The sequence below is a fragment of the Ktedonobacter sp. SOSP1-85 genome, from assembly GCF_016587415.1.
Taxonomy (GTDB): Bacteria; Chloroflexota; Ktedonobacteria; order Ktedonobacterales; family Ktedonobacteraceae; genus Ktedonobacter.
Genome location: NZ_BNJI01000001.1, coordinates 4,079,430 through 4,194,772, shown reverse-complemented (window position 1 = coordinate 4,194,772; position 115,343 = coordinate 4,079,430). Strand labels below are relative to the sequence as shown.

93 protein-coding genes, 2 tRNA genes, 2 pseudogenes, 2 riboswitches and 2 other annotated features (2 of these 101 cut by a window edge) are annotated in these 115,343 nt (G+C 53.8%); of the genes and pseudogenes, 61 read left to right on the top strand and 36 right to left on the bottom strand.

The features are described from left to right. Window positions 1–334: the final stretch of a hypothetical protein gene (locus KTE_RS17600; RefSeq protein WP_201383061.1), read on the top strand. The gene continues 749 nt to the left of window position 1, outside the view; only the last 334 of its 1,083 coding nucleotides appear in the window; the start codon falls outside the window, past its left edge; its stop codon occupies window positions 332–334. Window positions 335–435: 101 nt separating this feature from the next. Further along, window positions 436–651 (top strand) — a binding site (T-box leader). A 57-nt stretch (window positions 652–708) separates the two neighbouring features. After that, window positions 709–1,995 (top strand): serine--tRNA ligase, encoded by a 1,287-nt coding sequence (gene serS / locus KTE_RS17595; RefSeq protein ID WP_201383059.1) that lies wholly within the window; start codon window positions 709–711, stop codon window positions 1,993–1,995. Between the two features lie 51 nt (window positions 1,996–2,046). On the opposite strand, the pseudogene KTE_RS17590 reads toward serS, so the two are convergent. Together KTE_RS17590 and KTE_RS17585 are read right to left on the bottom strand one after the other, a co-directional pair. Then, window positions 2,047–2,259: pseudogene (locus KTE_RS17590) on the bottom strand (metallophosphoesterase); the annotation flags it as partial. 74 nt (window positions 2,260–2,333) lie between these two features. Further along, a complete protein-coding gene (locus KTE_RS17585; RefSeq protein WP_201383057.1) occupies window positions 2,334–2,825 on the bottom strand; it encodes a metallophosphoesterase family protein in 492 nt (163 codons plus the stop codon). 555 nt (window positions 2,826–3,380) lie between these two features. Here KTE_RS17585 and KTE_RS17580 point away from each other — a divergent pair. Both KTE_RS17580 and KTE_RS17575 read left to right on the top strand, forming a co-directional pair. After that, window positions 3,381–4,715: a hypothetical protein gene (locus KTE_RS17580; protein WP_201383055.1), complete on the top strand. Its 1,335-nt coding sequence runs from the start codon at window positions 3,381–3,383 to the stop codon at window positions 4,713–4,715. Between the two features lie 377 nt (window positions 4,716–5,092). Next, window positions 5,093–5,803, top strand: a complete 711-nt coding sequence (locus tag KTE_RS17575) for a metallophosphoesterase (protein WP_201383053.1) — start codon at window positions 5,093–5,095, stop codon at window positions 5,801–5,803. A gap of 167 nt (window positions 5,804–5,970) precedes the next feature. Here the strand turns inward: KTE_RS17575 and KTE_RS17570 are convergent, their stop codons facing one another. Continuing rightward, window positions 5,971–6,138: a hypothetical protein gene (locus KTE_RS17570; RefSeq protein ID WP_201369474.1), complete on the bottom strand. Its 168-nt coding sequence runs from the start codon at window positions 6,136–6,138 to the stop codon at window positions 5,971–5,973. A 471-nt stretch (window positions 6,139–6,609) separates the two neighbouring features. Continuing rightward, window positions 6,610–8,109, bottom strand: coding sequence for a zinc ribbon domain-containing protein (locus tag KTE_RS17565; RefSeq protein ID WP_201383051.1), 1,500 nt, complete (start codon window positions 8,107–8,109; stop codon window positions 6,610–6,612). Between the two features lie 492 nt (window positions 8,110–8,601). On the opposite strand from KTE_RS17565, the gene KTE_RS17560 reads away from it, so the two are divergent. The 8 genes from KTE_RS17560 (at window position 8,602) to KTE_RS17525 (ending at window position 18,316) form a co-directional block, all read left to right on the top strand. Next, window positions 8,602–9,882, top strand: a complete 1,281-nt coding sequence (locus tag KTE_RS17560; RefSeq protein WP_201383049.1) for a hypothetical protein — start codon at window positions 8,602–8,604, stop codon at window positions 9,880–9,882. Between the two features lie 182 nt (window positions 9,883–10,064). Further along, complete coding sequence (locus tag KTE_RS17555) at window positions 10,065–11,117, top strand: alcohol dehydrogenase catalytic domain-containing protein (RefSeq protein WP_201383047.1); 1,053 nt, start codon at window positions 10,065–10,067, stop codon at window positions 11,115–11,117. Further along, window positions 11,110–12,534 (top strand): dihydrolipoyl dehydrogenase, encoded by a 1,425-nt coding sequence (lpdA, locus tag KTE_RS17550; RefSeq protein ID WP_201383045.1) that lies wholly within the window; start codon window positions 11,110–11,112, stop codon window positions 12,532–12,534. The genes KTE_RS17555 and lpdA overlap by 8 nt, the downstream gene beginning before the upstream one ends. 230 nt (window positions 12,535–12,764) lie before the next feature. Beyond that, a complete protein-coding gene (locus KTE_RS17545) occupies window positions 12,765–14,120 on the top strand; it encodes a polysaccharide deacetylase family protein (RefSeq protein ID WP_201383042.1) in 1,356 nt (451 codons plus the stop codon). Window positions 14,121–14,335: 215 nt separating this feature from the next. Beyond that, window positions 14,336–14,408 (top strand) — tRNA-Ala (locus tag KTE_RS17540). A 304-nt stretch (window positions 14,409–14,712) separates the two neighbouring features. Next, window positions 14,713–14,788, top strand: a tRNA-Ala gene (locus KTE_RS17535). 161 nt (window positions 14,789–14,949) lie between these two features. Then, window positions 14,950–17,436, top strand: coding sequence for a leucine--tRNA ligase (leuS, locus tag KTE_RS17530; RefSeq protein WP_201383040.1), 2,487 nt, complete (start codon window positions 14,950–14,952; stop codon window positions 17,434–17,436). 667 nt (window positions 17,437–18,103) lie between these two features. Beyond that, window positions 18,104–18,316 (top strand): hypothetical protein, encoded by a 213-nt coding sequence (locus KTE_RS17525; RefSeq protein ID WP_007911607.1) that lies wholly within the window; start codon window positions 18,104–18,106, stop codon window positions 18,314–18,316. A gap of 71 nt (window positions 18,317–18,387) precedes the next feature. On the opposite strand, the gene KTE_RS17520 is transcribed toward KTE_RS17525, so the two are convergent. Continuing rightward, window positions 18,388–19,323 carry a squalene/phytoene synthase family protein gene (locus KTE_RS17520; RefSeq protein ID WP_201383038.1) on the bottom strand — a complete coding sequence of 312 codons (936 nt, stop codon included), beginning with the start codon at window positions 19,321–19,323 and terminating at the stop codon, window positions 18,388–18,390. A gap of 401 nt (window positions 19,324–19,724) precedes the next feature. Here KTE_RS17520 and KTE_RS17515 point away from each other — a divergent pair, with 401 nt between their 5' ends. Then, window positions 19,725–20,906 (top strand): ArsA family ATPase, encoded by a 1,182-nt coding sequence (locus KTE_RS17515; protein WP_201369480.1) that lies wholly within the window; start codon window positions 19,725–19,727, stop codon window positions 20,904–20,906. Window positions 20,907–20,981: 75 nt separating this feature from the next. On the opposite strand, the gene KTE_RS17510 is transcribed toward KTE_RS17515, so the two are convergent. Then, window positions 20,982–22,256 (bottom strand): MFS transporter, encoded by a 1,275-nt coding sequence (locus KTE_RS17510; RefSeq protein ID WP_201383036.1) that lies wholly within the window; start codon window positions 22,254–22,256, stop codon window positions 20,982–20,984. A 283-nt stretch (window positions 22,257–22,539) separates the two neighbouring features. Between KTE_RS17510 and KTE_RS17505 the strand changes: the two genes are divergently transcribed. The 19 genes from KTE_RS17505 to tatC all read left to right on the top strand — a co-directional run bounded on the left by KTE_RS17505 (window position 22,540) and on the right by tatC (window position 37,558). Then, window positions 22,540–23,478: an NAD(P)-dependent oxidoreductase gene (locus KTE_RS17505; protein ID WP_201383034.1), complete on the top strand. Its 939-nt coding sequence runs from the start codon at window positions 22,540–22,542 to the stop codon at window positions 23,476–23,478. A 293-nt stretch (window positions 23,479–23,771) separates the two neighbouring features. Beyond that, window positions 23,772–24,326: a hypothetical protein gene (locus KTE_RS17500; protein WP_201383032.1), complete on the top strand. Its 555-nt coding sequence runs from the start codon at window positions 23,772–23,774 to the stop codon at window positions 24,324–24,326. Beyond that, window positions 24,323–25,081 (top strand): OB-fold nucleic acid binding domain-containing protein, encoded by a 759-nt coding sequence (locus KTE_RS17495; RefSeq protein ID WP_201383030.1) that lies wholly within the window; start codon window positions 24,323–24,325, stop codon window positions 25,079–25,081. The genes KTE_RS17500 and KTE_RS17495 overlap by 4 nt, the downstream gene beginning before the upstream one ends. A gap of 113 nt (window positions 25,082–25,194) precedes the next feature. Then, complete coding sequence (gene recG / locus KTE_RS17490) at window positions 25,195–26,511, top strand: ATP-dependent DNA helicase RecG (protein ID WP_201383028.1); 1,317 nt, start codon at window positions 25,195–25,197, stop codon at window positions 26,509–26,511. A gap of 579 nt (window positions 26,512–27,090) precedes the next feature. Continuing rightward, the gene (locus tag KTE_RS17485; RefSeq protein WP_201383026.1) at window positions 27,091–27,681 is read left to right on the top strand and encodes a PadR family transcriptional regulator; all 591 of its coding nucleotides are present in this window, start codon (window positions 27,091–27,093) and stop codon (window positions 27,679–27,681) included. 247 nt (window positions 27,682–27,928) lie between these two features. Next, window positions 27,929–29,182, top strand: a complete 1,254-nt coding sequence (locus tag KTE_RS17480; RefSeq protein WP_201383023.1) for an MFS transporter — start codon at window positions 27,929–27,931, stop codon at window positions 29,180–29,182. 71 nt (window positions 29,183–29,253) lie between these two features. Then, window positions 29,254–29,613 (top strand): hypothetical protein, encoded by a 360-nt coding sequence (locus KTE_RS17475; RefSeq protein WP_201383021.1) that lies wholly within the window; start codon window positions 29,254–29,256, stop codon window positions 29,611–29,613. 240 nt (window positions 29,614–29,853) lie between these two features. Continuing rightward, window positions 29,854–30,360 carry a pantetheine-phosphate adenylyltransferase gene (coaD, locus tag KTE_RS17470; protein WP_201383019.1) on the top strand — a complete coding sequence of 169 codons (507 nt, stop codon included), beginning with the start codon at window positions 29,854–29,856 and terminating at the stop codon, window positions 30,358–30,360. Between the two features lie 86 nt (window positions 30,361–30,446). Further along, window positions 30,447–31,118, top strand: a complete 672-nt coding sequence (locus KTE_RS17465) for a hypothetical protein (RefSeq protein WP_201383017.1) — start codon at window positions 30,447–30,449, stop codon at window positions 31,116–31,118. 326 nt (window positions 31,119–31,444) lie between these two features. Beyond that, the gene (locus KTE_RS17460; RefSeq protein ID WP_201383015.1) at window positions 31,445–31,960 is read left to right on the top strand and encodes a DUF177 domain-containing protein; all 516 of its coding nucleotides are present in this window, start codon (window positions 31,445–31,447) and stop codon (window positions 31,958–31,960) included. A gap of 48 nt (window positions 31,961–32,008) precedes the next feature. Then, on the top strand, window positions 32,009–32,197 hold the full coding sequence (gene rpmF / locus KTE_RS17455; RefSeq protein ID WP_007911634.1) for a 50S ribosomal protein L32: 189 nt from the start codon (window positions 32,009–32,011) through the stop codon (window positions 32,195–32,197). A gap of 148 nt (window positions 32,198–32,345) precedes the next feature. Next, window positions 32,346–33,374 (top strand): ACP S-malonyltransferase, encoded by a 1,029-nt coding sequence (gene fabD / locus KTE_RS17450; protein WP_201383013.1) that lies wholly within the window; start codon window positions 32,346–32,348, stop codon window positions 33,372–33,374. 307 nt (window positions 33,375–33,681) lie between these two features. Next, the gene (locus tag KTE_RS17445) at window positions 33,682–34,038 is read left to right on the top strand and encodes an Asp23/Gls24 family envelope stress response protein (RefSeq protein WP_201383011.1); all 357 of its coding nucleotides are present in this window, start codon (window positions 33,682–33,684) and stop codon (window positions 34,036–34,038) included. Between the two features lie 33 nt (window positions 34,039–34,071). After that, window positions 34,072–34,515, top strand: a complete 444-nt coding sequence (nusB, locus tag KTE_RS17440) for a transcription antitermination factor NusB (protein ID WP_007911637.1) — start codon at window positions 34,072–34,074, stop codon at window positions 34,513–34,515. Further along, entirely contained in the window at window positions 34,515–34,751 is a 237-nt protein-coding gene (gene acpP, locus KTE_RS17435) for an acyl carrier protein (RefSeq protein ID WP_201369493.1), read from the top strand. The genes nusB and acpP overlap by 1 nt, the downstream gene beginning before the upstream one ends. Before the next feature lie 465 nt (window positions 34,752–35,216). Beyond that, window positions 35,217–35,960: an RNA polymerase sigma factor gene (locus KTE_RS17430; protein ID WP_201383009.1), complete on the top strand. Its 744-nt coding sequence runs from the start codon at window positions 35,217–35,219 to the stop codon at window positions 35,958–35,960. Then, window positions 35,953–36,246, top strand: a complete 294-nt coding sequence (locus KTE_RS17425; protein ID WP_201383008.1) for a hypothetical protein — start codon at window positions 35,953–35,955, stop codon at window positions 36,244–36,246. Before KTE_RS17430 ends, KTE_RS17425 begins: the two co-directional genes overlap by 8 nt. 163 nt (window positions 36,247–36,409) lie before the next feature. After that, a complete protein-coding gene (locus KTE_RS17420) occupies window positions 36,410–36,706 on the top strand; it encodes a twin-arginine translocase TatA/TatE family subunit (protein ID WP_201383006.1) in 297 nt (98 codons plus the stop codon). 51 nt (window positions 36,707–36,757) lie between these two features. Then, window positions 36,758–37,558, top strand: a complete 801-nt coding sequence (gene tatC / locus KTE_RS17415; RefSeq protein ID WP_201383003.1) for a twin-arginine translocase subunit TatC — start codon at window positions 36,758–36,760, stop codon at window positions 37,556–37,558. A gap of 41 nt (window positions 37,559–37,599) precedes the next feature. Here tatC and KTE_RS17410 read toward each other — a convergent pair whose 3' ends face one another. Genes KTE_RS17410 through KTE_RS17400 form a run of 3 tightly spaced genes read right to left on the bottom strand, consistent with a single transcriptional unit; the run spans window position 37,600 to window position 40,068 of the window. After that, window positions 37,600–39,000, bottom strand: coding sequence for an MFS transporter (locus KTE_RS17410; RefSeq protein ID WP_201383002.1), 1,401 nt, complete (start codon window positions 38,998–39,000; stop codon window positions 37,600–37,602). Continuing rightward, on the bottom strand, window positions 38,984–39,574 hold the full coding sequence (locus KTE_RS17405) for a hypothetical protein (protein WP_201383000.1): 591 nt from the start codon (window positions 39,572–39,574) through the stop codon (window positions 38,984–38,986). Before KTE_RS17405 ends, KTE_RS17410 begins: the two co-directional genes overlap by 17 nt. Beyond that, window positions 39,574–40,068 (bottom strand): hypothetical protein, encoded by a 495-nt coding sequence (locus tag KTE_RS17400; RefSeq protein WP_201382998.1) that lies wholly within the window; start codon window positions 40,066–40,068, stop codon window positions 39,574–39,576. The genes KTE_RS17405 and KTE_RS17400 overlap by 1 nt, the downstream gene beginning before the upstream one ends. Window positions 40,069–40,555: 487 nt before the next feature. Between KTE_RS17400 and KTE_RS17395 the strand changes: the two genes are divergently transcribed. The 4 genes from KTE_RS17395 to KTE_RS17380 all read left to right on the top strand — a co-directional run bounded on the left by KTE_RS17395 (window position 40,556) and on the right by KTE_RS17380 (window position 44,175). Then, window positions 40,556–40,930, top strand: coding sequence for a hypothetical protein (locus KTE_RS17395; protein ID WP_201382996.1), 375 nt, complete (start codon window positions 40,556–40,558; stop codon window positions 40,928–40,930). Between the two features lie 260 nt (window positions 40,931–41,190). Further along, a complete protein-coding gene (locus KTE_RS17390; protein WP_201382995.1) occupies window positions 41,191–41,838 on the top strand; it encodes a MarC family protein in 648 nt (215 codons plus the stop codon). A 140-nt stretch (window positions 41,839–41,978) separates the two neighbouring features. Continuing rightward, a complete protein-coding gene (locus KTE_RS17385) occupies window positions 41,979–42,866 on the top strand; it encodes a rhomboid family intramembrane serine protease (RefSeq protein WP_201382993.1) in 888 nt (295 codons plus the stop codon). 169 nt (window positions 42,867–43,035) lie between these two features. Beyond that, a complete protein-coding gene (locus KTE_RS17380) occupies window positions 43,036–44,175 on the top strand; it encodes a rhomboid family intramembrane serine protease (protein ID WP_236600470.1) in 1,140 nt (379 codons plus the stop codon). 254 nt (window positions 44,176–44,429) lie between these two features. On the opposite strand, the gene KTE_RS17375 is transcribed toward KTE_RS17380, so the two are convergent. The 4 genes from KTE_RS17375 to KTE_RS17360 all read right to left on the bottom strand — a co-directional run bounded on the left by KTE_RS17375 (window position 44,430) and on the right by KTE_RS17360 (window position 49,407). Further along, the gene (locus tag KTE_RS17375; protein ID WP_201382984.1) at window positions 44,430–46,019 is read right to left on the bottom strand and encodes an NAD(P)/FAD-dependent oxidoreductase; all 1,590 of its coding nucleotides are present in this window, start codon (window positions 46,017–46,019) and stop codon (window positions 44,430–44,432) included. Between the two features lie 123 nt (window positions 46,020–46,142). Then, on the bottom strand, window positions 46,143–46,952 hold the full coding sequence (locus KTE_RS17370; RefSeq protein WP_201382982.1) for a carotenoid biosynthesis protein: 810 nt from the start codon (window positions 46,950–46,952) through the stop codon (window positions 46,143–46,145). Window positions 46,953–46,974: 22 nt separating this feature from the next. Further along, entirely contained in the window at window positions 46,975–48,408 is a 1,434-nt protein-coding gene (locus tag KTE_RS17365) for a hypothetical protein (protein WP_201382980.1), read from the bottom strand. 183 nt (window positions 48,409–48,591) lie between these two features. Then, window positions 48,592–49,407, bottom strand: a complete 816-nt coding sequence (locus KTE_RS17360) for a carboxylesterase (protein ID WP_201382978.1) — start codon at window positions 49,405–49,407, stop codon at window positions 48,592–48,594. A gap of 397 nt (window positions 49,408–49,804) precedes the next feature. Here KTE_RS17360 and KTE_RS17355 point away from each other — a divergent pair. The 11 genes and pseudogenes from KTE_RS17355 to KTE_RS17305 all read left to right on the top strand — a co-directional run bounded on the left by KTE_RS17355 (window position 49,805) and on the right by KTE_RS17305 (window position 63,518). Beyond that, window positions 49,805–50,940: pseudogene (locus KTE_RS17355) on the top strand (cystathionine gamma-synthase). A gap of 478 nt (window positions 50,941–51,418) precedes the next feature. After that, window positions 51,419–51,700 (top strand): 30S ribosomal protein S20, encoded by a 282-nt coding sequence (rpsT, locus tag KTE_RS17350; RefSeq protein WP_201382976.1) that lies wholly within the window; start codon window positions 51,419–51,421, stop codon window positions 51,698–51,700. 72 nt (window positions 51,701–51,772) lie between these two features. Beyond that, window positions 51,773–52,225 (top strand): 50S ribosomal protein L19, encoded by a 453-nt coding sequence (gene rplS / locus KTE_RS17345; protein WP_201382974.1) that lies wholly within the window; start codon window positions 51,773–51,775, stop codon window positions 52,223–52,225. Next, on the top strand, window positions 52,212–52,883 hold the full coding sequence (locus KTE_RS17340) for a ribonuclease HII (protein WP_201382972.1): 672 nt from the start codon (window positions 52,212–52,214) through the stop codon (window positions 52,881–52,883). Before rplS ends, KTE_RS17340 begins: the two co-directional genes overlap by 14 nt. Before the next feature lie 226 nt (window positions 52,884–53,109). Beyond that, on the top strand, window positions 53,110–54,387 hold the full coding sequence (locus KTE_RS17335; RefSeq protein ID WP_201382970.1) for a C39 family peptidase: 1,278 nt from the start codon (window positions 53,110–53,112) through the stop codon (window positions 54,385–54,387). A 215-nt stretch (window positions 54,388–54,602) separates the two neighbouring features. After that, on the top strand, window positions 54,603–55,973 hold the full coding sequence (locus KTE_RS17330) for a C39 family peptidase (protein WP_201382968.1): 1,371 nt from the start codon (window positions 54,603–54,605) through the stop codon (window positions 55,971–55,973). Between the two features lie 305 nt (window positions 55,974–56,278). Next, a complete protein-coding gene (gene iscB, locus KTE_RS17325) occupies window positions 56,279–57,580 on the top strand; it encodes an RNA-guided endonuclease IscB (protein WP_201382966.1) in 1,302 nt (433 codons plus the stop codon). A gap of 475 nt (window positions 57,581–58,055) precedes the next feature. Further along, a complete protein-coding gene (locus KTE_RS17320; protein WP_201382964.1) occupies window positions 58,056–59,816 on the top strand; it encodes an ABC transporter ATP-binding protein in 1,761 nt (586 codons plus the stop codon). Further along, window positions 59,813–61,621 carry an ABC transporter ATP-binding protein gene (locus KTE_RS17315; protein WP_201382962.1) on the top strand — a complete coding sequence of 603 codons (1,809 nt, stop codon included), beginning with the start codon at window positions 59,813–59,815 and terminating at the stop codon, window positions 61,619–61,621. The genes KTE_RS17320 and KTE_RS17315 overlap by 4 nt, the downstream gene beginning before the upstream one ends. A gap of 133 nt (window positions 61,622–61,754) precedes the next feature. Beyond that, complete coding sequence (rlmB, locus tag KTE_RS17310; RefSeq protein ID WP_201382960.1) at window positions 61,755–62,504, top strand: 23S rRNA (guanosine(2251)-2'-O)-methyltransferase RlmB; 750 nt, start codon at window positions 61,755–61,757, stop codon at window positions 62,502–62,504. A 96-nt stretch (window positions 62,505–62,600) separates the two neighbouring features. Further along, a complete protein-coding gene (locus KTE_RS17305; RefSeq protein ID WP_201382958.1) occupies window positions 62,601–63,518 on the top strand; it encodes a hypothetical protein in 918 nt (305 codons plus the stop codon). 100 nt (window positions 63,519–63,618) lie between these two features. Here the strand turns inward: KTE_RS17305 and KTE_RS17300 are convergent, their stop codons facing one another. Beyond that, window positions 63,619–64,269: a thiamine diphosphokinase gene (locus tag KTE_RS17300; RefSeq protein WP_201382956.1), complete on the bottom strand. Its 651-nt coding sequence runs from the start codon at window positions 64,267–64,269 to the stop codon at window positions 63,619–63,621. A gap of 116 nt (window positions 64,270–64,385) precedes the next feature. On the opposite strand from KTE_RS17300, the gene KTE_RS17295 reads away from it, so the two are divergent. From KTE_RS17295 to KTE_RS17285, 3 genes are all read left to right on the top strand, one after another. Then, window positions 64,386–65,720, top strand: coding sequence for an FAD-binding oxidoreductase (locus tag KTE_RS17295; RefSeq protein WP_201382954.1), 1,335 nt, complete (start codon window positions 64,386–64,388; stop codon window positions 65,718–65,720). Window positions 65,721–65,762: 42 nt separating this feature from the next. Next, window positions 65,763–66,503, top strand: coding sequence for an SDR family oxidoreductase (locus tag KTE_RS17290; protein WP_201382952.1), 741 nt, complete (start codon window positions 65,763–65,765; stop codon window positions 66,501–66,503). Between the two features lie 84 nt (window positions 66,504–66,587). Next, window positions 66,588–67,517 (top strand): alpha/beta hydrolase, encoded by a 930-nt coding sequence (locus KTE_RS17285; protein ID WP_201382950.1) that lies wholly within the window; start codon window positions 66,588–66,590, stop codon window positions 67,515–67,517. 67 nt (window positions 67,518–67,584) lie between these two features. Here the strand turns inward: KTE_RS17285 and KTE_RS17280 are convergent, their stop codons facing one another. From KTE_RS17280 to KTE_RS17245, 8 genes are all read right to left on the bottom strand, one after another. Further along, entirely contained in the window at window positions 67,585–68,634 is a 1,050-nt protein-coding gene (locus KTE_RS17280; protein ID WP_201382948.1) for an ABC transporter substrate-binding protein, read from the bottom strand. Between the two features lie 141 nt (window positions 68,635–68,775). After that, entirely contained in the window at window positions 68,776–69,594 is an 819-nt protein-coding gene (locus KTE_RS17275; RefSeq protein ID WP_201382946.1) for an ABC transporter permease, read from the bottom strand. Between the two features lie 64 nt (window positions 69,595–69,658). Further along, window positions 69,659–70,513, bottom strand: a complete 855-nt coding sequence (locus KTE_RS17270) for an ABC transporter ATP-binding protein (RefSeq protein WP_236600464.1) — start codon at window positions 70,511–70,513, stop codon at window positions 69,659–69,661. A gap of 202 nt (window positions 70,514–70,715) precedes the next feature. Next, a riboswitch (TPP riboswitch) is annotated at window positions 70,716–70,824 on the bottom strand. A 208-nt stretch (window positions 70,825–71,032) separates the two neighbouring features. After that, the gene (locus KTE_RS17265) at window positions 71,033–72,499 is read right to left on the bottom strand and encodes an NADH-quinone oxidoreductase subunit N (protein ID WP_201382944.1); all 1,467 of its coding nucleotides are present in this window, start codon (window positions 72,497–72,499) and stop codon (window positions 71,033–71,035) included. A gap of 59 nt (window positions 72,500–72,558) precedes the next feature. Beyond that, window positions 72,559–74,172 carry a NuoM family protein gene (locus KTE_RS17260; RefSeq protein ID WP_201382942.1) on the bottom strand — a complete coding sequence of 538 codons (1,614 nt, stop codon included), beginning with the start codon at window positions 74,170–74,172 and terminating at the stop codon, window positions 72,559–72,561. Window positions 74,173–74,181: 9 nt separating this feature from the next. Next, window positions 74,182–76,308, bottom strand: a complete 2,127-nt coding sequence (nuoL, locus tag KTE_RS17255; RefSeq protein WP_201382940.1) for an NADH-quinone oxidoreductase subunit L — start codon at window positions 76,306–76,308, stop codon at window positions 74,182–74,184. 86 nt (window positions 76,309–76,394) lie between these two features. Continuing rightward, a complete protein-coding gene (gene nuoK / locus KTE_RS17250; protein WP_236600462.1) occupies window positions 76,395–76,718 on the bottom strand; it encodes an NADH-quinone oxidoreductase subunit NuoK in 324 nt (107 codons plus the stop codon). A gap of 6 nt (window positions 76,719–76,724) precedes the next feature. Beyond that, window positions 76,725–77,252 (bottom strand): NADH-quinone oxidoreductase subunit J, encoded by a 528-nt coding sequence (locus KTE_RS17245; protein ID WP_201382938.1) that lies wholly within the window; start codon window positions 77,250–77,252, stop codon window positions 76,725–76,727. 874 nt (window positions 77,253–78,126) lie between these two features. Here KTE_RS17245 and KTE_RS17240 point away from each other — a divergent pair. Continuing rightward, entirely contained in the window at window positions 78,127–80,382 is a 2,256-nt protein-coding gene (locus tag KTE_RS17240) for a protein kinase (RefSeq protein WP_201382936.1), read from the top strand. A 58-nt stretch (window positions 80,383–80,440) separates the two neighbouring features. On the opposite strand, the gene KTE_RS17235 is transcribed toward KTE_RS17240, so the two are convergent. Further along, entirely contained in the window at window positions 80,441–81,784 is a 1,344-nt protein-coding gene (locus KTE_RS17235; RefSeq protein WP_201382934.1) for a calcium:proton antiporter, read from the bottom strand. 135 nt (window positions 81,785–81,919) lie between these two features. Continuing rightward, complete coding sequence (locus KTE_RS17230; RefSeq protein ID WP_201382932.1) at window positions 81,920–83,908, bottom strand: glycoside hydrolase family 15 protein; 1,989 nt, start codon at window positions 83,906–83,908, stop codon at window positions 81,920–81,922. A 100-nt stretch (window positions 83,909–84,008) separates the two neighbouring features. Here KTE_RS17230 and KTE_RS17225 point away from each other — a divergent pair, with 100 nt between their 5' ends. Next, window positions 84,009–84,893, top strand: coding sequence for a hypothetical protein (locus KTE_RS17225; RefSeq protein ID WP_201382930.1), 885 nt, complete (start codon window positions 84,009–84,011; stop codon window positions 84,891–84,893). A gap of 90 nt (window positions 84,894–84,983) precedes the next feature. Here KTE_RS17225 and KTE_RS17220 read toward each other — a convergent pair whose 3' ends face one another. After that, window positions 84,984–86,102, bottom strand: a complete 1,119-nt coding sequence (locus tag KTE_RS17220) for a tetratricopeptide repeat protein (RefSeq protein WP_201382928.1) — start codon at window positions 86,100–86,102, stop codon at window positions 84,984–84,986. A gap of 458 nt (window positions 86,103–86,560) precedes the next feature. Between KTE_RS17220 and yvcK the strand changes: the two genes are divergently transcribed. After that, window positions 86,561–87,598 (top strand): uridine diphosphate-N-acetylglucosamine-binding protein YvcK, encoded by a 1,038-nt coding sequence (yvcK, locus tag KTE_RS17215; protein WP_201382926.1) that lies wholly within the window; start codon window positions 86,561–86,563, stop codon window positions 87,596–87,598. 126 nt (window positions 87,599–87,724) lie between these two features. On the opposite strand, the gene KTE_RS17210 is transcribed toward yvcK, so the two are convergent. From KTE_RS17210 to KTE_RS17200, 3 genes are all read right to left on the bottom strand, one after another. After that, window positions 87,725–88,018, bottom strand: coding sequence for a GYD domain-containing protein (locus KTE_RS17210; protein ID WP_201369536.1), 294 nt, complete (start codon window positions 88,016–88,018; stop codon window positions 87,725–87,727). A gap of 181 nt (window positions 88,019–88,199) precedes the next feature. Beyond that, window positions 88,200–89,651 carry a gamma-glutamylcyclotransferase family protein gene (locus KTE_RS17205; RefSeq protein WP_201382924.1) on the bottom strand — a complete coding sequence of 484 codons (1,452 nt, stop codon included), beginning with the start codon at window positions 89,649–89,651 and terminating at the stop codon, window positions 88,200–88,202. 167 nt (window positions 89,652–89,818) lie between these two features. Continuing rightward, a complete protein-coding gene (locus KTE_RS17200; protein WP_201382922.1) occupies window positions 89,819–90,739 on the bottom strand; it encodes a translation initiation factor eIF-2B in 921 nt (306 codons plus the stop codon). Window positions 90,740–91,008: 269 nt separating this feature from the next. Between KTE_RS17200 and KTE_RS17195 the strand changes: the two genes are divergently transcribed. Together KTE_RS17195 and KTE_RS17190 are read left to right on the top strand one after the other, a co-directional pair. Then, entirely contained in the window at window positions 91,009–92,187 is a 1,179-nt protein-coding gene (locus KTE_RS17195) for a thiolase family protein (protein WP_201382921.1), read from the top strand. Between the two features lie 604 nt (window positions 92,188–92,791). After that, window positions 92,792–93,121, top strand: coding sequence for a DUF5522 domain-containing protein (locus KTE_RS17190; RefSeq protein ID WP_201382920.1), 330 nt, complete (start codon window positions 92,792–92,794; stop codon window positions 93,119–93,121). A 79-nt stretch (window positions 93,122–93,200) separates the two neighbouring features. Here the strand turns inward: KTE_RS17190 and KTE_RS17185 are convergent, their stop codons facing one another. Next, window positions 93,201–94,214: a CHAP domain-containing protein gene (locus tag KTE_RS17185; protein WP_201382919.1), complete on the bottom strand. Its 1,014-nt coding sequence runs from the start codon at window positions 94,212–94,214 to the stop codon at window positions 93,201–93,203. A 432-nt stretch (window positions 94,215–94,646) separates the two neighbouring features. Here KTE_RS17185 and KTE_RS17180 point away from each other — a divergent pair, with 432 nt between their 5' ends. The 3 genes from KTE_RS17180 (at window position 94,647) to KTE_RS17170 (ending at window position 98,434) form a co-directional block, all read left to right on the top strand. Then, the gene (locus KTE_RS17180) at window positions 94,647–95,900 is read left to right on the top strand and encodes a S8 family serine peptidase (RefSeq protein WP_201382918.1); all 1,254 of its coding nucleotides are present in this window, start codon (window positions 94,647–94,649) and stop codon (window positions 95,898–95,900) included. An 8-nt stretch (window positions 95,901–95,908) separates the two neighbouring features. Continuing rightward, on the top strand, window positions 95,909–97,237 hold the full coding sequence (locus KTE_RS17175; protein ID WP_201382916.1) for a S8 family serine peptidase: 1,329 nt from the start codon (window positions 95,909–95,911) through the stop codon (window positions 97,235–97,237). Window positions 97,238–97,405: 168 nt separating this feature from the next. Then, window positions 97,406–98,434 carry a DUF2207 domain-containing protein gene (locus KTE_RS17170; protein ID WP_201382914.1) on the top strand — a complete coding sequence of 343 codons (1,029 nt, stop codon included), beginning with the start codon at window positions 97,406–97,408 and terminating at the stop codon, window positions 98,432–98,434. Between the two features lie 116 nt (window positions 98,435–98,550). Here the strand turns inward: KTE_RS17170 and asd are convergent, their stop codons facing one another. From asd to KTE_RS17150, 4 genes are all read right to left on the bottom strand, one after another. Further along, the gene (gene asd / locus KTE_RS17165; RefSeq protein ID WP_201382912.1) at window positions 98,551–99,633 is read right to left on the bottom strand and encodes an aspartate-semialdehyde dehydrogenase; all 1,083 of its coding nucleotides are present in this window, start codon (window positions 99,631–99,633) and stop codon (window positions 98,551–98,553) included. 27 nt (window positions 99,634–99,660) lie between these two features. Continuing rightward, a complete protein-coding gene (locus tag KTE_RS17160) occupies window positions 99,661–101,178 on the bottom strand; it encodes an aspartate kinase (protein ID WP_236600460.1) in 1,518 nt (505 codons plus the stop codon). 102 nt (window positions 101,179–101,280) lie between these two features. Beyond that, window positions 101,281–102,606 (bottom strand): homocysteine synthase, encoded by a 1,326-nt coding sequence (locus KTE_RS17155; protein WP_201382910.1) that lies wholly within the window; start codon window positions 102,604–102,606, stop codon window positions 101,281–101,283. 36 nt (window positions 102,607–102,642) lie between these two features. Beyond that, window positions 102,643–103,788, bottom strand: coding sequence for a homoserine O-acetyltransferase (locus KTE_RS17150; protein ID WP_201382908.1), 1,146 nt, complete (start codon window positions 103,786–103,788; stop codon window positions 102,643–102,645). Window positions 103,789–103,959: 171 nt separating this feature from the next. Beyond that, window positions 103,960–104,245, bottom strand: a binding site (T-box leader). A 180-nt stretch (window positions 104,246–104,425) separates the two neighbouring features. Further along, window positions 104,426–104,534: riboswitch (SAM riboswitch) on the bottom strand. Window positions 104,535–105,035: 501 nt separating this feature from the next. On the opposite strand from KTE_RS17150, the gene KTE_RS17145 reads away from it, so the two are divergent. After that, the gene (locus KTE_RS17145; RefSeq protein ID WP_201382906.1) at window positions 105,036–106,229 is read left to right on the top strand and encodes a hypothetical protein; all 1,194 of its coding nucleotides are present in this window, start codon (window positions 105,036–105,038) and stop codon (window positions 106,227–106,229) included. A gap of 761 nt (window positions 106,230–106,990) precedes the next feature. Continuing rightward, window positions 106,991–108,334, top strand: a complete 1,344-nt coding sequence (locus KTE_RS17140; RefSeq protein ID WP_201382904.1) for a hypothetical protein — start codon at window positions 106,991–106,993, stop codon at window positions 108,332–108,334. 5 nt (window positions 108,335–108,339) lie between these two features. Here the strand turns inward: KTE_RS17140 and KTE_RS17135 are convergent, their stop codons facing one another. Together KTE_RS17135 and KTE_RS17130 are read right to left on the bottom strand one after the other, a co-directional pair. Further along, on the bottom strand, window positions 108,340–109,926 hold the full coding sequence (locus KTE_RS17135) for a helix-turn-helix domain-containing protein (protein WP_201382902.1): 1,587 nt from the start codon (window positions 109,924–109,926) through the stop codon (window positions 108,340–108,342). A gap of 23 nt (window positions 109,927–109,949) precedes the next feature. Then, the gene (locus tag KTE_RS17130) at window positions 109,950–113,462 is read right to left on the bottom strand and encodes an ATP-binding protein (protein ID WP_201382900.1); all 3,513 of its coding nucleotides are present in this window, start codon (window positions 113,460–113,462) and stop codon (window positions 109,950–109,952) included. A gap of 245 nt (window positions 113,463–113,707) precedes the next feature. Here KTE_RS17130 and KTE_RS17125 point away from each other — a divergent pair, with 245 nt between their 5' ends. Continuing rightward, window positions 113,708–114,370 (top strand): RNA polymerase sigma factor, encoded by a 663-nt coding sequence (locus tag KTE_RS17125; RefSeq protein ID WP_201382898.1) that lies wholly within the window; start codon window positions 113,708–113,710, stop codon window positions 114,368–114,370. Window positions 114,371–114,386: 16 nt separating this feature from the next. Here the strand turns inward: KTE_RS17125 and KTE_RS17120 are convergent, their stop codons facing one another. After that, a protein-coding gene (locus tag KTE_RS17120) for a PLP-dependent aminotransferase family protein (protein ID WP_201382896.1) crosses the window boundary here: on the bottom strand, window positions 114,387–115,343 show its 3' portion. 645 nt of this gene lie beyond the right edge of the window; the window shows 957 of its 1,602 coding nt (coding positions 646–1,602); its start codon lies off the right edge, out of view; its stop codon occupies window positions 114,387–114,389.

The following is a 115,343-nucleotide window of genomic DNA, read 5'->3' as shown; positions in this document are numbered from 1 at the left end:
CGGGCTGCTTTTCCGCGTCGACAGTACAGGCAATCAATATTACTTTTTTAGCATTGGCATGAATGGAACCTATAGTCTCGACCTCTACCAGGAGTCGGGACAGGGGCAGAACCTGCTCAATGGGCGCAACTCGGACATTACACAGGGGCTAGGACAGAGCAATCAGCTCGTCGTGCTCGCCCAGGGCACAACCTTCTACCTCTTCGCAAACGATACCTTTCTTGGAGGAGCCAGCGATAGCACACTGAAATCAGGGCGCCTAGGCGTGGCCGTCGTTCAATCAGGCATCCCCATCGACGCCAGTTTCAGCAATGTCCAGGTGTGGAAACTTTAAGCCAATCCACACCTTGACAAAGCGCAAGCAAACTGTTACCCTTGTATTTAAGTATACAATCGGTGACAGATCTGTTTTACCAGGCAATACATACACATACCATAACGGCTATGATTGGGACAAGTAGCCTGCGCCACCTTTCAGAGAGCTGCGGTCCGGTGCAACGCAGTAGTGAGCAGCGGTGAAATCCACCCAGGAGCCTGCGCGAAGAACGCTCACGGTTCGCCTCCGTTACCCGGCCAGAACGAGGTTCACTTTCGCTTGAACGAATAAAGGTGGTACCACGATAACGCTGTAAAGTCGTCGTCGTCCTTTCAGGACACGGCGTTTTTTTATTGTTCGCATGTATGCCACTATAGATAGAGGAGGAGATCATGCTCGATCTCACGTTTATCCGCACCAACACTGACGCGGTCAAAGAGGCCGCGCGCCTGAAGAATAATCCTATCGATATCAATGCCCTCCTGGAGCTTGATCGGCGCGTTGTCTCGCTTCAGCAAGAGGTCGAGGAGGCCCGTGCTCAGCAGAACGCGCTCTCGAAGAAAATTCAGCAGGCCGCGAAAGAGAAAAACGTCGAGCTGCGTAACCAGTATATCGCCCAGGGCAAACAGCTCTCGGAGGCCATCAAGGAGAAAGAGCCGCTCCTGGCCCAGCTTCAGGAGGAGCGCTATCAGCAGCTCCTGCTCGTACCCAATATTCCCGATCCTAGCACACCCGTGGGCAAAGATGAAGACGACAATGTGCCCATTAAGTATTGGGGGGAGAAGCCAACCTTTGAATTCCCCGCGCTCGACCATTATGACCTGATGCAGAAGCTGGAGATGGTGGATATTGAGCGCGCCGTCAAGGTGGCTGGCAGCCGCAGCTACTCGCTCAAAGGCGCTGCCGCGCGCCTGGAACTGGCACTAATGAACTTCGCCTTCGACCGCCTGTCGCGCAAGGGCTATACTCCCATTATCGTACCCTCGATGGCCCGCGACTTCGCTTTTGTCGGCAATGGTCAGTTCCCCAAGGGGCGCGACCAGGTCTACGAGATCGAAGGGCAGGACCTCTTCCTGGTAGGTACCGCCGAGGTCTCGATCACCGGCATGTACAAGGATGAAATTCTCAAGGCTGAGGAGCTACCGCTGACCTACGTAGGTTACAGCCCCTGCTTCCGCCAGGAGGCCGGCACCTATGGCAAGGATACGCGCGGTGTCTTCCGCATTCATCAGTTCAACAAGGTAGAGCAGTATATTATCTGTGAGGCCGACCACGCAGTCTCGGTCCAGTGGTTTGAGGAGCTTGAGCGCAACGCGGAAGAGCTTATTCAGGCATTGGAGCTACCGTACCGTATTGTCAATGTCTGCACAGGCGATATGGGTGATGGCAAGGTTGGTATGCACGATATCGAATGCTGGGTTCCCAGCGAGAATCGCTATCGCGAGACACATTCGTGTTCGTACTTCCACGATTGGCAGGCGCGCCGCGCCAATATTCGCTACCGTGATGCCGAGGGCAAGGTCCGCTTCGTACACACGCTCAATAATACGGCCATCGCCTCGCCCCGCATCCTGATTCCGCTGATCGAGAATCACCAGCAGCCAGATGGCAGCGTGCGCATCCCCGAGGCACTGCGCCCCTACATGGGTGGGCAGGACTACATTCGCCCGCGCCAGTAGCGCAAATGCCACACAGCCAGAGCAGGTCTGGATATATCGTTCAGACCTGCTCTACGGCTCCTCTTCAAGCCATAAAATCTCTCCGCGCACACTCATGGCCTTATCATCAATAGAGAGCATCCCTACGCTGCGTTTAAGCTGACTACGCCGCTCATTCGCGCTCCCAGGATTAAACAAGAGGAGGCCCTCGTGCTCTTCATTATATGGAATATGACTGTGGCCAAAAACCACCACCCGCGCCTGGGGAAACTCACGTTGCGCGTTGCGTGCATAATGTTTTCGCTCGCCTAAGACAGGCTGGGACTATTGAAAAGAAGCTATAGAAATTATCTTGCCATCTACAACCAGATAATTTCTCCCCATACCTTCTTCTCCTCATCATCCACATGCAACAACCCAACACTGCACCTCGGTTGCTTTCGTCGATCCGTCGCGCTGCCTGGATTGAACAACAATTGCCCATTATATTCTTTGTTGTAGGGGATATGGCTGTGGCCGTAGACAACGACGCGGGCGTTGGGAAACTCCTGACGAGCCATCCTCTCCCTGTTATGCGCATCTCCTAGAATATGCACAATACCAATACGGCAATGCCCTACGACAACCTCGCGCTTGATAGGCAATTTCTCAACAACCTCTTCATATTCGATATTGCCCTGTACCGCCACAACAGGCGCCAGGGTTTCAAGCTCATCAATTACTGAAAGGCGCGATAAATCGCCAGCGTGGATTATTAATTCTACCTCCGCGAAATGGGCAAACACGGCTTCTGGCAACTGCTTAAACTGCGGGATATGTGTGTCTGAAATGACCCCAATGTGATGTATCATTTGCGTTTTCTCCATCTTACATTGTTATCTCTATTATTCAGCCTCGGTCAAATTATGCGCTAAAAATCTCTGCTATAGCATGCTAGTCCTACGTAGCCTACCAGCACTATACATAAAAATAGCAGCGTAGTATATTTATTCATGCAGCCTGCTCGTTTGTAGTAAAACCAGGGGCGTCCCCTACCGCCATGTAAGTGAAGTGTGCTTGCATTACTTGAATTCCGGCAGGCACTACAACATGTATTGTCCAGATATCTTTACGTTTGAGTATACCCCTTTGTCTATTTAAAGGAAGTGAAAAACATGCTTGGTGCGCAACAATTTTTGAGGAAAATCCGAGGCGTTAGATTCCAGTGCCACCTGAGAGATGTTCCAATAGATACTCCTGTTGGCCTTTTGTGAGTAATTTCGCATTCAGGTTGTGACATTTTTACGTTCGCTCAGGTCTTTTCCTGTTTATTATGTGCTCTGGAACTGTAAACCAATCTTATATCCCTCAATATGGTTTTATCTTGACACAAGATTTTCATGTCACGCAAAGGAATTACAAAGCCGATGAAGGACAATCGCTTGCGCCTATCTTATCTCTGGCTTATCGCGCTCACCCTCTGCCTCCTCTGCGCCGCTTGTGGCACCCCCTCCAGCACAGGCACAACACCACCCGATACTAGCGCAGTCACTCCCACGCCGCAGTCAACAGTAGCCACGGCCACACCACAGCCAACAGTAGCTACGGGCGCTTTGTACAACGATTATGCTTTTGTAAAAAACCACCAGATCTGGCTTTCACTGCATGGCGGCACCCCAAAGCAGGCTACCAAATTTGACCAGATTCAAGACCCTCCAGGGAATTCTTTTTATAACAACTTTCTCTGGTTTGATCATGATATGTTTCTTGTTTTTACACTAAAAGTACTAAATTCCGGTATTGGCGGAGCTGGCTGTTCTATGGGTATCAGTTATAGCCGTGGAAGTCAATTATTCATTCTAAATACTGCCACACTCCAGATCACATCTCCTACGCTTCCAGGACAACAAACAACTACCAAGAGCGGTATTCCTTATGCTGGTCCCTGGAATGCCCTGGTGAAAGCGGACGATACTCATCTGATGGGGGCTGCCTCTCTGACCAACGATACCGCTTTTGCCGCCGATATCTATACCTATGACTTTACCACCAGCTCGTTTGCTCTGACGATTTCTGCGTCCAGTATCCCAAATCTCAATTTCAGGACCACCAGAGAACCCATGCTTGTCCGCAATGGTCTGCTCTACTATCAGACCTTCGTCAATGGCCAGTATGCTATTTATAGCCATTCCTTGACCAATCCTGGTGCGGCCGCAACAAAAATTGCCGATGAGGGGAACGAAACCTACTGCCCAATGGGCCAGTTGCCCGCTGGTTATGGCTACTTTGAAACGCCGGGATGGGACATTTCGCCCGATGGGACGCAGTTGATTGAACAATCGATTGTAGATGCGAATGCCAATAGTCCTAAAACCAGCATCATTCAGCGGGTCAATCTGGCAAATAGCACAGCTACCACCATTTCGCAGGATCTGCCCGCCAATGCTTTAATCATGGATACGCGCATCCAGTGGGCACCTGATGGCCAGCATTGCTCTCTGTTCATGATGCAGCGAAGCGTTCAGCCTGCTGGCGATGCCAGTGTCAACAAGGCGCTGTATACCGTCGATGGGCTTAACCAGAAGCAGCCCTATACGCTCGCCACTCCTAATAATAGCGGAAATTTGATCTACTGGCAGGATGGAACACACTTCCTGGTCTATGATGGTGCCAACATCAACCAGTATCAGGTAGGGGTTGCCACAGGTCAATCGTTGCTCAACCTGCCCTACATCTCCGGGCTGTCCTTCGGCATGGCATAAGATCATGCCGCTACTTATTGACCTCGTAAGAGACAACTAAACCATGCTCTCGCTGAGGTTTGTTTCTCCTACGAGGTCAATAAAAATGCTGACTTTTACGAACTCAAGAACTTTTATATGACTCCAGACATTCCTTACGAAAGTAAATAGCGCAACCGGTCCCGCCTCGGCTTGCTGCGCAAGCCATTAGGGTAAGGAGTGTGTACATGGAAAACGGGCTTAGCCCGTTTTCCATGTACACACTCCTTACCCCTGAAGAATTTCCACAATATTCTTCTCGCATTCCCACAACTGTGGGATATAATGTCTGATAGTAGCTCGATGTAGTTAAACTCATAGATAGAGAACCAGCGCAGAAAAATGGAATCGTAATAGCTATGCGTATAGCAATTATCTCAGATATACACGGCAACCAGGTCGCACTAGAGGCAGTCTTACAGGACCTGGATAGCCAGCCTCCGGTTGACCAGATTATTATCGCAGGCGATCTCTGCCTCAATGGGCCGCGCCCTAAAGAGGTGCTGGATATCGTGCAGGGTCTCCACTGCCCCGTTATTCAAGGCAATGTGGATAAAGAGGTCGTTGACGACAACGGGGTAAGTGGCCCCAAAAAACGCAATATCATCGCCTGGACGCGTGAGCAGATCGGTCGTGAGGGAATCGACTACCTGGCCCAGTTGCCCTTCTCACACCGCGTCCACAATCCTGATGGCAGCGATATTCTTGTTGTACATGCCAACCCGCTGAATATCGAACAGGCCATTTTTCCCAACGCTCAGGACGAGGAGCTTACTGAACTTTTAGCGAGCGTTGAGCAGAACGTGGGGGCGCTTGTCTTTGGGCATCTCCACATTCCCTATATCCGTCGCTGGCACTCCCTCCTCCTCTTCGATGTAGGCAGTTGTGGGCTGCCACGCGATGAAGATGTTCGCGCCTCCTATGGCATTCTTAACTGGCGTAATGGAACATGGGAGCCGGAGATTAGACGTGTCGAATACAGTCTGGATAAGGTCATCAAACAGTTGAAAAAGTGCGGTATTCCTCATTCTGATAAACGCGCCAAAATCCTGAGCAACGCTCGCTACTAAATAGCAAAAGAGAAGCCTGCCCCCTATTCCTTTTACATAAATAGAGAGGCAGGCGCTTTCATATATATACTATAGTTAGTTTTTGAGAATATAAGTGAGAGATGCGGCCATCGCGCTATGTAGCAAGGGTACATACAGAACGCGAAATGCATGAGCCAGGCAAGCAATTACGCACAAAAAGATCCAAAATCATTCAGTGCGGGCAAGGCTGACTGCTCATTAAGCGTAATATCCTCTTCCCTACAAACATCCTCACCCAGGTAACTGGCAGCATCACCGATATCTACCAGCTCCAGGTCCTCAATAATTGCACGCAATTCCCCTGTAGTTGTCATAGGTTTGTCCTTTTGTACATCGATATACCACTATTGAGTCAAACATGTGTACTCATAAATCTGTCCTGCACACACATTGAAGCGCACTGGCGACCAGGGAGATCGCCACAAAACCTCTTCCGTTCCCGAGTGTAATCAAGACAAGTCTATGAAATAGAGTAGTTATGTATGTCTCTTACTTATAGATACGATTCTTACCATACATGATCACGACTCGGCATCTCTGTTAGGCCAAAAAGGCCATTCTTTCCTCCATTCCTCAGAGCATACAGGTCTTTTACCAAGTACACCTTCGCACCTGCGGCGCGAAGGAATGAGACATCTCTAATTTTGATGAAGATGGCTTGAGTATTGTGACACTCCGCATCGGTTGAAACCGAGCAGCTTCTGCCACTCTTCCGTAGTCGGCATTCTGAGTAGGTGAGGCGTAGCCTCTACTCGGCGTGACTGCCGTAGTGGGGGAGGAATAGCTCAGGGTCGCTCGTCCATCCAGAGCGTTCCCTGTTGCGCGGTGCCATGCACGTTGCGTTCTCCATGCCTAGCCTCAGAGATGGATGGTCCCTTTTGACATTTGGCGTCTTGGGAGAGAGCAACACCTGTCTCTTTCGAGACTCTGCCTGCACGTCGCACAGCAGTATGAGGCTTTTCTTTGAAGGGTTCTGCATAGCGCTCAAACAAGCGCTGACCGATCTTGAGACTGGCATTACGGTCGGCGTGTCCGCGCATCTGGCACTGTGGGCAGACGACCAGAGCAGCGCCGGGAGTATAGCCCGATTCTGGCTGTCCCTGCTTGTAGCGAATGACAGCGGCGTGGCAGCGATGACAGTGTCTGCTGGTATTGCGCGGATTGACCCGGCTGGTGATGATGCCGCTTGCATTCCACGCCTTATATTTGCTGTAGCGGAAAATGCGCCCTTTCATCCAGTAGGCTCGCTTCGTATTGCCACGACGCGAATACTTTCCCTTTTCTGGCTGGAGATTGCCCAGGTGCTCAAAGACCAGGATGCTGGCCTGATGTTCCTTGGCGAACTGGACAATGCGAGCGCTGACCAGGTGCGCGATGTGTTCATCAAGATGGCGGATTTTGCGCCAAAGGTCGGCATTGTCCTGTTCATTCTCCGCCAGGATGCCAGTCTGTGATCGGTTGCGCGCAATGCGTCCAAGCAGCAACTTCCTAAAGCCCGCTATCTCTGTGCCATTTCCGATGAAGGAGGTGGCCAGGATGGTGCCTTCAACTGTCTGGACGCTGCATACGGCTATGTGCTGGTCGAGATTGAGATCGACCGCACAGATGCGGGTCTGGGGATTGGTCGTGATCTGCTGCTCAACGTTGGCGGGAGCAGCGAAGGTCTTTTCGATGGGAGTATGCAGCCACCACTGCTTTCCCCTGCGAACCAGGGAAGGGCTCCCCATCTGGAAACCTTCAGGGAGATCGCGTGAGAGCAGAGCAACCTTGAGCCAGGACCAACACGTCCCGGTCCAGACCTTGAGCAGGATGCAGTGATCACAGCGCTCTTTCCACTGGCTCGCGTAGAAGGGAACCGACTTGTTCCAACTACGTGGTGGGACCGGTGGTCGCTCTCGGAACGGCTTCGACTTTTTGCCCTTGCGGGGCTTCTTTAATTCGTGTTTCTCCTTGCGCGCTCGCCATTTTTTGAGCGAGGAAAAGAAGGAGCGAGCAGAACCAAGCGCCGCATTGATGGCGGCACGACGAAACATGGCCGGGATATCTGGGGCGATGTCCGTGAGCGGCATGATGGGCGCCGGGTTTGCCTCTGTCGCATGGGTGAGTCTTTCCAGCGCCGTGAGGGCCTCTTTGTTTGTGAGAGCCAGGAGGCCTTCATGAGCCTGGATACACTCGAAGTAGAAGGCGACGACACGGTTGAAGAGGGCCTGATTAGCCGCAAAGACTTCAGCATGCTGCGGCTGGTAGTGCAATGCCGATCGTATCGTGCTGGTCGCCTTAGCCATGTCTGCTTCCTCCTTGCCCCGTGTGCTACTCCTAATACTGAGTATAACATGCCTGAAACATTTGTTCAATAAGCAAAGGCTAAAGCCCGGACACACCTTACCCCGCTCTCAAGAGACGGGGTAAGGTGGGCTCAAAGCCCAAAATGTCATCAGAAAAAAGACCTCTGACGTGTGGATGAAAAACACAATCCATTGTCACACGTGTTTTATACCCTCGCGAAATGACTCATGACCACGGAGTCTTCTTAAGCTCCAGGAACATCAACGCAGGATACGTGAGTTGGCCAGCGCGACTCTAAAAGCACGTGTAACTACCTGATTGCTTGTCATCATGCGGCTATTTCCGCGCCCTGGTAGCTATCTTGTACTATCCGTCCCTCGAATCTCCCTTATAGACTGGCTAACCTATGCTATACTTAAATGCACTTATTTGATATTTCTAACTGAGTAATTATCTTCTCTATGCATGATCTACTCAAGAAAGGATTTGCCATGGAGGAAGGATCTTCTGATACAACCTCAAACTCCAGGAGATTAGAAGGGCTACTAGATCAATTAGGGACACGCTATAATCAGTCGTTTCCGGGGCCGATTGATGGAGAAGATGTCGCGCCTCCTGCTTCTACGAATGAGCCGCCACCATTACCTGGTAGCTGGCTGAGTAACCTCAAAAGGTTAGAACAAGACCCAGTACAGGCTGACGCCAATGCCGAGCCTATCGTTACTCATTCCCAGCCGTTGGGGATTCCTGGCGACAAGGGATTTCATCCTGACATGGTCGCGCCACAACCGCTCACTTACCCACAGATACCGGGCGCGTGGGCGAGCAGTCACGTCTCCCAATCTGGTATCCAGAGCGCGCCAGTAGCAAAGGCGAGAACAACGAACAAACTCGATGAGAAGTTGCTTCTGCTCCAGGCAAGTGCTTCCGCGAGCACAATCCCCAACGCTGTCACGCCATCTCAGACAACACTGGGGATTGTGCACATTCCACCAGGCCCGCCTCGTAAAAGCTCCGGCTCAAGCAAGAGACGCTATTCTGTCCAGATTATCATCTGCCTGGCGTTGCTTGGTGTCGCTGGCATTTCCTGGCTGCTCCAGCAAGTGAATCTCATGCCCTCTCTGCCCACGCAGGAGACGCAACAACACATTACTTCTGTCGCAACGCCTATCGGCACGTCTGGCATCCAGATCACACCGATTCAAACATCGACAGCAACCCATAGTCCCACGAAGACACCTACTAAAGTAAAGCCCACGCAACCAGCCGTTGTTCCGACGACGCCTCCTACACAGGTCGCGAAGCCTCCGGTCACCTCAACTGGTATTATTTCCTTTGAGGATGGTGGGCTGGATGGTTGGGTACATAGCGATCCTGATGGAACCGTTTCGGCGCTCAAGAATCTTTCAACCAGCAGCGCGAAAGATGGCAGCCATGTTTTGATGGTGTCGTATGACTCCGACAATAACCAGAGCTATCCTACCTTTGAGACTGGTCAACTGCCGAAGACCCTCAATGCCGGGCAGACCGTGAGGACCTATATTCTCAAGACGCAGGGCAGCAATGTGGAAGCCAGTCTCTATATCGCTGACCAGAATGATACATGGTATAAGTCTACGGCGGATAGCGATACTGCCCTGGTCAACAACGCTCAGACATGGTATTCCGTATCTTTTACTGTGCCCTCAAATATACAAGGCCCCGCCACCAAGGTTGGCATTATCCTCTTTGGTTACAATGCCGTGGTCTATATCGACGCCTATAGCTGGTAAGTTGCCTCAGCCCACCGCGCTGGCCTGCTGGGTAAGGGCGTAAGCAGCAAACAAGACTGGAGCTAGAGGAGAATGGGGATGCCCTGCACATTGATCCGCCGCCATACCTGCAGGCGCGTAAACGTGGTATACTGACAGGAAGTTATTCTCTCACAGAAGGGGCCGGTCAACCGGGAATCGATGTGAAAGCAGTTATTTACCACGCCCATGATCACATTGCAGTTGAGCAACGACCAGTGCCAGCTATTAATGATCACGAACTTCTTGTACGTGTACACGGCTGTGGCCTGTGCGGTTCTGACATCCTCAAAATCACACGCCAGGCACCTGCCCCCGTTATTCTTGGACACGAACTGGTTGGGACAATCGTTGCGCAAGGGCGCGCCGTCGATACCTTTCACGTTGGAGAACGCGTCGTCGTAGCGCATCATGTGCCGTGTGGTGAGTGCCACTACTGTCGCAGGGGAAACGTCTCTATGTGCGCATCATTTAAGACATCCAACATCGATCCCTGTGGCCTGGCGGAATACATTCGTGTGCCCGCACCACATGTGCAGCAGGCAACGCTTGTCCTTCCCTCGACCCTTAGCGATGAAGAGGGGTCATTTACGGAACCTCTCGCTTGCTGCGTGCGCGCGGTACGCAGGACACCTCTGCACGATGGAGACGCTCTGCTTGTCATGGGACTGGGTTCCATTGGCTTACTCATGCTCCAGGCCATCAAGGCTCTGAGCAAGCGTGCAGGCTTGAATTGCCGGGTGTATGGCGTTGACCTGCTTGACGAGCGATTGCAGCGTGGGCGCACATTGGGCGCGGACGGGGTCTTTCACGCCCCTTCTGAGCCGGAGGGTCTGCGTAATCTGCTCTCGCCCCTGACCGCGGGAAGAGGTGCAGATACTGTGCTCCTCACCGTGCCTGGGATGCAGCCATTCCAGCAGGGGCTTGCCAGTCTGCGCGCAGGCGGAGCGCTGCATATCTTTGCCGCCCACGCGGGTACCGTTCCCTTTGAGCCAGAGCTGATCTATCAACGCGAGCTTACCCTACTGAGCACCTATTCTTCTTCACCTGAAGATCTACGCATTGCGCTCGATCTTCTAAGCACACGCGAGGTACGTGTTGCCGAACTTATTAGTCATCGCCTCCCTCTGGAGCGCTTTCATGAAGGTCTTCTGTTGATGCAACAACGCTCAGCATTAAAGATATTCTTTCAAATAGCAGGAGAAACCAATGTCTGATAAACACTATGATGTAGCGGTGATTGGTGCAGGACCTGGTGGCTACGTCGCCGCCATCCGCGCTGCACAACTCGGCGCGAAAGTAGCCATCGTGGAGAAGCAATATATGGGTGGCACGTGCCTGAATGTGGGTTGTATCCCCTCCAAAGCCATGCTCCATGTGGCCGAGGTGCTCCATAGCATGGAGAGCGTGGGAGATCTGGGCATCGAACTGGGCCAGGCTCCTACCTTTCATATGCCCAAGGCCGTCGCATTCAAAGATAAAGTCGTCAAACGCATGACCAGTGGCGTCGGTAGCTTAATGAAAGCCAATAATATCGATGTCTATGATGGCCTGGGCGTTGTAGATGCCTCACGCCGCGTCTCAGTTCAGAAGGGTAATGGCTCACACGAGGAGTTTCAGGCCGAGAAAATCATTCTTGCCACTGGCTCCGTTCCCCTTATGCCTCCTATGCCCGGTATCGACGGACGCAACGTCATCAATAGCGATACCTGCTGGAATCTGCCCGCCGTCCCCGAGAGCGTCATCTGCGTTGGTGGTGGCGTGATCGGCATTGAGCTGGCCTGTATGTTCAATGCCATCGGCAGTAAAGTGACCGTTCTTGAGATGCTTCCCAATGTGCTGGCACCCGTCGACGAAGAGGTACGTCGCCTCCTCGTTCGCATTCTGAGCAAGCGCGGCATCAATATCGTGACCAATGCCAAAGTCGAGAGCATCGAAGATGACGGCAAGCTGAAGCAGGTCAAAACCACCAGCGACCAGGGCGAGCAGACCTTTAGCGGCGAGTATGTCTTGATGGCTGTAAGCCGCCGCACCAGCACTGGCGGTCTTGAGCACCTGATCGAGCAGGGCCTGGACATGGATCGTGGTCGCGTACGCGTCAACGAGAAGATGGAGACCAACCTGCCTGGTATCTATGCCATTGGCGACCTGACCAAGGGCGCGGGCCTGGCGCACGTAGCCTCAGCCGAGGGCGAGACTGCCGCCGACAACGCCATGGGACACGATTCTAGCATGAACTACGATGTCGTCCCCAATCCCATCTACACCTTCCCTGAGATCGCCTTTGTCGGCCTGACCGAGGCCCAGGCGAAGGAGAAGGATCCCGAGGCTCGCATCGAGCGCTTCCCATGGGTCGCGATTGGCAAGGCCGTCGCGATTGGCGAGACCGATGGCTTTACCAAGGTCATTCGCGGCAAGTACGGCGAGATTCTGGGAGCACACATCATCGGTCCCGACGCCACTAACCTCATCAGCGAGTTCTCTATTGCGATGCGCGGTGAACTTACCGTTGATGAGATCATCGAGACCATTCACCCCCATCCAACGCTGAGCGAAGGTATCCGCGAGGCCGTCCTGGCCGTGGAGGGACGTCCCATTCACATCGGTCCCAAACAGCCCGCGCGCGCGCGCTAGCTGACAAAGCCCGCGTTCCAAAAGCCAACTTATCAAGCGGTGGCATCCATCAGATGGATGCCACCGCTTTTTTCGCGTTCCACACCTCATCCATTTGGCCTATCTCCATCATCTTTAATACAGAGTTAATTTTCTCAATATACGCTACCAGAAAGCTACTATACTGGTTTTAGGCAAGGAAGAAGGGCTTCCTTCCTCATAGGTTCCAAAGAAAGCAGTCAGTCTTTCCTATGTATAGCACACTCGATACAGGTAGAAACAAACGCCTCGTTGTAGCCTGGATGCTGGTGGCGTTGTCTGTGACACTCTTCCTGACCTCGTCGGGACTCTGGATCTATAACGCGTACTTCCAGGGCAGCGCGCCTCCTTCCACACCAAAGGTTCTCCATAAGCCTGCGGTATCACCGACACGTACGCCAGTAGCCAGCGATACCGCGGGGCTATACCTGCAAAAATTCTTGCAGCATGATTATCCAGGGATGTGGGGCCTGCTGCATCCCCAGGTCCAGGCCACCTGGCCTGATCAAAACACTTACACGCAGTACTGGCAGAAACGCTTCCAGGGCTACACCATCGCGGGCTACACGCTAGGACAGGAGAGCACCCTCTCCTCATGGGTAAATCCTGAAACGATGCAGGAGTACAAAGATGTGGCCATGGTTCCCGTCACGCTCCAGATCAAGCCAACGCCAGAGACACAGCAAGAAGCGCAGAAACTCAGCACCGTCGATCCCGATATCCTTCACCCAGAGGCACTATATAGCAACATTCCCATGTATCTCTCGCGCATTGATGCGACTCACTGGCAGATACTCAATGGCGGCCCGGTGGACCTTGAGGCCCCGATTCTCCCTCCTTTACATCCGGTCTCCCACGATGTCAAGGTGCCTATTATGATGTACCACCATATTTCGGACGCTCCCACCCAGACCATCCTGGAGAAGAGCCTGACCGTGCCCACAAAAATGCTAAGCGCACACCTGGCCTATCTCAAATCACGCAAGGCCCATACCATCACCTTTAATCGGCTCTTCGATGCCCTGTATTACAACGGTCCGTTGCCATCCAATCCGGTGATCCTGACCTTTGATGATGGCTACGATGACGCCTACACCAATGCCTACCGGCTTCTCCGCCAGAATGGCTTTAGCGGAATGTTTTATATTATTACTGGCAAAGTTGGCTGGAAGGGGCAGGCAAACTGGAATCAGCTCCAGGAGATGCTCCTTGGCGGCATGCAAATTGGCTCGCACACCATCAATCATGTGGACATCGGCAATACCTACCTGGCCTCGCATGCCCAGGCACAGAAAGAACTGCAAGACTCACGCGCAAGCCTGCAACAGCATCTCCATATTCCCATTCAGCAGTTCTGTTATCCCTCGGGCGAACCATTTCGCCATGGGAGCCTGGCTCTTCGCGCAGCTATCGTCACTCTGCTGACCTCCCTTGGATATGTCGGCTCAACCACCGATCCCGGCGAAACAGGCATCATCCAAAATAGCTTGACCCCCCAGGTCCTCCTGCGCATCCGCGTCGATGGACGCAGCGACCTCGGAACATTCCAAGCTAATATCCCCTGGTAATGTAGTTCTTCCTGGTCAAGGGTAGAGGTTCAGGTGGACAGGCGCAGCCTGTCCACCTGAACCTCTACCCTTGACCAGGCGAGCGCCGCAGGAGCGAGAGGTCAGATGAGTGCAAGCAACCAAGCGAAATTTTCTAAATCTGGCGATTGCCTGGAAATTTGTTGATAAAAGGGGTTTACAAGATGAGTACAGTGTGGTAATATCTAAACCGTCAAGGGGATGTAGCTCATCTGGTAGAGCGCGACAATCGCACTGTCGAGGTAAGGGGTTCGAGTCCCCTCATCTCCACCTAAGCACTTCTCGGCAATACACCGAAAGTACAATAGCTTCTTACAAAGACCTTGCCAATCGCAAAAGTTTGTGGTATAGTAAGCACTGCCAATACGACAGCGATGAGCAGGAGTAGTAGGTTGTTTGAGTACAGAGAGTAGCCGGGTGGTGTGAGGCTACATATCAGACTGAACTCGCCTGTGAGCTACAAGTGTCAAGTGGCAGGCCGGTAGATAAATACCAGGTAAGCTGTGAGCACTTGTCGGGACGCCCGATATAGCGTATAATGAGAGTAAGTCAGAGACAAGCCGATTCTTTACCTGGGCCTGTAGCGCAGCTGGTAGAGCGTCTCCATGGCATGGAGAAGGTCAGGGGTTCGAGTCCCCTCAGGTCCACCAGTTTTACCCCTTGTCTTGATTGAAAAGCAGGGTGGTACCACGGAACAACCTTTCGTCCCTTGGATGGAGGGTTTTTTTGTTGCTCTTTTTTCTACAGAATTTAACCGAATACATTACTATACCAATTTATCCCGCTGCATGGCATCCTGGGAGGCATTCGCATGATTACACGTACGAAGTACGATCCAAAGGCCGTTGAACATAAATGGCAGGCACAATGGGAGACCGAGCAGGTCTACCGCGCCTCAGATGATCCCGCAAAACCTGATTTAAAGCCTAAATTCTATCACCTGGTGATGTTCCCCTACCCCTCTGGCGATCTACACATGGGGCACTGGTACAACTACTCGCCCTTTGACGCCTATGGCCGTCTCAAACGCATGCAAGGCTACAATGTGATGCAGCCCATTGGCTTCGATGCCTTTGGCCTGCCAGCCGAGAATGCCGCGATCAAACGCGGTGTCCAGGCACGAACCTGGACGCTGGCCAATATTGAGAATATGCGCAAACAACTCCAGGCCATGGGCGCGGGCTGGGACTGGTCACGTGAGGTGATTACCTGCCTGCCAGATTACTACAAATGGACGCAGTGGCTCTTCCTGCAATTCTATAAACATGGCCTGGCCTATCGCACCAAGGCACCTGCCAACTGGTGTCCTGGCTGTAACACGACCCTGGCTAACGAGCAGGTTCTGGCCGATGGCACCTGTGAGCGCTGTGGCAGCGTCGTTGAGCGCCGTGAGATTGATCAGTGGCTACTGAAGATCTCTGCCTACGCAGAGGAGCTGCTGAAGTTTGAAGATATCGAGTGGCCTGAGAAAACCGTGACTATGCAGCGCAACTGGATCGGTCGTAGCGAGGGCGCCGAGGTCCGCTTCAAGGCTGAGATCGAGGGCAAGCAAGAAGAGATTCCAGTCTTCACCACGCGCCCCGACACCATCTATGGCGTGACCTTCTTCGTCCTGGCGCCAGAGCATCCCTGGGTCGCGAAAATCACGACGCCTGAGCACAAGGATGCCGTTGAGGCCTATGTCGACCAGGCCCGCCGTATGACCGAGATCGAGCGCATGAGCGCTGAGAAAGAGAAGAGCGGCGTCTTTACCGGCGGCTATGTCATCAATCCTGTCAGTGGCGAGCAGATACCGGTCTGGATCGCCGATTATGTGCTGATGGGCTATGGCGCGGGCGCGGTCATGGGCGTTCCAGCGCATGATCAGCGCGACTTCGAGTTTGCGCGTAAGTTCAATCTGCCCATTCGCCAGGTCATTCTGGCCGAAGATGAGGAGCCAACCGATCCCGCCACCTGGGAGAGCGCGAAAGAGGCCCTGGGACGCATGATCAATTCAGGCCCCTTTGATGGGACCTCCGGCGACGAGTCGAAGGCCAAAGTGACGCACTCTATCGAGGAACAGGGCGCCGGCAAGGCCACGGTGAACTATCGCCTGCGTGACTGGTTAATCAGCCGCCAGCGCTACTGGGGTTGCCCCATTCCCGTCGTGTATTGTGAGAAGGATGGCCTGGTCCCCGTGCCCGAGGATCAACTCCCGGTACGCCTGCCTGAGAATGTCCAGTTTAAGTCTACAGGCGAGTCGCCGCTGCGCTATGAAGAGTCCTTCTTGAATACGACCTGCCCCACCTGTGGCGGTCCAGCCACCCGCGAGGCAGACACGATGGATACCTTCATCTGCTCCTCCTGGTACTACCTGCGCTACGCCGATCCCCATAACGATCAAGAGGCCTGGAGCCAGGAGCAGATGCGCAAGTGGCTGCCCGTCGACCAGTACGTGGGCGGCGTTGAGCACGCGATTCTGCACCTGCTGTACTCGCGCTTCTTCACCAAGGCCCTGCGCGATATGGGACACCTGAACTTCGGCGAGCCATTCAAACGCCTCTATCACCAGGGCATGGTGCTTGGCCCCGATGGACAGAAGATGTCGAAGTCACGCGGCAACGTCGAGGCTCCCGATAAATACATTGAGACCTACGGCGCGGATACTGTACGCTGCTATATGATGTTCATCGGCCCCTTCGAGGCGGGTGGCTCCTTTAAGGCGGAGAATCTGGAGGGCGTCTGGCGCTTCCTGAACCGCTTCTGGAGCCTGGTCACCGAGTCCTGGATCGACAATCCCAGCACAGTGGAGACCACTGAGAGCAAGGCGGTTGAGCGCCTGCGTCACAAGACCATCAAGCGGATCACCGAAGACCTGAGCAACTTCCGCTTCAACACCGCGCTGGCCGCGTTGATGGAGTGTAACAATGCCCTGATTAAACAGCAGCATGAGCCAGTCGCGCGCACGGCGGCCTTCCAGCGCGCGCTCGAGACCATGATGCAGCTGCTGGCACCCCTGGCTCCCCATATTACCGAGGAGCTCTGGCATCAGACAGGGCATGAGGGCTCGATACACCTGAGCACCTGGCCAGCCTTCGACGAGGCCATGACACACGACGAGAGCTTTACCCTGGTTGTGCAGGTCAATGGTAAAGTGCGCGAGCGCCTTGAGGCGCCCGCTGGTATTAGCGAGGATGATGTCCGCAGGCTAGTGCTTTCTAACGAGCGCGTTCTCTCCTTCATTGGAGACGCCACCGTTCAGAAAGTCATCTATATTCCTGGGCGCCTGGCCAACATCGTTATTCGCAACGTTCGCTAATATCCCAGTTTGTTAGCAGCAATCAGGCAGGCACCTACCCAATAGGTACCTGCCTGAATTTATATGCCCTATTTTGTAACCCTGACACGTCTATAGTAGTAGAAGGTGATGAGAAGATTGAAGATTTGTCATCACCTGTCGATTACACACCGAGAAGGCTATATAATTTGATAGGATGGAAAATTTTCGCGTTCTCTGTGGAAAAAGACAACAAAGTCTTGACTTTAAGTCATAGAGATGGAACTTTTCTACCTCTTCAAACGTATATACCGCAGATAGCCTTTTAAGATCGCTCTCCATGCGTGCTCACACGGCACCTGGAGACGAGCAGCGGTGGTAGTGAGTTTGGGGGACACGTGAAGCGGATCACACTTTTTATGTCACCTGGAACACAGTAACTACGCCGGTTTCCTGCTATGCTTCGTACATACGGAAATAGGTAGTGAGGGTGGAGTAACCTGACGAGGATGGGATAGTGTGATGGGGTACATTCAAAATCTGGTATTTGAAAAACTGTAGGGTGGCGCGTCTATTCAATGAAGCACTCTTTTCTTCGAGCTTTTCTTCGAATAAGAAATGGGCCAGAATAGTCGTTCCATAACAGGTATGCACAGTAGAGAGCAGTGGCGGCTTGCCGGTCATCGGCGTAGGTGGAAGGATATAGAACATGAATACACAGCCTTTGGAATTAATTACTAGCGTTGACAACGCTCTTGACGAGACGGACTTTCTTCGCCAGCGCGGTTTTGCTCAAGATGAGATTATTTCTCTGCTCTGGCTTCGTCAATGGTATCAGAATGGCGGGAGTGATCGTGTGGAGGTGGTGCGACAGCTAGAATATTTGCACTACCTCTACACACAGGGGAAAGTGACCTCCTAGTAGTCTATTTTTGTAAATAAGTGGCGTGGGGTGTACTGGCAGCCGGCGGCTGCCAGTACACCCCACGCCACTTATTTACAATACATGACCATATGTCTGCTTCCAACATGTTGCATAACCCAGCAGGTCGAGGCCGCGACTAACTTTGTCTGCAAAGGAACGCTAGCTCGCTTGGTAAATACGTTGTAGTCATTCGAGCGAATGCGCTCCAGAATACGCCGGTACAAAACCCCGCTTAGTTTCACCGACAACTGACAATCGGGATGCAGCAGGTCAATGCCCTGCTGACCCTTGATATAGTACTCTTCGGCGCGCACCATTTGAAAGTGGATCAACTCGCGGAAAGCATCGTTGATCACGCCCTGCTGTAAATCCTCTTCGCTATAGCGAAAACGCTCCATCTCCTCCAGCGGTAGATAGATACGGTTGCGCCGCAGGTCCTCGCCCACATCACGCAAGATATTTGTCAATTGAAGCGCGATACCTAGTTCCACCGCGTATGTCAATGCGCGCTCATCGTTATAGCCAAAGATCGGACTGGTTAACAGGCCAATAGTACCAGCCACACGATAACAGTAAAGCTCAAGCTCCGCGAAACTCTGATAGCGCCTTTTGCTCAGGTCCATGGCCACGCCATCTAATAGCACCAAAGCGGGCCTTATTGGCACCTCATAGGTCTGTAGCATGTCCTCCCAGGCCTGCATAATCGGGTTATCACCGCTTCCTTCGCCATCATAAACATGCTGGAGCGACTGGTGCCAGTAATCCAGTTCGCGACGGGGATCCTTCACTCCATAGAGATGACCAATGCACGGCTCCTGCGTGCCCTCCGCTTCGACCGCTTCATCCACGATATCATCGACCATGCGACAGAAGGCATAGACAGCCCAGATGGCCTTGCGCTTGGGTTGAGGAAGAAAGTTAGACCCCCAGTAAAAGGTTTTTGATGCTCGTTGGGTAACCTTCCGACAATACTCGTAAGGATCCGTCACGCTACTCTGTCGCATCGCACATCTCCCATTCTACTTTTGATACAAGCGGGCTTCCTGCTCACTTCAAAGGTCACATCTCTCGCTCTATAGCTACAGCTGTTCGCTCGTATTTCTCCGCACATCATCTTCTATTAGTTTAGGAGACATCACTAACCATGCTTATTTATCAGATGATAATTTGCTCCTACGCCAGTATAGATGCCTGCTCGCTCTAGAAATGGGTAATTCCCCTAACGTAATATGCGAATTCGTCTTACTGTTCTCTTCGCGGGAACCTGTTTGAGGCGCTTCGCCATTTCGTGGCTATTGATCAAACCTAAAAGAGGAGGTATACGTACATATGGGTAAGGCGATGTTGTTCAGTTCAAAGAATACTCTATAGCTTGTTCAGCTCAAAATATATAATAAGGAAGCTTATGCGTATTATACTTTATCTTGGAAAAGGCGGGGTGGGCAAAACAACCATCTCCGCTGCGACCGCCGCGCGTTCCGCAGCACTTGGCAAGCGCACGCTGGTTGTCAGTACAGACCTGGCTCATAGCCTGGCCGACTGTTTAGGGGTCCCCCTGACTTCTGAGCCAGGCGAGATCGCGCCCAACCTGTGGGCGCAGGAGGTCAATGTCCTTGATGAGATGCGCCGTGGGTGGGGCAAACTCCAGGAGACTATGACACGCACGCTGCGCAAGCAAGGAGTCGACGATGTCATGGCAGAGGAACTGGCCCTGATTCCAGGCATGGACGAGATCGTAAGCCTCGTCAATATCTACCGCAATGCCGAGCGGGGGAACTTTGACGTGGTGGTGATTGATGCCGCGCCCACCGGTGAGACTGTGCGCCTCCTCAGCATGCCCGATACCTTTCAATGGTATGTTGGACGCCTCTCTGGTATGCGTGGAACCCTTAACCTGGCCCGGCCTTTCCTGAAATCGCTCCTCCCAACGACCGAGTTGCTTGATGCCGTACAAAAATTGAGTGAGCGCGTCAAGACGTTGCGTGAAGTGCTTAGCGACCCCACAATCACCTCGTACCGCCCCGTGGTGAATCCCGAGCGCATGGTGATCAAAGAGGCTCTACGCGCCGAGACCTACCTCTCCCTCTTTGGCTACCCCATCGATAGCGTGGTCTGCAACCGCGTCATTCAGCCCGGCGATTACCAGGATGCCTTTCTACGCGAGATGTATAACACACAGGAGAAGCTCCGCCAGCAGATCCATACGACCTTCGCGCCACTTCCCGTCTGGGAGGCGCCCTATTACGCCCAAGAGATTCTAGGCGTGGATGAGCTTGAGAAGCTAGCCCAGGTGGTCTTTGGCGAGCAGGACCCCACCACAGTCTACCACCAGGGAGCAGTACAGGAGATCGTGCGCAAAGAGCAAGGCTATATCCTGCGCCTCCCACTGCCTCATGTGGAAATGAGTAAGGTCATCATGACCAAGAAAGGCGATGAGATGATTATCGAGATCGGAAACTTCAAGCGCGATCTCACCCTCCCCGCCATCCTCACGCACCACGAGGCGACCTCGGCACGCTTCGCAAACAAGGCCTTAGAAATCCATTTTACCGCCCCCGCCGAGGCCGAGAGCGACAAAACGGCATAATCTTCATTCAGGAAGAGAGTGGCAGGCTGTCGTCATGGACGACAGCCTGCCACTCTCTTCCTGAATGAAGATTAGTCAGGGGACTACCTCTAGCGCTGACTTGCTTGGGCTCGGCTCTTCCTGAGCATCATCCTTCAGGCGCGCATTGCGCAGCGTCAGGAGGGCAACGACGCCTGCCAGGAGTGTAAGAATGCCTGAGATGTCTAGTAGAGTAACTGTACTCAAGCGGTCGCCCACGCCGGTGGCGAGAATCAGGCCTGCAAACATAGCTATGGAGAGAAGCGTCTCGAATGCGCCAAAGACACGACCGCGATAACTATCCTCAACCTTGATTTGCAGCAGCGTCTGTGTCGTTACCATTAAACCAACGATAAAGACACCCACTATACCAATCAGGAGCAGAGAGATCAGTAGATGAGGATAGTGGGTGATGATCAAGATGGCGCTTCCCGTGGCTACCAGCGCCAACACTGCCAGCACAACCGGGCGAACTATCTTACTCACCTGACCCACCAGTAATGCGCCCAATAAAGAACCCACACCCTGGGCAGTAATAATCCAGCCCAGCGTGACCGAGCCGCCATGCAGTACTTTTTCTGTCAGCGGCACCAGCATGACATTCAGCACGCCCTGTCCTATCATGAGCACGCTCATCGTCAAGAAAATGCCCAGGATGACATCATCGCGTTTAACTATCCCCAGGCCACTCCTCCACTCGCGCAAGACATTCTTTGTCGCCTCTCCAACCGAGACCACTGCATCAGGCTGTAGTGCCGTAGCACGAGCAGGGACAGCAATCAAGGCTATCATCAGAGCTGAAAAGAGATAGGTCGCGCTATCCGCCACGACCACCCCTGTTGTACTCAGCCAGGCATACAGTATACCTCCCAAAGGCGGCCCAATCAGGCGCGTCAGGGCTTCACTAAAAGACGAAAGCGAGTTGGCCCCTATCAAGTCTTTCTCACCCACAAGCGTAGGAATGAGTGCCATCGAGGCGGGTGTAAAAAATTGGGAGATGATCGCCTGGCACGCGACCGCAACATAGATGACCCATATCAGGTTCTGTGTATGAACCAACAATATCAGTAGGAGCACCGCTGCACGCGAAAGGTCGGCAATAATCATCGTCCAACGTCGATCCCAGCGATCAACAAAAACACCAGCCAGTGACCCCAGGAGAATACGCGGCAACATCTCAATCATATACATTATGCCCGTCTGTAATACCGAGCCTGTTAATTGATAGATGTAGAATGGTAGCGCCAGGAGCAACAGCCAGTCACCCGATAACGAGACAATTTGTCCCAGCCATAATAACGCAAAATCACGCTTCCTTAGTGCGGTAAACATTCTCAAGCTCCTTCAACTTTTTAAGTCTCTGTATTCTGCCCCACAACATTCGCTCACCATTAGACAAAAAGCTTCAATCATTTGCAATAAAACACCAATCTTATGGCAATATTAACACCTACCATCAACAAAAGTCAATGTCTATTTGCTTATTTTTGGCAATTTAAAGTAAATTTTTAACAAGTTGATCTGTATTTCACCAGCCTCTATTGCTTCCCTCTATGGTACATTGAAAGTATTGGAGGTATGACGTCTCACTCATCCACATACGAAGGAGTTTCCCATGAAGATCTTCGTCGTCGGGACCACCGGGGTCCTTGGACGCGCGCTCCTCCCTCAATTGTTACAGCGGGGACATACCGTGCGTACCCTGGCGCGCACGCTTGATAAGGCTCGTGCACTGGAAGCTGCTGGCGTCGAGGCCGTTATAGGCGACCTCCTGGCTCCCGCCACTATTGAACACCTGCCTTCGCATATCTCTGGCTGTCATGCGGTTGTACACACAGCAACCGCTATTCCACGAGATCCTAATCATCCTGATCCCGATGCCTGGAGAGCCACAACGCGCCTACGAACAGAAGGGACACAATCCCTGTTAAGTGCCGCGCTCGCGGCTAAGGCCAGGCGTTATATCCAGTTGAGTACTGTGATGGCCTATCCCGATGGGGGCGACTTCTGGCTGCATGAGAACGTTCCCCTGGATAGCTCTCCCGCGCGTGCGACTATCTGCGCCCCTGTAATCAAAATGGAGGAAATGGTCAGTTCGTTCCATCCCAGCCAGCTCCACTGGTGCATTCTGCGTGCGGGACAATTCGTGGGCCCAGGGACCGATCAGGAGAACCAGCTTGAAGGGCTGCGAGCCAGTCGTCTGACGGTTCCCGGCAGGGGACAGAGTTACCTATCACTTGTGCATGTCAATGACATGGCCTCTGCGATCGTGACAGCCCTGGAATCAGCTCCGGCTGGCTCTACCTTCAATATCGTCGATGAACCCATTCAATATGGAGATTACCTCGACAGGCTGGCAAACCTGCTGCACGTGCCCCATCCGGTACGCCAGCCAGAACTGCCTGAACCGCACTCCTGCCGTTGCAGCAACGAGGTCGCACGCACCCGCCTTGGGTGGTCACCCCAGAGGGGCATCTGGCCCGATGAAGAGCAACTAGGGATCACCCCGGCAACCGTTTCGAGCACAACCCAGGCTCGACGTGCCGCCAGATAAAGTAGGAAAGATGGACATGGCGCAGGGGTATTTGCCCCTGCGCCATGTCCATCTTTCCTGCCTCCGGCGAGCTTGTGAGCAGGAAGAGAAGAGAATGAATGGCGTTTGAGAAGCATTGTCGTGCTCTCATGAGAGCTTGACATCTGTTCCATAAAACCTCTATCATGGGGGTGAGATCGACAACGACATGACACCGCCTATCAGTCTATCTAAAAGGTGCTTACCGCTAAAAAATCTATTGTCTGGTCGCCAGCATGGCGCGCCTACAGCACACTATCTTATACTTTTTCCTTATGTCACAAACACAAACAAATGCTCTCGCGCCTTACATTGAGCGTGCGCGTAAAATCTTACAACATGAACAACGCACTCAGTACCAGGATAAAGCCATCCTTGGCGGAGGGCTGGAAACCTTTGTTGCCCGCTGGGTGGATGAAACACGCCCACTGCTACAGAATATCGGTCTTGATCCCGCTATCGTGCTACGCCTGCGAACGCACCTGGAAGGGTATCGCCAGCTTACACCAGACCAGCGTGCCAGTCGCCTGCGCCTGGTCCTGGCTGATCTAAACGAGCTTGATGGAGCACCCGCCCCTGCTACGCCCCAAAGCGCCGCCCCAGTCGTTCTCCAGGGAAAGCAGGCAACGACGCTCCCTCAGAATGCTAACACAACACAGGCCGCGCCAGCGCCACGCCAGCAGAAACAGTCAACTGCGCCATCATCCACGCCTGCTACGCACCGCCCACCTGCTCCCCCCCGGAGGAGCCTAATGTACCTCACGAAAAGCGCCTGGTCGAGCCGCCACCACCGCCACCGCCAAACACCATCCGCCTCGAAGCTGGAATGAGCCAGGGGCATACCTCGCTAACGCTCCTCAGCGCGGATGTAAGCGCGGTACCCGGTGTAGGTCCCACAACCCTGAAACACCTGCATCACCTGGGAATTCGCACCGTGCGCGACCTGCTCTTCTATTTTCCGCGCGAGCATCGCGATTATAGCAAGATCACACCCATCGTCGATGTCCCCTTCAATGAGGTCTCGACCACTATGGGCCTGATCTGGGAGGTTACAGTCAAGCGCACCAGGGGCAATCAGTCCCGCACCATCGCCACTATCTCGGACGACAGCGGCAAGCTCTACGCCACCTGGTTTAATCAACCCTATTTACAAAAACAGTTGGAGCGCGCACAGGGCTGCTATATCGTGATAACGGGCAAGAAACAGCGCTTTGGCAACAAGGTCGAGTTTAATGTACAGAGCCATGAGCTACCCGAACAGAATGATCTGCTCAACACAGGCCGCCTCGTGCCGACCTACGCCTTGACCGCAGGCCTCTCAGCCAAGGTGCTGCGTCGCTTTACCAAGTGGGTAGTTGATCGCTATGCCCAGATGGTTCCCGATCACCTTCCCACGCCGATCCGCGATATGGCCCAGCTTATACCCCTACCCGAGGCCGTGGCAAAAATTCACTATCCCGATAACGAAGAAGAGCGCCAGCGCGCCTATCGCCGCCTCGCCTTTGACGAACTCTTTATGATCCAACTCGGCATGCAGGAGCGCCGCGAGCGCTGGCAGTTCGAGGCCCCCAGGGCAACGCCTTAACCATCTATCCCGATAAAATCTTTATCGCCCCCCCGACTGACGAGGACCAGGACACGTCTCCTGCCAGTGGTACCACTTTAAGCAATATCGGTATTGGCTCGACGCTCTGGTCTGTGACGGCGACCGACGCACCTCTGGAGGCAACGCTTCCCTTTCACTACACCGACGCCCAGCGCCGCGTCATCAGCGAGATTTTCATCGATATGGCGAAGAGCAAACCGATGTGCCGCCTTTTGCAAGGTGATGTCGGAGCCGGTAAGACCGCTGTCGCCGCCGCGGGCCTCTTCATGGCGGTCCTCAATGGCAGCCAGGGCGCGATTATGGCCCCGACCGAGCTGCTGGCGGAGCAGCATGCGCGCAGTATCAGCAAGATGCTTGAGCCTTTCGGGATTCGCACCGTCCTCCTCACTGGCAGCCAGCGGGCCAGCGAGCGCGCCCGTGGACGCGCCATGCTGGAGAGCGGCGAGGCCGCTGTGGCTATCGGCACTCACGCCCTGATCCAGGATGATGTCAAGTTTTATAAGCTGGGACTGGTCATTGTGGACGAGCAACACCGCTTTGGCGTTGAGCAGCGCGATGCCCTGCGCAAGAAGGGATATCATCCGCACATGCTCGTCATGACGGCCACGCCCATTCCGCGAACTCTCTCCCTGACGCTCTACGGAGACCTGGATGTCTCTGTTATCGATCAATTGCCTCCAGGGCGTCAGAAGATCATCTCACGTTGGCGCACAGGCGCACGCCGAGCTGAGTCTTATGATACTATTCGCCAGCAGGTGGAGGAGGGTCACCAGGCCTTTATCATCTGCCCCTTGATCGAGGAGTCCGAGTCGCTCCAGGTCAAGGCCGCGACAACTGAGTATGAGCGCCTGCAACGCGAGGTCTTTCCAACGCTGCGCCTCGGCCTCCTGCACGGCGCAATGAAGCCCGCTGAAAAAGACCAGGTCATGCACCGCTTCCGCGACCATGAGCTTGATATCCTGGTCGCGACCTCGGTCATTGAAGTGGGTATCGATGTTCCCAATGCCACAGTCATGGTCATTGAAGATGCCGACCGTTTTGGCCTCTCGCAGCTCCACCAGTTCCGTGGCCGCGTCGGGCGCGGCAAACACCAGTCTTACTGCTATGTGCTGAGCGAAGACGCAGGCGCGCAATCACAGGAACGCCTGGGAGTCTTTGAGGAGATTGATGATGGCTTCAAGCTCGCCGAGGAGGATCTACGCCTGCGCGGTCCCGGCGACTTCATTGGTGTGCGCCAGAGCGGGATGCCAGAGATGCGCATCGCCGATCTCAGCGATACCCGCATGATCGAACTCACGCGCAAGATCGCCGCGAGCGTCTGGGCAGGAGACCCCTACCTGCGCAAGCCAGAGCACACGGCGCTCCGTGAGCGGATGCACCTCTTCTGGCAAGATTTCATGGCCCACTAGCCCCATTTACCGGCGTTGTAGGGTCCATGCTTGCATGGACTCTTATACCCACCAACTTGGTACCCTCTCCAGCGAGAAAAAGTCCATGCAAGCATGGACCCTACAATTTACTGGAGACACTGCTTTTGCCAAGAGTAAACTATGCTGACCTGGAGTCGCCCCAGAGTCCAAAAAGTCTGCGTTTTAAAGAGCCGCGCACACGCTGCCATGAGAGCGAGAGCATCGCCTCAAGCCATTGAGCACGAGCTGAAAGATTTCATCCGCCCGGTTGCCGATAATTCCATTAATGGCCGCGGTAGCGATTAGAGCCACCACTGTACCTAAAGCAACCAGCCCCCCCCTTCTGCTTGAACCATTCACGCATCTCCTGGGCCTCCTGTCCCTCTTCTTCTGCCATACAATCTCTATTATCTCATACTATCCTTCTTCCCCCCACAATAGAGTAAGGTATGTTATGACAGGTTTCGGGCACCCACTCGAAACCTGTCATAACATACACCCCATCCTTGACAGAATTGTCGGGATTTATTTATAATAAGTCAGGACTGACTTAACGATATCTGATAAATGGGATTGGCTATGTATAAACAACTGATGCTGCTCGGACTCTTGCTGGAGCGACCAATGTATGGGCAGCAGATTCGCGAGGTGATCGAGAACCATCACGATCTCCTCGCCGACCTGATCAAAAAGCCAACCATTTATTACCAGCTTGAACGCCTGGCACACGATGGGTACCTGGAGATACGTCGCGAAACGGTGGAGGCTCCTGGTCCAGGTGCCGCGCATGAAGATGTCGCTTTGCGTGAACGTGATGTCTACTATATTACTGAGGCTGGTCGCCGCTATTTTCATTCGCTTCTACGCCGGACGCTGAGTAACTATACCCCCGGTCTGAACAATGCCGATGTCGATGCCTGCCTCTTTTTCCTTCATCACCTGGCGCCAAGTGAAGCGCTTGAGCTGCTCACAGAGCGATATGCCCACATGACCGCGGCTCGTCAGGCCAGTGTCGCGCAAATGCAAACGCTTAGCCATCCTGATGACGCGCACTTATTTGTGCAGGACCACAAATTGACACTGCTTAACGCTGAAATCAGCTGGCTTGAACGCACAATAGCCCATCTACGCACATCTCCCCAGGCAGCTTCCACGTCTGTCCCCTCATAGGCGAGAGAGATGGTTGGAAGCAACTGGGGCGTATTTTTAGCCCATCAGGTCAATTTTGACTTAACGTAGGTTTCACGTCATAATTGACGGCCTTTGCTGGTAGAAAGTAGCTCACGACGCGAGGGTGCAGCAACTATCGCTTCTGCTGCATCGCCTGAGGCAGGTCAGGTACTTCTACCTACTTAGACGCAGCCAGTGAGGTCTGCTAAAAATACGGAACAGGACACACACTTTGAGGAGCACAGTTATGGATAAACAGCAACGCACGGCACTCCTGCTGATGACGCTGACTGTCCTGATCGATATTACAGGGTTTGGCCTGGTAATTCCCCTCCTGCCCTTCTGGGCAGAGCATTTTGGGGCCGACGCCTTTATGATTGGCATGCTCACCAGTCTCTATGCCCTGGCCCAGTTCCTCTTTACGCCCATTCTCGGCACCCTTTCAGATCGCTATGGGCGCAAGCCGATCATTGTTGTCTCCCTCGTCATTGAGGCGCTCTCCCTGGTGCTCACGGCCCTGGCGGGTTCGCTGCCTATGTTGCTGGTGGCGCGCTTCGTTGGCGGTCTGGGAGCCTCAAATATCGGCTCGGCTCAGGCCTTCGTTGCCGATGTCACGCCGCCGGAGAAACGCGCGCAAGGCATGGGCATGATCGGTGCCGCGATTGGGCTGGGCTTTGTCATCGGTCCCGCCCTGGGTGGTCTGCTCGCTGGCGCATATCCTGGACTACCGTTCTGGATTGCCGCCATGGTCGCGCTCCTCAATGCCGTGCTCGTGATTGTGCTTCTGCCTGAGAGCCGCAAACGCCTGGCGGGCCAGGAGCAGGGGCAGAGCAAAAAGACCAGTAAGAGCGGGATTGGTGCCTTCTTCTCCGGGTGGGGCAAACTGGCTCATAACCCGGCGGTGCTCTCGCTGATCCTGGTCAACCTGCTCTACACCGTCGCCTTTACGGGGATGGAGAATATCTTTCCGCTCTTCACCCAGCATTACTTCCACTGGGGAGCAACACAGAACGCCTATGTCTTTACCTACATCGGCGTCATCATCGTCATCATGCAGGGAGGGCTGGTCAGCCAGCTCGTCAAGCGCTGGCGCGAGCGAAGTGTTATGCTGGCCGGGCTGGTACTTATGGCACTTGGGCTTATCGCCCTGGCCTTTAGCACTCAGCTCTCCTGGCTCATGGTCACGCTGGGTATTCTCAGCATCGGCGATGGCGCGGTGAGTCCCACCGTCTCGACGCTACTCTCCTTCGCCAGTCCGGGCGAAACCCAGGGTGAACTGCTCGGACTGTCTCAGGGCTTCGCGGGCCTGGCTCGCATCATTGGTCCCTTGATCGCCGGTGCTATTTATAAGATAGGTAGCGCGGGCACGCCCTTTATCGTGGGTGGTATACTTGTGGTGCTGGCGACGCTTGTAGCCTTCCCCACAATTGCACGAGTTACACAGCCTGTACAGCCAGCTCGGGCCGATGCCGTCGAGGTTCCCTCCTCGTCCCACGACTAGGCTCATCCAGGCCTACATTCACCTTTTTCAATTACAATTACAACTACAACACTGTAAGGAGTTTCTGTAACATGGCAGCACGTATCTCTATCATGGTCCTGCGCCTCGCCGTTCTGGTCGCGCTTATTCTGGGCATCTTCTACTGGGCCGGCAACTATATCGTGCGCACCGATGTACACCAGGGCGTTGGTATTATCGCCGTCATCTGTCTCTGGATCATCGCCGGTACCCTGGCCACCACCAAACCTGGCAATGCAGGAATCGCGATTGGCGCGGCCATTTATGGCCTGATCGTCATCGCCTTAGGTCTTACTCAGGACAACATTCTCATTGGCCCCGCCCATGACATCATTCGCACCATCCACCTGCTGCTGGGTCTGGGCGCCATCGGCTTTGGCGAGATGCTCTACGCTCGCTACAAGCGCATCTAAAAATCTGCTATCTCAAGGATATGAGCAATGGGTGGTGTGGCTCGGGCATTTACCCGAGCCACACCACCCATTGCTCATATCCTTGAGAGCGCCGCAGGCGCAAAGCTTAGCCTGGAAAATTGACCAGCATACACTCTATTGCTGAAATGCCTCCACTATGGTTTAATGGACAGAAGACCCTGCTTTCCAGAGGGTCGCATACTCTGAGTTTTCATATACTATTTAAGGGGGGCCTCAGACGTGAGCAATGAAGCACAACGTCCACGCATAGCAGTCTATCCGGGAAGTTTTGATCCAGTTACCAATGGACATCTCGATATCGCGCGCCGAGCGGCGCGCCTCTTCGATGAACTGGTCATCGCGATCTACGCCTTTCCCGACAAAAATGTGCTCTTCACCGTTGACGAACGCCTCTCACTCTGGCAGGAAGTCATTGCCGCTGAAGGCCTGACCAATGTGCGCGTCGAAACCTTCTCGATACTCGTAGTAGAATATGTACGCTCTCTTGGTGGCTGCGCGCTCATTAAAGGCTTACGCTCTCCCAACGACTTTGGCACTGAGTTTGAACAAAGCCTGATGAACCGCAAGCTCGCACCTGAAATCGAGACCATCTGCCTGCTCACCAGCCTGGATCACCTGTTTATCAGTTCATCCCGGCTCAAGGAAGTTGCTCGCCTGGGAGGCAATGTCGATGATATGCTTCCCGCCGCGGTAGTACGCGCGCTACGCCATAGGTTCGGCCAATAGCGCTCGCTCAGAGACTACCCCCTGGCATCCATACACGTACTTATGACTTCTCGGCGTACGCACCAGGAGAGGGAAGGAGGAAGTTCTTGGACATTCTGTACCTCGTTGATCGCCTGGATAATCTCATCGCATCAAGCAAGCGCGTGCCTCTGACTAACCAGGTCGTCATAAAAGAGACCGACATCTTCAATATTATTGAGCAGATGCGCACCTCGATCCCTGAAGAGGTCAAGCAGGCGCGTCGCGTTATTCAGGATAAAGAACGTATCCTCGCTCAGGCCCAGGCCGATGCTAACGCCTTGCTCAATCGCGCGCGTGAGGAGACCGAGCGCGTCATCAACCGCGAGGGGCTGCTGAAGGTCGCGGAACAGCGCTCGCAGGAGATGCTGAACCAGGCCGAACAAAAGGCCCAGCAGTTGAAGGGCGACGCCGACGCCTATGTCATCGAGACGCTACGCACCCTGCATGAACAGCTTGTGCAAGTGGAGACCAGGGTCAGCCGCACCGTCTTAAGCGTTGAGCGTGGCATCGAGAGCCTGGAGGAACATGGGCAAATCGCCACCGCAGGGGACAATAGCCTGGAAGAGCACGACGCCACAGCATACATCAACGAGGAAGAAGCATTTCTCGAAGAGGAGGAGGCAGGAGAACTAGTGGAAGACTCCCCCGGTGGATCACTGCCAGCCAATATACCACCACAGCCACGTCCACGGCGCTCCTCTCTGGCGGCCGATACCATTGGCATTAACCAGCCTTAGCATGTCACCTGTCGCGCTGGAGGGCAGACGTCAAACGGGTCCTATTCGTACACCAGCCTCTTTTTCGCTCTACGGCGCGCGTAAGGTAAGCGCACTATCCATGCGGCATCCTCGCGGTGCCTCCCTTACCCGTGGCCGCATACGGGTCTTGACACCCTTTCAAGGCTTGTCTATAATGAGCAAGCGCCAGCAAAGAGCAAGAACTTTTCACTTTGCGCCATATCGCTATTTTCAGTATGCATTTTTACTGAGAGGAGATATCCTGATGGTGTCTCACACAAGGGTTCAACTTTCTAGTGGAAAGGGAACAAGGAATGATCTTTAATGTGGCGCAACTTTTGAAATCGCTCGTCGGTACCAGCCTTGAGTCCGACTTTAGCGAAGATGATATTCAGCTTGACGAAGATCTCAAGGTCATCGGTCCTATCGCAGGTCACGCTCGTATACGCCACATCAACCAGGGAATTCTGGTGGACGGCTGGGTAGACCTTACCGTTGAACTAGAGTGCACACGCTGCCTCAAGCATTTCGAGCAGCCGCAGCATGTAGACTTTGAAGAGCGGTTTTATCCAACCGTCGATGTGGTAACTGGTATTCCTGTCGAACCTGTAGACGCGGAAGATGCCTTCCCTATCGACGATCACCACCTGGTTGACCTTACCGAGGCAATTCGCCAGCAGGTCCTGCTCGCGATACCCATTGTGACCCTCTGCCGCGAAGATTGCGCCGGGCTGTGTGCGCAATGCGGGAAGGATCTCAATGAGGGTCCTTGTGAATGCCAACCAGAGCCAGACGCGCGTTTCAGCGTCCTCAAGACACTTTTGCAGCAGGACAATTCATAAGCACATGTCACCCAGATTTTCAACGGGTGGAAGAGGAGAACAATTACCATGGGAGCACTTCCAAAGCAGCGTACCTCACGCGCTCGTCAGGGTGAGCGCCGGGCACATCATCACCTGAAATTACCACAACTGGTGGCCTGCCCTCAGTGCAAAACACCACGTCTTTCGCACCATGCCTGCCCCAATTGTGGCACCTACCGTGGCCGCCAGGTGTTTCTTCCTAAGGCCAGCAAGTAATGACAAGCAAGCGGCAATGTAACGCTTCTTCGTGAAGTCTCTTACATACGCCGCTTCTTTTTTTGAGAGTACTACTTCTCCGAAAACCTGAGTGTGAAGCACTAGTCGCGTAAGCGACGTTGGTTTTCGGAATAAGGATCAAAATAGCATGACGACCAGAGTCGCCTTTCTTTTTCCAGGGCAGGGAAGTCAGGCTGTTGGCATGGGAGCCGATATCTTCGCGTCCTCTCCCGCGGCCCAGAGAGTCTTTGCCGCCGCCGATGACGCCCTCGGGTTCTCACTAAGCGATCTCTGCTTCAACGGCCCAGAAACCACCCTGCGTGATACCATTAACGCTCAGCCCGCTATTGTGACCGTCAGCCTCGCGTATCTTGCCGCACTCCAAGAAGCCCTCTCCCCTGGCGAGCCTTCTTTCTGGTCTACGCCCCTCACACCCGCCTTTGTCGCGGGCCATAGTGTGGGCGAATGGAGCGCGCTGCCTGTCGCGGGCGCACTCGATCTCAAAGAGACCATCCTGGCCGTGCGCGAACGGGGCCGCCTGATGGAGCATGAAGGCACGGTCTGCCCCGGGGGCATGTCCGCCGTCATCGCCATGGACGAAGAGCCACTGCGCCAGGTCTGCCAGGAAGCAACTGAGCAGGCACTCGCGGAGCTAGCGGGGGCTACGACCCATCCCGGTCAGGGACGCGTCATTATCGCCAATTATAACGCTCCCGGCCAGATCGTAATCTCTGGTGAGAAGCGGGCGCTTGAGCTGGCGGGAGAACTGGCGAAGGCGCGTGGCGCCAAACGCGTGATACCTCTCGCGGTCAGCGGTGCCTTCCACTCACCCGTGATGGAGCCAGCCGCGCAAGGCCTGGCGAAAACGCTGGCAGAGCTTGAGCTTCGTGAGGCCGCGCGTCCCATCATCGCCAATATCGATGGCACGCCGCTCACCGACCCCTCGCGTTTGCGCCAGGAGCTTGCCCAACAGGTGGCATCCTCCGTACAGTGGGTCAAGACCATCCAGTACCTGGTGGAGGCTGGCGTCAACATCTTTATCGAGATTGGTCCGGGCCAGGCCCTTGCGGGCATGGTCAAGCGCATCGCGAAGGGCGTCACGATTATGAACGTTGGCAACGCCAGCGAGGTCGCAAAGGCCGCAGCCCAGCTACGCGAACAGGATGTTTTGGCGTAGCAGCTTGCTTGTGTGAGCATATAGACAGGCTCTCCGTCTGAAGAGTCGGAGACCTGTCCAAAACCAGTATTGAAGTCCTCCTACTATGGACGGGCACACCATTTGGGATATATACTTGACATAGTTCGCAAAAGGGCCTATCTTTGGATTTAGATAATTTGCAATAGCGCCTGAATGCTCAACTACGATAGCGACAGATATACCGTAGTCATTTGTCAAATAAGTCGCTCGCTCCTTAACACTGGAAGGTTGCGATCTTACTTACCCATTTCATCTGGTGTGGCACTCACAGAGAAGAGAGGTTAAGATGGCAAGCGCCTATCAAAGCATTGGCTCCGTTCGCGTGGCCAAACAGGTACTTTCGACTATCGTAACGCATAGCGCGTTGCAGATTCCAGGTGTAATCGGTATGGCCAATACATCACCCACAGTGGCGATGCGTAACCAGTGGTCTCGCCTCCTCAAACACGACATTCCTCCTCAGGGGGTCGGGTTAACAGTGAAGGAGAACACCGTCTCAGCCGATTTATACTTGATCGTTGATGCAGATGTCGATATCGTCTCAATCGGCTCTGCCGTACAGGATGAGGTTGCCTCTGCGCTCGAAGATATGGTCGGGATGCAGGTGCAAGAAGTCAACATCTACATTTATGACATTGCATAACACGTCATTAGTTTGACATTTTTTGAGGATACTATGCCAGGGATACGCAGGCAAGCGCGCATGGTCGCACTGCAAACACTCTATGAATACGACATGGTCCATCATGATCCCCTTGAGATCTTGCAGCGGCACGCTGAAGAGCGTAATCTCCATGCCAAAGTGGTAGAATACGCGCAAGAGCTGGCCGAGGGTGTCTGCAAGCACCTGGCTGATATCGACGCGCATATCCAGAGTGCCGCTCGCGAATGGCCACTGCAACAGATGGCTCGTGTCGATAAAAATATCCTGAGACTTGCAATCTACGAGATTCTGTTTAATAATACTGTACCAGCCAAGGCTGCTATCAATGAGGCTGTGGAACTTGCCAAGCTCTTCGGCAGTGACACCTCGAGCCGCTTCATTAATGGCGTCCTAGGTACTATATTTAATCGGGCTCAACAACAGCCCACCCCAAAAGCGGAAAGCGAGGTGAAATAATGCCAACTATTCATGATAGGCTGAAAAAAATTATCGTCGACCAGCTTGGTGTCGACGAGAGCGAGGTCGTTTCTAGCGCGTCTTTCGTTGAAGATCTCAACGCCGATTCGCTGGACCTCGTCGAACTCATCATGTCCCTTGAGGAAGAGTTCAAAGTTCAGATCTCCGATGAGGACGCCGAGAAAATCACGACCGTGCAAGAGGCCGAGGATTATATCGAAGAGCACCTGCGGTAATTTTTTTCTTCCTACGGACTCATGACAGGGTGGCCTAGGCCACCCTGTAACTTTCCTCAAACCCACCTTCAGACAACCTGTATACCTTTCCACACACTCCCCTTTGCGAGATCCCATATATTTGCTACTATTTCTTTGTAAGACTATTTCCATGTATCTCAAAAAAGAGAAGTTACTACTCAATGCCCTCTCTTCAAGAGATGTTCACAGCGTCTGCGACGCTGCTAAGGGTTATGGGATGTGGAAAAAATGCCTTCGGCATTTTTTCCACATCCCATAACCCTGGCGAGCCACGTAGTGGCGAGAAGTACTGAATAATAACAAAAAGAAATTCGTTGTCACACTTTCATGTCCTCGTGCATCTGAGTAATAGAGAGACGTGTAAATCTGGCAATCGTTCAGATACACGGCTCCCGGTAAGAAACGTTTCTTTGCTATCGTCCATTTGTTGAGAGAGTTATCTGTGTGGATACGACGCCTACTGCCAAGGCTATAGAAGCGCTTATTCATGAGTACAGCGCCCTGGTCTTTCATACCATCTATGGCATGACCAATGATTGGGAAGAGAGCCAGGACCTGACCCAGGACACCTTTCACCAGGCTCTGCGTGGGATAGATACCGCTCGTCGCGCGAGTGGAGACCACTTCCAACCTAAGGCCTGGCTCCTGCGTATTGCGCTGAATACGGTTCGCATGCACTATCGCCGCCGCAAGATATTAAGCTTTGTCCCCTTTTCGCGTATGCTCGAAGGGCGCCAGGCAGAGACGGCGAGTAGCGAAACGGTCAGCGAGCAGGCCGCGCCTCTTCAGCCTTCAGGACTGGGAACGCATGCATCTGATGATCCGGCTGACATCATCGCCGAGCGCGACGCCGTACAGCGCGTCCTGGCGCGCCTGGCAGAGCCTCTACGGGTCTGCCTGCTGCTCTCTATCGTTGGCGGCCTGACCACCGCCCAGATCGCCGATCTGCTTGAACTAAAAGAGCCAGCCGTACGCCAGCGCCTCGCCCGCGCCCGCAAGCAGTTTCAACAGCTCTACGCCTATGAAAGCGATGAGAAACTTGTGGAGACGCCTGGGACTTCAGAGCCAATCACGACCAGCGCCGCCTCCACTGACAGAGAGAACATAGGACCATCTACGCAAGCACATAAGCCCTATCATCTCTCGCTCAACGCCCAACCTGCGACACATCGGAGTAGCTATGCATAACGATACCGCAGAAACACTGCTGCTACGCCACTATGGTCCAACAGCGCCCAGGCCCTCGGGACTTGAGCAACGCCTGGTACATGCACTGCACCAGGAGAAGGTACAAGAACCGGCGCTCTTACCAACACGCCAGGCGCGCCTTATGACGCGTCGCCAGATCCTGCGCGCTGTAACCTTTAGCACCGCCAGCGCGGGCCTCGTAGGCCTGGCACTGGAAGGTGTTCAGCAGCTTGACACGAGGTTCTTCGGTCACGATACGACGACGCGACCACGAGCGGCCTACTAGCCTCCACAGGCTGGTCTCGCTCCTATCACGTCATTGCAGACACGACCTTACGCTTGTTACTGTACGCTCGAATCTTGTATGAGATTTGAGCCTGAGCATACAATCAGTTGCATTCAGTTGTATTTTTCGCGTTACCATCTTAGTCCAGAAAGGATCTACCATCATGCCATTTGGAGTACATCCACTTACACTAGTTATCGTCGTCGTCGTCGCCCTCCTGGTCTTCGGCCCCAAGCGCCTCCCCGAGATGGGTTCCGCTATCGGTAAGAGCATTCAGGAGTTCAAGAAGGGCATGAGCGAAATTGGCGCTCCCAAAGAAGAGAAGGAAGAGGTCAAACCCGTCGAGTCGAAGGGCGTTGATGCCATGGACATCGAGGCGCTTGAGCGTGAGATTGCTGCACGTAAAGCTGCTTTGAACGCCCAGGAGGCCGCGAGCCACTCGGTCGATGCCGAGGTTTAGCGGTTTCCAAGCACGAATGTCGTCTTCTAAAAAACCTGCCTGGGAGTGTACATGGCAACTAGCAATCTAGACCAGCAGGAACGTAAACTATCCACATACGTGAGCGAAGACGCGGAAGATGTTGAGGATGAACTGGCGGAATCGGCTATGACCTTGATCGAGCACCTGGAGGAGCTACGCAAGCGCATCTTCAAGAGCCTGATCTCCGTTGTGATCTTTTCTATTGTTGCCTTCATCTTCCGCGGACAAATCATGGGCTTTCTGTCTGCGCCACTGCCAAAGGGTGCCGATGCCCTTGGGGGCAAGATCGTTGTGATGGGAGTTGCCGAGGGCTTTACCATCACGCTGCTCATCTCGCTCGCGGTTGGTATCCTGTTGTCAATACCCGTTCTTCTCTATCAGACCTGGGCTTTTATAGCGCCCGGACTCTATCGGCATGAGAAGAAGCATGCCGTACCCTTTATTCTGATTGGCATCGTACTCTTTGTCGCGGGAATTTCGCTAGGATATGCGACTATTCGCTACCCCCTGGAGTTCCTGGTCCAGTTCTCATCGGACATGTTTACTGAACTGGTCACAGCAGATAGCTACTTTACCTTTATCACGTACTTTATGCTGGCCTTTGGTATCGTCTTCGAGATTCCTCTCGTGCTAACCTTTATGGCCCTGGTAGGCATCGTAGACTCGGATATGCTGAAGAAGCGGCGCTCAACTGCCCACGTGGGCATGTGGATCGCCTCCTGCTTCATCACGCCAGGAGCGGACGTGTATAGTCCCATCATCCTGGGTATAACAATGTCCTGCCTCTACGAATTGTCTATCATCTTCATTCGCGTCTTCGCCAAAAGATAATAAGATAAACAAAAAGGGCACCTGACCGGTGCCCTTTTTGTTTACTTGACCAGTACTTCTTCCCGCCGATCCTGCTCGCGCACATCGACTAGCAGGCGCTCACCAACCCCGCGCCCGAAGCGCCCCCAGAGCATGAGGACAGAGACAGTATAGAGTACTATTGCTATAAGAAATACCGGGCGATAGCCACTGCGTGCGATCAAGAAGCCCCCAATAGGCGTCGCCAGGGCATTGGCGATATAGAAGGCGGCCTGGTAGATACTGTTGGCGACTCCGCGTCGCTTATGGGGAATGACCTCCATTGAGAAGGCCTGGAAGACACCATTGCCCATATCCATCAAACCCTGGCGCAACAAGTAGAGCGGGGCAATCAAGGGGAGAAAGATCACAAGGCTGATCACGAGTAAAACGGGGAGACTGGCGAGACGCGTGATAACCACAGTATTGACACGGCCGATCCGCAGCACCAGGAGAGGCGCGACCAGGATAAGCACGGCGTTGAGTGCGTTCGCTCCACCATCGATGGTGCCAAAGAGCGCGGGCGAGGCACCCAGGAAATGGACAAAATAGAGATTGAAATAGGGGATAAAAAGGCCTGCTCCAAAACCAATCAGCGCCTGCACCAGCACCAGTACAACCAGGGGACTATATAACAAGCCTCGTATATCGCTCTCACGCCAGCGCTGGAGCGTTTGCTTCACCTGGTTGACCATTGATAGCTTACGCCCCTTTTCAGGGGGTTCCAGACGCATTATAGCGTCTTTCCGCTCAGACACACGATTGGGGCGATCATTGCTCAACAGGAAAAGGGGAATAAAGCTTGGGATGGCAATGAGGCCAGCGAAGAGGAGTGAGAGTTGATAGGCGCGTGCCTCTGGTTGGTGCGCCAGGATGGCCTCTAGCCACGCGGGCCAGGCTCCCATCAGCCAGGTACTGGCGCGCAGCCAGACCGGGAGTACGCCTCCCAGCAGCTCACCCAGCACGGTCGTAATCAGGGTCACGACAATCGTAAAGCTGAAGAGCAGGGAGCGCTCGGAGCTTGAACTATTCTGTGTCAGGAAGGGCGCATTGACAACAAGGATAAAGGCGCCCGCCACACCCGCAATAAAGCCACTACACAGCAAGAATGGCGGTTGGCGCAACAGAAACTGTCCCGTCCCCGCCACGCCCACCGCGACACTGGCCCAGATCAGGATGGCCTTACTTCCAAAGCGATCAATACAGAGGCCGGCGGGGAAGATAGCCAGGCCTGCTCCCACCGTCGTCATAAACAATACCAGTCCTACAAAATCAGTTTTATAGCCGAGTGAGACCAGGTAGAGATTATAGAGAACCTGGATAATGCCGAGCGTCATACCACTCAAGGCGTTGCTAATCAGATACAGGCGCGCGTTGCGCTGAAAGCGACCAAACTGCCGCAGGTACTCAACGAGTAGTGACATTACGCAGTTGTTGTGCCTCCATACGTTGACGCGCTCCCTCGCCATTGCTTGCCTCGATTGGAACTTCAGGTGCCTGCTCTTCCATCAACATACGATAGCCGGGACTCTTAAACTCCAGGCCAGCCGCATCGACACGGGCCTCCTCCTGAGCAAGCGTCTCGCGTCGCATCAGACCGGGAAGGAAGAAGGCCTTCAAGATGGTCTGTGCCTGCACGGTACGCGCACGCGCCTCGATGAGGCCCTTCGCCGCTTTATCGGCAAGCTGTACCGTCTTTGTGTCGACCTTCTGCACGCCCGCGGGAACCTTCGCCACGGTACGCGCAAGCGCGCTCTCGTTCTCGTCAGGCGGCAAGCCCTGTCTGGCACGTATGGTCGCCTGGTTGACACTCTCCACTTCCGGGCGCACCTTCTGTACCACGTTCACTTTCTCGCGCAGCAGGCTTAGTCCCCAGGCCATAGCAAAGTTCAAAGCCACTGAGACGATAATGAACACAAAGGCAAACAGGCAGATGATGATGGCCGCGATGCGCCCCCCCATCTCCAGGATGGGATTGACTCCAAGGACTAGAAACATTAGTCACCTCCCGCGCTCGCCTGCATAGCCTCCCGCTGCTGGTTCAGGCGCTCTTCGTATTTACTTCGCTTGCTCCCTTTACCAAAGAACACTTTGACCATCTCACCCGCGGCAACTGCACCCGCGGCCGCGCGCACACCAGGTGCGACAATCAGATCGCTGGCCAGATTCGAGACAGTTCCAACGACCGAGGCCGTATGTCCGGCAGTTTTGGCTGTATCCTGTACAATGCTAACGGTCTCCTGTAGAGAAGAGACGAGCGGTTTAGCCTCATCACGTATTGTTTTGATCGTTCCAATGAGTGAGAAGACCGAGTAGATCTGCATGAACGTCGCGAACACCAGGAACGCGGCCAGCACCATCAAGATGATGTAGAGCGTCTCTAACAGCCTCCCGAAATAGGCTGCCACACCAATGCCCACGATAATTACGCCAAGTATTACCAAGCCCACGATGAGCGCAGTCTTCATTGCCCCCGCATAATGGCCTCCCATAAAAATCTTCAGTAGTTCTTTTTCATTATAACGCACGAACTGAACGTACTTAAACGCGAGTTATCGATCATACTCGGGGCAAAATCTTCTACTACCTATCAGAATTGCCCCAGGGCAAAAAATTCTCCTACCCTTATATACGCACAGGATGCCATTCGCGTCTACAATTTCGCCATCTTCTTCATGCGTCCACCATTAATCTCTACCTTCTGGCTCACGAGAGAGGGCCAAGCTTGCTTGGTCCCTACAATTTGCTGGATGTATGCGTTCGACCCTTTTTTGTTCACATCGAACTTCGTGGATACACCATTCATCTGCGGCTTTTAGCGTATCTTTTCGCCATACTCATCCGTACTAGAGACGAGAGGGTTTAATTCCTCAATTTCATCACATTCTCGGTGCGTCTGGCGCTAATATATATCATTCTTGACAAACTCATTAGGCGCGAGGCGCCCTCTTGCAAAACCTGGAGGAGGTTCTATAAAACATGGGAATTTTGCTGCTGCCCCTTGCGGATTCCGTCATTATGACGGGTGATGTGCTAGGATATCATATCGATATCACGATTGGGACGCTGATTGTCTGGGGCGTGGCCCTGCTTATTGGGCTGATCGCGGAATTTATCGTTGGCTGGCGTCTCCCCTATGGCATTTTTGGCGCTTTCGTTGCGGGCCTGGTCGGGACATGGCTGGCGACTGAGGTGTTTCACTTTAGCCTGCCCATAGACTATGTCTTCCACGATATTCCCCTCTTAAAAGCCCTGCTGGGTGCGCTCTTGCTGATTGTGCTCTGGCACCTGGTCACCTACCCACTCTGGCATAAACGCAGCCACCGTTCACGTCGCTATGCAGCAGCCAGGTAGTGTACCTGATGTGCAAGGTTTTTTGTATAGTGGATGTGGTGCATGCTCACGGCCCTGGGGCCGTGAGCATGCACCACATCCACTATACAAGCGAGCACCACAGGTGCAAGAGATCACGCTCCTCAGCGTAGTGTTTACATAATTTATATATATGATATAATTCAAGCGCAGAAATAAGCTCGACTAAGGTAGTCTTCCACCCTATTTTATGCACTCTTTTTCCAATCTTAACTCGCAATACGAAGGTCTAGAGGTTTTCTGTGCCTACGCTCATTACTTTTACGATTAGTGCTTTCGTGACTTTTTTGACTATTATCGATCCCGTTGGTCTGGCTCCCGTCTTTGTTGGTCTCACCTCCCACCTCTCACGGGCCCAGCGCAAGGTAGTTATCGCCCGTGCCACCTTAATCAGTGCCGCAATTATTGCCTTCTTCGCTATTGTTGGTCGCTTTCTGCTGGACCGCCTGGGAATCTCGCTCTATGCGTTTAATATCGCGGGTGGCGTCCTACTCTTTATGGTCGCTATCGATATGCTCTTTGGTCGTCCCTCAGGGGCACGCGAGACCAAGGAAGAAGAGGAAGAGGCCATGACCCGTGAGGATATCAGCGTCTTCCCTCTTGCTATTCCCCTGATCGCTGGTCCTGGAACCATTGCCACGACGATTCTCTATGTAGGACAGGCCTCGACACAGCCAATGTTGCTCCTATCGGTCTTTCTGGCGATTGCCAGTGCCCTGGCCCTGGCCTGGGTTGCCATGCGCAGCAGTTCCTGGATCATTCAGCGCGTTGGGCGTACCGGCATTATGGTCTTCTCCCGCATTCTGGGTATCCTGCTAGCGGCCCTGGCCATCCAATTTGTGCTGAATGGTGTAACCACCTTTGCCCACACCAGCGGCTTTATCAAGTAAGATGTCTGGGTAAAGAGGTCCTGCCATCTTTGCTCCCTTCAGCCAGGTTGCGACTATTGAGGTGCCCGTTCGTATCTAATAATAAGCCCAAACGTTACGATATATAGAAGTAGAGACGCAGCCATAGACACGAGGAATGCTTGAAGATCAGTCCGCAACAGCAGCAGCAGCCAGCCATCACGCCTACAGCGCGTGATCGCCTGAGCTACCAGGTGGCCCTTTCCAGCTACCAGTCTCGCCGTGGCCTCGATAAGATGGCCTGGGTGACCTGGCTACTTGTTCTGGGCATGAGCCTCCTCTGGATGCTCACCGCGTACAAGGCGGCACTTGCTGCCGGTGCTCATAGCTGGCAGACAATCCTTACATATGTCTGGGCCAACGCGATCTCGATTCAACCTGCAGATGATGCCTCGCTCACGCAGGTTCTGATCGATTATGGGGCCAAATATAATCCAGCCATCGTGCAGCAACATGAGTACTGGCGCTTCTTGACACCCATGTTTCTCCATGCGAACCTCCTGCACCTGGGGCTTAACATGTTGAACCTGCTGATGTTAGGTATCTTCCTGGAGCGTTTGCTTGGTCATACGCGCTACCTGTTTCTCTACATCATCACTGGTATCATTAGTGTTCTCGCGAGCTTCTATTTCGCGCCAGAGGAGGTTAGCCTGGGGGCCTCGGGAGCTATCTTTGGCCTGGTGGGCGTCTTTAGTATCTTTGTGATTACCCATCGACGCGCCTTTCCCTTTGGTGGTCTCTTCTCGATTCTTTATCTCATCGTTATCATTGGGATCAATCTCGGCGTGGGCTTTATGATCGCAAATGTCGATAACTATGCTCACTTTGGCGGCTTAATAAGTGGCTGCCTTCTGGGATTGTGGTTTAGCCCGCTTTATCGCAGTTCATCACCCTATACCGTCGTCGACCGCCACAGCCTGACAAAGCGCTGGCCCTTGGCCCTGTTGACAATCTTAGGTACACTGATACTTACAGTCATTTCCCTATATCTAGTAGGGACAAAAGTGTAACGAGAAGTGCCTTTCGAAAACCTGAGCGCGCTAGCGCTAGCCGCCCCCATTCGGGGACGCGGCGCCGCTTTCGCTTGTTCCCAAATGGGGATTGGTTTTCGTATAAGGAGGAAACACCTTCTCGCCTACCCTTGCTGGTTCTTTTTGGAGGATTCTTGTGGAAGCACAAATGGATATACAGACATACCTGGAACAGGGTAAGCAAGCCCTGGCTCAAGGTCACCCACGTGAGGCCGCCATCGCCTATGCACACGGCGCTCAGCTCGAGTCTGATAACCCAATGATTCACCTGGGCCTGGCGGAAGCCAACCTGGGGCTGGGGAGTTATGGCGTGGTACAGATGGCCTGCCGCCGCGTGCAGGAGCTACAGCCCGCCGGTGGACAGGAATCCCGCCTGGCACAGGCCCTGCTCGACCTCCTTGATCGACGCTTCGAGCGCGCACTTCAGAGTGTGGATGCCGTCATCAGCGAGGACCCGGGCATCGCCTATGCGCATGCGCTACGCTCACACCTGCTACGCGCCATGGGACAGACCTATGACGCCAACCTGGCACGCGCACGCGCGGCACGCCTCTCCTATGGTGGACGCTTCGAGCACTGCTTCCCCAATGTTGAGCCACTCACGCCACCCGAGCCAGCCAAGCAGTCTGCCCAGCCAACTGTACTTCCTACAAATGCGGCGATTGGAGCCAACAGAGAGTCCATCCCCACCTGGTCACGCCCGAATGGTATGCAACGGCGCATGATTCGCACACGCTTCTTGATAAACCAGATGCCCGGCCTGGTAACAAATATCATTGTTGCGCTCAGTATCATCGCCCTTCTCCTCGTTTCTACAGGTGTTGTTACCTTTAGTGGGGCAAATCCTCTCACGTACGTGGCCGCCATCTTCCTCACGGGCAGTCTCATACAGCTCGCCATCAACCTCATCTCGCTCTTCTTTGTCGGGCGAGCCGTCGAGGTGCTCTTCGGCAAGTGGCGCTATATCGTCATCTACCTGGCATCCGGCCTTATCGGTATCCTTGTCGATCAGTACTTTATAGGCAGCCTTGTCCCAGGCATGACCTATGCCGTCTTTGGCATCTTTGGGGCCCTGGGTGGCTTCTACTTTATCAACCGCAAATCCCTTGGTGGCTTTGGTCAGGGCGCGTTCCAGCAATGGCTGATATTCGCAGTCCTCAACATCGTGCTGAACATCGCCTTTGCCCAGGGACAACTAACCCTGGTCTATGGACTGATTGCCAGCATCGTTGGGGGCCTGATCATCGCGGTCCTGCTGGCCCCGCGTCAGCGCCGCAACCTCTTCTAGCAGCTACCGCCCAACAAGAGACAAGGGGAAGCATCTCTCAAGATGCTTCCCCTCTTTTTTCGCCCTTTGCTTGTTGCCGCTCACGTTAAACTTAATAGTAGGAAGTCGAGCTTGCAATCTCGCTGTGACCCGGCTGAGTCACAAAAGTCCTGCCCACGTTCCAGAGTTGTCGCCGTTGAGCGTGGCCGGGATGATCTATCCATGCCCTTTACCCCCCTGCTCGGCTTCCACATTCTTCTCCCTTCCTAAAAATACTACCCATTCACACGTTCATCTACTAATTCAGCGACGATGCGACCGGAGAGCATGACCAGGGGTATGCCGCCGCCGGGATGGGTGCTCCCGCCCACAAAGTAAAGGCGCTCAACCTCAGGAGAGCAGTTGCCGGGGCGCGTAAAGGGGGCCATACGGCCGTTGGAGGAAAGACCGTAGATTGAGCCAGCATTTGAGCCATATTTCTGCCAGAAGTACTCGGGCGTGAGCATCTCTTCACAGACAATGTGTTCGCGCAGGTCGCTCAGGTCAACCTGTTTGTAGCTGGCAAGCAGGTCCAGAATACGCTCACGATAGGCTGGCGCCTCGCGCTGCCAATCTATGGCCTTAGTCAGATAGGGCGCGTTCACGAGAATAAACAGGTTTTCGCCTCCTGGAGGGGCCTGCGTTGGATCAGTGCGCGTGGTGGCACAGATATAGATGGTGGGATTCTGGATAGGCACGCGCTTCTCGAAGAGGTCAGCGAACTCAGCCTGGTAGTCATCGGAGAAGAAAATGTTGTGGTGCTCCAGATCAGGATAGGTCTTGTCTGTTCCCAGTAGCAAGACGAAACCGGAGCAGGATGGCTCAAGCTTTGCAAGCTTACGCAGGGTTGCCTGCTTCTGCACAGCGGGCGAAAGCAGTTGAGAGTGTGTGGTCACGACATCGCTATTGGCGACGACGGCATCGCAGTGAAGCACCCGGCCATCAGCCAGTACGATGCCTCGCACCTCTGGACGTAAACTCGTGAGTTTGCGGCGCACTGAGACCTGGATACGTTTTACCTCGCAATTGGTCTCAAGTGTGACACCCAGTTCGCGGGCTAGTTTCTCCAGCGCCCGCGCGATACTATACATTCCCCCACGCGGATACCAACCTCCATCTGCCACCTCGACATAGGGAATCAGGCTGTAGACCGCGGCCATCTGGTAGGGCGAGGAACCATTATAGGTCGCATAGCGCGCAAAGAGCTGGCGCGCATGCTCATCCTGGAAGAAGCGCCGCACCTCCTGGTCCAGCGTACGCGACGAGAGAGCCGCCATGACGGCCCGCCAGCGCCTGCTCAGCGACTCATCAGCGCCCGCGCCCGATTCATGACCCTTTAAGACATAGTGCCAGAAGATTCGCACGATATTCAGTGGACTCCCCAGGCTATGGTAGAGAAAGGGGTCAGCCGCGGCCTCGTAGATCGAGCGCGCATGCTCAAAGAAGCGGCGAAAGGCCTCTCCATCCTCGGGATTGAACCGGGCAAACTCCTGGGCCAGGCACTCGCGATCGCGCCAGGCATTGAAGACAACGCCATCGCGATAGAAATAGCGACAGGTAACCTCCAGAGGGATCAGTTCCAGATAGTCTTCTAAACGCCTGCCGGCAACCGCGAAGAGTTCGCGCAGGACGTGAGGCATGGTTATGAGCGAGGGGCCAGTATCAAAGGCAAAGCCCTCCTTCTCAATCAGGTTGAGTTTGCCGCCGACCTGGGCCTGGCGCTCCAACACACTGACACGATGCCCCTTTGTGGCCAGGTGGATGGCGGCAGAGAGGCCACCAATGCCTGCGCCGATGACAATAATTTCTCTTCCCTGTTCAGACATATCTATCTATTCTGGCAGGCATTTTCTCGCCCTGGCGATTGTTTGGCGCCTGCTCGCTCCTCATAATTATGGTAGTCCATCTACCAGGACGCCTACCAAGCGCCTAAATGGGTAATCGGGCCGTTAGCGCCGTCGCGCGTAGGCCAGGAGAATGAGTCCCGACAACAGGGCGCAGACACAGCCGCCATAGTAGCCATGTGTCAGATCGATCAGGCCAAACATCAGGAGACTTAGAGCAAAGAGGAGGCGCGGAAGGCGCAGAGCCAGGCGAGGAGGCCCAACCCGCAAGACCTGGACGGGCGCAAACTGGCGATCCGTGAGCCAGACCAGCAGGCAGGCAAGCACAAACCAGCTCATAAAGTTCACCAGGGGAATACCATAATAAATGCTGCCAACGGGCGCCCAGCGCCAGTAATCAACGATATGAGCAGCTACAGGCTCTATCGCGCCATCCAGCAGCACAGCAGCCATGCCCGCCGCCAGAATGTCGAAGAGGCTGAGGCGAAAGCCAGGGCGCAGTGGGCGTACCCATCCATAGACACCAAAGATCACCAGCAACCAGGCAAACATGACGGGCAGAGGGACGCCTCCAGGCAGAGCGGGCAACAAGACGGCTGTATACACGTAGCGGCCAAAGGGGAAACCGGTAGTAACACCCAGAGTCTCGGCCAGGTAGGAGAGAATAATCACAGGCAGTCCAGCCTGGATAGCCCTCCGCCTGCCATAGAGGAAGGCAGTCGCTAGTAGAAGGAGCACGCCTTCAAGATAGAGGAGAAAGCTCGCCGCCCAATCCATAGGGAAGGGTGGTTTCACATCGAATGCCACCCCAATTACCGCCAGAACATAGAGCAGGCAAAACATGGCGAAGAGAATACGCAGCACAAGCTGCCCCGGCGCGCTTCGTGTATGACGCCCAATCGCTGATATACGCATGTTACTTACACTTCTTTTGCTGCTACTCGGGGCCGCGTTGCACAATCGAGAGAATGCGCATATAGCCGCTCCCCTTGATCACGGTTTTCATAGCACCGGTCGTAACATCCATCGCGTAGATGGCATTATCAGCATAGCTTGTCAGGATATGGTCGTTCACCCAGGGCCCTAACTCAACAAAGCGTGCGGACGTAATCGCCAGAACGCCTGGCTTGGCGACCTGAACCTGCTTCCCATTGCCATTAATCTGCGTCATATACAAGGCGCTATGGCGCGCAAAGGGAGCCTGCTCATCGCTAGAAAAGATAACGTAGGCCAGCGTAAGCCCATCCGGCGAAACCTGTGGCGAGAGGACCCAGTGATAGTCGGCATTATTGTTTAAACCATGTTGTTCAGGCAAGAATATCTGAGCATTTCCCAGCGTGGCTTTCGATGCGTCCAGGTTAGCAATCGCCAGGCTATTGGCATTGTTCTGACCAGCAATATCGTCTGGCACGCTATTATCTGTCGGTGCAGTCACCACGCCACTATAGGTTGAGTAGAGCAAGGCATTGCTTGCAGGCGTCAACAAGAGGGGCATCTGTGAGACGTCGTCGGTCAGCAAACTCTTTGGATCTTGGTCTTGCGCCAGCGAATCATCCTGCGTACTGGGTAGATCTAGCAGCCAGAGGCCATACTGCGTAGAGCGACGATCACCGCGATCATCAGTCAAGAGCAGTTGCTGGGGTGCCTGGTTCTTTCTATTTGGCAGAAATGAGAACACACGAAAACAAGGGCAATTCGTATTTGCCTGTTGATAGACCAGTTTGGTATGGTCTAACGCTCCCGTGTAGAGGCTCACATTCCCATTACCGCTTTTAGGAGCCGTACTCCAGGCGATTGAGAGGCCATCGCTGCTGAGCGCCAGCGATGTGACAACCTGATTGCTGTCCACAGCCGCGATTTGTCTGGAGGTTCCGCCAAAGATATCGCTGAGCCAGATACCATTCCCAACATAAATGACCTGCCCAAGGGAATTCACCCGTGGCGGAATCGAGCGGCTATAGGTATACCCCGGAGTATCAAGCTTCTGCGGCGTGCCTCCACCCAGTTGTACGGCGTATAGGCCATCCTGGGCCTCATAGACAACATACTGACCTCCAGGCACTTGCAAGGTATCCGTCGGATTCTTGCCCGAGAACTGGAAGAGGCCGTTGTCGTCGCTTTGAGGCGTAGGACTGGGTGTTAACAACTGGTTGGCCCTGGCCGTTGCCGTTGCCGAGGACTCCTGGGCCGCCATTTGCGCGTGCTGGTTGAGCGCGATAAAAAGCTGGGCGGTTAGGATAATCAAGAGCAGGCTCACCAGTGCCAGTAGCGTTACGATGCTGATACGTGTCGAGCGTATCGCTTGTGGTGGGGTCGGCTGCGTCTTGTGGTCTTGTGGCTTTTCAGGCGGACTATCTATATGCTGCGTCAATGTTTTTTCTGCTCCACATCTCATCTCTTAGCGTCTATCAGTATACATGAAAACGCCTTATTCTGGAAAGTCACTAGCACAGCTTACCTGTTAGCGCGTTCTGCAAAGCGCGGCGCTCCCCACACGGTCGACATACGCTCGCTACGACCGATATTCTCCTCTATGACGATTGCTAGCGACTATTCAGGCCCTATAAGCGCGTCTATCTTCTGTTTTAGTTTCTTTGTGAGTGTACTTTTGTATAAAAGCCAGCGAGCGCGCCTCTACCTCTTGCCGGTCATGGTCTTTCATCACAAGATGGTATGAGCGTTTGAGGACCACGAGTTGCTTCTCAGGTGAACCCAGAAGGCGATAAATTTCGTGTCCATCGCGGACCGGCACTACATGGTCACGTTGGGCCGCGATAATCAGGGCTGGCATAGTGATACACGACAGTTCTTCGCGCAACCGGGGCAGGTAGAGCAGCATGCTCTCAACCGAGGCCATCGGGGTCCAGCGATAGACATTACGAGTATAGCGCTTACGAGCTTGTGCATCGCGAAGATCCTCTCTCAACGTGGGTAAGAAAGGAGTCAACTGCCTGACCATGCGAATCGCGGGCAACATCCAGGGGCGCATATAGAGCGGGGCGCACATGGCGATCACGCCAGAAACCTCTTCATGAGCGGCGATATGCAGGCATAGTGCGCCACCCAGCGAGTGGCCAACCAGGAAGACCTGGTCGCAGTGGAGTTTAAAGGCTCGTACCGCCTGTTGCAAGGCTGAGGCCCAGTCATGCCAGCCAATCGTCAACATATCCTGTACCTGTGTGCCATGACCCGGCAAGAGAATATTCTCGACGCGCATCCCCTGAGCTAGAAAGAGTTGCTCAAGCTCTTCCATATCGCTGCGATTCCCGTTCAGCCCATGGACCAGCACTACTCCAACGCGCGCGCGCTCCGGACCTTTGATCGTCAATTCACCCGCACCCTGCTGATCTCGAAACTCCGCATGTTCCATGACCTTGCCTCGCGTTTCCTCGCTAGTTCACCACACTCTCTTCTTAATACGTTCTACGATGCTCCCTGGACACTTTTCCTATCCTAAACTCCGTACTTTTAGCTGAGCGGGAATAATTTGTGAGTTATGCGCCTTCTCAATAATAGAGATACTACTTCTCCGAACACCCTGAGCGCGAAGCGCTAGACACGCCAGTGGCGTTGGGTTTCGGAATAAGATCTAGAGAAGAAAAAAGAGGGGCGATAGTGTACGCTTTACTCCTATTTTCTCCTGCTTTTAACGCTGTACCCATTTACGTGGATAGTACTCATTGTCTTCACAAGAGGATAGTGCTATAGTCTTGTCCATATTACCTATATCTTAATTCATGAAGAAAGAAGTCGAAAGGGACTTGACGATGGAGTTCGCTACCAAGGCCATTCACGCCGGACAGGAGCCAGATCCAACTACCGGCGCGATCATGACGCCAATTTATCAGACTTCAACCTATGCCCAGAGTGGCATGGGTGAACATAAAGGTTATGAATACGCCCGTACCGGGAATCCAACGCGCACCGCGCTTGAGGCCTGCCTTGCCGCGCTCGAAAATGGGCGCTATGGCCTGGCCTTCGCCTCTGGACTCGCCGCCGAAAGCGCTGTCTTGAGCTTGCTGAGCGCGGGCGATCATATTGTCTCGTGCGACGATCTCTATGGCGGCACCTACCGTATCTTTGATCGCATCATGAGCCGCTATAACGTTGAGACCTCGTATGTCACGGCCAACCGTGTCGAGGCGTATGAGCAGGCAATTCGTCCCAACACCAAAATCATCTGGCTAGAGACACCTACCAATCCGCTGCTCAGCCTGGTTGACATCCGCGCGGTCGCCGAGGTCGCGCACCGCCATAATGTGTTGCTCGTCGTCGACAATACCTTCTCCAGCCCCTACTTCCAGCGTCCACTCGACCTGGGAGCCGATATCGTCCTGCACAGCACAACCAAGTATATCAATGGCCATAGCGACGTCATCGGTGGGGCCTTGATCATGAATGACCAGAGCGTCTACGAGGCCATTAAGTTCCACCAGAACGCCGCTGGAGCGGTTCCTGGCCCCTTCGATGTCTGGCTGACCCTGCGCGGCATCAAGACACTCGCGGTACGTATGCGCCAGCACGAAGAGAACGCGCGCGTCGTCGCCAACTTCCTGTCTGAGCATAAGCGCGTTGAGAAGGTATACTATCCCGGCCTCGCCTCGCATCCAGATCACGAGTTGGCCCGGCGGCAGATGAGTGGCTTTGGCGGCATGGTCTCCTTCCAGTTCAAGGGAACCCTGAGCGATGTCGATACCGTTGTGCGCCGCTTGCGCGTCTTCACCTTCGCTGAGAGCCTCGGGGCATCGAGTCACTGGTCTGCCATCCCGCTAGCATGACGCATGGCTCAATCCCCAGGGAGATCCGCGAGGCTCGCGGCCTGAACGATACCCTCCTGCGCCTCTCGGTAGGCATTGAGGATATCTCGGATATCCTGCGTGATCTCGAACAGGCGCTCGCCTAACCGCCTGACACGCATTTTCAAGCTGGCATGGACTGGAGGCCCCCGCGTCATCGGTGGCTGGCCAGCAGACTGATATTCCCACGCGGGAAGGTTGCTGCGCTCGCAGTCCATGCCAGCAGGGACCCTACACGTTGACTTCCATTGGCTGGAAAAGGCCGAGCAAGCTCTGCCTCTACACATTAGAATCGCTGCGGCTGACCTTTTAAGAAAATTTTCAGGGCGGGGAGAGCTTGTTTGACAGACCTTCGGCACTTCTGCTATAATCTACGCGCACTTACCCAATCCGACACAAGTGTCGGATCTTTTTTGTGCAAGTCTCTTTTTCGTACCCTTGGGGTACTCTTCTAAGTGCCTATGAGGAAAACTGAGCGCGTGAGCGCTAGCCACGAGAGTGGCGCTGCGCCCCCAAATGGGGGTTGTTTTCCGCATATGAAGTAAGTTCGAAGAGGCAATCTTTCGGGGAGGAAGTTTACTTAACATGCCAAATAATGCATCTGCGGAAAAGCGCATGCGCCAGGAACAGAAGCGCCGCGCACACAACCGCAGCGTCAAATCCAAGGTGAGATCCACCATCACAAAGGCACGCACAGCCATCGCCACCGATAGCGTCGCCTTTGATGCCAGCGAGGCTGCCGTTCGCGCCGCTATCAGCGAGCTAGACCGCGCCGCCAAGAAAGGCGTCATTCACAAAAACAATGCTTCTCGCCGCAAATCGCGCTTGATGAAGCAGCTCAACACAACTAAAGTCTCTGAGAAGTAATTTTTGCGCCCATTGCTCTGCCATCTTGCTGTTCACAATCGATGAGCACTGAGCGCACCAGGAGGTATTAGGATGGCCGACAATAAAGTCGTAACGAAGCCAGCAGGGCGGGCGCTACTGGCCGCTGTCGAAAGTGCTCAGTTACGCAAAGATGTTCCTGAAATAAAGTCTGGCGATACTGTCCGTCTGCAAGTCAAAGTTGTTGAAGGTAACCGCGAACGCCTTCAGCCGTTCGAAGGCGTCGTCATGCGCCTGCGCGGCAGCAGCGTCAACCGTAACTTCACCGTCCGCCGTATTACCAATGGCGTCGGTGTTGAGCGCACCTTCCTTCTCCATTCTCCCCGTGTAGAGAAGATTGAGGTTCTGCGCCACGCTCGCGTCCGCCGCAAGCAACTCTACTTCCTGCGTGGTCTAACCGGCAAGGCTGCTCGTCTGAAGGAGATCCGTCCTATGACCAGCAAGCAGGCCGCTGAGAAGGCCGCGAAGGCTGAGGCTCGCGCAGCAGCCGCTCATGCAGAAGACTAAAAAATCTTCGCCAACACTCACAGAAGAAATGGCCCTGTTTGAACAGGGCTATTGCTTTATTGCCGGGCTTGATGAGGCAGGACGGGGCTGCCTGGCAGGCCCAGTGGTGGCCGCAGCCGTCATTCTGCCTCTTGAGTCCGATCCAACGCCTGTCCTGGCTCGTTTCGCCGGTGTCAATGACTCCAAACAGCTAAATGAGGCGACACGCGAGCGCCTCTATGATGTAATTATGGAGCATGCGCTAGCCGTTGGCGTTGGTATTGGCTCGGTTGAGCTGATCGATCAGCGCAATATCCTCCAGGCAACGCTCCAGTCTATGCGCGTGGCACTCACACAACTGACGCCCACCGCTCAGGCCCTGCTCCTGGATGCCGTCAAACTCCGTGACATCCCGCTTCCACAACTCTCGCTCACCAAGGGCGATTCACGCTGCCTCTCCATTGCCGCCGCCTCGATCATCGCCAAGGTGACTCGAGATCGCTTGATGCACCAACTCCACGAGGAATTTCCCCACTATGGCTTTAAACAACACAAAGGCTATGGCACGCCGGAACACCTCGACGCGCTCAAACAATTTGGCGTGACCCCCCACCACCGCCGCAGCTTCTCTCCTATTCGCGAGATGCTCTTTGGCCTCTTCCCAGATACAGCCTTCTAAACATGTTTATCATATGTTTATCCAATGTATACAACTTTTTTGATAGCAAGCGCTTTTACTTGACTTTCAAGCGCCTTGCACTTTACACTTATTTATGAAAGGGAACGATCATTTCTATTGTTTCCCTCCCCCTTCTTGCTAGCAGGATCGAAAAGCAGACGTACCGATTTTCAATGCCCTGTCATCAGCCTACTGTTGTCTTCTACATTTAGAAGGAGAGGCGACGATGGAGACCTCGGCTCAGGCAAACTACCAAGCAAGTACAGGTCAGTTTCATGAACTATGGCAACTGAGTGGCGCACATGACTTTTCCTCCTGGATCTTTAATAGCACCGCTCTGGCAAACGATGGAACAGTTCTACTAACGCCCGGAGGAGGGAATCAGCATTGTTACTCCGCCTATATCGATGGCGGCAGTGTGAGCTATGATAGCAATATGCAGCTCTGCGTTGGGCGCGATCCCTTTGGCCTGGGACAGTATAATCAGCAGAACTACTACAATGGCGGGCAGTTCTACTATGGCGCGCTGGTCTCACCCATTCATCAGACCTCACGATCCATCAATAGCGTGGTCGCTTCCTGGAACGCAACCACGCCCGCAGGTACCTGGATACAGACGCATGTCCGTGTGCAAATTAACGGGGCCTGGACACGCTGGTTTAAGCTTCCTATCTGGGCCAGCGATTTGAGCACAGTCCAGCGTCACAGTATTGATGGGCAGGATGATCCCTTTGGCACTGTCGATACCGACACTTTCAGGACGAAAGGACAGCTTGCCACCGCGTATCAGCTCGCGGTCACGCTTTTTAGTACCACACCCAACACTACCCCTATCCTGTACCGCGTAGCAGCCATCGCCTCGTATGAGACGGATCCACAGCATACACCTCAGATCTCACCCGATAAGAGCGTGTGGGGGCGCAACCTGGGCGTCCCACAGCGCTCACAGATGCTCGCAGAGTACCAGGGACAGGGCTATGGTGGCGGCGGCGAGGTCTGGTGTAGTCCTACCTCGACCAGTATGGTCATGGCCTACTGGTCCAGTATTCTCAACCGGCCAGAGTTGACGCTTACCGTTCCTGCTACGGCACAGGCGACCTATGACTTTACCTACCAGGGCACGGGCAACTGGCCCTTTAATACAGCCCACGCAGGGGCGCATGGCCTGCATGCCTTTATCACACGCATGTACTCCATAAGCCAGGTCGAGCAGTGGATTAAAGTCGGCGTGCCCGTCATCATTAGCATAGGTTTTCAGAATGGGCAGCTCCCTAACGCGCCAATTCCCAGCACCGATGGACATATCATCGTCGTGCGTGGTTTCGCTGCCAATGGCGACGTGATCACCAACGATCCCGCGGGTGCGTCCAACGATAGAGTACAGATTACCTATAACCGGCAGGCCTTACAGAACGCCTGGCTCCGTTCCTCCCATGGCACAGCCTATATCGTCATGCCAGAGAACTGGCAGATGCCCACGGCCAATCGTCTAACCAACTGGTAAGAAAATAGCAGAGAGAGTGGCATGGTGTGCGGTCTTCACTTGCATATCATGCCACTCTCTTATCCATGCATAAATTCTTGCACTTGACTTTATCAACCTTTCTTCCTACACTTTAGGGTAAGTGAAGTTAATATGACAATCCTCCCTTTCTTCTAGACATACATCTTTCACTTACCCCTTTACATATTGTTGTTATTTTTGAAGAAAGGTTCTCTATGAAGCTATTTCACACTCAGGGGAAGCGCGGCAGTATCTTGCGCTTCTCCCTTAGCACGCTCCTGGCCCTGCTCTGCCTCTCACTGCTCGCGGGACAATCGGTCCAGGCAGCCACGCGAGCCGATACGCCCGCGCAGTATGATGAGTTCTGGCAGCAGGACTCGCATCACGACTTTGCGGCCTGGTCCCTCAATGGTGTCCAGGTAACGCCATTTGGACACCTCAAGCTTGATTCAGAGAAGAAGCTGACCTGCTCGTCTGACGCTATTGATGGTGGGACAGCATCCTTCGCGGCCTCGGTTGGCCTATGCGCGGGACAAGACCCCTACGCGCCCGGGGCCTATAGCCCCGATTATAACTACTACAATGCTGGCTCCTTCTATTTCGGGACGATTCTCTCGCCCGTGCATACGACCAATCAACCCTTCACCACATCTGTCGCCTCCTGGAATGCTGAGACGCCCGCTGGCACCTGGATTGAGACCCATATTCGCGTGCTAGAGAATGGCACCTGGACACACTGGTATGATCTCCCGATCTGGGCCAGTGATTTCAGCACCATCAAGCGCCACAGCATCGATGGACAGTATGATGATGGTGGTAGCATCGCGACCGATACCTTCTTTACGGGAGACACGCCCGCGACCGCCTATCAACTCAGCCTGACCCTGTTTACAACCTCACCCACGGTGACACCTGATATTCGACGCGTCACGGCCTTCGCCTCCTACGATTCAGATCCAGCGCATACACCGCAGGTCGCGCCCGATCAGCATGTTTGGGGCAAGAGCCTGAATGTGCCTCAGCGCTCGCAGATGCTGCCTGAATACAACGGCCTCGGCTATGGTGGTGGCGGCGAGGTCTGGTGCAGCCCAACCTCGACCAGCATGGTCATGGCCTACTGGTCCAACCTGCTCCACTACCCAAAATTGACACAGACCGTTCCCGACGCGGCTCGCGATACCTATGACTTCACGTACGAAGGCACGGGCAACTGGCCCTTTAATACGGGTTACTCCGGTAGCTATGGCCTGCGTTCCTTTGTTACTCGTATGTACTCGCTTAGTCAGATCGAGCAGTGGATTAAGTTTGGCGTACCCATCGTCGTCAGTCTCGCTTATAAGAAAGGCGAGCTACCTGGTACGCCTATCCCCTCCTCTGGTGGGCACCTGCTCGTCGTCAAGGGCTTTACGGCCAGTGGTGATGTCATTACCAATGATCCAGCCGCCGCCAGCGACGACGCCGTCCAGATTGTCTATCCACGCCAGGCCTTCCAGAATGTCTGGCTGAAGTATTCAAATGGTACAACCTATGTAATCTATCCGGAACTCTGGCCCACTCCCCAGAAAGACCGCCTCTCAAGCTGGTAGAGAGAAGAGTGAACTACCGCTCAGCTAAAGACTGAGCGGCTTCTTCGGAAGAGGAAGCCTGAGTTCACCAGACTCAGCCACCGAAAGGTGAGCTATGTTTGGAAGGTCATGATACCAACCCTTGACGCATCAGACGGTTGCTCTATCGCCTGAGTTTAAGTAGGGATGAGGGAAGTCCCGGTGATTCAGGCCCAACAAGCCTTCTGAACCTTGTCGAGATGAAGTCGGATTCCCTGTATGGTCGCAGTACAGGGATACGCACCACCTGCCACCTGGCAGAGCATTTTTCTGAAAAGGAATTTTCGATGAACGTTGTGTATGTATTGGCACCAGATGGCACGCCATTGATGCCATGTTCGTGTGCTATTGCACGATTACTCCTTAAAGATGGCAAGGCCAAAGTCAAAAGGAGAACGCCCTTTACGATCAAGTTGTTGGTTCAGCCATCAACGACCTCCACCCAACCATTGACCCTTGGGGTAGATACGGGCAGTGCCGTGATTGGTTCAGCGGTGGCCGATACGCAGGGGCAGGTGGTGTATTTGTCAGAAGTGCAGGTTCGCAATGATATTGCCACCACCATGAAAGAGCGTGTAAAGTATCGCCGGAACCGGCGCAACCGAAAGACCAGATATAGAAAAGCACGATGGCGTAATCGCAAGAACTCCATCAAAACAGGTCGCTTCTCTCCCACGATGCGTAGTAAAATTGACGCCCACCTGCGGGAAATCCGTTTTGTGCAATCCATCCTGCCCATTCGTCATATTGTGCTGGAAACAGGAACATTTGATCCCCATGCCCTTAAAAATTCTAACGTTTTAAAGCACAAGTGGCTCTACCAGAAGGGCATCAACTATGGTTTTGCCAATATCAAAGCCTATGTGCTAACACGCGATAGCTATACCTGCCAACACTGTGCAGGAAAATCGAAAGACAAGCGGTTAGAAGTCCATCATATCGTTTTTCGCAGTCAGAACGGCAGTGATGAAGAAGCCAATTTACTCACCCTCTGCAAAACCTGTCACGATGGGCTGCATGCCGGAACCGTGACGCTCAAGCGCGCTGGTAAGAAGAAAGGAAACTTGAACCATGCCACACAGATGAATAGCATTCGTCTTCAATTGTTGAAGCAGGTTCAGGCAGAGGAAACGTGGGGATTTGTGACCAAAGAACACCGTCAGATAGCAGGCTTGCCCAAGGAGCATTGCTTTGATGCGGTCTTGATTGCCACGCGAGGGGCCATGCCCACGTTTCAGACCACGGTGATTCTCAAGAAGCGATGCGTCCCCGATGGAGATTACCAGCAAACCAAAGGGCGACACAGCGAACAACGTATTCTCACGGGGAAAATTGGCGGTTTTCGGAAATTTGATATGGTGCGGTATCAGGGACAGGAGTACCTTATTAAAGGGCGAATGTCTACTGGCTATGCCATTCTGATGGACATTGATGGGAACAAGGTCGATCTCAAGCCAATTCCGAAGTTTGAGAAGATGAAGCGAGTGAGGGCACGATCTTCATGGATGATGTGTCAAGCGCCCATGCCGCATATCTCATCCACTGCCAATGAATCAGGGGAGAATGTGGCAAGAAAACCACGAAGCTAAAGACTTCGTGGTTTTCTTGCCACATTCGGATAAAAGAAGAAGCTGCTGGCGGCTCTCGGCCACCAGCAGCTTCTTCTTTTATTATTGCTATGAACACGCAGTCTATGGTATGCTTATAGAAGAAATCCAATAGAAAGAGGCCAGCGCTGATGACAACAACAAAGCATATTCAGCATGACACCCCCAAGGGGCATGTCTCTCCAAAGAGCGATCTTCCTGGCGCACTTCGGGCCTCGCATTACATCTTCTAGACATCAAAGCGACGCTGCTCATTTCTCTTCTAAGCAAGTCACGAGGCCGCAAGAACGTGCCACCGGGCCACTCACTCTCTTGAGAGGTCTTATCGCCACTCTGTGCCTCTGATGCCCTTCTATGTGCTGTCTTCCTCTGTCTTATGACGTTGCAGACATCTACTCCAGGAAATATGAGGCCAACCTACAACGCCCAACACGTCTATAGGAAAGGATGTAGCTTCGTGCCGGACTCACAACGCACTGCGACGCTCACGTATACCCAGCTCTTGTGTACCTATCTCGGACCACAATGGCGACGCATGAGTCTTATTACCTTGCTCCTGCTCTCTATTCTTGTATTCCAACTCGTTAATCCCTATATTCTACGCTACTTTATCGATACCACACTGGGCGGCGGCGACCAGTCCACCCTCCTGCTGGCTGGCCTGCTCTTTGTTGGCCTGGCCCTGCTCAATCAGGGCGCAACGATCCTGGAGACATATGTCAGCGAGAACGTGGCCTGGACGGCAACCAACCGCTTACGCGCCGACCTGGTCGCGCACTGCCTGCGCCTGGATCTCGCCTTTCACAAGTCACATACCTCGGGTGAGTTGATCGAGCGCATTGATGGAGATGTGGATGCGCTCTCCACTTTCTTCTCGCGCTCGTTTGTACTGGTTGCCAGTAACATCTTGCTGATCCTGGGCTTGATCCTGATCCTGTTCCAGCAACACTGGTTGGTCGGCTTAGTGATGGGCGTGTTCGCGCTCCTGGCAACCTATATCCTGCTGCGTATCCGCAATTTCGCGATTCGCTCTGAGACCGCGGATCGCCAGAAAAGCGCCGAGTTTTATGGCTTCATGGGCGAACAGCTCGCGGGCACCAGCGATATACGTGCCAATGGCGCGGCTGGTTATGTTCTGTGGCGCTTCTATACCCTGCTATGCTCCTGGTACCCGTTCAACCGGCGCGCCGCGCTCATGGGGTTTTCAACCTTTGTGACAACCATCGCGATCTTCGGCGTTGGCAATGCCATGGCCTTCGCGCTTGGCGCCTACCTCTGGAGCCAGAAGTTGATCTCGCCGGGCGCGGTTTACTTTATCTTCTACTGCACCAACCTGTTGAACCAACCTATCGACCAGATCCGGCGTGAGCTCCAAAATCTACAGAAGGCTGGCGCGGGTATCGAGCGCATCCGCCTGCTCCTGCGCACGCAGCCCACGATCACGGACGCGCCTGCGCCCCTCTCGCTCCCTTCAGGCCCGCTCGCCGTCTCCTTTACGCGCGTTAGCTTTAGCTACAACGAGCAGGATACGGTGCTACATGACCTCTCTTTTGACCTGGCTCCTGGCAAGGTGCTCGGCCTGCTGGGACGCACAGGAAGCGGAAAAACGACGACAGCCCGCCTGCTGCTACGCCTCTACGAGGCTCAGAGCGGCGAGATTCGTCTGGGAAATGTTCCTATACGCGCTACACGCCTCGCGGACCTGCGCCAGCGTGTCGGAATGGTGACGCAAGATGTGCAGCTCTTCCATGCCAGCGTGCGCGATAACCTGACCTTCTTTAACGCCAGTATTCTCGATAGCCGTATCCTGGAGACGCTAGAGAGTCTGGGCCTGGGTCCATGGTTACGCTCGCTTCCAGAAGGTTTGGATACCGAGCTGGGTTCCGATGGCGAGGGTCTCTCCGCGGGCGAGGCTCAGCTCCTGGCCTTTACACGCATCTTTCTCGCCGATCCCGGCCTGGTGATCCTGGATGAGGCCTCATCCCGTCTGGATCCGGCCACCGAGCAGTTGATTGAGCAGGCCACAAGCAAGCTGCTTGCAGGGCGTACGGCAATCATTATCGCGCATCGCCTGGGGACAATCCAGCGCGCCGACAAGATTATGGTGCTTGAGGATGGACACATCCTTGAGCAGGGAGCACGCATAGACCTGGCCAATGATCCCGACTCTCGTTTCTCCTATCTGCTCAAGACCGGGCTAGAAGAGGTGCTGGCATGAGATCTGATATAAAATATAACACACCTGATGTACCGCCGTTGAAGACCTATCAATACCTGTGGGGCCTGATGCGCTACCGCCCCTGGCTCTATCTGGGCAACGCGCTCATCTGGATTATCCTGCACATGGCACCCCTCCTCCCAGGGCTAATCGCGCAACAATTCTTCAATACATTGACACTCTCGGGACATTTCAATCGCGAACTCTGGCTGCTGATCGCGGCCCTGGTGGCTATCGCCCTTGGGCAGGCTGCGCTCTTTCTCTTTGGTGGACTCGTCGATAACTTGCATCGCTTCTCGATGTCCAATATTCTGCGACGCAACCTGCTAGCACGCATCTTAGAGCGGCCAGGAGCACGGGCGGTCCCAGGCTCTCCCGGCGAAGCCATCAGTCGCTTCCGTGATGACGCCAACCAGGCCGAGAACGCCATTAGCTGGACCCTGGACAGCATCGGCGAAATTCTCTTCGCGCTTGTGGCCGTGTTCATCTTGCTGCGCATCAACACAACAATTACGCTGCTGGTCTTCTTCCCCCTGGCGGGCGTGCTGGCCATTACCCAACTTATGCGCAATCGCCTGAGCAAGTATCGCGTCGCCAGCCGCCAGGCAACTGGAAAGGTGACCAGCGCCATCGGTGAGATCTTCTCCTCGGTGCAGGCCATCCAGGTCGCGGCAGCCGAGCCACACGTTCTGCGCAACTTCGACATGCTCAACGAGCGCAGGCGCGTTGCCATGCTCAAGGATAGCGTGTTGACGCAGATTCTTAGCTCGACCTTTAGTAACATCGTAGGCATTGGTACGGGCCTCATCTTGCTTCTGGCGGCCCAGTCCATGCATACGCGTGACCTGGGGGTGGGCGACCTGGCACTCTTCATCTATTACCTCTCCTTTGTGACGGAGTTTGTGCAGTTCTTTGGCATCTTTCTGGCCTATTACACCCAGACGGGTGTCTCGTTCTCTCGCATGCATACACTCTTACAGGGGGCACCGGCCGAACGCCTGGTAGAGCATCACCCTCTCTATCTCACCGGGGACATTCCGCAGCCTTCGATGCTGCCTGAAAGCGAGCGTAACCTGGAGTCGCTTGAGGTGCGTGACCTGAGCTATTGTTATCCTGAAACGGGGCGCGGGATCGCCCATATTGATCTAAGCCTGCGCCGGGGTACACTCACCGTGATTACCGGGCGCATCGGCTCGGGCAAGACAACGCTTGTACAGACATTGCTCGGCCTCCTGCCACCTCAGGGCGGGGAAATCTTCTGGAATGGAAAGCTGGTTAGCGAACCCGCGGCATTCTTTGTACCACCCAGAAGTGCCTATACGCCCCAGGTGCCACGCCTCTTTAGCGCTACCCTACGCGAAAATATCTTGCTGGGACTCGAACCAGAGCCAGCGCGTCTCCAGCAAGCCATCGAGCAGGCCGTGATGGAGCGCGACCTGGACGCGCTTGAGCAGGGCATTGAAACTCTGGTGGGAACACGTGGCGTCAAGCTCTCGGGTGGACAGATCCAGCGCGCCTCGGCGGCGCGTATGTTTATACGCGAACCCGCGCTACTGATCTTTGATGATCTCTCCAGCGCCCTGGATGTGGTAACGGAGCAAACAATGTGGACACGACTGGCAGGTCTGCTACAACAGGGCCAGACCACGTGCCTGGTCGTCTCGCACCGGCGGGCCGTGCTCCAGCGCGCCGACCATATCATTGTGCTCAAAGAGGGCGAGATTGCGGCGCAAGGCACACTCTCCACTCTGCTAGAGAACTCTGAAGAGATGCGCCAGCTCTGGTATGGTGGTCTCGTGGAATAGTCACACATCAGGCGACTCTCCACATACCACGGGCTGACTGCTGTACCAATTCAGCCCACCATGCTCCTATACTTCTTGCCCCACTCCGCATAGACTGTTATAGTGGGAGGAAAACGGTGGAGAAGAGGGAGTTATGTCAGAGTATATCTGGGGTCGCAATCCTATTATGGAGACCCTACAGTCGGTGCGCAAGGTGAAGCGCATCCTGCTCGCAGAGGGAAGTAAACGCGAGGGAGGCACCCTGAACACAATTATTCAGGAGGCCCAAAAACGCCAGATTCCAGTCGAGACCGTGCCACGCGCGCGCCTGGACCAGATGAGCAAGGGCGCGGTACACCAGGGCTGCGTGGCTATTGTCGCCGAGCGCGAATATGCCAGCACCGACGACATTCTGGCCCTCGCAGCCCAACGTAACGAGCCACCGTTCCTACTCTTGCTCGACTCGATTCAGGACGTCAATAACCTGGGTTCGCTCTTACGCACCGCCGAAGCGGCGGGGGTGCACGGGGTCATTATTCCCGAGCATCGCGCCGCCGAGGTTAACGCGACCGTCGTCAAGACCTCTGCCGGAGCAACCGAGCATATTATGATTGCGCGTGAAACCAATCTCACACGCACCATTGACTATCTCAAACAACAAAATATCTGGGTCGTGGGCCTGGCGGGCGAAGGAGATACACTCTACACGCAGGCCAATCTTACGGGAGCGCTCGCCGTGGTTGTGGGAAATGAAGGCAAAGGCATGGGGCGCCTGGTGCGCGAACACTGCGATGTACTGATCAAACTGCCTATGCATGGCTATATTAATTCGCTTAACGCGGCCGTAGCGGGCAGCATCACGCTCTACGAGGCGCTCCGCCAGCGCGCGCTCGCTTCTCGCTAAAGGGACCATCCTACCCGGACTTGCATTTGTTACATGCGTTATATCCATTACGTTCTATCATGTATATCGATGCAATAATTTCAGGAGAGCTTCATCGTGTTTAAGATATTTCTGCAACGCCTCAGCCTGCTAGCGATCTGCGGCCTGTTCGCCCTTAGCCTGGCGGCTTCGCTTCAGCCTGCGCTGGCACATGCCGCAGGTCCTACAGTTACCATAGCGCAACCAGGAGCGACAAGCTCGATTCTTATTGGCCACCCTGGCACGAAGGTGACGCTCACGGGAACGGGTTTTAAACCCAACGGCACTGCCAAACTCTTCGCTACACCAGTAAGCGACCCCAATCAGTGTAAGCCTGGTCAAGTGACCGGCAACATGAAGGCCTTTGTCCCGGATAGCGCGACCATTGACGCCAGCGGCAGTTTCAAGGTTGACACGAACTGGCCAGATGCCGCCAACATCCCTTCGGCCCCTTATTATCTCTGTGCAACCACTCAGGACGAGCAGGCCCTCTCTGGCAACAACTTTACCGTTGCGGAGCCGGTTGCGATCAAGGTCACCCCTAAGAATGCGGCCCCTGGCGACAAGATTACGGTCCAGGGCACTGGCTGGCTGCCAGTACAAAATATTAACGTCTCTATTGTTAGCAATGGCTCAGCTATCACCAGCCAGAGCGTGCAGTCCGCGGGTCCAGATGGAATCTTTACCACGACGCTGACCGTCCCGGAGAGCGCTCAGGATGGAAGCTACCAGGTAAGCGTCAACGCACCCAATGAAGATTCAAGCTTTATGAGGGCGAGCCAGACCCTTACCGTAGCGGCGGAGCCGACCGCGGCGCCTTCTACCCCCACGCCAACGCCCGGCACCACACCTACAGTAACCGCGACGGCAACCACCAATTCCAGCGGCTCTGGTGGCCCGAATGGTCTGATGATCTTCACCTTCCTGCTGGGAGGCGTAGGCCTCGTCCTGGTCGTCGTCGGCGCCATCATGTACTTCTCCTATACCCGTCAGTAGCAAAGCACAATTACAGCTGTGACACAACGCTGCTAAAACACGCGTCTACATATCATGGATCATATGTAGACGCGTGCTTTAGCAGCGTCGTGCCACCTATTTACTCCTGAAGCTCGCTTCTACGCGTATGCACAAGGAGCAAGACCCCACTACCAACCTCCACCTCGGCCAGATCATGCGTCAAGACATTGCTAATGCCCCTGGGCGAACCAAAGCGCAGGCAACCATCGCGCAGGGCGTACTGTAAATTGGTCGTGGTCAGACCCGTCACATCACCTACCAGAGGGAAGAGCGAGAGCAGGTCGTTGCTCGTGCCATGCACCTGGGTCCGTGCCGGGCCATGCACGACCCAGCACACAGAAGGGCCATCGACCAGGCGCACAGGTACGCTTGTAATGCTGCTCAGGAGCATAATATTTCCGAGGGCGTGTTCCATCCGTTCGCCTCCCCAGCCACCAAGCAGGGTAATACGCGTCGCGCCATGCTCGAGCGCGAGTTGCAAGGCCAGTTCTGTATCGGTCTCGTCCTTCTCTTCGGCGACGCGCACAAGCTCGCACCCACGTGCGCGTAGCTCTGGTTCAGGAAGAGTGAGCGAGTCAAAATCTCCTACAATGACACGCGGTGTCAGACCATAGTCGAGCGCGGTCTGTGCCCCTTTATCGGCGGCTATAACCAGGTCGGCACTTGCCAGGGCCTCCTGTACACCGCTTCCAGGTCTCAAGCTTCCCGCAGCAAATACAATGATATGCATACTATTTGCTATACCTTTCGGCTAACTAGTAGCCACATTTTCGCACAATTCGTTATGATAGTTGAACAAGTTCTAGATCCAGATCTATATCTATCCATATAGAGGGTACTCATAACATGTCGATACAGCGCACACCTCAATCCTGGGGCCGCTTCCCACGTGTGAAGCCCAATGCCGTGCTGCCAGTCTACTGGCGTCACGAGGTCCCACAACTCGATACACTTGAGAAGTCTATCCTGCCTTATGCCTACGGGCGCAGCTATGGTGATAGCTGCCTTAACGAGGGCGGTATCTCCCTTGATGTCAGCAATCTGCGTCACTTCATCTCCTTTGATGAGGAACAGGGCCTCTTACGCTGTGAGGCAGGAGTCTCTCTGGCCGAGGTACTAGAGCTGGCAGTACCTCGTGGCTGGTTCTTGCCTGTGACCCCTGGCACCAAGTTCGTCTCAGTTGGTGGCGCAATCGCGAATGATGTGCATGGCAAGAATCACCACAAAGGCGGCACCTTCGGCTGCCATGTCACCCAGTTTGAGTTACTGCGCTCCGATGGCACACGCCTCATTTGTTCACCCGATCAGAACAGTGAACTCTTCCAGGCCACCATCGGCGGTCTGGGCCTGACGGGCGTCATTCTCTGGGCCGAGTTCCGCCTGAAACGCATCCATAACCCATATATTCAAATGGATAGTATCCGCTTCTCCTCCCTGGACGAATATCGCCAGTTAGCCGAGGAGTCCGACAAAGATTTTGAGTACACGGTCTCCTGGGTGGTCTGCCTGGGCAATGATAAGGAGCTGGGACGCGGACTCTTCTCACGTGGCAACCATGATACGACGCAGCCCATGCCCAGCAATACTCAGGGAAAACATCTGCCCCTGGCGGTCCCTTTCGATTTTCCCTCCATTACCCTCAACCGCCTGACGATTCGCGCCTTCAACCTGGCATACTATAATAAGCAGCGCGAGAAGTATGTTCACAAGCTGACGCACTATGATCCATTCTTCTATCCCCTCGACGCCATCCATACCTGGAACCGCATGTATGGCAAGCGTGGCTTCTTCCAGTACCAGTTTGTCATTCCCTTCGAGGGCGGCTATGAGGCCATGAAGGAGATCATGCAAGAGATCAATCGCTCTGGAGAAGGATCATTCCTGACCGTTCTCAAATCCTTTGGAGATATTCGCTCGCCTGGCATGCTCTCCTTCCCGCGCCCTGGCCTGACCCTGGCCCTGGACTTCGCCAATCACGGCACACAGACCCTGCGCCTCCTCGACCGCCTGGACGCCATGGTTAATGCCGCCGGGGGCTTGATTTATCCTGCTAAGGACGCGCGTATGCATCCCGAAGATTTCCAGCGCTACTTCCCACGCTGGAAAGAGTTCGAGCAGTATATGGACCCACAATTTTCTTCCAGCTTCTGGCGTCGCGTCACACAGCCCGCTGCGCAATAGATAAAGCATACATACTACCAATCTGGAGTTATAAAAAAAGTTATGGCAAAAATCCTTATTGTAGGCGCGACCTCAGCAATTGCCCAGGAGACAGCAAAATGTTTCGCCAAAGATGGTGCTGATCTCTTCCTGGTCGCACGCAGCCCTGAGAAAATGGCCGTTATCGCGGATGACCTCAAGGTGCGTGGCGCTAAAAGTGTCGAAACCTTCGAGTTTGACGCCTCTGACCTTCATCGTCACCAGGAGATGTTCGATACCGCACTCGCAACCATGGGCGAGCTAGATATGTTCCTCATCGCCCACGGGACGCTCGGCAGCCAGAAGGGCTGCGAAGAGAGCGTAGCAGAGACCCTCAAAGAACTCAACACCAACTTTACCAGCGTCGTCTCACTGCTTACAATTAGCGCCAACTACTTCGAGCGCCGCCACCGGGGTGTGATCGCGGTTATCTCATCTGTCGCGGGTGATCGCGGACGTAAGAGCAACTACGTCTATGGCACCGCCAAGGGCGCGGTCAACCTCTTCTTACAAGGCCTGCGCAACCGCCTGGCCAAATCTGGTGTGACGGTGGTCACGATTAAACCTGGCTTTGTCGATACCCCTATGACCGCGCACCTGCGCAAAGGCTTGCTCTTTGCCAAGGCCAGCGCTGTGGGCGAGGGCGTCTACCAAGCTATGCAGCAGAAGAAGGATGTTGTCTATCTCCCCTGGTTCTGGGGCGGCATCATGTTTATAATCAAGGCTATTCCAGAGCGTATCTATAAAAATCTCTCATTAGGTTAAAGCACGACGCTACTAAAGTACGCGTCTACATATACCCGTTATATGTAGACGCGTACTTTAGTAGCGTCGGCCAAGGATGAAAGTATGACGCTTGATCCCCAGGTGGCCGCCTATTTGGCGTCCCTGCCAGTTGCAGAACCTGTTACATCTCTCGATGAGATGCGCCGCCAGAACACTTTCTCGGGCATTGTGAGTGGAGGCGAAGCGATTCCGCTGGCCCAGGTGCATAACCGCACCATTCCCGGGCCAGCGGGTGAGATACCGGTTCGCATCTATCGCCCCACGCCCGATAATTCCCTGCTGCCAGTCGTGATCTATTTTCATGGTGGCGGCTGGGTGCTTGGCAATCTCGATACTCATGACAATATTTGCCGCTCACTGGCGAAGCATACCCCCTGCGTGGTAATCGCGGTCGACTATCGCCTGGCACCCGAGCACAAGTATCCCGCAGCGCTTGAGGATGCCGAGGCCGCTCTCTTATGGGTAACCGCAAACGCCCAGGAGCTAGCTATAGACGCCTCACATATCGCGGTGGCAGGAGATAGCGCTGGAGGAAATATCGCCGCCGCCCTCACGCTCCTGGCGCGCGATAGAGGGTATCCACCACTCGCGGCCCAGGCCCTGGTCTATCCCGTAACCGACTATTATACTGGTGATCACGACTCCTACACAACCATTAAAGAGGGATATGGTCTCACCGCGGAGGATATGCGCTGGTACTGGGACCAGTACCTGTCTACACCTGATGAGGGCGAACACCCCTACGCGGCACCTTTGCGCGCTCAGGATCTAAGCCACCTGCCGCCCGCGCTAGTTCTCGTCGCGGAGTATGATCCCCTGCGCGACGAGGGACAGAAGTACGCGCAACGCCTGCAAGAGGCTGGAGTGCCAACCCAATTTATCTACCTGAAGGGTTTGATCCACTCCTTCTTTCGTATGAATGGCGTCTTCCCTCATGCCCTCGAACACCAGCGAAACGTCGCCACCTGGCTGCACACCCGCTTCACAGAGTAGTTTTTTATGCTGTGCATGCAGGGGCCAGGCCAGTGGTCCGGCCCCATGCAGTCACAGCATAAAACGATTAGCTCTTTCCAGGCAGAAATTCGTTGGTATAAAGCTGCTTAAAGTCCATGCTCTTAATGGGCTTACCAGAAGCATCCTGAATAGCGCCCGCGTTGAGCATAAAGTTGGGGTAGCCCTGCCAGGGCGCGTCATCCTGTACGCCCCACTGGCGCCCAGTATCAGCATAGTGAGCGCTATTAAACATCTGGCTATCCATGACAAACGAAGTATCGGGAAAATTCTCCTTGCCCGCGCCATCAATGAGCATCTGCGCGGTCTCTTTGGGATGCTGGCGCGCATATTCATAGCCTTTGGCGGTCGCGGTCATAAACTTACGCAGCAGGTCCGGCTCGCCCTTCATCTGCTTTGAACCTGTAATAAAATTTGGCGTGTAGTAGTCGGGAATGCCAAAGTCAGTAATGTAGAAGTAATTGAGCTTCAGTCCCTCGTGCTTCGCCTGGATGCCCTCAACCCCCTCAAAGATCCAGACAAAATCAATCTTATGTGATTTCAGCGCCTCCATGGCGTCCACATCAAGTGTGACATTGCGAAACTTGCCCTGGCCACCATCCTTCTGGATCATGGCACTGACAACCGCGCCCTCATAGGGAGCACCAAAGCCTCCATAGGTCTTGCCATCCAGGTCACGCGGACGCTTGATGCCCGAATCGGCCAGAGTCACCAGGGCAGAGGTATTGTGCTGCAAGATAGCCGCAATCGACACCACAGGCTGACCCGTGGCGGCATCGGCGACAATTGACTCAGTCGAACTAATACCAACATCCGCCTTACCCTGGCTCACCAGCGTATCGGGCGAGACGCTGGACGAGTAAGGCAGCACCTTGAGATCAATCCCCTGGTCTTTGTACCAGCCCTGCTGGAGCGCGGCGTAGATGCCGCTGTGGTTCGTATTAGGGGTCCAATCCAGAGCCAGAGTCATCTTCTTGAGGGGCTGCGACCCCGCTGGCGCGCCACTGGCATGTTGCTGCCAGAGGAAGGCACCGAGTACCACCAGAATGACGAGCACAGGGATGCCAAGGCCCGCCACTAAACGCGTTCGTGTGTTCATTGCTCACTCCTTGAGAACTTTGAGAAAAATATAACTAACTCCATCTACATGAGTAGGTGCGTGACTTCTCGCGCCCGTGGCGCTCAGTAGGTAGTGTGCTGTGTGTTGGTAGCCTGCGACTGCCAACACACAGCACACTACCTACCGGTATTTGGAACCTGCGGGCATACTCGCTGCACCAAAGGCGCGCCTCTGCTCCGACTCCTGCCAGGGTAAGACGATACGCTCAACCAGGCTTACCAGGGCGAAGAGTGCCAGGCTCAGCACAGTTGTGATGACGATAGCCGCGAAGACCAGTACAATAGCATGCGCGTTAGCCGAGGTCTGCATAAAGATACCCAGCCCCTGCTCCGCGCCTACGTATTCGCCAATGATGGCCCCGGTCACGCTATAGGTCGCGGCGATGCGCAGGCCTGAGAAGAATGAAGGCATCGCGCCCGGCAAACGCACCAACCAGAGGATCTGCCAGCGCGAGGCCCGCATGCTGCGCATCAGTCGTACCAGGTCGGGATCAACGCTCAACAGGCCATCGGCACAGGCCACCGTGATCGGGAAGAAGCAGTACAGCACCACCAGGATCACCTTGGGCAAGATATCGAAGCCAAACCAGACCAGCAGCAGTGGGGCCAGCGCCACCATAGGAATGGTCTGTGAGGCCACCAGCAAGGGATACAAGGCGCGCCTGAGCCAGGAAGAGAGGTCGATAGCCACCGCGATAGCCACGCCCAGGACCGTGGCGAGTGCCAGGCCCAGCACCGTCTCTAGCATGGTCTGAATAGAATGAGTCAGCAGTACATCGCGCTTATTTCCCAGAGCTTCAAGAATGGCACTGGGTGCGGGGACAAGCATCGCGTCTATCCGGCCCGCACGCACGCCCACTTCCCACAGGAGCAGGAGCGCCACCACCAGCACAAAGGCCGGGCCATAGGCCGCGAAGCGCCTCCAACGACTCTCGTTCATCCTTGTTGCTCCTTAATGCAAAAACACTTGACATATTCGAATTTGCCTTGTTATACTCTTCTTGCTAATCCAGGCTGGATGCGGGAAGCGACTGCTGAGCGACCTGACTATTTCTTCGATCCGTCTGAGGATACTGCAATTTGAGTAGTAGCTCAACCAGTTCGCGTTCAAGTTGGAGCGCGTCCGGCTCGGTCAGTTGCTCTTGCCTGCGTGGGCGTGGTAGATTGACATCCACCACGCGCAAAACACCAGCCGGACGCGCGCTCAGCACATAGATACGATCAGAGAGGAGGATAGCCTCACGCACATCATGCGTGATAAACAGGACGCTCGCATGCACCTCCTGCCAGAGATCGAGCAGCCACATCTGCAAGGAGAGGCGTGTCAGAGCATCCAATGCGCCCAGCGGCTCATCCAGCAGAAGAAAATCGCGATTGAACAGGACCGTGCGCAAAAGAGCCACGCGCTGCTTCATGCCTCCCGAGAGCGTCGCCGGATAGTGTTGGGCAAACTCGCTCAAACCAAAGTGGGCCAGCAAGGCTCGCGCCTCCTCCTGAGCCTGCTTGCGCGGCACGCGTCGCACGTCCAGCCCCAGCATGACGTTCTCCTCGACTGTGCGCCAGGGCAGGAGCAGCGGCTGCTGGAGCATATAGCCGCACTTCCCCGCACGCTTACCCTCGACACCATCTATCATCACCAGGCCCTGGTCTGGCTCCTCCAACCCGGCAATGATATTGAAGAGGGTACTCTTACCGCAGCCACTCGGTCCTATCAGCGTCACAAACTCGCCCTTTTTGACCTGCAGGTCCAAGGGTCGCAGCACCTCCAGCCGCTGCTTCCCCGCGCCATACCTCTTACTCACACCTTTCACCAGGAGCTTCAGCGGCTCCTCCGCCTGTCGATCTGCTTCATCTTCCATAGGCCATATCCATTCTCTTCTATGCGCCTGCAGCGCTTGCCTATGTGGTGGATGGATGTGATAGGTGTGCTGGCAGCCTTCGGCTGCCAGCACACCTATCACATCCATCCACCACGCAAAAAACCGTGCTCCCTTGGAGGGAACACGGCTAGCATCTTGCGATATGGCGGCCATATTGAAATGCTGAAATGCTCTGGCCTCGGCATACCGGTTGCTGCTTCCCTCCGCTGGTATTATCCAGATCAGGTTCTTGTAAGGGTCGACGGCGTCTCAGTCGTCTCTCAGCCACAAAGGCTCCCCTAGCAGTTTACCAATTTCTCTTGTTATTTTTGCTGAGTGTACAATTCTTCTTACTGCATAGTATAACACAAATGGCGGTCACGCTGTAGCGCTTCAGGATGCTCAAGACGCTTCGCGCCTGCGTCGCTCAGGAATAGAGAATATGGAGAGGGCTGGTAGGTGGATGCCTACCAGCCCTCTCCATATTCTCTATTTGAAGGCAAGCTTACAGAATCACGCTTAGCGAGCGAGCAGGATGCTCGCAGCCGGACTGGCGACATTGAGGAAGACTTGCGCCACAAAGGTGATAACGATCAGCGCCACCGTGGTTAAGAGCAGGGCTGTGCTCAGGCCCATGGTTGGCACCAGGCGGTCTTCCTTGACGGGCTTGTCAAAGAACATGACCTTGATGATGCGGCCATAGTAGACCAGCGAGACAACGCTGTTGAGCAGCGCCACAATCACCAGCCAGGACTGACCCAGGCTCCAGGCGGCGGAGAAGAGGAAGACCTTACTCCAGAAACCAGCCATGGGCGGGATACCCGCCAGCGAGAGCAGACAGAGAGCCGTCCCCAGGCTCAGCGCAGGCGAACGCTGCCAGAGGCCACGGAAGTCCTCGATGCGCTCACCACCCGTCAGGTTTGCCAGGGCGATGATGCCCGCGAAGGCGCCCAGGTTAGTGATCACATAGACCAGGATGAAGAAGAGGACCGAGCTATTGCCCTCAGGGCGATTGGTTGCGAAGCTACCGATAAAGCCCACCAGGATATAGCCCGCCTGCGCGATGCTCGAATAAGCCATCATGCGCTTGACGTTGCTCTGCACCGCCGCGACGAGGTTACCCAGCGTCATGGTCAGGACGGCAACGATAGAGAACGCGATGACCGACGTTGAGACATCAACCGCATTGAGGCCACCAAACATGAAGACGCGAATCAGGGCCGCGAAGCCAGCCGCCTTTGAGCCAACTGAGAAGAAGGCCGTAGCGGGCGTTGGCGAGCCCTCGTAGATATCTGGCGCCCACATGTGGAACGGCACCGCGGAGATCTTGAAACCAAAGCCAGCCAGGATCAGGATATTGGCGACGATGACGACCATATTGCCCTGAGCAATCTTGGAGAAGGAGGCCGCGATACCAGCCAGGTCGGTTGTACCCGTCAGGCCATACAGCAGCGCGAAACCGTAGAGCAAGATAGCCGAAGACATCGCACCGAGCAGCACATATTTCACTGCCGCCTCGGCAGAGCGCTCATCATGGCGCAGCATACCCGCCATGACATACAGCGGAATACTGGTCAGCTCAAGCGCGATATAGATCGTAATCAGCTCAGTCGTGCTCGCCATGAACATCATGCCAACGGTAGAGAAAAGCAGGAGCGCGTAGAACTCGCCGGTCGCCTTTATATACTTGCCGACATATTCATAGGAGGTGAGCGCCATAACCGCAGCGATCACCAGGAAGATAACCTTAAAAAAGAGCGAATACGTATCTACGATCAGCATATTGCTGAACGCCTTCTGCGTTCCCGTGTGCGTCAGGGCCAGAGAGATCGTGAACCCCGCGGAGATCAGAAGTCCCACCAGCGCGACCCCGGCGATGACTCTGCGGCTTTTGACAAAAAGGTCGACCGCCATCACCACCAGCGCCATCACCAGTAAGCTGAGCTCTGGTGAGACCAGGTAGAGACTAAAAGGTTGAATAAGCATACGAACTCCTTGGTTGATCGTGGTGGACCCTGCGAGATCCAGCCACGATCAAGGCGACCTTACTTTATCGTTGCCACAGCCAGTTGCATGATATGGGACAGGCTGGGTGTAATCACATCAATGAGCAGCTTGGGATAGACACCAATGATCACAATCAAGCCAGCGAGCGCAAAGAGCGGAATCATCTCGCGGGGGCTTGCATCGGGCAGCCAATCCCATTTCTTGTTAAATGGACCAAAGAAGACGCGCTTCATCATCCACAGCAGGTAGCCCGCGGTGAAGATCATGGTGAAGACGCTGATAATCGTCACAACGGTCCAGATCTTGAAGCTACTGGTGAAGACCATGTATTCCGCGACAAAGCCAGCCAGGCCAGGCAGGCCCGCCGAAGCCATCGCGGCGAAGACAAAGATCGTGCCCAGAATCGGCATACGCTTCGCCACACCACCAAAGGCCGAGATCTCACGTGTATGCGCCACGTCGTAGATGACGCCGACACAGAAGAAGAGCAGACCAGAGATGATACCATGGCTAAAGAGCTGAACAGTCGCGCCCGTCAGCGCCGCCTGGCGGAAGGCGATATCGCCCGTGCCAGCCGCCGCGGCCACGCCCAGCAGCACAATCCCCATGTGGCTAACGCTTGAATACGCGATCAGCTTCTTCATATCTCTCTGCACCAGGCAGATCAGCGCACCGTAGATGATGTTGATGATTGCGATCACTGCCAGCCAGCCCGCGAAGTCATGCACTCCCTGAGGGAAGAGCGTGAGGCAGATGCGAATCAGACCATAGGCACCCATCTTCAGCAGGATACCAGCCAGGATCACACTGACCTCGGTCGGCGCATCGGTGTGCGCGTCTGGAAGCCAGGTATGGAAGGGGAACATCGGGATCTTCACGGCGAAGGCTACGAAGATCAGCAGGAAAACCACCAGTTGCAGGCTCGCGGTCACGCCCAGGAACGGCAGGGCAATCGTGCCCCTCACCATGTGCGTGGGATCGGCGAAGTACGCCATATTGGCGGTCGCCGTTGCGCCAGGAAGGCCTACATTGTTGAAGTAGAGTAGCAGGATACCCACCAGCATGAAGATACTGCCGAAGAAGGTATACAGCAGGAACTTCCAGGCCGAATAGACGCGACCAGGGACCCCGTGCTTCAGCTGCTCGTTACCCCAGACACCGATCAGGAGGAACATCGGCGCCAGCTCAATCTCCCAGAAGAGGAAGAACAGGAAGAAGTCCAGGGCCATAAAGACGCCCATGACGCCACCTTCCAGGAAGAGGATCAGCGCCAGGTAATCTTTGACGCGTGTCTTCTTCCAGCCGCCGATAATCGCCAGCACGGTCAAGAAAGCATTTAAAATCACCAGGGGGAGGCTCAGGCCATCGATCCCCAGGAAGTAATCCACATTGAACTGAATCTTACCTGCCTGGAAACGAATCCAGGGCACATTGACTGAATCCCGCAGGTGGGTTAAATCGCCAAATCCCTGACCACTCGCTTGAATTCTATACCAAGTAGACAGTGTCAGAGCAAAAACAGCCACTGCAACCACCAGGGCAACCCAGCGAGCAGCCTTTGATGGTGTAAGGTATACCACAATCGAACCAAGGATTGGTAGCAGGATAATCCAGGTAAGATCACTGCCGAAAATTTGTTGTAAAGCCGTCATGATCCTCTATTATCCTCTCGCAAACGTGATCAGGACAAAGGCGAGCACTGCGAGCACTGCCACGCCGCCGAAGAAGCCAACCATGTACGCCTGAACGCGACCCGTCTCGACGCGACGAGCGCCGCGACCGAAGAGCGTCACCACGCTAGCCGCTCCGTTCACAATGCCATCGACCACGTAGGTATCGAAGGCCTGCGCCAGGTAGGAGATACCCAGGACGGCATAGCGCACAAACCAGTTGTACAGGTCGTCAATGTAGTAGCGGTTAAAGAGCACGCGATGCACGGTGCGCAGGAAGGCACTTCTCTGCACAAAGGCGTCTATCTTCGCCGGCTCTGTGCGGCCATACATTACCAGGGCCGTCACCAATCCCGCCAGGGAGACCACCACACCAACCCAGGTATCAATTGATGTCAGCATGTGTGAGATATCCAGGCTTGGGGCATCGGGATTCAGGTACTTGAAGAACCCGGTCCAATAACCAGCTGCGATAGAAGGAATCGCCAGCAGCATCAGCGGAATGGTCATCGTCAGCGGAGATTCGTGGACGTGGCCCTCGCCACGATAGGTACCGCCCCACAGGCCAAAGAACTTGCCATCTGGGCCACCGAAGGCCAGGATGAAGGCCCGCAGCATGTAGAAGGCGGTCAGGCCAGCAGTCGCCAGCGTGAGGATATAGGAGAACCAGTCGTGTTGCTCAAAAGCCAGGCCAATGATGGTCTCTTTACTAAAGAAACCCGAGAAGAAGGGGAAACCCGAAATGGCCAACGTCGCGATCAACCACGTTGCCGCGGTAATCGGCATACGAGTCGCCAGGCCACCCATCAGGCGCGTATCCTGCACCTCGCGGTGCATCGCGTGGTGCAGACCATGCAGCACACTACCGGCACCCAGGAAGAGCAAGGCCTTGAAGAAGGCGTGCGTGAACAGGTGGAACATACCAGGGCCGGCACCATACTCGGGACCAGCCACACCCAGGCCAACGAACATATAGCCCAGCTGGCTAATAGTCGAGAAGGCCAGCACGCGCTTGAAGTCCGACTGGACCAGGGCAATTGTTGCCGCGAAGAAGGCCGTGAAGGCACCAACCCAGGCCACAACATGGAAGGCAATAGGATCAGCGGCCGCGAAGAGCGGGAAGGTACGCGCGACCATGTAGACACCAGCGGCGACCATGGTTGCCGCGTGGATCAGCGCGCTAACAGGGGTAGGACCTTCCATTGCCGAGGGGAGCCAGACGTGCAGCGGGAACTGCGCCGACTTACCAATCGCACCACAGAAAACCAGGATCATCGCCACCGCCAGCAGGCCCTTATCCATGCTTGCGGTTGAAGCCTGGATCTGGGAGAACTCGAAGGAGCCGGCATGCGCGAAGAGAATCATGATACCGATGATGAAACCCACGTCGCCGACGCGGTTGGTAACAAAGGCTTGCAGCGAAGCGCTCGCGGGCGAGGGACGCTGCTCCTCGGGCTTGGCACGTTTATTGATCCAGAAGCCGATGAGCAGATATGAGCTCAGACCTACCAGTTCCCACCCGGTAAAGATGACCAGGAAGTTGCGGGAGAAGACGATCACCAGCATTGAAAAGGCAAATAGTGACAGGTAGGAGTAGAAGCGAGCATAACCCGCCGAGTTCTCCATATAGCCCTGAGAATAGAACTGCACCAACAGGGTAACAGTCGTCACTACGACCAGCATCGTCACCGCCAGATTATCAATCTGGAAGGCCACCTGGTATTTCAAATTGCCGAAGGCCACCCAGTCATACTGGAAGACCGTCAGACTATTACGAAGCGCTTCAGGATGGATGGCCGTATTAAACAGCAGCACCCAGGAATAAGCACAGGCCAGGGCCATAATCAGGATCGCGGCATAGGCACTTGCCTTGGCCCAGACTGAAAGATGAGGGATTTTGGGGTCTTCATCGTCATCTTCGCCATGTGCATCATGGCCACCATGACTCTCCCCGCCGTGGGCTGCGTCTGCATGCCCATGTTCTCCATGCCCACCTGCGGGCACCTCAGCACGTGGTCGACCCAGGAGATCCAGGACGCGCGTACCGAAGATGATGACCACAAAGGCCAGGAGCGGAGCAAACAGGATCAGCCAGGAATAGGTATACAACGAATCCATACTAATTAACACCGTGCGCGAACAGTCACAACCCTACAGGACAGGGGAGGCGCACTACTCCTTTCTCTTTTGCGACCCGGACGGCACTAAAACTTCAGCACGTTGATTTCGCCAACATCCACCGTGTCACGTTTGCGGTAGATGGCAATGACCATCGCCAGCGCGACAGCGGCCTCAGCGGCAGCTACAGTAATAATGAAGATAGCGAAGATTTGACCGGTCAGATATTTCGCGTAGGGTTGCACCTGGTTGAAGTAGGAAAAACCAACCATTGTGACATTAACGGCATTGAGCATCACCTCGATGCCCATCAATACTGCGATAGCATTGCGCTTGGCAATTGCGCCATACAGCCCAATACAAAAAAGGATGGCACCCAGTACCAGAAAGTGGTTTAGCGTCAGATGCATAGCCTCTTAATCCTCTCTACCGATAACAATCGCGCCCACAATCGCTACCAGCAGCACCACAGAGGCAATTTCGAAGGGCAGGACGTAGCTATAGGACGTGGGGCTGTAAAGCAATTGCCCAATCGCAACAACATTATTAATGTGGGCAGGTAGCGTATGTGCCCCGCCAGTGCTGGTATTTGAAATCGCAAGCGGGCTATTGAATAAGCCGTACAAAATGCTTCCGCCAACAAAGGCGCTGATGATGGCTGCAATCCACCAGAGCCTGTTCGCTGGATTTGTGCGCTGTAGCCCCCCAATGCGCGTCAGCATCAGCGCAAAGAGGATCAAAATGGTTACTGCGCCCGCATAGATCAGAATTTGTACAATAGCGATGAATTCGGCGTTGAGCAGAATATAAATACCACCAGCCATCACAAACACAAAAAACAACGCAATCGCGCTGTGTACAATGTTACGAAGGCTGACTACCGCTAACGCCGCCACCACCAGGATCGTTGCCAGGATCCAGAACATAAGGGCGGCAAAGTCCATAAAAAAACCTCCGGGTAATATCGGATCGTAATTTCAGTTCTTGGACAAGAGGAGAAGATTACATTCCATTTGGTACTCTATAAGTTGTATTGTATCACCCATGACGAGCGGTAGAATACCAGTAGGTATTCTACTTAGCCAGGCAAGTGCAAACCCCTAAACGGCCTACACCTGGGGGTCATCATTGTACGAGGTCACGTCCGCGTGAGCCTCTTACCTCTCATTACACGAAAGGCTCCTGGTAGATGGTGTCACCATTACCCGGATCTGCTACCCCTTTGAGACTATACCTGTTGCAAGGGTTTGCACTGACAGCGCTTGCGTCATTCCTGGTAACGGTTCTCGTCACATGGGAGGAAGAGTGCCTGTTATCCCATTTGGGATTCTAGCAAAACATAGGAGTCATGACAAGGGGAGAAACGGGTCACCAACCGCCTTCTCTCTCAATTGCATGTCACTTCCACCAGAAGATCCACCTTTTTAGGGAGAAACATTTCGCTTCCCCATACGTCTATGCTTAATAATAGCGGGAGAAAGCTTAACCACTTTACGGCCTCATACGTATACTTACTATGGGGTCTGCCCTTCAGCTTGTGCACCAAATTCGGGAGAGCGGGTACTTCCCTGTTTATCCTATATCACTCTGTGTAGTCCCCGTTCTATCCAGATTTGCTACACACTAGTTTGTAGACTCTCATTGTGTCACAATAGCCATGCATATTTGCCAACTTCTGAGCCAAGCAGGCGATTATAGCGCGCCTCCTTCGCGAAATATCATCTGACATGCTGTTGATAACGCTTCTGGTACATACCTGGTATGCTATAATTTTCTTAGACACGATAACTCTAGAGTAAAAAGGCGTAGTAGAGGAACATGAGCGTAACACAAACTCCATCTGACCAGAAACAGCCTACGACTGTGCGCTGCAATAACTGCAACGCGGTCCTGCCCCCACACGCAACTTTTTGTGGCTCCTGCGGCCAGCGCATAGATAAAACCGTCAGAACCATGACCCCTATAGATCAGAGTGATATCGCTGAGCGCTATCGTATCACCTCCCTCATTCATCGCAATGGTCAGGTGCAACTCCTCTTCGCCCAGGATAATCAGTCGCATCACCAGGTCATCATCCGCGATATCGATCTCTCGGCGCTCGATGAAGCCGCTCAACAACAAGCTCTTGAAGCCGCTCAGCAAGAGTGTGAGTTGTTACGCCAGAAACGCATCCCCGATTTAACCTCTGCTATAGATCTGCGCTACTTTCAGGAGCACCTCTACCTGGTAGCGGACTGGCCTTTCGCGGGCGCAGAGAAGAAACAGGAGGCCCGACATCGCCAGACGCTGCATGACCTCCTGGAAAGCGAAGCGGGGCTTCCCGATGAAGATACGGCCATTAGCTGGGGTTATCGCCTGAGCAAGGTGGTTGAACGCCTGCATAAACAAAATATTGTTCTCGGCGACCTCGATCCGCACGCGATCCTGGTGGATGGTAACGTCTATGATGGCCTGCCAGCCCTGATGGTCTCCTGGCTTCCGGCCGCCATTCGGAACTTGCTAGATGCTTCGGCGCTGGATGACTCGACTCAGGTCACGACACGCAATCCCTTCAGCGCTCCCGAGACACAGCAAGGCAAATATGATCACAGCACAGACATCTATAGCCTGGGTGCGATCCTCTACCTCCTACTGACCGGGACGGCACCAGACGAGACCACACAGCGCAAAAAACGCGCCTCAACCTCGCCACGTGAGATCAATCCCCAGATTGGCAGTAAGATCGACGAGGTCGTGAGCAAGGCCCTAAGCACAGACCCAGCCAAACGCTTTCGCAGCGTCAAAGAATTCGCGGAGATCCTGCTCGACCTCTCTTCGAGCACCAAACCCGTGCGCCCAGTGAAAAACGCCAACCGTATGACACGTAAGCGCGCCCAGATTGCCCAGGAGAATCAGGCACTCTCGCAGACGACGCAGAGGCAAGCTATCACAGCGCCCGGTACTAACTCTGAGGCAACCTCTGCTGCCACCAGCGAGGGCGAGAAGACGCTTATCATTCCGAGAGATAGCGAAGCCACCGTCATTGTTCGGTCTCACCCCAAATCGCAATCACAGTCACCAGAGAAGACCGTGCCAGGGGCCGCTGTCCCGCCAAAGCCGGAGGCCAACGCCAGCGAACACACGGCGGCCTCAACGACCGAGGCGGCAACAGCCTCCGCAAGCGCCATTGAGGATATCAAGACCCAGCAGATCGCAACCATTAGTAGTGAGAAAACCATCAGTATGCCAGCGCTCTCGCGGCAACCCAAGGCGACCGCCGATATTGATACGCAGGCCATCGATGCCCAACCTACAATGGCATTGAGCCTGCCGCCCACACCCAAGGCTGCACCAGCGACACAACCACATCGAGAAGAAGCCTTGACCTCCCAGCCCGAGAAACCAGCCGGAGGGGATAACGACAATGGCCTGGTCGCCGACCTGAAATCACTCCTGCCAGCATCCAACGCGCTGCCAGCGAAAATCAAGGAGCACCAGTTGGTACAGCGTGTGCGCGAGCGCGTCAATGATCGCTTCCTGCCCGCAATCTCGCACATCGTTCGTTCGCTGAGCACACAGGCCAGGGAGACCAGTGCCAAGCACCCGGTGCTCCAGCAATTGCAACACTTTATCCTGGGTGTTCAGCGCCGTGATATCGCAGCCGCAGCCCTCATCGAGATTCCGCTACGTGTCCAACCAGATCAGAGCTATACGTTGCGTATCAGCGTCATGGGACGCGATGAGCCGCATATTCCTGACGAGGCGACCGCAGATACCCCCCTCAGTGGACTGAGTGCTCTCGCGGCGGGTGACCTGGTACATATCGAGATCCGTACCACCCTCGTCCAGCGCCTGGCCTATGTCGTACAAAAGGCCGATATCCAGGTGCCACGCAAGGGCTACGCCGCTGAGGTCACGATTCCAATGCAGCCCTTTGAAAGCTCGGTCGCTGGACGCCGTGAACGCCTCTATGTTCATTTCACCGACGAATTTCGCAATCCACTCTATGAGCAGCCTTTCGCTGTTGAACTCTTCGTCTCGCCACTCGTACAGGCTGGCCGTGAGGGCCACGACGTCCTCACCATCCCTTTCTAGAACAGAGAAAAAGGGCAGTGGAGGCGTCGCGACCTCTCCACTGCCCTTTTTTCATACTCTAAACGCCGAAGACAAAGACGGTCCCCGCCATCATGCCAAAGAGCAGAATCAAGAGCAAGCCTTCAAGCCAGACGAGCTCACCATCCCTGGTAATCTCGCTGAACAAGAAGGTCGTCAGGCCCAGTACTGAGAGTTCAACCACGCTAAACACCAGGTCCAGGCGCTGTGGCATAAAGAGACTGATCAGCACCAGGATCGGAGCCACCAGCAGGGCGATCTGGATCGAGGAGCCAGCCGAGGCCGCCAGGACCATTCCAATGCGCTTATCCAGCGACATAGAAATGGTATTAAAGTACTCGGGCAAGGCACCAATCAGAGGCAAGAAGACCAGTCCCACAAAGGCATCATTCCAGCCCAGCGTCTTCGTTACAGGCTCAATTGAGCCCACAAGAATTTCAGAAACGAGGGCCACCCCAATTGTGGCTGCGGCTAACAAGAGCAGGGAACGCCACAGGGGCGGTTTATGCTCCTGTGTCTCCGCTTTTTTCGCCTCGGGATGAGCCAGGTTGGCGGCAACTGGATCAAGGGTGGTAGCAGGCTGTCCATTCTTCTGTCCAGCCTGTTCTGGCTCACCCTGCGCCTTGACTGTCACGGCGCTACGCGCCTTCTCGTGCTCCATAATAGCGTCAACGGCGCTATCGATCTTCTTCAGTGTCCCTGTCTTCCCCTGGATTCCACTCTGAATCACGTGGTGCCGATACGTGAGCAAGCGCGAGATGGCGGCCATGGAACGCGCGCCTACAGTCACGTTCAATTCCTCCTCGCCCTCCTCCGCTTTGTCACCTACGTGGAAGACACTGAAGAGCACCGACGCCAGGTAGCCCACAAGCAGCACCACGGCCACGTAATCCGAGAGATTATGCTCCATCGCAGGGTCATAATGGACGGCTTTAGCCTGAAAACTGGCCAGGGTAGGCAGAATCAAGCCTCCCATACAGAGTGCGAAGAGTGAGGCATACTGACTCGCGGGGCGCGTCTCAAACTTCAGGCGCCCATGCTTAAAGCCTCCTACACAAACGGAAATCCCCAGGACCAGCAGCGCATTGCCCAGGATGGCCCCAATAATAGAGGCGCTGACAACGTTGACCAGGCCCTGGCGCAAGGCCAGAATACTAATAATGAGCTCGGTGGCGTTGCCAAAGGTCGCGAATAGCAGTCCGCCAATACGCTCACCCGTGTGCTCGGCAACCTCCTCAACGGCCTGTCCAATAAGCGCAGCCAGAGGCACAATGCCCAGGGCAGCAATCAGAAACAGCAGGAGTGGTGGAAGTTCAATATGCAAGAGATCAAGTCCTATCGCGATCACAGCGAAGAGCAATAGGAAATATAGCCAGCGCGGCATCTGGTTTCCCTCCCTAAACACGATAAACATTGCCTCCACATATGTCTCATCGATGAAGTGGCGCGGCTTGCCACCTCATTCTTACACGCATATGTGGGCAGAACCGTTGTAGCACGGTCTGCTCATCAGTATATCTTATTTCCCCTGTAAACGCGCATATTTTCCCAGGTACCAGCGAATGGTCATGACAAATTCGGCCTGGCTCCAGGTCAACGGGGAGACGCTCAACGGCTCACCCTGAAATGGGTGAACCTGCTCGGCCATGATGCCGCTGGCTAATGCATGCTTATGTACCCAATCCAGGAGTGGAAGAGCCTGGTGCAAGGCATCGAGCGATTGCGCGCAGGCAATGCGATACTGAGCCAACCAGAGGGTGCAGATAAACCACGGGTTTCCTTGCGCTTGAGCCATATCGTGTGTGACTTGATAATAGTAATCGTTCTCGTAGCGGGCCATACCACCCACCTCGGTCTTCACCCAGAGCACCTGCTCCAGGGCCTGCATCGTCGCACGCAACTGGGGATCATTCACCGACAGCATCCCAAAGAGGAAGAGGCCACACAGGCTGCTGTCCAGCGTGGCATCCTTGCGGATGGTGCCATCCTGCCCAACGACAAGCATACGCACGAAATGCCCTCGCTGCTCATCCCAGAAATGCTGGATGGTCGCTGCTTTGATCTCTTCGGCCGCCGCCTGGTACTTGGCCGCCAGGTCCTTCTCGCCAAAGAGGCTGGAGAAGTTGGCCGCCGCCTGCAAGCCAGCATAGACCGCGGCATTGGTAAAGGCTAAGATGCCGCGCCGCTCCTCCCATAGGTCAAAGGAGGCACCAGGTAGGCCCGTCGTCTGCTCACGGTAGGAGACGAGAAAATCGGCTGCGGGAACGATCAGGGAACGAAAGTGCGGAGCTACAAACTCGACATCGCGAAAACAAAGGTAGTGCTGCCAGAGGCTATAGATCACCAGGGCCGTTTCATCCTCCTGAATGGGGAGTTGGGGCTTTCCCTCGTCATCGACCCAGGCCTGCCAACTACTGCCCCAGGAGCGATCTGGATTATATTTGTGCAACAGGTAACCATCCTCCGTCAGCACGCCGGCACAGAAGTCAAAGAAGCTACGCGTAATCTCGCCATAGCCTGCATGACTCAGGGCATTGGCAACGAGGGCGCCATCTCGTGGCCACATGTAGGAGTAGCTATCGTTATTGTAATGCTGGACGTCCGCGTCATTGGCTGCCATGATCGCGCCACCGGCGTCAATCTGCGTGCGCAGCACCAGCAAACTACGTTTATAGAGGTCAACCAGTTCTGGTGACAGGTCCGCGAAGGCCTGTCCCTCCTTGTTCACCCAGCACAACCAGTAGTTACGCGTACGCTCAAGCAGGCCTTCAGCACCACGCTCACGCACGAGTTGATCGAGCCGTACAACCGCAGGTAGATCTGAGCCGACTGCGAGCCAGTGATAGGCAAGCTCACTCTTTCCTGCCTGGATGGTTGGCATGTGGAGGGCAATGGTGCCATCCACAGAACCTTGCGCGATAGCATGACGCCCAAGCTCTCCATCTTCGGCATCGCGCCAGGTCCCCTCCGCGCCATTCACCTCTTTGACACCCGTAGCCCAGCTACTCACGCCCGTCACGCATTGCTCCCCCTGGCCCACCTGCCCACTCTGCAAAAAATAGCCCTGTTGCTTGTAGGCAATCAACGCCTGCTGTTGAGGGTAGTAAAAGACCGTATTGGCATCCCGGTCGTTCCAGATATGCCAATCGTAGTGGAAGAAGAGACGGACGTTCCGCGCCTGCTCGGCCAGGTTTGTAACCTCAGTCCGCCGAATCAAAATGGGGCGATCAAAATCTACCACATCCGTGCACACCAGGCGCACTTGCAGTCGTGGATGCTCCAGCGTGACGTGGGTTACCAGCGTCTCTTTCTCATAGAGAAGCTCTCGCTGCCACTCTGGCGCGTCAAGCCAGGCAAACTGCCCATCCACCCAGATACCTGTATGCGAAATATCGCCCGCTGTATGCAGTTCCTGGCCGACATGTGGCCAGTAGATATCACGCAGGTTATAGCTTTTATCAAAGTTGACAAGCAAATGGCCATTACCCAATGGAAGATCACGTGGCATAAAAGACTCCTTGTTTTGGATCAGAAGTAACTCTTGTGAAGATTGCTTTTTTCTGCGATACTCTATGATGCGACATAAGAAAAAAGAAGGTTAGGCACTCATGAGAAAGCGCAGCTTATTAGCACGACTACGCACTAACGGATTCTACTACCTGGTGAGTTCGCTCCTCCTGCTGGTAGCAATTCCGCTCTACCAGGTGCTGGTGCTGAACCCCACTGGCTTTAGTGATACTCGTACCATGGGTCATCTCAACGATTATCTCTTCTGGCTTGGCAACCACACGCCGCTCTTTGTTATTTATCGCGGCTTGCTCGCTATTGCCTTTGCCATTCTTTTCACCATGCCTTATACGCTCTATCGCATTATTGTAGCGCAAGAAATCCTGGGCCGCTCGCCCGATGAGGAGAGTATTGCCGAAGCCGAGATAGAGCTAGAAGAAAATGAAGAGCTAGAAGAGCTCGCTGAAGAAGAGGCCGAAGCCAACGAAATTGAGCCTGAAGAAGAGGCAACAGAAGAGAACACGATGCCTGAATTTGCCTGGCGGGGCAAGGGCTTCGCGATCATTGCGGTCTGGACGGGAACAGCTGGAATCGCTTTATTTGTGCTTGGAACAGTCCTGGGGACCATTTATCTCCTGAACGCCAGCCATGGTTTTATGCAAACGGGAGAAACGCCCGCCAACATAGGGACGTTTGATGCCATCTTTACCATTACGACCAATACCATTAGCATTGGCCTGATTGCCATCAGTTCCATGTTCTTTGGTGCTATGATTGCCCGCGCAGGTAAGCGCCTCTGGCCTGGCAACTGGCTCTGGTTTAGCTATATGGCCCTGGCGGTCGCAGCACTGCTGAGCGGAAGCGCGGTTGGCGTCGCCAGCGCGCCTTCGACGGGGCAAGCCACGCTGACCACCTTCGCCATTTTGCTCTTTGGCATATGGAACCTCTGGCATAGCATCATGCTGCTACGCCTGAAGGCGGAATAAGGTACCACGCTGCTAAAGCACGCGTCTACATATCATGGTACGGGGAACATCGCGCCATGATATGTAGACGCGTGCCTCAGCAGCGTCGGGCTACTCCTGCAAGACCTTAAAGCCCGAGCGCCAGCACAATAACGCCTCTTCTTCACGCCCCAACAGCTCTAACGTTTGCGCCAGTAAGCTGTAGAGATTTGCCATCTCCTGATGCGCCTGGATGCGCTTCAAACCCTCAAGTGCCTGCTTAAAATAAGTGACTGTGGCCTCCAGCAGGCTCCTCTGTGCCTCACTCTCCATATGCATCGCTTCCTCGCAGCTCACCCTCCCCATTGCCACGTAGACCTTACTCTGCATGGCAGGATTGCTCAGTTGCTCGACATGCGCCATAGCGAGCTGGCTATAGTGTCTGGCCTCCTCTAATCTGCGCTCAGCCAGGCATAATTCAGCCAACAGGGCATGGTTAGTGGTTAGCAATAGAAGATCTTGCATCTCCTGCCCCACCTGTAACGCCTGAGTATAGTGCTCGCGCGCTTCACGATACTTTTCGAGATGGAAGCAGATCTGTCCAAGTGCTTGATGCAATGAGGCGCTCTGCTGATGATCGGAGTGTTGCTGATAGAGGAGCAGGGAGGCTTGCCCGGCTTCATAGGCTTGCTCATACGCGCTAATAGCCTGGTAGGCTTCACAAAGGCCATGATATACACGGGCGGGCATTTCCGTTTCCTGGTAATGCTGGCAGAGCTTGAGCGTCTCAGTAAAGCTCTGGAGCGCGGCCTGGGGTTGCCCCTTCAAGAGATTGGCCATTCCCAGCGAATAACGCGCTTGCATCCGCACCTTGGGCAGGTGAATCCTCCGGACATGCAGTACTTTTAAACACGTGGAGAAGTGCAGCGAGGCATCCTCATAGAACGCCAGGTAATTGGCTACCAGTCCCAGAACAAGCAAGAAAAACGCGATACGTTCTCGCTCTAACTGAATAGTACGACCGAACTCTTGCGTTTGTGCATCTAGCATTGGTGAGAGCATACGCTCAGCCTCGCCCCATTGCTTGCCCAACACATAGGCCCAACCTGAGAGATAGGTAACTTCCTGTTGCTGTTTGTCATCCTGGGAAACACAGTTCTGCAAGATCTCAAACACACTCTCGTGTTGCCCTTGTTCTAATTGTAGATGAGCGCGATACAATATTAACTGCGTATCCAGGTTATTCGTCATGAGCGCCTCTCTTCTACACAAAAATATGTGGAATTATAACACACTTCTATGCGAAGGAGTAAGCATTTTCTAACGAAAGACTACAATAAAAGGGGGTAATAAAATACAAACGGGAGATCTTACATCTCTAACACCGCGCCCACAAAGTGATAGAGAGATTCCCGTTACACACAGTATAACCTAATATTTACTTTTACACAAGAACGTAGGACTTACAGTATCTACACCGATTCTGCATTTACTTGTCTGCTGCTTCCTTGCAGGACGTCAAGGGTCGTGATAGACTGAGGAGCAAGTATACAGACTGACACATAGAGGCCCACATAGACAGAAGCACGCAACTCACTTCCTCCGCAAGCGAGGAATCAGTATAGAAACCGGATATTATAACCATGTATACAGACGATACACAGCAACCAGAAGAGAATGCTGCAAGAACCAGCCCCAGGAGACGAGCGATGCAAGGCTATTATCAATTGGGAGATCGTTTTGAAGGGCGGCGGGTTGTAACGATTGGGGGAGGATCAGGCACCTTCTCCATGTTATCCCACCTGAAAAAATACCCCTTCAATATCACCGCGATTGTAACCATGTCCGACAGTGGTGGTAGTTCGCGTATGCTTATGGACGAGTTTCACCGGCAACTTCCTCTGGGCGATCTCCGCCAGTCCCTGGTAGCGCTGGCGCGTCATGGTGCCCTCTGGCGTGAAGTCTTCATGCATCGTTTTGAGCGAGATGACGAGGGAGCGCAGGAACAGGCCAAGGGAGGGGTCAGTGGTCATAGCCTGGGAAACCTGATTATCAAAGGCTTGCAAGATATCAACGGTGGCAACCTGTTACTCGCAATTGAAGACACCCAGGAGTTACTGGGGACAGCGGGCAATGTCGTACCAGTTACCCTCGAACCGACCACGCTCTGCGCCGACCTGGAAGATGGAAGCACCATCTGTAGCGAGACGGTCATCGACACACGAGGCAAGAAGAATCTCACCGACCTCTCTCCTATTCATCGCTTGCGCCTCATGCCTGAGAACGTGGCGGGCTGTCCCCAGGCCATTCGCGCCATTCGCCGCGCAGACACCATCATTATTGGCCCGGGCGACCTCTATACCAGCCTCCTCCCCAATCTACTGGTGCCTGATATTGCCAAAGCCATTCGTGAGTCGGAAGCCGAGAAGGTCTATGTTTGCAACCTGATGACCAAGCATGGCGAAACAGATGGCTATAAGGCCTCAGATTTTGTCAATGAAATTCATCGCTACCTGGGAGCGCGCGTCGACCGGGTTATCGTCAATACCGGAACCTTTTCTCCAGACCTGCGCGCCAAATATTTGGAGGAGCGAAGCGAGCCAGTGAGCGTCGACCACAATCGCCTTAGCAAACTGGTGCCCAATATAACCACTGAGCAGCTCAACTTCGAGGGTGACACCCTGGCACGCCATGATCCTGAACGCCTGGTACGCGCCATCTTCCAGGGTCCAGACCTTCACGAGTAGAGCAAGTGCATAAGATTTGTAGGGTCCATGCTGGCATGGACTCCCTCGCCCCGCAGGCCAGTAACCATCTGCTGGGAGACGCAGTCCATGCCAGCATGGACCCTACAAGCCTGGTGAAGAGTCTAACTAATAGAGGCCACGCACAATCTGTTCAAACTCCTCACGAGGGAAAGCCCGCATGGTTTGCGTGTGCATGCTGCCCTGGGCAATGGTACCTAAGATAAGGCGCGTAGCGGTCTGATCGTCTGGGACCTCGGTGATGACGATATAATCATACTGTCCCATCACGAGATAAAAACCAACAAGCCTCCCTCCGACCTCCCGCACAGCTGTCTCGAAGGCTTGGAGGCGCTCAGGGGCACTTCTGGCCTCCTGAAAACCTTGCTCAGTCAAATTCACCAGGCTAATATACGTGGGCATGCCGCTCCCTCCATGTGCATTGTTTACATACTAAAGCCCAAATAGAGTGAGAGCCATATTCGCCAAAACTATCTTCTACATGTTTCATTGTACTCCCCAATAAGCCATACAAACACAGGTACAACAAGACCAGCATTCCACGACCCAGCGGGAGCTATACGCGAAGTCACCTTGGATCGCGCTACCGCAGATGCCTGGTGTGGAACAGCTTATACTCACACAAACCGGCCAGGGCCGCGCATAAAAACGCGATATCGGGATGCGTCGTCAACACTCCCTCAAACTGGAAGAGACCGCTATCCAGAAACAGGTATACAAGAAGGCCCAACACAGCCCCAATAAATGGACGCGCAAACCAGGTAATAATTACGACCATAGAATCCTGGCGCATAGTGAGCAATGCCATCGAGCGCTGAGACAATCGGCCAAGCGAAATAAGGCAGCTTATACAGCCCCCCAACAGGCCATATACAAACACCAGCCAGGGAACCCCTAACAGGGTCGCATTATCGACAAGAAACGCGCTTCCCGGGCCAAAACCGCGACAGAAGGCACAGAAAAGCACACCGAGAAAGAGCGCCGAGAGATACCAGGCAAAACCCACAAACCAGGATGCCATCTGCGGAGGCTGGGGCATTCTGGCTTGCGAGGAGGGGGGTACCGAGGAATAGAGACTCGACGATGTCACAGGGGAGGGAACGGTCTGTGAGTTGAGTTTTGTCACTGGGAGAGGCACACCCAGAAACGAGCGATCAGATGGACGCTCTGGCATGCTCACTGGCGCCGCGAGTGGTAGGAGGTAGGTATTGAGATAGGCTTCGGGTAGCTTCTGACGCTGTGCAATGGCGGCGACGCGCTGCACAAACGCCGCACCGACTGGGTGTGACGAGGGCGAAAATACACGTAGTTGCTGGCGCACCCGCTCGGTTGCAATATAGACAATGCAGGATACATCACGGCCACGATACGTCTCATGGACTGTGGCTTTGACTGGATGAAAGAGTTGATGAGGCGGAACGGCTCCATGGACCACGTCCAAGAGCGAAGGCGCGCTGCTGCTACGCAGGGTCAAGCTCCGTGGAACACGATAGAGGACGCCCCAGACCTCGCTCTCTCTGCCAGAACCCGGAACGACTGTCGCGATGGTCCGACCATTGCCTTCCCCATTGTTCCCATCGCCAGGAGTCATGCCAAAGAGAATATGATAGCCCTTGAGTACCGCAGGTCCATAGAGCAAGGCCTGCCCATTCAGTCCCTCTGGACTATTGAGCATCGTTGCATCCATTTCCAACGCATACTCAAAGAGCCAGACAAACTCCTGGTTATCTTCCATAACCGATGCTGTTTGCTCATGTGCTCCAGGCGCGGGTTGTGAGCTAAGAGGAGTCTGCTCATCCAGAGGAGCCATCTCTTCGGGAAGCGGAGGCGCTCCTGGCGCACTGGCGGGAAACAGTGACGAGAGAGGAAGCCCTGCGGGCAGTCTCTGCTCTGAAATAATAAAGCCGGGTCCGACCCTGAGCGGTCGTGGTGTATTACTACGAATGATCGAGATTGTCTCCGCATTCTCTGGCTTGAGTTGATGCTCTTCCTGGGTAGCCTCGGCTTTCTCCGGCTGTTTTTGTGGGTTCTCCACAGCACTCTCCTTCATCCACATCCCCATCTCTACAAAGTGCATACTATAATTGCGCGATAAATGCTTGCCAAATAAGTGGCGTTCTGTATATCAGAATACAGCTATCTCCTTATTTTACCAAATAAATAGGACTACAGGAGTATCTGGAAAAAGGTGCGTCATAAGCTTTACCTCTGCTCAAGCATGTGTATGGCCTGCTGCGTCTCGTGAGCAATGCTGGCGATCTCTGGCACAGTTAAGCTACCACGCTCCGTCAGCCAGGCACGAACCAGCTTTGCAGGCGTCGCATCGAAGTAATAATTACGCACCGTCACCCCGATTGGAGGCTGATCCCAGACCTCGCTGGCCTCTTTCTCCTCCAACAAATGCGCTCTCTCCGCAAATTGTGCCGGGTCATCGCTCCAACGCCGGGACGAAATCTTCAGGGTTTCACATAACACATACAAAGGCACCTGATACCCCTGAGCAGCCCAGGCCAGCAAAGCGGTTCCAGCCTTATTCAACACGGTGCCATCCACCAGGAGACTATCCGCGCCAACCACCACACACTGGCATTGGGGGAGAAAAATCGCGGCCTGGGCGTCGGTTAGCAAGGTCACCTGAATGTTCGCCAGGGCCAGTTGCTGCGCCATTGTTCGGCCTTCATAGCGTGGACGACCCTCCAGCACATAGACCTGCTCGACGCGCTCACGACATGCTTCCAACGCCTCAACCAGCGTATGCGAGAGGCTACACGTCAGTACATTTCCATGTAGAAATGGCCGTGCATGCTCTACAATCTGCTTGATAGCCGCGTCATATGCTTCCAGAAAGTCTGTCGCCTTCTGCGCGATAACCGCAACATCAGTCTCTGGCCCATGGGCAGAGCATAGGACACGGCTGACCGCGCTGGGCAAGGCCGACATCGCGGGCCGCGCAAATGCCAGCCTGCACCCCACCGCAAAGAGAGTCTCCACCTGTTGTTGCGGGTTCGCAGACTGCTCCATAGCCAGATTGCGCAGCAGGAGCACCGCTTCACGCACCAACCAGCGTGAGCCATGGTCTCGGTCTCTTACAATCTGTTCGGCTCGCTCAAAAAACTGTTGCATTGCTTCCTCCCACTATGCTCACGGCAAATACACATAAATCCCCGTCTATCGGTCACCTCAGTATAGCAAACCAACCCTCATCTCCAGCAAAGTAGATCGCATTTGTGTTATTGTATATTTGAAGTCCAAGAAGCATTGCTCTCTCTTCTATGCATCTTATTTTTGCCCGTAGAGCGTACCATCATCCAGTCTCGCCCTTGCCATACACAAAAGCGTCGAAGGCTGGTTCGTTTTGTTCTGTGCAATGTAGCACACAGGAGGATGCGTTCATGACCATTCAGGCGTCGCGAGATGCAGTTATTGTTGAAGCCATCCGCACTCCCATTGGAAGACGCAATGGACAGCTCAAGGATTGGCACCCTGTTGATTTGCTGGGACACGTGCTTGCCTCACTCATCGAGCGCACCCGGCTCGATAGTTCACTTATTGAGGATGTCATTGTTGGCTGCGTTAGCCAGGTTGGAGAACAAAGCTTGAATGTCGCACGTAACGCGGCGCTGGCGGCAGGCTTTCCCGAGAGTGTTCCTGGTACGACGGTTGATAGACAGTGTGGCTCCAGCCAGCAGGCCATTCACTTCGCGGCCCAGGGCGTCATAAGCGGTGCCTATGACATCGTCATCGCGGGTGGTGTCGAATCCATGACCAGGGTACCTATGGGGTCCTCCAGCCAGGGGCCAGGAGCGCCCTTTGGGCCCCAGATGAAAGCGCGCTATGATAATAAGCTCGTTCACCAGGGCATTAGCGCCGACCTGATTGCGCAAAAATGGGAGCTTTCGCGCGCAGAGCTAGATGCGTATAGTCTTGAAAGCCATCGGAGAGCGGCACGAGCCACAGCCGAAGGCTACTTCACCTCACAGATCGTTCCGGTACCCGTGCACCAGGCCGATGGCCCAACCGCTCTTTTTAGCAAAGATGAAGGCATTCGCGCCGATACCAGCCTGGAGAAACTGGCGAGCTTACAGCCAGCCTTCCAGACCAATGGACGTATCACCGCGGGAAACTCCTCCCAGATTAGCGATGGCGCCTCCGCCGTCCTCATCATGGAACGTAATGTGGCCGAGCGCCTGGGCTATACGCCACGCGCGCGCTTCGTTGCCTTCTCCCTCGCGGGCGACAACCCTATCTACATGCTTACCGCGCCCATTCCCGCCACGCGTAAAGTGCTGGCGAAAGCCAACCTGACCCTGAATGAGATGGACCTGGTAGAAATTAATGAGGCCTTTGCCAGCGTTGTCCTGGCATGGCAACGCGAGACCGGGGCCAACCTGCATAAGGTCAATGTCAATGGAGGTGCGATTGCCGTAGGCCATCCCCTGGGAGCCTCAGGCGCGCGCCTGACCACCGTCTTGCTGCACGAGTTAGAGCGCCGCCAGGGTCGTTATGGTCTCCAGACGATCTGCGAGGGTGGCGGGATGGCCAACGCCATGATCATTGAACGCCTCTCCTGATCCCCTTCCCGATAAGGAAATAAGCTGTGTGGTGGTCTGCTGGCTCCGACCAGCAGACCACCACACAGCTTATTTCCTATTTCCTAAGTGTTGCAAGCACGAAGACACGCCAAAAGAAGAAGCATTCATACCTCCTAGGATTAATAGACTCTGGCGCATCCTGGTTGTAGATCAATGTTACAATACGAAGCAACGACGCATGGTACCACGCATATGAAGCGATTGACACTCCGCCTGGATACATCCAGAGGATTCTTCCTTCATCCAGAGGACTTGCCCTCTGAGGATCGCTCCTCAGAGCGTAGAGGTCCGCCTGTCCAGAAGCGTTGCAAGAACCGAAGTTCTCAGGTTTCCGTATGCCCTACGGTACCAACCACGTTTCTTGTGGTGTATGAAGCTTAACCGACCGTGAGGTGGGTATCATGCCTCATCGTCTACAAGACGAATCTCTTTGCAATAGCTTCATTTGTATTGATGAGTACATCATAGGTTCTCATCAAAAACAAGAGGGAAGGGCCATTCATCCCCTGGATACATCACAGGGACTTTCTGGCCCATGAATGTAACCACTTGACCAGACTGATAGACAAGGATAGACGCGCCCATGGCCACATATAATACCGATGACTGGATCGTTACAGAGGAGGGTTTATATATTGCGACACGCGATTTTTTGATCCGTCGCGGCTATTGCTGCGCGAGTCGTTGTCGCAACTGCCCGTATATCAACTGGCGCGAAGATCCTACCTGGAAACCCATCCCGGCAGAACACGTCCGCCGTATGCGCGTCGCCCCACGTTCCCTGGCCGCTGCTCGCTTCCTTCTCAAACAACATGAGGCCGCCCTGGCACGAGACCCGGAAACCAACATCAATTACCATCAACGCATGGTCGCCCACTATCGCGGCCTACTAGAGCACTGGCAGGAACGATGAGAAGCACATAAGCAAGAAGAGGGGACTGGCAGCTTAGCCAGTCCCCTCTTCTTGCTTGGGCTACATCTTGCGACCATTTCTATAAGGTGACGAAAGAGACACCTGAGCTGGGATAGGAGAAATCCCAGTAGGAGAGAATGCCAAAGCCGCCACCGGCCGCGTACCAGTTATAGTTACTGGTATGCACCGTTCCATTGGAATTTATCGACTCAACAATTGCGACGTGGCCATAACCGCCCGCCCCTTGTACGTTGGGTTGTAGGACGATAATGGCGCCAACAGTTGGCATAGAAGAGACCTTCCAACCATAGGCGCTAGCCTGGCCAGCCCACTCCCAGGCATTACCATACCAGGGCACCCAGACATTATGCAACTGGTGAAAGCGGTAGGCTGCCCAATAGGTACACTGACCCTGGAAAAAGTGATTACTCGTGCTATCTCCAAGCGTTGGGCCCGTGTTGGTCACGCCCGCATATGTTTTGTTCCCCGGATCAAAGCCATCCTGCGTTACCGCTGTAGCTGTAGCCGCCTGCGCAGGCAACGAGGCGCTATTGTCGCCTTTATTATCAAAGAGATTACTCAGGGATTTGGCAATGCCATTCGGACCTATCTGCGCGGGAGCCTGGGTCGCACTGACCGCCAATAGGGTACCTGCCATAATACAAATTAACAGCGCGGTGACTGCGATATGCACCACCATGCGCCTCCCCTTAGGGGGTCGCATACCAGTTGAAGGCTTGCCAGAACCCGCGATGACGACCGGGACGCGCAGGGCCGTGGTATTGCTCTTGGTGACCGGAAACTGGCCAGTCCTGCTCTGCACATCAAGAGAAAGCTGACGCGTCGCGCGAGGATTGGCACCTGTATCAAATAAGGCACCGCTAGCTTGTGGGGTAGGCATAGACCCGGTCTGAAAATAGGGAGTCTCACCGGGTGCAAAGAAGTCTCTGGAATACGCATCCGTTGAAGCGGGACGCTCGGGGAAAGCGGCTTGCTCTACATACGGTTCATTCCTTGCGCTGTTTGACAAGAATGAGCTGTTATCGTTGCGCTGCTGCGTAAACTTCTCTGATTTCTGATCCGTAGACGACATACAATATTTCCTTCACTCTTCAAAACGCGCTGCTTTTTTTCCATTACCCAACATCCCAGCCCTTCAGCATCTTTTTTGACTTTACCCGAGTATCTCCATAAGGGTCAAGTTGACTTCGTATATGTAGGCATATAGTCCTAATATCTGTTAGCTTCTCAACCATAAGCTAAAAATCAGCAAATGCATGGAAATCCTCTAAAAAACGCTTATCGAAATACAGATAGAGTCACAAGAGAGGAAAGCGCGCTGAGGGCGGGTCAAGCTAAAGGTTGTAGGATATAATAAGAGGGGTGGTCAATTTTTTTATACGTGGCAAGGTTTTCAGGAAGTGAGTACTCAAAAATAATGATTTCCCGCGTGTGTCGCTACATACTGTTCTTGTTTCTCGTCTTCTTATTGGCAGCATGTACAACTGCTGGTTTCTCAAAAAGTATGGATGGAGGGACCGCGACAGCCAGTTCTCAGCCATCAGCAGTATCAGGCTTTGTAGACCAGGCCATCACCACCTGTCCGGCAGAGCTTGCAAACTATCAGGGATGCCATACCCCCTATACCCTTCGCCAGGCATATGATGTAGAATCTCTTACCAAACAGGGATTCACCGGAAAAGGTCAGACAGTTGTGGTTATTGTCTCCTTTGGCAGTCCCACATTGCAAAAAGACCTGGATGCGTTCAGCCGGCAATTTGGGCTACCCCAATCCCGTGTGCAAATCCTCTCACCACTAGGAACCGTGCCGTTCAACGCACAGGACTCTGACATGGTGGGCTGGGCAACTGAAACAACCCTGGATGTGCAGCTCATCCATGCTATGGCCCCCGAGGCCAATATCGTCGTGATGACAAGTCCGGTGAGTGAGACGCAGGGCGTGCAAGGGCTGCCCGAGTTTAAGCGGCTCGAAGAGTACGCGGTCAATCATCACCTGGGGCAGATATTTTCTCAGAGCTGGGCCGCATCTGAGGCTACTCTTGCCGACCAGGCTGGGCAGCAGCTCATCAAAAGCTACGCGGACTTTTACAAACAAGCAACCCTGCAAGATCACTGGACGATCTTTGTGGGGGCGGGCGATCAGGGCGCGACCGATTTCGCGGACCTGAACTCAACGAAGCTCGTTAATGCACGCAATGTGACCTTTCCTGCCGACGTTCCCTGGGTAACGGCTGTAGGGGGAACAACCCTTGCCAGCAGTCAAGGGGCAACTATAGAGCGCGCCTGGCCTGGAAGCGGGGGCGGCTTTAGCAAATTTTTCACGCAGCCAGACTATCAGAAAGTCCTGCCTTCATCCATACAGACGCAATCTGGTGGACAGCGCGGGCTGCCTGATGTCTCTGCGAATGCTGATCCCTCTACGGGCATGAGCTTCTACTACAATGGGCACTGGTCGCTGACGGGTGGAACCAGTGCGAGCACACCTACATGGGCGGGACTTATGGCCATCACCAATCAGCTCGCGGGCCATCCCCTCGGCTTTATCAATCCGACGCTTTACAGCCTGGGCCAGGGGACGGGAGAGCAACAAAACTTTCATGATGTGACACTTGGGGACAATAGTAACCAGAGCACCAAAGGTGGAGAGACGGTAAACGTCAAGGGCTTTCAAGCGGTCCCTGGCTGGGACGCAGTTACAGGACTGGGCACCCCCAAAGGATCTTCACTACTTCGCAATCTGGCCGCGACCACAAAATAGGAGGAGTCATGCGACTATCAAAACTACGGGGCGCTTGCATCTTGCTACTTTTAAGCTTCATGCTGCTCTCCTGTGAGTATCCCGTAAGCACCACGGGTACATCGAATTCAGGGCAGAGCGATACCTCCGCCACGGGAAAAAATCGCTTCACCAACGTGAGTACGACCTGTCCCAAACCACTTGCGCGCATCTCAAGCTGCCTGACGCCCTATAGCATGCGCCAGGTCTACGGCATCCAATCCCTGATCGATCAGGGCTTCACGGGAAAAGGGCAGACGATTATTGATATCGTCTCCTTCGGCAGCCCTACTTTGAAGGCAGACATGGACGTTTTCGACAAAACGTTTGGCCTCCCACCCGTCAATCTCGAGGTCATTGCGCCTCTTAATGTACCCGAGAAGGATCCCCACGGTGACAAAGATGGCTGGGGCGATGAGACCACCCTGGATGTACAGATTATCCATGCCATGGCTCCCGAAGCCAAAATCGTCGTTTTGGTGAGTCCGGTAGCCGAGACCGAGGGCACCTTTGGCCTACCCGAGTTCCGCGCGCTTGAGCAATATGTGATGGACCACAACCTTGGTTCTATTGTCTCCCAGAGCTGGGGCGCCTCCGAATTAACGCTCAAGGACAGTGCAAGCCAGCAAGAACTTCAACAATGGGATACCCTCTTACAAAAAGGAACCACTAAGATGGGCATCACCTACTTTAACTCCTCTGGCGACCAGGGCGCGACCGACTACGCGGACGATAACAAGAAGATGGGCAACGTGCCCGCGACCAGTTTTGCCGCCTCCTCTCCCTGGGTAACCGCCGTGGGAGGAACAACCGTCAACCGCAAAGCTGGCAACACAGCCGGAGCAAACGAGCAAGCCTGGAGTGGGAGTGGAGGCGGCTTCAGCCTCTTCTTTAAAATCCCCGATTTTCAGCAGGGCTTGTCAGCCAGTATTCAGCAGCAGCTACAAGGGCGTCGTGGTGTTCCCGATGTCTCAGGCGATGCTGATCCCTATAGTGGCCTGGCCTTCTACCGCAAGGGCAACTGGAATATGGCTGGAGGCACCAGCGCCAGTGCGCCTCTCTGGGCCGCGATCATGGCGCTCGCCAACCAGGCTGCGGGTCACCCGCTGGGCTTTATCAACCCGACGCTGTATAAGCTGGCGGCATCCGATCAGTATGACCACCTCTTCAATGATGTCATCCTGGGCGACAATACCAATCAGGGCGCCCGTGTCCGAGGCTATCCTGCCATCAAGGGCTGGGATCCCGTCACCGGCCTGGGCACACCCAAAGCCGATAAACTGGTTCCCGCACTCGTCAAGGCCATGAAAACTTCATAGTCATACACCTCGACTCACATGCAGAAATGGTGTTATGGTGGCCGGGCGGATGCCCGCCACCATAACACCATTTCGTTCCGCCTCCTTAAAGCACGCTTGCGCTTTAGGACTATGCACGCTATGCTACTCAAAAAAGCACGTATTCACTACCACTATTAGGGAAAAAGCATGACAACAAACGCTCTCTGGACACCCATGCTTCTACTGGGCGGCCTGGTCGCCCTGCTTGGCTCGGTGCTGGTTGGTTTCCTGGGCTGGAAATATCGCCGTCGCACCTCGTTGAGTAGCTCTACTCTTACCGAGCCACCCAGGGATCTCTCGCCCGCGCTCAGTGGGATGCTGCTGGAGGTTAATCCCAATCCAGGCTGGAAGCAGGTGCTTGCCACGCTTTTTGACCTGGCACAGAAAGGGGCCCTCAGTTTTGCCGAGGTTCCCCCGCCCAAATCTACACAGTATAAAATATTCGCGCTCAGGAAACAGCCCTACACAGGCGAACTCTCCGCCTCGGAACAGGGACTCCTTAACGTGCTCTTCGGCATAGAACGAACCGAGCTACCACTCAGCGAACTCTCGAAAGTGTATAAACGCCAGCCCAACGCATTCACCACGCCGCTACGAGTTGAGCTACAGGCGCACGGCTTCCTCGACCCCGAACGCCAGCAGATACGCCAGCGCTTCGGGCGCGTGAGTCTGGCGCTCTTCTTGCTCTCTCTGGTAGGCGTTATCGCCGGTTTGCTTGTAGGTTCTACTTCGGTCATCTGGCCAATTGTTTTTCCCGCCCTCGGCCTGCTTGCTGTCAGCACGCTATCATTCTTCATTATGTTGTACTACTCTCCCCTGAGTAATCGAGGGGCCGAGGCCGCGCAGGCCAGCCGCAGTTTTAGCGATTACTTGCTTGCCATAAGCACGAAGGCACATATGAACGCAGAGCCTGGCCTCTTTGACCGCTACCTGCCCTATGCCACCAGCTATGGCTTACTGCGCCAGTGGGTACGCTGCTTCCAACAGCAGGAGCCAGCATCCATCCCAGCCTGGTTTACGCACTTTGAAACGGAGCGTGCAGAGAGCTTCAACGCCTTTACCACCGTTATGGTCGCGGCACATACAACAGGGAGCACCGGGGGCGGGACGAGCGGCTATGCTGGGACAACAACCAGTAAAAGAATAACAGATAGAGGTGCTAGTAAAGCCAGCTAGATTGCTAGCTGGCTTTATAGACGGCGCGATAAGTAAATTGTAGGGTCCAAGCTGGCTTGGACTTCCTCGCGGCGGATAGCACAAGGCCATGCAAGCATGGCCCCTACAGCTGAGCGTTAGAGATCGGCCAGAAGTCCCTGTGCATAGCAGAGTTCCGCGTTTAACACGGAGCCGCCGGCCGCGCCACGAATGGTGTTGTGCCCCAGCACCACGAATTTGTAGCTAAAAATCGGGCAGGGACGGAGTCGACCCAGAACCGCGCTCATCCCCTTACCAGCGTCGCGATCACGTACTGTCTGGGGACGGTCAACCTCGCGCCGATAGATCAGCGCCTGCTCAGGAGCACTTGGGAGGTCCAGTTGCTGTGGCAAGGGGCGATAGCTTTCCCAGACCGCGATAATCTCTTCAGGGCTTGCCTCGCGCTCCAGTTCAACGCTCGCGCACTCCAGGTGGCCCTCGCGTGTAGAGACACGCGTACAATGCGCGCTAACGGCCACAGGAGCATCGACAAAGCCCTGGCCTTCCTGCCAGGAGCCAAGCATCTTCCGAGTCTCGCTCTCCAATTTCTCCTCCTCGCCACCAATATAGGGGATGACGTTATCGAGGATGTCATAGGAGGGCAGGCCAGGATAGCCAGCACCCGAGATAGCCTGCAAGGTTGTCAGGAGCACCTTGCGTACCCCAAAGGCATCCTGTAATGGCTTTAGAGCCATTACCAGAGGGGTCGCCGAGCAGTTGGCATTGGTAATAATAAAGCCAGGCCAGCCACGCTCCTTGCGCTGGAAAGCGATAGCCGCGATATGATCCGCATTTACCTCAGGAATGAGCAGAGGTACATCGGGAGCCATACGATGGTTCTTAGCATTACTAAAGACCGCCACGCCTGCGCGGGCAAAGGCCTCCTCAATATCACCTGCGACCTCGCCCGGCAGGGCCGAGAACACAACCTTGACACCTGGTAACGCCTCCGGACGACAGGGCACCACTGGCAGGGACGCAACCTCCGCGGGCATCTCGCTATTGGGCAGGCGCCAACGCGTGGCTTCACTATAGGCACGCCCACCATGCTGCTCTGAGGCCGCCAGGGCCACCAGTTCAAACCAGGGATGCCCCTGAAGCAGATCAATAAAACGCTGTCCAACCATTCCAGTCGCTCCCAGAACCGCGACCGGGATACGCTTGTAAGTCTGTGTAGCCATAATTGATTTCCTAAACCAGAGAGCGCGTTAAGCGCGAGACGCCGAGGTAGTAAGCGATGATGCTTTCGTGGCAGGCTGCTCATGGCGCACCAGGGGAATAACAGGTGCAATCAGTTCACGATGCAGGCTACGCAACGCGCGCACACTGGCACTGTCCTCCACAATAAGCGTGATCCCCTGCTCAGAGGAACCTTGAGCAATGACCAGGATGCGCTCATGTGCAAGCGCGGCGACGGCATGAGCGGGACTCATTGGATCCGAGACAAAGCCTGACCCGATACAGGCACAGGCAGCCAGGGCACGCCGACAACGCACCAGCCAATCACCCATATCATGCTGTAGAGCCGCAATAATAGAATCCGCTGCCTGCTCCTCCACGACAAACGAGAGGTGGTGACCCGAGGATGAACAAATAGCGATAGGCGCCGCCCCCACGCGTGCGGCAAGCTCAAAGACCTGGCCTGCATTCTCTGGCGCGCCAAACAGATTCGTGCTCTCCATCGTAATTAACGCCAGATTGCGGCGGACGGTAATCGCTCGCGCCCCACTTAAGCCATTGACACCATTCACCACTGGCCCAACCACCGTACCACGCAGATGCGGGCGAAACGTGTTGCGTACCCGCACCGGAATGTTACGCGGGGCCACCGGAATCAAGGTGCGAGGGTGTAGCACCTTGGCGCCAAACCAGGAGAGGCGAGCCGCCTCAGCATAGCTCAAGTGTGGCAGTAAACGCGCGTTCGCGATCAAACGGGGATCCGTTGTCAGTACGCCATCCACATCGGTATAGATCGTGACCTCCTGGCAATCAAGAGCCGCCCCGATAACCGTCGCCGAGTAATCCGAGCCATTGCGCCCAAGCGTTGTAACATAGCCTGTGAGGGTCCGGCCAAGAAAACCGCAGGCTATGGGGGTCACTCCCTCCGCAAGCAGGGGATCAATCAGAGCATGCGCGTTTTCAGCGGTCTCTCTCGGCAAGGGTTCGGCACCCACAACGACTCCAAAGGACTGAGTGCCATCATTAAGCTGAGGAGGAGTGGTGATAATAATCTCTTTCTGGATAGCCTGCGCAGCTGTTCCCAGGTCGCGCACAGCCGCGGCAACCAGCAAAACCGAGAGACGTTCGCCATAGGACGCAACAGCCGCGGTACGCAGCGTGACATCTTGCCCCTGCTGGGCAACGAGTTGGAGCGCCTTCACATCTCGCTCCAGAGCTTCAAGAGTCGAAAGCAGGTTGCCCAGGAGTTGAGCCTGGTGCTCGCGCTCCTCCACCACTTCGGCGGCAGCGTCAAAATGCTTCTGCTTTAACTGCTTTAGCTCGCGCGCGCACTCCTCATTCGTGCCAGTACAGGCATAGCGGGCCAGGCGGAGCAATTGATCGGTCACACCTGACATCGCCGAGACCACCACAACAGGCGTGGGGCTATCCTTGCCACTGCGCGCTTCGACGACATGATCCGCCACAATCTTCGCTACCTGCCGAATACGCTCACCATTGCCAACAGAGGTTCCACCAAACTTGAGAACACAAACCGCGTGTTGCATTTTCTTTACCGTCCCTCAAACAAGGCATCCTGCCGCCCTTCATGAGCGGGAGGCTAACCCCTTAACCGTGGAGTAGTCTTCCCGCTCACGAATCCTCATCTGCTATACATTTGACAATTCTTCAACGCCGCTCACAGCCGCTTTCAGCGCCTGGTCCAGATCGCCAATCAGATCCTCAACCGTCTCAATACCGATCGAGAGGCGAATGAAATCTGGCGTGACGCCCGTTGAAATCTGCTCATCAGGCGTCAACTGCGCATGTGTGGTGCTGGCGGGATGAATAATCAGTGACTTGGAATCGCCCACATTCGCCAGGTGCGAGAAGAGTTCGATATGCTGAATCAGGCGCTTGCCTGCTTCAACACCGCCTTTAATGCCAAAGCCAAGGATCGCTCCATACCCATGAGTGAAGTATTTCTTCGCCAGTTCATGCTGTGGATGATCTGGCAGGCCCGGATAGCTCACCCAGCTTACAGCAGGGTGCGACTGCAGGAACTCCGCGATGCGCAGCGCGTTCTGGCTATGGCGCTCCATGCGCAGGGCCAGCGTCTCCAGACCCTGCAGGAAGAGCCAGGAGTTAAACGGCGTTGTTGCCGCACCCAGGTCACGTAGTAGCTGTACACGTGCCTTGAGGATATAAGCCAGGGGTCCAAACGCCTCCACATAGCGCAGGCCATGATAAGAGGGATCAGGCTCAACCAGTCCGGGGAAGCGCCCGCTCCCCGCCCAGTCAAATTTACCGCTATCGACAATAATGCCGCCGATGGAGGTACCATGTCCATTGATAAACTTGGTCGCTGAATGGATCACAATATCCGCGCCATGCTTGATTGGCTGGACCAGGTAGGGCGTTGCCAGCGTATTGTCGACAATCAGTGGCAGGCCATGCTCATGGGCAATCGCGACCACGGCGCTAATATCCAATGTATCCAGGCGGGGATTTCCCACGGTCTCCGCGAAAATAGCCTTGGTACGCGCGTTAATAGCCGCGCGGAAGTTTTCAGGATTACGACTATCGACAAAATGCGTAGTAATACCCAGCTTGGGCAGAGTATAGTGCAGCAGATTGTATGTCCCACCATACAGACTTGCGGACGATACAATTTCATCACCAGCGCCCGCGATATTGAGAATCGCCAATGTTTCGGCCGCCTGGCCCGAAGAGGTTGCGAGCGCGCCCACGCCGCCTTCCAGCGCCGCCACACGGCGCTCAAAGGCATCCTGAGTGGGGTTCATAATACGAGTATAGATGTTGCCAAACTGTTTGAGGGCAAAGAGATTGGCGGCATGTTCAGGGCTGTCAAAGACATACGAGCTTGTCTGATAGATAGGGACCGCGCGGGCATTCGTTGCTTTGTCCGCGGTCTCCTGACCTGCATGAAGCGACAGTGTCTCAAAACCATACTCACGATCACTGTTCAAAGCCATGATAGTCGTACTCCTTAGAAGCTGTTAGCCAAACGTTTAAAGCTGCTGTAATGCCACAGTCATTTGTGCCCACTCTTTCAAGAAGGCATCGTGTCCATGAGGTGAATTTAATTCAATATATGTTGCGTTCCCACCAAGCTGGCGCACTCTCTCAGCAAGCGTCCGCACATGCCTGGCCGGGAAGAGACAATCAGAATTAATACCTATAAATAACGCCTTGCTACGAATACGCGCCAGGGCTGCATCCAGTGAGGAGAAGCCCTCACTGATATCAAAGAGATCCATCGCCCGGCTCAGGTAGAGATAGCTATTAGCATCAAAGCGCTGCACCAGGGACTCGCCCTGATGGTAGAGGTAGTTCTCGACATCGAAACGTCCACCCAGGTTGGGATGGGCTGTTGGTGATGTCACCTCTTCTCTGCGAGCTGCATGCCTCCCAAAGCGCTGCTCCATCGATTCCTCGCTCTGGTAGGTAATCATCGCCAGCATACGGGCGATGCTCAAGCCGGTAGCGGGACCGCGACCAGGAGCATAGTCGCCGCAGTTCCATTGTGGGTCCGCCATAATGGCCTGGCGCGCCACCTCGTTAAAGGCGATTCCCTGGGCAGTAAGGCTGCCAGAGGCCGCAATGACGGCCACACGCTGCACCATTTCTGGATACAACACAGCCCAGGCCAGGGCTTGCTGCCCACCAATCGAACCGCCATACACGGCAGCCAGTTGACGCACCCCCAGGTGCTCCATCAGGGCATGCTGCGCGCGCACCATGTCATGAATAGTAATAATCGGGAAACGCATACCATAAGGATGTTCAGTACGAGGATCAACCGAGGCTGGTCCAGTACTTCCACTACAACCGCCCAGTACGTTGGAACAGATCACAAAATAGCGATTGGTATCAATGGGGCGTCCCGGACCGATCAAGGGGTTCCACCATGCAATCTTGGTATCATCAGGATGCTCGCTATCATGGGCATGAGTGTCCCCTGTCAGGGCGTGGGTCACAAGAATAGCGTTGGTTCCCAGAGCATTTAACGTACCCCAGGTCTCATATGCCACAGTGATTGGTCCCAGGAGTCCCCCACGCTGCAAGGACAAACGATCCAGGGTATAGGTGCCGGTGCTCTGTTCTTCACGAATTGGAGTCAAAACCCTTTTGGTATAGTTTATCTGTGCTACCATTCATGCGCTCCTTCTTCTGGTTGCCAGCTATCACTTGCGTCCTTGCTTGCTATCGCTTAAGCGAGAACGCCCATGCCACAACACTACACTTATTCTGACTTTATGCAGCAGAAACACTGTATTCATATGCTATACCCGAAGGGTGAAGGATAAAAAAACACCCTCACCCACTCCAGGGGCGAGGGTAAACGTCTTCGCGGTACCACCCTGATTTGTCAACGCTTCACAGCGTCAACCTCGACGAGTGCCATAGAATCCACGATAACATTTGTGGGGCACTCTGGCTGATAACGTAGCCACACGGCTCGATTTACTCGGTCCCGCACAGTTTGTGCGCAACCTTTTCAATCTGCGACTCCGAGGTCATATTCAATGCTGGAATGGCGCTGACCTTCTCATCGTCGTCAACTCGCTGTAGCCACCCGTAACATTTACTCGTCCTCTTCTTCGTCTTTCCTACTAGTTTTCACACGGTGTTGAGAGAGCTTCATAAGCTACTTTTTCTAAGCTCTTATTCCGAAACCCAACGTCGCTCTCGCGACTAGCGCTTCCGCGCTCAGGGTTTCGGAGAAGCAGTACGCCCTATTTTTGGGTAACAAAAAAACCCCTCTTCAGGGGCTTCGCTACCTCGCTATTCCCCTCATCTTGCAAAGCAAAGCTTTGCCGGAATTGGCACCCTTCGTGCGACATTGCAGCGGGTTGCCGGGCTTCACAGGGCCGTATCCCTCCACCTCTCTGGATGAGTGCAGTTCTTCATGTAACTGCGTGTATAGATTGTACAAATGTGCGATTGTGTTTCTAAACTTGTTACCCATAAGTATAGACAACCTGGAAATCATTTGTCAAGGTCAAAACACAGCGATTTTTCCTTTCGTCAAACAATATTGTTGAGTAAACAATCCAGCCTCCCCTTAAAAGCTGCTGAATAGGCGTATATAGCGCAATAAAGTCTCTTCTCTATCCGCTTATTTGTTTATCTTTACAAGTTTTTTGCAGAAACATTATCAACTTTATTATCTCTTCTACTTTAAAAACATAAAAAACTATCCTGACATTTCGAGCATCTATTGCATTAACAATAAATATCTGGTACATTAGATACTGAAAAGCTATCTGCTAAGCGCTTGTTGTAGTTGCTGATACGCCAGCCATCAGCAGAGGTGCTCCTTAGTCAGATTCGCGCAAGCCACATTTAGAAGCCATTTTTAAAAGCCTATATTTGTTGGAGACGAAAGGGCTCGGTATCTATGCGTTCCACCTCTTTAAGCGAACAATTCGCCATCCCACCAAACGCGGAGTCTTTCTTTGGATCAGCCAATATGCATCCTCACTTTACAGCCAATCACCTTTTGCCTCAAGATATTCAGGGGCATGTCCGGGGGCGCCATACCATTACGCACACCTTACGTTCACAAGCTACCCTCATCCTCTTTGTTGAGTCACAGGACGCGACAATACCGCTCTGTCTTAAGCTCTGGCATGCCTTCGAAAACGACATCTATGTGACCAGCGACATCGACACCTGCAACTCCTATACGCTAAATGGATTCGCCTTTAACCGGCGTCATGCCCCCGGAGTCTACCTCGGGATTGCCCCCATCTACCATTTTCAAGATCAGCAGTCAATTGAACTAGGGGAACTGCTTACGCATCCTCAGCCTGACCAGCTAGAGAAAGGCATGCTCTATGCCCTGGTCATGAAGCGTCTCCCCCAGAACTGGCGTCTGGATCATCAGATTTACAGGGGCAACTTTGGCACCAGGGAGGATATGCGCTTTCTGGCTACCACTATAGCTCATATGCACCAGAACCTTGAACATGCTCCCCCTCACCTGGGTCAACTAAACATCCTGCAAGAGAAGTGGAACTTAAATAAAAGTTTTTTCAATGAAGCCATTGCCCAGCTTCAGCAGATCTTTCCAGAACATGACTTTGCAACACCTCAACATATGATCCTCGACACTATGGAGACCTACTTCCACAACCATAGTGCGCATTTTCAGCAACGCCAGGTCTTTACCAGGCGCTGTCATGGAGACCTGAAAGTCAACAATCTCTGGCTTACCCATACCCCACCACACCAGACCCAGCACCTCTTAGCCCTCGACTGTATCGACTTCAAAGACGAATTTGCCTACATCGACCCAATGAGTGATATCGCCATGCTCGCTATGGATCTAGAGGCACACCTCATAGCCAGCTGGCAGCATGGACAACCACCCGATGATACACCAGAACAACTAGTTGATATATTCTTAACGTTCTATTTGCACAAAAGAGGCATAGAAAGAGAGGAATCATTAGATTTTTATCTTGCTGAGAAAGCCATGATACAGGTTTATATGTGTGTGTTATTTGAACACAGACTCTATACCGGCCTTCTCTATTTCCATGTTGCTTTGCAACATGAACCTCTGCTCAGAGATGCCTACAAGAAATGACAATCTTCCCAGCAAAAAGTGCTAGCGGCAACAGGAGTTCATTCACCGTATAATGCTTTCGCAGAAATAATACTTACTTTTGCCATTTAGGCGGTCTTCTCTAAAAACCAGGGAGCACATTCATGTCTATGAATACAGGTAAATTACAAAATGATAACAATATTGAGGATCATGATAGAAGTCTTTATCTAACACTTTATCAAGCAGATCTCACACACACAACCATAAAGTGGACAGTTACAAGTTTTTTCATGGGAATCAGCTTCGCTTTACTTGGATTCTCTTTTCAGTCAAATCTTCCTTTCACCTCAGCTTTTGCTGTTCGGATAATAGCCTTAACCATTTACTGGTTCGCATATATCTTATATCTGCATTACTATGCTTATAACCTTTTTCTTCGTAATTATCTTACATCGATGGAAACATCCAATCGAGTACATTTTGACATTCAACAAAAAACTCAGATCTCATATCGAAGAAAGAGTAAGCTACCTCCTGTAAAGCGACTTCTGCTTTTCTTTGGTATGATTTATTGCATTGGAATAGTTCTTCTTCTATTAATGAAGTTGTAAATGATATTCATTAACCTCTATTCATATTCCACCTAACCTGGTACTTACTCTCCCCCAAACATCAAAAACATTAAATTTACGTAATTCTTGAAGTATTTACTTTATATAAAAATCATGCTATGATTTCGGTCATACTTTTCGGAGTTTTAAAGTCCTTTTTTTGTAAGAATTTTAGACTGTAGGCAAAAAATGGAAAAGGCCGAGTTAGTAGAGGGAGTTGATGGCAAATCACTATCTTCACCATCAGCCAAATCTTCGCAAACTTATACAATTCAGAAACGCTTAATTTCACCCGCAACAATAGTACTAAAAGTAGCGGATAAAACAAGCCACAAATGTATAAAGCTCTGGCGTCCTTTTAAGAATGATATTTACGACACTGTAGATACAAATAAAAACAATATATATACCCTTCAAGGCCTAGCATTTAATCGGCAATTTGCCCCGGAAGTATATCTAGGTATTGCTCCCATTATTTCGCCTTTTCATGAATATGCTAGAACAATCACATTAGGCACGCTCCTCTCAGCACCTACTGAAGATGACCTTAAAGCTAACAAGAAATATGCTGTTGTCATGGACTTTCTTAACCAGGACTGGAGATTAGATCAACAAATCAGGAGGCGTTCTTTACCCACAGAAGAAGATATAGAGTTCCTGGCGAAAGAGATTGCTCACATGCATGAACAAGCCAGACCTGTTTCATCTAGCTATGGATCATTAGAAGAATTGAGCAATAAGTGGGAATTAAATAAAAAACACTTAAAGGAAGCTTTAACTCACCCTTCATTAGAAAGAATAGATAAAACGCTAATAAAGTCACTAAACATATCAGCATCACTTAATACGATGGATAATGCTTTAGAAATCTACAAAAAGGAGTTTTTAGCGAGAAGCCTATGTCTTAAACACTGTCATGGTGATTTAAAAACCAACAATCTCTGGCTTATACCTAAACCATTGAGCGTATCAGAGACCAAACAAAATAATGCAGGGAACGATACTAAATTAGAGTGGAAAAGTAAAAGACTCAAAGTCCTCGATTGTATTGATTTTAATCCTCTCTTTTCTTATATTGATCCACTTAGTGACGCAGCAATGCTCATTATGGATTTGGAAGAGCAACTTACCTCGCTGACAAAAACGGATTTACCCAAAAGATGTGGGGATGCATTTCTCAAAGAGTATCTCACTCATACAACAAAGAATACAGACACTTTTGATAAAGGATATCTTATCCCTATCATGGAGTTCTATATTGCAGAAAAAGCCATAGTATGCGCTTATGTCAGCATTCTTTCAGACAGACGACCTCATTTAGGACTACGTTATTTATTGATTGCACAAAAACATATTAACACGTTATCAAACATTATTAAAAGACAAAAGCAAGCGACTGCATCTACCGAGAGATTTATCATCAAACCAGCATACCCACGGGTATCTGCATCTAACATATTTATAACAATAGCCAAGCAGGGACAAAAGCATATATTGCGTACCCCATCTACTCTTAGCCGTACACTCTCCTAAAACTCCTACTCAAGGTGCAACCAATCCGCATGATTTAGCGAATACAGCCCTCCATAGTGATTGCTAATTAACTCAACATTATCACTATGGTCCTTGAGCTTCTTGCGCAGGTGGTGCATCCGCTGGGTAAAGGTTGAACGCTCGATGATTTTACCCCAGGCTCCCTGCATCAACTCTTCCTCGCTACAGCGCACGGGATGCTGTCTAAGTGTCTTGATCAGGTGATACTCCAGTTCAGAGAGCGAGAGGCGCTCGGGAGCCTTAGAGGGACGCGTAATGGTAAGCCAGAAGCCGCGACTGCTGGGAGGAGTCTGCATTCGTGCTTTCTCTCGCAGATACTCTCGCAGAATAGCGCCTGGATAATATACGGGCTGGAAAGGTTCATAGCGAATCAAGCCTTCGTTGGAGAGAATATAGCGTAGTTCTGCCCCCAGGCTGTTCCAGAGTTCAGGAGCTATCTCTTCATCCGCGTTATGAGCCTCAAATACACGCACAAATTCAAAGAAATGAGCTTTCGTCTCGCTATTTCCCTTTTCGATAGCCTCTAGCAAACGCTTCCAGTGCAAAGTGAGAAAGGTTGTAACAGCGCTATTCACCTGCTCACCCAGTTGTTGCCGACCTTCAATGGGCAGCTCTAGCCACTGCTGAGACTGCGTGGCATACAATTGTTTGAAATGAAAGGTATGATAACAATATTGCAACAATATATAGGGATGGCTCCCCGCTTGCTCATGTAACCATTGCTGCTCACCAGGAGTAAATATTTCCTGTCCACCCAGCCGGTAAAAAGTCTCTGCCCACTCCTCACCAAAATCCTCTGGACACTGGCCCAAAAAAGCCAGGGTATCGGTATGCGTCAGGCATTGAAGGACAGTCGTCGTGAAACGTGCCAGGTCGGCCGATACATGGATAAACTGGTCTGCCGGTCTTGGTCGTGCCAGGCTCTGGATGGAGAAAATCACGCCAAAATTCGTAAACTCATCAATTAAATCGACCAGGACACGAATAGCCCCACAGTGATTGAGCAAAGCGATTCCTCGCTCCTGCGGAGTTTGAGCCAGGCTCCCTTCCAACTCAGGGATAGTCATATCGAGACGCGCCAGGCGCTCCACTGCATCAAGCATCACAAAGTAACGCGCCTCCGGGAACTCGCGCGCATAGTAGCGCAGCAGCGACCTCAAGCCCTTGATATCATGGGAGGAAGATGGCAATTTATCTCCATCGTAGGGAGTATCAAGGCTTCTCTTGCATTCGGCCACGAAGGCAGAGAGTAGCTCTTGCGTACTTTGCGCGTTCTCCAGGGTCGTCAGGTCGATCTGGGTAAAATACAACTGGTCAAGCGCAAACTGCTCGCGTAGATCGTGCAAGCTTACTTCATCACGCCAGGACCAGCCCACAGAAGGCACGCCCTTAAGATAGCGCACAAAAGCTGTTTTACCCACCCGAGGAGATCCAGACAAGATTATGGCACTTTGCTGATTGGCAATCAGATTTCTAATATCGGTGCTACGACCAGAAACACGGCCGGTTCCGGGCATATCACCCAGGCTGAAGGGATTAAACAATGTGCGCCAGGAGTGTACATCCGACATAAGCATACTCCTTTCCTCCTTATCTAAGACTGTAGCAGCCAGCGATTACGCATGAGCCAGAGCCTGACCAACTCAATCTTAAAAGTATATTCGGGATTACCTGCGTTGCGTCTCCCCGCATGTTCATCTAGTATCAGGCCATTGCGTAGCCGCTCTAAGGCAGGACGAATCTCTCTTTCAGCCATTCCTAAGTTTTTCGTCAGTTGCCGCAACGAAATCATGGTGTGCTTCGAATAAGTCATAATTTCAAGCATCTCATCTAAAATACGCGACTCCAGTTCACCATGCAGTTCTTGTCGATAATACGAAAAGCTCTGCTCACCACCAGCCTCAATAATATGATCTACCGCCAGTTGCAGGTCTTCATCGGTTACCTGCTGCTTCTGCGCATGGGCATTGAGCAAGCGCACAAACTGCATCCCGATCAGGGCCATATAGTAAGGATTCCCCCCCGTTAATTGCACAGCTTGATGGACAGTACGAGAGGAGATAAGCACCCGCAATTCGCGTAGTGGCTCCGTCAGCAGTCGCTCCGCGCTTGCCTGGTCCAGAAAAGGCATGGGCAAATTTTGCGCAAAACTGAAAGCATTGACAAACTTTTCAGAGACCAGCAGAGCATGGGAACTAGTAGGAAGAGCAAGGAGCAAACTCACCTGTGAAATAACACTCAATAACTCGCGCCAGTAGGTAAAGAAGCGCAACTCCAATACAGCATCTGTGTACGCCTGTAAAGCGCCCCCAAACTCATCCAATACTAGCACCAAGCGTGAACCAGGCGCGCGCTCTAAACAGCGTTGGATAAAACGGCGAAAACAAATTTGTACATCGCTCTGGCCCAGAATGTCCCATTCGGGCGCTGGGCGATTAAAATGCTCTTGAAAACTAGCGCCAATCTCGCCCGCCATGTCACGTAAGATACGCTCCTCGTTAAAGCGTGTTGCCCCTTGCAAGGAATAGAAGACCCCCCAGGCTGGAGAAGTAATATGCCGGCTGAGAAAATTTTTGCATAGCGATGATTTGCCAGAACGGCGAGGGGCATATAGCACAACCGCTTTCCCCTCGCTTCCTTCACACAGCTCTCGCGCGAGATAACGCAATTCGCTCTCGCGTCCAAAGAACATCTTCGAGGAGGCTGGGCGCGAGATATCATAGGCATTCCGCAAGATTGCGGACCGAGGCCCAAGAGAGGAAAGCGTGTCATCCCACTGCTCTTCCTGGGGTTGAATGGGCTTCTCTTGCTGGTGCTCACGTATACGCTGATAGATATAGGGAACGGTGCGAGCCGCGTCTACTTCGACAGAGGTGACGCCATTAATTGATTTCAGATCATTGATGATTTCTGCCACCTCACGATACTCATAGAGTTCCGTCACGAAATGTACTTCTGCCTTTTTAAATTTTAAAATCGCTTCCGCATGAATGGAGAGCAAGGAGCAGTGGCGTCGGCGCAGCTTTTTCGTGATATCCAGTACCAGGCCACGCCGGTCCTCAGTCAGCATAAAGAAAGCGACTTTGAAGGCGGGGGGACGATATTGCCACTGCAAGGGAATAAGTCGCGTCCGTTGTTCATCATTAAGGCGTGTGATATGCGAACAACTAAGCGTATGTGCCACCAGCTCACGGCTATTTTTGCCCTTGTAAGCGACGATTGTTTGCTTCGAAGACATAGGCTGGCAAGAACCACATAAACGTGGAGGATGAGAGTAAGAATCGCCCAGAAGAGCCTGTGGAACAAGATCAGCCGTCTCTTTAGCGATCTCTAAGGTATGTGTCTCATTGTATTCGGCGCGGCGCTGGATAATCTGTTGCGCCGCCCACTCAGCCGTGTATGGCTCTTTGCCATCACTATTCAGTTGCTTCAGGTAAAACTGGCGTGTGCCAAGCTTTTGACGTGTCACCAGCAGACGTAGTTCATCATCTAATTCTTCAAGTGTAAGAGGATAGTGGTAGAATTCCAGGGCTTCTCGAATAAGTTCATAGCTACGAAAGTTATGCAGCTCTTGTTTTAAAAGCGCCCGAATATGGGCCTGGGCCTGGTCAGAGGTTGCATACTTATCATCCAGCCAGTAATCCTGCACCTGCGTTTCGCTCACAGTTCTGACCTCTACAATATCACCAGCATTCAATTCGTGGAATAATCCTGCTTTGCGGTTATTGATAAAACCTTCTACGGCATGTGACCCTATATTGGGATCAAGTTTATATGCGAAATCTAAAACCGTTGCTCCCTTAGGAAGATGTATAGGGCGATGGTTATGGCTTTTGTCATAGACAATAATAGGATTGGATGCTACATCATCTTCATCTAGCTTCTCCGCCTTTTCCATGCCATCTTTAATGGCCGCATACATCTTGCCCTCTTCACTAAACCAGATAGGTCGCGAGTCCATGTCATGCATACTTGGTGCAGCATTGCGAATTGCGGCTTGCGCCTCATCATATAAAGCATAAATCTTTTCATTCAGGCAACCATAATAAATGCCAGCCTGAGTTACTTTTGTGCCTATTTGAAAGAAACAGTTATAGGTGGTCTCTCCATCTGATGCCAACCATTCCAACTTCTGAAAAGGTGGGGCAGAAGGGTCAAGCGTCAAACCAAAGGAGAGGTGACAATAGCCATTAGGTTTGGGATGAGCAATTTGGTCAGTCACACGATCTTGCAGCGTGCCTAGTTGAAACAGAGCTCCCATAGCTAAGTAACAATCGTAAATTACGGGTACGATGACATCAAAATTGACAAGATCAAAACCATAGAGCCGCTCCTTCTGCGAGGTCGCTGTGGTATGCATATCCTGGGTTCGTCGCTTCAACCCGGCAACGCCACATGGTATGCACACTACATGTACTGGTCTATCAGTAACTTCTTGGCAAAATTGTTCAAAGATTGATCTTAAATTCTCGATTTTATCACTATCACGTGCGAGGATTTTTTCGTAGCGCTGCTTATCTTCTAAAAATGTATTTGGATGAATAAGTTCTTCTGTAACATCCTCAATCTGGCGCTTAAAATCCCATAGGCCCAGGCGCTTGGTAATATGAACGAGTGTTCGTTTCGCACTCTGGACATCATCCAGCAACTTACCTGCTAAAGGTTGATGTATTGCATGCTCCTTCAATCCCAGAAGCGCCTGGTAATGCACGACCAGGGCGATCAATAACGCCCCCAGATCGGGATAGGGCGGGATTAGCAGATTGGCAAGCTGCTCTTCCTCGATGTAGCGGGTGTAGAGGAGGGAGGACTTAAAATGAGCACGTACCTTCTCTGCGCCAGGGAGTGTTACGTGACTCAGCAAGGTCTCATCGTAGGAACGCAGGTAACCAGCGATGACCACAAGCTCGGGCAGACCCCAGTCACGCAACTGATCGCCAACATTCCAGGCATCATAGCGCACGTTAAATACATAGGCATAGGGTGGCTTTGGCTGTCCCTCTGCTTCGCGAACTACCAGCGTGATGAAATCACGCCACTCAGACGAGATAGTGGTAGGCGTAGGACGCCAGGGGGAGAGGTCCAGGCTTGCGTATGTCTCGGTCATGTGCAGTACTCTCTTCCTTGCCGTATGCACGTAACACTTCTTTTCTACGAAGCCTTCCTAAAAATATTACAATATGTACTATACCATAAATACTCTGCCTAAGAAAGCTTATAGTTCCCTTAATTTCACCTGGACACAAAAATATTATAGCATATTACATTGATTTTTACGAATATATTGATCATAATATTAATAGCGATGATAAAAACACAGTAAGCGTTTCCCAGCTTCTTGTGAGGTGATGCATGCAAAACGAGCAACCTCTCTTCTTATGTGATTCAAACGCTCCTGTAGATGTCATCCTCGTACAATTAGAACCGCGTATTCGTAGGCTGGTACGCCATCTCACTGATCCTGGCATGACCGAATGGGAATGTGACGAGATAGCCCAGGGCGTTCTCATTAAACTGGCTCGTCTGCTTCCACGTACGACTATAGAGCATCCCCAGGCATACCTCCAACGCGTGGTAAAGAGCGAAATTATCGATCACTGTCGGCGACGCCAGCAGACATATCCTCTGCTGACAAACGACGAGGGAGAACCTCAAGGAATACCACTGCTAGCCCTTAGCCAGGGCATGGGTGATCCATTGTATGAGATACTCCAACGTATCGCCTTCGAAGAACTCCTTGATAAGCTCGTTGCGGCAATCCTTACGCTCCCTCCTGTACAGAAGAAGGCCGCCATCTGCTACTTTCGCGAGCGAGTCGACGATTTGTCAGCTTTTGTCGAAGCCTTTAAGCGTCATAATGTAGATATCACGCTTATTCGTCCACCACAGGCACGCATCGATCAACAGCGCTTACGCGCCTCGTACTACGTGGCACGCCTGGCCCTGGCAGAGAAGCTTAAGGAAACCTCTATGTATAGAAAGACTGATCGCTACGCTATCGTTTCCGCTTCATAGATTCAATTCTTCTGGATTACACCATGGGCATGCGCTCAATGTGCAGCCCTTCCTGTTCATCGCGTGGTGAACGTCGACTCTGAATACGGCGCATGGCCAGCCCTATACGCCGTATTCCCTCCCTGATCTGCACTTCATCGCTTACGGCGTAGCTCAGGCGGATATACTGTCGTCCACCACCATCAATATGAAAAGGCTCTCCCAGGACAAACGCGACTCCCTCCTGGGCAGCCTCTCGTAAAAGCGTTCGTGCACGCATATCTCCCGGGAGGCGACACCAGAGATGGAAGCCGCCTCCCGGCAACGTCACGCGTGTTCCCGCCGGCCAGTACTCCTGAATCGCCTGAAACATGACATCGCGCTGCCGTTGATACTGCTGGCGCACCCTGGCCAGGTGAGGATCCAGCATCTGGCGCTGGAGTATCTCTGACACCAGCCATTGTCCCAGGGCCGTCGTGTTGAGGTCAAAAATCTGTTTGTGGAGCGAGAGGCGTTCGATGAGGGGTTCTGGTGCCGCCAGCCAGGCCACGCGCAAACCAGGAGCCAGGAGCTTTGAATAGGTACTGAGGTAGAGCACGTCTCCACGTGTGTCCAGGGCCTTTAAGGGTTGGGGCGCTTCACCCTCAAAATAAATCTCACCATAGGGATCATCTTCGAGAATAGGAACCTGGTAACGCCGTGCCAGGGTCAACAGGCGCCGCCTACGTGCAGGTGACATAATTACGCCCGTAGGATTTTGAAAGGTTGGCAGCGTATAGATAAGACGTGGACTGCGACGAGCTAAGATGGCTTCCAGAAGATCCAGGCGCATCCCCTCATTATCAATTGGGACCCCTATGACCCTGGCACCAAGCGCGCGAAAGGTCTGGATCGCGCCCAGATAGGTAGGCACCTCGACCACCACCTCGTCGCCCGGATGCAGCAAGAAACGCCCCACAAGGCCAATCCCCTGCGTTGAGCCTGAGAGCACCAG

Bases quoted from the DNA above. Each gene is read 5' to 3' on its own strand.
- asd (WP_201382912.1), bottom strand. From the start codon at position 99,633: ATGGCTACACAGACTTACAAGCGTATCCCGGTCGCGGTTCTGGGAGCG.
- nusB (WP_007911637.1), top strand. From the start codon at position 34,072: ATGCCAGGGATACGCAGGCAAGCGCGCATGGTCGCACTGCAAACACTC.
- KTE_RS17200 (WP_201382922.1), bottom strand. From the start codon at position 90,739: ATGCAACAGTTTTTTGAGCGAGCCGAACAGATTGTAAGAGACCGAGAC.
- KTE_RS17580 (WP_201383055.1), top strand. From the start codon at position 3,381: ATGAAGGACAATCGCTTGCGCCTATCTTATCTCTGGCTTATCGCGCTC.
- KTE_RS17265 (WP_201382944.1), bottom strand. From the start codon at position 72,499: ATGCTTATTCAACCTTTTAGTCTCTACCTGGTCTCACCAGAGCTCAGC.
- KTE_RS17185 (WP_201382919.1), bottom strand. From the start codon at position 94,214: ATGTCGTCTACGGATCAGAAATCAGAGAAGTTTACGCAGCAGCGCAAC.
- KTE_RS17225 (WP_201382930.1), top strand. From the start codon at position 84,009: ATGAGAAAGCGCAGCTTATTAGCACGACTACGCACTAACGGATTCTAC.
- KTE_RS17475 (WP_201383021.1), top strand. From the start codon at position 29,254: ATGGCAGCACGTATCTCTATCATGGTCCTGCGCCTCGCCGTTCTGGTC.
- KTE_RS17210 (WP_201369536.1), bottom strand. From the start codon at position 88,018: ATGCCCACGTATATTAGCCTGGTGAATTTGACTGAGCAAGGTTTTCAG.
- rpmF (WP_007911634.1), top strand. From the start codon at position 32,009: ATGGGAGCACTTCCAAAGCAGCGTACCTCACGCGCTCGTCAGGGTGAG.
- KTE_RS17370 (WP_201382982.1), bottom strand. From the start codon at position 46,952: ATGCGTATATCAGCGATTGGGCGTCATACACGAAGCGCGCCGGGGCAG.
- fabD (WP_201383013.1), top strand. From the start codon at position 32,346: ATGACGACCAGAGTCGCCTTTCTTTTTCCAGGGCAGGGAAGTCAGGCT.
- KTE_RS17565 (WP_201383051.1), bottom strand. From the start codon at position 8,109: ATGGCTAAGGCGACCAGCACGATACGATCGGCATTGCACTACCAGCCG.
- KTE_RS17485 (WP_201383026.1), top strand. From the start codon at position 27,091: ATGTATAAACAACTGATGCTGCTCGGACTCTTGCTGGAGCGACCAATG.
- KTE_RS17420 (WP_201383006.1), top strand. From the start codon at position 36,410: ATGCCATTTGGAGTACATCCACTTACACTAGTTATCGTCGTCGTCGTC.
- KTE_RS17510 (WP_201383036.1), bottom strand. From the start codon at position 22,256: ATGTTTACCGCACTAAGGAAGCGTGATTTTGCGTTATTATGGCTGGGA.
- KTE_RS17180 (WP_201382918.1), top strand. From the start codon at position 94,647: ATGGATGGAGGGACCGCGACAGCCAGTTCTCAGCCATCAGCAGTATCA.
- KTE_RS17560 (WP_201383049.1), top strand. From the start codon at position 8,602: ATGGAGGAAGGATCTTCTGATACAACCTCAAACTCCAGGAGATTAGAA.
- KTE_RS17295 (WP_201382954.1), top strand. From the start codon at position 64,386: ATGTCGATACAGCGCACACCTCAATCCTGGGGCCGCTTCCCACGTGTG.
- KTE_RS17290 (WP_201382952.1), top strand. From the start codon at position 65,763: ATGGCAAAAATCCTTATTGTAGGCGCGACCTCAGCAATTGCCCAGGAG.
- nuoK (WP_236600462.1), bottom strand. From the start codon at position 76,718: ATGCATCTGACGCTAAACCACTTTCTGGTACTGGGTGCCATCCTTTTT.
- KTE_RS17335 (WP_201382970.1), top strand. From the start codon at position 53,110: ATGGAGACCTCGGCTCAGGCAAACTACCAAGCAAGTACAGGTCAGTTT.
- KTE_RS17520 (WP_201383038.1), bottom strand. From the start codon at position 19,323: ATGCGACAGAGTAGCGTGACGGATCCTTACGAGTATTGTCGGAAGGTT.
- serS (WP_201383059.1), top strand. From the start codon at position 709: ATGCTCGATCTCACGTTTATCCGCACCAACACTGACGCGGTCAAAGAG.
- KTE_RS17330 (WP_201382968.1), top strand. From the start codon at position 54,603: ATGAAGCTATTTCACACTCAGGGGAAGCGCGGCAGTATCTTGCGCTTC.
- KTE_RS17220 (WP_201382928.1), bottom strand. From the start codon at position 86,102: ATGACGAATAACCTGGATACGCAGTTAATATTGTATCGCGCTCATCTA.
- KTE_RS17525 (WP_007911607.1), top strand. From the start codon at position 18,104: ATGAATACACAGCCTTTGGAATTAATTACTAGCGTTGACAACGCTCTT.
- KTE_RS17130 (WP_201382900.1), bottom strand. From the start codon at position 113,462: ATGACCGAGACATACGCAAGCCTGGACCTCTCCCCCTGGCGTCCTACG.
- KTE_RS17175 (WP_201382916.1), top strand. From the start codon at position 95,909: ATGCGACTATCAAAACTACGGGGCGCTTGCATCTTGCTACTTTTAAGC.
- KTE_RS17340 (WP_201382972.1), top strand. From the start codon at position 52,212: ATGCAGAAGACTAAAAAATCTTCGCCAACACTCACAGAAGAAATGGCC.
- KTE_RS17585 (WP_201383057.1), bottom strand. From the start codon at position 2,825: ATGATACATCACATTGGGGTCATTTCAGACACACATATCCCGCAGTTT.
- KTE_RS17505 (WP_201383034.1), top strand. From the start codon at position 22,540: ATGAAGATCTTCGTCGTCGGGACCACCGGGGTCCTTGGACGCGCGCTC.
- tatC (WP_201383003.1), top strand. From the start codon at position 36,758: ATGGCAACTAGCAATCTAGACCAGCAGGAACGTAAACTATCCACATAC.
- KTE_RS17145 (WP_201382906.1), top strand. From the start codon at position 105,036: ATGCGTTCCACCTCTTTAAGCGAACAATTCGCCATCCCACCAAACGCG.
- KTE_RS17480 (WP_201383023.1), top strand. From the start codon at position 27,929: ATGGATAAACAGCAACGCACGGCACTCCTGCTGATGACGCTGACTGTC.
- KTE_RS17495 (WP_201383030.1), top strand. From the start codon at position 24,323: ATGAGCCAGGGGCATACCTCGCTAACGCTCCTCAGCGCGGATGTAAGC.
- KTE_RS17240 (WP_201382936.1), top strand. From the start codon at position 78,127: ATGAGCGTAACACAAACTCCATCTGACCAGAAACAGCCTACGACTGTG.
- KTE_RS17160 (WP_236600460.1), bottom strand. From the start codon at position 101,178: ATGCAACACGCGGTTTGTGTTCTCAAGTTTGGTGGAACCTCTGTTGGC.
- KTE_RS17155 (WP_201382910.1), bottom strand. From the start codon at position 102,606: ATGGCTTTGAACAGTGATCGTGAGTATGGTTTTGAGACACTGTCGCTT.
- KTE_RS17170 (WP_201382914.1), top strand. From the start codon at position 97,406: ATGACAACAAACGCTCTCTGGACACCCATGCTTCTACTGGGCGGCCTG.
- KTE_RS17380 (WP_236600470.1), top strand. From the start codon at position 43,036: ATGGATATACAGACATACCTGGAACAGGGTAAGCAAGCCCTGGCTCAA.
- KTE_RS17405 (WP_201383000.1), bottom strand. From the start codon at position 39,574: ATGTTTCTAGTCCTTGGAGTCAATCCCATCCTGGAGATGGGGGGGCGC.
- KTE_RS17375 (WP_201382984.1), bottom strand. From the start codon at position 46,019: ATGTCTGAACAGGGAAGAGAAATTATTGTCATCGGCGCAGGCATTGGT.
- KTE_RS17395 (WP_201382996.1), top strand. From the start codon at position 40,556: ATGGGAATTTTGCTGCTGCCCCTTGCGGATTCCGTCATTATGACGGGT.
- KTE_RS17285 (WP_201382950.1), top strand. From the start codon at position 66,588: ATGACGCTTGATCCCCAGGTGGCCGCCTATTTGGCGTCCCTGCCAGTT.
- KTE_RS17570 (WP_201369474.1), bottom strand. From the start codon at position 6,138: ATGACAACTACAGGGGAATTGCGTGCAATTATTGAGGACCTGGAGCTG.
- KTE_RS17125 (WP_201382898.1), top strand. From the start codon at position 113,708: ATGCAAAACGAGCAACCTCTCTTCTTATGTGATTCAAACGCTCCTGTA.
- KTE_RS17515 (WP_201369480.1), top strand. From the start codon at position 19,725: ATGCGTATTATACTTTATCTTGGAAAAGGCGGGGTGGGCAAAACAACC.
- KTE_RS17360 (WP_201382978.1), bottom strand. From the start codon at position 49,407: ATGGAACATGCGGAGTTTCGAGATCAGCAGGGTGCGGGTGAATTGACG.
- KTE_RS17425 (WP_201383008.1), top strand. From the start codon at position 35,953: ATGCATAACGATACCGCAGAAACACTGCTGCTACGCCACTATGGTCCA.
- KTE_RS17135 (WP_201382902.1), bottom strand. From the start codon at position 109,926: ATGTCGGATGTACACTCCTGGCGCACATTGTTTAATCCCTTCAGCCTG.
- nuoL (WP_201382940.1), bottom strand. From the start codon at position 76,308: ATGGATTCGTTGTATACCTATTCCTGGCTGATCCTGTTTGCTCCGCTC.
- KTE_RS17400 (WP_201382998.1), bottom strand. From the start codon at position 40,068: ATGGGAGGCCATTATGCGGGGGCAATGAAGACTGCGCTCATCGTGGGC.
- KTE_RS17410 (WP_201383002.1), bottom strand. From the start codon at position 39,000: ATGTCACTACTCGTTGAGTACCTGCGGCAGTTTGGTCGCTTTCAGCGC.
- KTE_RS17575 (WP_201383053.1), top strand. From the start codon at position 5,093: ATGCGTATAGCAATTATCTCAGATATACACGGCAACCAGGTCGCACTA.
- rpsT (WP_201382976.1), top strand. From the start codon at position 51,419: ATGCCAAATAATGCATCTGCGGAAAAGCGCATGCGCCAGGAACAGAAG.
- KTE_RS17195 (WP_201382921.1), top strand. From the start codon at position 91,009: ATGACCATTCAGGCGTCGCGAGATGCAGTTATTGTTGAAGCCATCCGC.
- KTE_RS17300 (WP_201382956.1), bottom strand. From the start codon at position 64,269: ATGCATATCATTGTATTTGCTGCGGGAAGCTTGAGACCTGGAAGCGGT.
- KTE_RS17150 (WP_201382908.1), bottom strand. From the start codon at position 103,788: ATGGTAGCACAGATAAACTATACCAAAAGGGTTTTGACTCCAATTCGT.
- KTE_RS17545 (WP_201383042.1), top strand. From the start codon at position 12,765: ATGTATAGCACACTCGATACAGGTAGAAACAAACGCCTCGTTGTAGCC.
- KTE_RS17500 (WP_201383032.1), top strand. From the start codon at position 23,772: ATGTCACAAACACAAACAAATGCTCTCGCGCCTTACATTGAGCGTGCG.
- KTE_RS17445 (WP_201383011.1), top strand. From the start codon at position 33,682: ATGGCAAGCGCCTATCAAAGCATTGGCTCCGTTCGCGTGGCCAAACAG.
- yvcK (WP_201382926.1), top strand. From the start codon at position 86,561: ATGCAAGGCTATTATCAATTGGGAGATCGTTTTGAAGGGCGGCGGGTT.
- KTE_RS17270 (WP_236600464.1), bottom strand. From the start codon at position 70,513: ATGGAAGATGAAGCAGATCGACAGGCGGAGGAGCCGCTGAAGCTCCTG.
- rlmB (WP_201382960.1), top strand. From the start codon at position 61,755: ATGTCAGAGTATATCTGGGGTCGCAATCCTATTATGGAGACCCTACAG.
- leuS (WP_201383040.1), top strand. From the start codon at position 14,950: ATGATTACACGTACGAAGTACGATCCAAAGGCCGTTGAACATAAATGG.
- KTE_RS17280 (WP_201382948.1), bottom strand. From the start codon at position 68,634: ATGAACACACGAACGCGTTTAGTGGCGGGCCTTGGCATCCCTGTGCTC.
- iscB (WP_201382966.1), top strand. From the start codon at position 56,279: ATGAACGTTGTGTATGTATTGGCACCAGATGGCACGCCATTGATGCCA.
- KTE_RS17230 (WP_201382932.1), bottom strand. From the start codon at position 83,908: ATGCCACGTGATCTTCCATTGGGTAATGGCCATTTGCTTGTCAACTTT.
- acpP (WP_201369493.1), top strand. From the start codon at position 34,515: ATGCCAACTATTCATGATAGGCTGAAAAAAATTATCGTCGACCAGCTT.
- KTE_RS17275 (WP_201382946.1), bottom strand. From the start codon at position 69,594: ATGAACGAGAGTCGTTGGAGGCGCTTCGCGGCCTATGGCCCGGCCTTT.
- KTE_RS17315 (WP_201382962.1), top strand. From the start codon at position 59,813: ATGAGATCTGATATAAAATATAACACACCTGATGTACCGCCGTTGAAG.
- KTE_RS17245 (WP_201382938.1), bottom strand. From the start codon at position 77,252: ATGGACTTTGCCGCCCTTATGTTCTGGATCCTGGCAACGATCCTGGTG.
- KTE_RS17140 (WP_201382904.1), top strand. From the start codon at position 106,991: ATGGAAAAGGCCGAGTTAGTAGAGGGAGTTGATGGCAAATCACTATCT.
- lpdA (WP_201383045.1), top strand. From the start codon at position 11,110: ATGTCTGATAAACACTATGATGTAGCGGTGATTGGTGCAGGACCTGGT.
- KTE_RS17260 (WP_201382942.1), bottom strand. From the start codon at position 74,172: ATGACGGCTTTACAACAAATTTTCGGCAGTGATCTTACCTGGATTATC.
- KTE_RS17190 (WP_201382920.1), top strand. From the start codon at position 92,792: ATGGCCACATATAATACCGATGACTGGATCGTTACAGAGGAGGGTTTA.
- KTE_RS17235 (WP_201382934.1), bottom strand. From the start codon at position 81,784: ATGCCGCGCTGGCTATATTTCCTATTGCTCTTCGCTGTGATCGCGATA.
- rplS (WP_201382974.1), top strand. From the start codon at position 51,773: ATGGCCGACAATAAAGTCGTAACGAAGCCAGCAGGGCGGGCGCTACTG.